The following is a 114,317-nucleotide window of genomic DNA, read 5'->3' as shown; positions in this document are numbered from 1 at the left end:
TCGAGGAAGTCCTCGAGGCCGTACTTGCCCCACTCACGGCCGTTGCCGGACTGCTTGTAGCCGCCGAACGGCGCGGTGCGGTCGTTGGGCACGCCCTGGAGGTTGACGTTGCCGGCGCGGATCTGGCGGGCAACGCGCCTGGCGCTTTCCACCGTGTCGGCCGAGACGTAACCGGCGAGGCCATACGGCGTGTCGTTGGCGATCTTCACCGCGTCGGCCTCGTCCTTGGCGCCGATGATGGTCAGCACCGGTCCGAAGATCTCTTCCCGGGCGATCGTCATGTCAGGGGTGACGTCGGCGAAGATGGTCGGGCGGACATAGAAGCCCCTGTTGACGCCTTCGGGCAGGCCCGGGCCGCCGGCGACGAGCGTTGCGCCCTCGTCGATGCCCTTCTTGATCAGCCCTTGGATCTTGTCCCATTGGCCGCGGTTGACGACCGGGCCAATGGTGGTGCCTTCGGCGCGGGGATCACCGGCCTTGGTTTTGTCCGCGACGGCCTTCGCGATCGCGGCGACTTCCTTCATCTTCGAGGCCGGCACGATCATGCGCGAGGGCGCGTTGCAGGACTGGCCGGAGTTGTTGAACATGTGCATCACGCCGCCGGTCACCGCCTTCGTGAGGTCGGCGCCTTCGAGGATGACGTTCGGCGACTTGCCGCCGAGCTCCTGGCTGACGCGCTTCACGGTCGGCGCCGCGCGTTTCGCCACGTCGATGCCGGCGCGGGTCGAGCCGGTGAAGGAGATCATGTCGATATCGGGGTGCTCGCTCATGGCCGCGCCGACCTCGGGGCCGAGGCCGTTGACGAGGTTGAACACGCCCTTCGGCACGCCGGCCTCATGGAGGATTTCCGCGAAGATCAACGCCGAGGTCGGCGTGAACTCCGACGGCTTCAGGATCATGGTGCAGCCGGCGGCGAGCGCGGGGGCGACCTTGCAGGCGATCTGGTTGAGCGGCCAATTCCAGGGCGTGATCATGCCGACCACACCGATCGGCTCGCGCAGCACCATGGCGGTGCCAACCGGCTCCTCGAAATGATAGTTCTTGAGCACGTCGAGCGTGGTCATGAGATGGCCGAGGCCGGCGCCGGCCTGGAGCTTCTCCGCCATCGGCAGCGGCGCGCCCATCTCATCGGAGACGGCAGCGCCGATCTCCTTGAGCCGGCCCTTGTAGATCTCGATGATCTTGGAGAACAGCGCGACGCGCTCTTCGCGGCTGGTCTGGGAGAACGTCGCAAAGGCGCGCTTGGCAGCGGCCACGGCCTTGTCCACATCGGCCTTGGAGCCCAGCGCAACCTCGTACATCGCCTCTTCCGTCGCCGGATTGACCACGGCGGTGGACTTCTTGACGGCGGGATCGACCCAGGCGCCGTCGATGTAGAATTGCATGCGATTGACCATCGTTAACCTCTTCTTGGGGGCTTGGAGGGGGCGTTTCGGCAGGCATCCTTGCACGAAAGCGCCAGCAATTGAACCCGCCATATGCGGGGCCAGCGTTGCGGCGGACGGAGATTATATGAGCCGGTGGCGCGAGCGAGGCAAGGTCTCAACTGCCGTCGTCCTGGCGAAGGCCAGGACCCATTACCAGTTGGCTTGCTCAGACATCTACCGCCCGTCGCCTACAACACCCGCCGCGGCGTATGGGTCCTGGCCTTCGCCAGGACGACGACGGAGACTTACACCGCCATCTTCCGGTGCAGTACCGGCGCGCCGGTGGTGAGGCTTTCGGCCGCATCGATGATGGCGTTCGCATCCAGGCCGTAGTGCCGATACAGGTCCGCGATCGTGCCGGTTTGGCCGAACTGCTCGACGCCGAGTGCCTCGACGCGGTGGCCACGGACGCTGCCGAGCCAGCCGAGCGCGGAGGGATGGCCGTCGATCACGGTCACGATGCCGCAGTCGCGCGGCAACGGCGCCAGCAGTTTTTCGATGGAGCTGAGATGCTGCACGCCGCGGCGGTCGCGGCGCAATTTCCGTGCGGCGGTCCAGCCTGCGTGGAGGCGGTCGGCCGAGGTGATCGCGAGCAGGCCGACATCGCGGCGGCTCTCGCCGATGAAGCCGGTCGCCTCGATCGCTTCCGGCGCGACCGCACCGGTATAGGCGATCACGACTTCGGCATTCGGCCCCGGCTTGCGCAGCCAATAGGCGCCGTCGGTGATGGCCTGCCTCAGCTCCGGCGTCATGATGCGCTGCGCCTGCTCGATGCTGCGCGTCGAGAGCCGCAAATAGACCGAACCGCCCTCGCCCGGATCGCGCTGCATGTGCTCGAAACCGAAAGCCATGATCACGGCGAGCTCGTCGACGAAGGCCGGCTCGAACGAGGCCAGGCCATCCTGCGCCATGCCGATCAACGGCGTTGCGATCGACTGGTGCGCGCCGCCTTCGGGCGCGAGCGTGATGCCCGATGGCGTCGCCGCCACCATGAAACGCGCATCCTGGTAGCAGGCATAGTTCAGCGCATCGAGCCCGCGCTCGATGAAGGGATCGTAGAGTGTGCCGACCGGCAGCAGCCGCTCGCCATTGATCTGGTGCGACAGGCCGAGCGCCGAGAGCATGATGAACAGGTTCATCTCGGCGATGCCGAGCTCGAGATGCTGCCCCTTGGGGGAAGCATCCCAATTGTAGGTCGAGGGAATTTTCTCGCTGCGGAATAAGTCCGCTTTCTCGGCGCGCGCGAACAGGCCGCGCCGATTGACCCAGGGGCCGAGATTGGTCGAGACGGTGACGTCAGGCGACGTCGTGACGATGCGCCTCGCGAGCTCGCTGTCGCTGCGTGCGATCTCGTTCAGCACGAGACCAAAGCCCTGCTGGGTCGACATCTGCGGCGACGGCTTGAAGGCGAGCTGCTGGGGCACCTCGACGACAGGCGCGCTCAACCGGCGGCCGTCCTGGTTGAACGGCACGCGCGCGAGGAAAGCCTCCAACTCGGCCGCATCCTGCCCCAGGCCCTCGAACTTGTCCCATTCATGCCCGGGACGGATGTTCTGGCTGTCGCGATATTTCTCCATCTGCGTGACCGTCATCAGGCCGGCGTGGTTGTCCTTGTGGCCCTGGAACGGCAGGCCGACGCCTTTGATGGTGTAGGCGATGAAGCAGACCGGGCGATCGTGGTCGATGGACTCGAACGCCTCCAGCATGCTCGCCATGTCGTGGCCGCCGAGGTTCGACATCAGCGCCAGCAACTCGTCGTCGCTGCGCTTGTCGATCAGTTTGGTGATCGGGCCCTGGTCGCCGATCTCGTCGTGCAGATGCTTGCGGAACGCCGCACCGCCCTGAAAGCACAGCGCGGCGTAGAGCGCGTTCGGACAATTGTCGATCCAGCGCTTCAGCGCCTCGCCGCCGGGCTCGGCAAAGGCCTCGCGCATCAGACGCCCGTATTTCACGATCACCACGTCCCAGCCGAAATTGCGGAACATGGTCTCGAACTTCTCCCAGAGCCCTTCGCGCACGACCGCGTCGAGCGACTGGCGGTTATAGTCCACCACCCACCAGGTGTTGCGCAGGCCGTGCTTCCAGCCTTCTGCAAGAGCTTCGAAGATGTTGCCCTCGTCCATCTCGGCGTCGCCGACGAGCGCGATCATCCGTCCCTCGCGGCGATCTTTCATCCAGCCACGCGCCTTGACGTAGTCCTGCACCAGCGAGGCGAACAGCGTCTGCGCGACGCCGAGGCCGACCGAGCCGGTGGAGAAATCGACGTCGTCGACGTCCTTGGTTCGCGAAGGATAGGACTGCGCGCCCTTGAAGCCGCGAAAATTCTCCAGCTTCTCGCGGGTCTGCCGGCCGAACAGATATTGGATGGCATGGAACACTGGGCTCGCATGCGGCTTCACCGCGACGCGATCCTCAGGGCGCAACACGTGGAAGTACAGCGCCGACATGATCGTGGCGAGCGAGGCGGATGAGGCCTGATGGCCGCCGACCTTGAGCCCGTCCGCGTTGGCGCGGATGTGGTTGGCGTGGTGGATGGTCCAGGACGACAGCCACAGCGCCTTGCGGCTAAGAGCGGTCAATGTGTCAAGACGAGCGGAATCAACGGGCATGGCAATGCTCCCGGAAACAGACGCTGCGATGATACGCCTGCGGGCGGCGCCAAACTTCTCAATTTTTCGCGCCATACCTCCAGATATTGGGATATTTTACCAATGTAGCCCGCGAAAGACAGGTTCCATCCCAATGCCCGAGCTCGACGCCATCGACCGCAAGATCCTCGCTTTGCTCCAGACCGACAGCCGCATGACCATGCAGGAACTCGCCGATAAGGTCGGGCTCTCGGTCTCGCCCTGCCATCGCCGCGTCAAGCTCCTGGAGGAGCGCGGCGTCATCTCGCGCTACGTTGCGACCGTCGACCAGAAGGCGCTTGGCCTGCATGTCAGCGTCTTCATCTCGATCAAGCTGGCGCGGCAGAAGGAGGAGGATCTCAACCGCTTCGCACGTGCGATCTCGAAATGGGACGAGGTGCTGGAATGCTATCTGATGACCGGCAACCGCGACTATCTGCTGCGCGTCGTGGCGGCCGACCTCGCCTCCTATGAGACCTTCCTGAAGACCAAGCTGACCCGGCTCGACGGCATCGCCTCGATCGAGTCCAGCTTCGCGCTGAGCCAGGTGAAATATTCAATCGCGCTGCCGGTGTGACGGTTGTCCTCGTCATTGCGAGCGTAGCGAAGCAATCCAGAATGCATCTGCGGAGACAGTCTGGATTGCTTCGTCGCTTTGCTCCTCGCAATGACGATGCATCACCGCCACGGCTGCACGATGATCTTGGTGTGCGCCTCAGGATTGGCGAGATCGGCGAAAGCTCTTGCGACGCCGTCGATACCCACTTCCGCCGTCACCATCGCCGCGGCATCCACCTGCCCTTCCGCGATCAGGCGCAGTGACGCTGCGAATTCGTCTGGCGTGTAGCCGAGCACATACTGGACATTGAGCTCCTTCATGATGCCGAGCATCGGCTCGCTCTTGTCGGTTTCCATGCAGACGCCGACCACGACAATGCGCGCGTCACGCGGCGCGCCTTCGAACACCTGCTGCAACAGGCCGGGCACGCCGACACATTCGAAGATGATCGCAGGCTTCAGCGCCGGCAGCATGGCCTGGAACGGCGGTCGCGCCGCCTTCTCCGCATCCGACATCTGCGCGTGCTCGGCCCATGTCGCATAAGGCTGCGACACCTTGGGGTCGACGACGATATCGGCGCCGAGCCTCGCCGCAAGCGCACGCCGCGCCGGCGAATAGTCGGCGGCGACAATCGGATGCAAGCCTTTGAGCTTCAGCGCTGCGATCACCGCGAGGCCGACCGGGCCGCAGCCGATCACGAGCGGCACCTCGTCACCACGGATATTGGCTTTTGCGACGGCGTGAATCCCGACCGCGAGCGGTTCAGTCAGCGCGGCATGTTCCGGCGCAAGACCGTTGGGCACCTCGAGCAGCAGCGCTTCGCTGAGCAGCATCGCCTCGGCATAGCCGCCGATATTGTCGTTGGAATAGCCGATGCCTTCGATGCCCGCAGGCGTCACCAGCGCCGGCAGCGAGCAGACGCGTGTGCCCGGCTTGAGCTTGCGCGCGGTGCCTGGACCGTAGTCGACGATCTCGCAGCAGAACTCATGACCGAACACGACATCGCGGCTGAGGTCCATCGGCTTACGCCCGGTCTTCCGCGCCATCTCCACCATGCGGTGGGCGTGCTGTCGCGCGTGCAGATCGGAACCGCAAATGCCGCAGGCGAGCGTCTTGACCAGAACCTGGCCGGGACCCGGCGTCGGCTCCGCCATCCGGTCGACGACAATCTCACCGTTCCTGAAAATCGCAGCGCGCATCCGGCTCCTCCCGTGGTGTCGGAGCCGTTCATAGCACGACGCGGGCGTGCGATCTTGCGTCAGGGGTTCGGGGAACGCTCTTCCAGCACCAGGAGCTGGGCGCGGCGCACCCGCTCGCGATGTGCGATGTAGAGGCCGCTCGCGACGATGAAGGCCGCGCCGATGATGGTCCAGAGATCAGGCACCTCACCGAAGATGAAGAAGCCCAAAATGCTGACCCACAGCAGCTGCGTGTAGGAGAACGGCGCCAGCACCGAGGCATCGCCATAGCGATAGGCCAGCACGATGATCCACTGGCCGACGGTCGAGGCAACACCGATCACGATGCCGAGCCCGATCGCGGTCCAGCTCGGCGTGACCCAGACGAACGGCACCATCACGGAAAGGATCGCAACGCCCGTCAGCGCGGAATAGGCCATGGTAGTGAGCACCGCCTCGCGACCGCTCATCATGCGCGTCAGGATCAGCGCGGCAGCCCAGCAGAACGCCGAGATGATCGGGAAGAACGCGGCGGCATGAAACGCGCTGGAGCCCGGGCGCAGGATGATCATCACGCCGGTCAGGCCGATCGCGGTGGCGATCCAGCGGCGCAGGCCGACCTTCTCGCTCAGGAAGATGATCGACAGCGCGGTGACGAACAGCGGCGAGACGAAGCCGGTGGCAGAGGCTTCCGCAATGGGGAGGAACCGCAGACCGGTGATGAAGAACAGCGAGGAGCCAAGCAGCGCGGCGCCGCGCATTAGCTGCAGGCCGATCCGCTCGGTGCGCATCGCATGCAGCGGTGAGCCCGGCAGCATCACCGGCGTGAACATCAGCGCGAAGGTGACGAAGCGGATCCAGGTGATCTCGATCGACGGCAGGCTGGTCGAGAGATATTTCGCGGTCACGTCGGAGGTGCCGAGAAACACCGTCGACAGCAGCACCAGCGCAATGCCCTTGAAGGGATGATCGACGCGCGCGGGCGCAGGGCGAGCCGCCTGCTTCTTCTCCGGCACGGGCATGGGAATACTGTCGAGCCTTGCGGCTGCGGCGGGCGGCGGTGTCACGGCTGGAACCCGGAAATAATGCGAATCGAGAACGCTCGTAAAAAACGACAAATGCGCCGCGTTCACAACTTCCGAAAACAGGATGCCGATATGCGCTGACGTCCGCGCGCGTCAATATTCCATTAATAATGGGCGTTTTTGCACTACAACATGGGCAGGCTGCGCGGCTTCGGCCCGCGCGGAAACGCCGCATCGAGCGCCGCAATCTCCTCTTTCGTCAGCACGAGATCGCCGGCGTCCGCATTTTCGGCGGCATGTTCCGCGGATGAGGCTTTCGGAATCGCGAACACCGTAGTTGCACGGGTGAGGAAGCTCAGCGCGACCTGACGCAGTGTCGCGCGACGCGTCTCCGCGATCTTCACCAGCACGGCGCCGCCCTTGCTGCGCACATCCGGAAAATCATCGTGTCCCAACGGCGAATAGGCGACCACGGCGACACCATGCCGCTCGCACCAGGGAATCACGGCATGCTCGATCGCGCGTTCCTTGAGATGATAGAGCACCTGATTGCATGCGATCCGTCCCTCGCCCGCAGCGTCGAGAATGTCGTCGAGATCGTCGGCATCGAAGTTGGAGACGCCCCAGGACTTGATCTTGCCCGTTTTCACCAGTTCCTCGAACGCAGCGACGGTGTCCTCGAGCGGATAGGAGCCGCGCCAGTGCAACAGATAGCAGTCGAGCCGATCGGTCTTCAGCCGCTTCAGCGAACGCTCACAGGCCGTGATCGTGCCGCGGCGCGAGGCGTTGCTCGGCAGCACTTTTGAAACGAGAAACACCTCATCGCGACGGCCCGCAATCGCGTCCGCAATGACGAGTTCGGCGTCACCGTACATCTCGGCGGTATCGATGTGGGTCATGCCGAGATCGAGCCCGCGCTGAAGCGCGGCAACGGCGCGCTTGCGGTCGCCGTGGTCGAGATACCAGGTGCCCTGCCCGATGACGGAGACGTTGGCGCCGGTCTTGCCGAAAGGGTTTGTGTTCATGTTCTTTTTCGATCTCCGCTCTGTTCTCTCACTCTCCCCGTTCTTACGGGGAGAGGGTTGGGGAGAGGGGCTGCCTCCGCCAATTCGCTAGCAGTTGGACTCGCGGAGACTCCCCCTCACCCGCCGCGCTCCGCGCGCCGGCCTCTCCCCGCAAGCGGGGCGAGGCGAAGAGCCACGCGCTACAGACCGCTGATGTCAGCGACTAGTACGCTCCCGGTCGAGGACTCCGTGATATAGAGACGATCTTTCCTTTCGCCACCGATCGCCACATTCGTGCAATTCGGCCCCGCGCACGACTTGATCCGCGCAATCAATTCGCCGTTGGGTGCGAATACGAAGACGTGACCGAGGGAGGCGTGGCCGACGAACAGGCGACCTTTGGCATCCATGGTCATGCCATCAGGGCCGCTGGTGCCGAACAGCGAGCAGAAGCGGCCGACCTTCGACACGCTGCCATCCTGCATGAACGGCAGCCGCCACACCGCATTGTCGCGCGTCATGGCGACGAACAGGACGGTCTCGGTCGGGCCGAGCACGAGGCCGTTCGGGCTGATGCCGGTGTTGATCAGGCAATCGAGCCGGCCATTCGATGCCAGCCGATAGACCCGACCACTCGGATCGTGCAGGCCGGTCTGGCCCTGATCGGTGAAATAGATGTCACCGTTGGACGCGAGATGCAGATCGTTGCAGCCACGAAACGATTCCGAATTGCGCGCGGTCAGGACCGGCTTGACGCGGCCGGCTTTGGCATCGAGCTCCATGATGCCATGCATGTAATCGGCGATCAGGATGCGGCCGTCGGATGCGACCTTCAGCCCGTTCGGCCAGCCCTCATATTCGGCGACCTGCGACCACTCGCCATCAGGCGCAATACGGAAGATGCGGCCGAAGGGAATATCGACGATGTAGAGATTGCCTTCCTTGTCGAAGGATGGCCCCTCGATGAAGCTATCGGTCGGCACGCCCGGCCGGTTGGCGTCGGCCCAATCCGTCCGCACGCCCTTGCGGCGGAACTTGTCAGGCATGGCGGAGAAGATTCTTGTTTCGATCAGGCGCGGCGGCGTTTCCAGGTACATCATTGTTGTTGTGCGCGTTGAGAGGGAGAGCGCGGCAACATAGGGCACAATGGCCGGTGCGTCGATTGCGGCGGAAGGCATGGCGCCCTGTCCTTGCTGTCATTCCCCGCGAAAGCGGGGAATCCAGTACGCCGCGGCCCCACCGCCTAATCACAGTTGTCTCGGCGTACTGGATCGCCCGGTCAAGCCGGGCGATGACGGCGGAGTATACGGCGACGACTGAAAATGTCGCGCCTACCCCGCCGCGCCCGCGAGCTTGGCCTGCTTCGCCTGCGCTTCCGTCGTCGCGATCAGCCGCTTCAGTTCGGGGATGCAGGAGCCGCAATTGGTGCCGGCCTTGAGCTTGGCACCGATCTCGGCCGCGGTGCGTGCGCCAGCGGCGATGGTGTCGCAGATGGTGCCGCGGCCGACACCGAAGCAGGCGCAGACGACTGGCCCGGTCGAGGCCGTTCCCTCCGTCGACTTGCCTGACAGCAGCATGCGGCGCTGCTCGTCGGTGACGTGATCGGCCGCAAAGGCAGTTCTGATCACCTCCCAATCGCCGGCGTCATGCCCGGGGCCGACAAACAGACAGGCCTCGATGCGATCGCCCGCGAACGAGGCAGCGCGATAGATGCCGCCGCCGAAATCGCGATATTCGGCGATGTCCTCGCCGGCAACGCCGTCGAGCCAAACCGGCCAGCGCGACAGATCCGCGTTGTCGGCGAACAGATAGCCGAAACCGCCGGCAACCGTGACGCGGGTCCACAACAGGTTCGGCGGCAGATCGAGCTGCTGTCGCGACAGCGCAAAACCGCGGAAGACGAATTCGTAAGGCGCGATCGCAGCCGGCGTCGCCTTGGACTCGGGCTGGCCAGAGAACGGATCGGTAAACGACTGCACCAGCGCCCCAACGCGGCCATGTGAGGCGTTCATCGCGCTCCAGTGGATTGGCGCGAACAGCGTGCCGCGCTGCTGGCGCTCGCTGACGACGACTTTCAGGATGCACTGGCCGTAATCGGTGGTGATGCGGGCGTAGCCGTCGTGAGCGACGCCGTATTTGCTGGCGTCATCGGGATGGATCTCGACGAAAGGCTCGGGCAGATGTGCGCCGAGCCGCTGGCTAAGGCCCGTGCGCGTCATGGTGTGCCACTGGTCGCGGATGCGTCCGGTATTGAGCCTGAGGGGGCGCGAGGCGCCGGTCTCGCTGCGCAACGACGGCACTTCCGGCGCGACGAAGCGGCCCTTGCCGTCATTGGTGAAGAAATCGCCTTCCGCAAAGAAGCGCGCGCGGGGTGCCTCGCCTTGGCGCGCCGGCCACTGCACCGGCTTGAGCGCATCGAAGGCTTCGTTCGACAGCGAGGTCAGCGCGCCGATGTCGAAATCACGGCTGCCGTCGTTCTCGAAGGCCGAGAGCGCGGCATGCTCGCGAAAAATCTCGGCGGCCGATTTGTAATTGAAGCTGTCGCCGAAGCCGAGACGCTTTGCGGTCTCGCTCAGGATCCACCAGTCGGGGCGCGCCTCGCCCGGCGCCGGCAGGAACGAGCGCTGGCGCGAGATGCGGCGTTCGGAGTTTGTCACCGTGCCCGACTTCTCGCCCCAGGCGAGCGCCGGCAGCAGCACATGCGGCCCGGCCGCGACCGTGTCGTTGGAGAGCACGTTCTCGGAGACGACGAACAGCTCGAGCTTCTTCACTGCATCGCGAACCATGTCGGCATCTGGCAGCGACACCGCCGGGTTGGTGCCCATCACCCACAGCGCCTTGACCTCGCCGCGGTTGATCGCCGCGAACAATTGCACCGCCTTCAGCCCTTCATGGGTGGCAATGCGCGGCGCCTTCCAGAACCGCCTGACACGATCGATGTCGGGCGGCGTAAAACCCATGTGAGCGGCGAGCATGTTGGCGAGGCCGCCGACCTCGCGGCCGCCCATCGCGTTGGGCTGGCCCGTGAGCGAGAACGGCGAGGCACCAGGCTTGCCGATGCGGCCCGTAGCAAGATGGCAGTTCAGGATCGCGTTGACCTTGTCGGTGCCCTGCGCCGACTGGTTGACCCCTTGCGAATAGAGCGTGACGACCTTCGCGGTCTCGCGAAACATCTTGAAGAAGCTGGCGACGTCCTGCTCGGACAAGCCCGTGGCAAGCGCCGTCGCGGTGACGCTGCCGGCGATGCTCCGCGCACGCGCCAGCGCATCGTCGAATCCGCTCGTGTTCTGCGCGATGTAATCCTGATCGAGCGCGCCGTGGTCGGCGAGATGCACGAACAGGCCGGAGAACAGCGCGGTGTCGGTGCCGGGCTTGAGGCCGAGGAATAGATCGACATCGCTCGCGGTGTCGGTGCGGCGCGGATCGATCACGATCATGCGCGCGCCGCGTTCCCCACGGTTCTTCAGCATACGCTGGAACAGAATGGGGTGGCACCAGGCCGCATTCGAGCCGACGAAGACCAGCAGATCTGCCTGGTCGAGATCCTCGTAGCAGCCGGGCACGGTGTCGGCGCCGAAGGCGCGGCGATGGCCGGCAACCGAGGACGACATGCACAGCCGCGAGTTGGTATCCACGTTCGCCGTGCCGACAAAGCCCTTCATCAGCTTGTTGGCAACGTAATAATCCTCGGTGAGGAGCTGTCCGGAGAGATAGAAGGCGACTGCATCAGCGCCGTCGCGCGCCACGATGTGCTGCAGGCGGTGGGCGACATGGTCGAGCGCATCGCTCCAGGCGACCCGCTCCAGTACGCCCTTGCAGCGGATCATCGGATAGAGCAGACGGCCTTCCAGCCCGACGGTCTCGCCGAGCGCAGAGCCCTTGGAGCACAGCCGGCCGAAATTGGCGGGATGATCGGGATCGCCCGCGATCGCCGCGCCGCCCCTGCCGTCCGGCGTCGCCAGCACGCCGCAGCCGACGCCGCAATAGGGACAGGTCGTCTTGGTGGTGCGGAGATTTGGATCGATCGCCGTCATATCAAGCCGCTTTCGAAGGCAGCGCCAGCGCGCGGCCGAACATCATGTCGGTGCGGATCGCCGCGACCTTGTCGCGATTGCGGATCAGCTCGAGGTACCAGAGCGCATCGACGGTATCGCCGATCAGCACCGCGCCGGTGAGCCGGCCGTCGGCGATGACGAGCTTCTTGTAGGTGCCGCGCCTGCGGTCCGACAGCACGAGGCTCTCGCTGCCCTCCCCGCCCATGAAGTCACCGGCCGAGAACACGCTGACGCCGGAGACCTTGAGGTTGGTCGAGACCACGCTGCCCTGATAGGCGGCGGGCCGGCCGGCGAGATGCCGCGCCAGCACGCGCGCCTGCTCATAGGCCGGCTCGACCAGGCCATAGCAGGTGCCGCGATGCTCGGCGCATTCGCCGAGCGCGAAGATGTCGGGCGAAGCCGTCTGCATCACGTCATTGACGACGACGCCGCGGTTGACCGCGATGCCTGCTTCCTTCGCAAGGGCGACGTTCGGCCTGATGCCGGCGGCGAAAATCACGGCGTCGGCCTCGATGCGGCTGCCGTCGGCAAGCTCGACGGCCTCGACGTGACCATCGCCATGGATGCGGGCGGTGGAGGCGTTGAGCAGGATACGGATGCCCTTGCGCTCGACCAGCATTTTGAGCAGGTCGGCCGCGGGCGCATCGAGCTGGCGCTCCATCAGCCGGTCCATCAGATGCAGCAGCGTCACCGGCGCACCGGCCTTGGCGAGGCCGTAGGCAGCCTCGAGTCCGAGCAGTCCGCCACCGATGACGACGACGCGCTTCTTCGCCGCGGCCAGCGTCAGCAGCAGATCGACGTCGCGCGTGTCGCGGAAGGTGTGCACGCCGGCGAGATCGGCGCCCGGCACGTTGAGCCGCAGCGGCGTCGAGCCGGTGGCGAGCACCAGCTTGGAATATTCCATGCTCTCCTCACCGGCGATCTTGAGCTCGCGGCGGCCGGTGTCGATCTCGGTAACGCGATAGCCGTAGCGCACGGTGACGCCGCGATGGCGCCACCAATCGGCCGGCCGGAGCTCGATCTCGTGCGAGCCGGTCTCGCCGGCCAGCACGGATGAGAGCAGCACGCGGTTGTAAGCGAGCCGCGGCTCTTCGCCGATCACGGCGACCGCGTAGCGGCCGAGCGCGGTCTTGGCGAGCTCGTCGACCAGACGCGCGGCCGCCATACCGTTACCGACGATGACCAGCGGTTCACTCACGAGGCATCTCCTATTCAGCGGCCTGCGGCCGGGCGCCGTAGGCTTCGGACATCATGTAGCCGGACAGCACGCCATAGGCGTCGGTCCAGGCTTTTGCCAGTTCGGGCGTCCATGCTTCGCCAAGACCCTTCTCCAGGGTCCACAGCAGGGTCGCGCCGACCACGGGATAGTGCTCGGCCATCGCACCGTAAGCGACGTGACGCTTGGCGAGTGCGGAGGCCGCGGGAAGAATCTTCTCCAGGTTCGACAGGCCGCCGACGACGGCAGCGAGCATGCCCATCAGCTTCTTGCGCTGCTCGGTCATGTCCTCGGGAAACATCGCGCGCACGGACGGCGCCACCTCGAACAGACGATCGTAGAACAGCACCGCGGCCTGCTCCGACATCGGCGCGACCTTGGCGAAGCTCTGTTGGATGAGAGTGATCTGTTCGGGCGTCATGTGGTTCTCCTGTCTGTTTCAGTTTGCCTTGGTGCGCGCCGTTGCGAACAAGGTTCATGGGTCAAACGTCATCAGAGAGTCTTCTCCCCGCGTACGGGGAGAAGCGAGTTTCATACCAAGTGTCACACTCTTGCTTCGGCGAGGCTTGGTGCGCCTTCGGTCTGCGGGCCGCGACGCAGGTAGAACCACCAGGTCAGGGCGAGACAGGAGCCGTAGAAGGCGAGGTAGATCGCGAGCGCGAGCTGCGGCCCGCCGGTCATGGCGATCGACTTGCCGAAACCGCTCGGGATCAGATAGCCGCCGACGGCGCCGATCGCGCCGATGAAGCCGACCGCCGCGCCGCTCTCGATGCTCGCGGTCTTCAGGGCAGCCGCACGCGCGACATCGCCCTTACCGCGCACCTTGAACAGGTTCTCCTCGCGGAAGATCGAGGGGATCATCCGATAGGTCGAGCCGTTGCCGATGCCGGTCGTGACGAACAGGATCAGGAACATCGACAGGAAGCCGATGAAATCCTTCTGGCCGACGAAATAGAGCACGCCGATCGTCGCCGCCGCCATCGCAATGAAGTTCCACAAGGTGATGATCGAGCCGCCGAGCTTGTCGGCAAGCCAGCCGCCGAGCGGACGCGACAGCGAGCCGACCAGCGGGCCCAAGAAGGCGATCGAGATCGTCACGGTGGGGAACTGCGTCTTGATCAGCAGCGGGAACGCCGCGGAGTAGCCGATGAAGGACCCGAACGTGCCGATATAGAGATACGCCATGATCCAGGTGTGCTTGCGCTTGACGATCGCGAGCTGGTTCTTCACCGAAGACTTGGCCGTGGTGAGGTTGTTCATGAAAAACACCGCACCGAACACGGCGACCGCGATCGGCAGCACCCACATCAGGCCGGCATTCTGGAGGAAGATGCCGTCGACGGGCGTTGCCTGGAACAGGTTGAAGACGGCGAGCGTCATCAGGATCGGGGTCAGGAGCTGCACGCTGGAAACACCGATATTGCCGCCGGCCGCGTTGAGACCGAGCGCCCATCCCTTCATCCGGTCGGGAAAGAAGAAGGAGATGTTGGTCATGCTGGAGGCGAAATTGCCGCCGCCGAGACCCGCGGTCGACGCGATCAGCAGCATCAGCCAGAACGGCGTGTCGGGCTGGCTCACGAAATAGGCAAGCGACAAGGTCGGAATGAACAGGATCGCCGCGCTGAAGATGGTCCAGTTGCGGCCGCCGAAGGTCGTCACTGCAAAGGTATAGGGAAAGCGCATCAGGGCGCCGATCAGGCCCGGCACCGCGACGAGCTGGAACAGCTGGTCCGTGGTGTAGTGGAAGCCGGCCTGCGGCAGCTTCGTGGTGACGATGCTCCAGATCAGCCAGACCGAGAAGCCGATATGTTCGGCTACGATCGACCAGATCAGGTTGCGCCGCGCGATCGTCTTGCCAGTCGCATTCCAGAACGCCTCATCTTCGGGGCGCCAGTCTGAAATCCAGCTGGAGTTCAGAGTCGGATTCTTCGTCATTGAGTATCCCTTCTAAGCTCACCGCTGCGTCGTTGCAGGCTCAGCCTCCGGGCCACGGAGGCACGCTCCGAGGCTTCACCCCGGTGGCGAGTTCACGATGCTGATTGATGATGTTGAGGGACGTCGTCGTTGGCGTCGCGCAAAGACATTTCAATTTCCGTGCCAGTTGCGCGCATGCTGGAAATACAGGGATTTCAGCACGTTATTCGCATTGCCCGAAATTCTTGCAGGGCCTTCTCGCTCGCAAAATTTGCGATTCGCTCAATCCTTGTGCGCCGCACAAGGATTGAGCGAGGTGTCGATTATTTAGGCGCGGACGTTTTGCGCATTAAACTTTCGTTTACGCGGCCTCAACGAAGCGGTGACGCTCGTAGAGGAATTCGAGCACGCGCTGCCGGCACTTCAAGTAAGTGGCGCTGGTCGCAAGCTCGAGCCGCTTGCGCGGGCGCGCCAGCGGCACTTCCAGCACCTCGCCGATGCGCGCGGAGGGCCCGTTGGTCATCATCACGATGCGGTCGGACAAGAGCACGGCCTCGTCGACGTCGTGGGTGATCATCAGAATCGTGTTGCCGAGTTTCTGATGCAGCGCCATCACCGAGTCCTGCAAGTGTGCGCGGGTCAGCGCGTCGAGCGCGCCGAACGGCTCGTCGAGCAGCAGCACCTTCGGCTCCATCGCCAGCGCCCGCGCGATGCCGACGCGCTGCTTCATGCCGCCGGAGATTTCGGAAGGACGCTTGTCCCTGGCGTGGGCCATCTGCACGAGATTGAGATTGTGCATCACCCAGGCGTCGCGTTCGGCGCGGGACTTGGTCCTGGCAAAGACCTTGTCGACGCCGAGCCTGACGTTCTCGTATACGGTCAGCCACGGCAGCAGGCTATGGTTCTGGAACACGACCGCGCGATCGGGTCCCGGTGAGTTGACCTCGCGGTTCTCCAGCAGCACGCCGCCGATGGTGGCATTGGTCAGGCCTGCGATGATGTTGAGCAGGGTCGACTTGCCGCAGCCGGAATGGCCGATGATCGAGACGTATTCGCCTTTCTCGATCGTAAGGTTGATGTCCTTCAGCACCTCCGTGGTGGCGGCGCCGCGGGTGAAGACCTTGTCGATGTGGTCGAGCTTCAGATAGGCGGTCATGTGCCCCTCCTCTTAATTCTGCGCGGTGCCGCGGGTGACGAACTTGCCGAGGCCCGCGATCAGGCGGTCCAGCACGAAGCCGACGATGCCGACATAGAACAGCGCCAGGATGATCTCGCTGATATGCGAGGAGTTCCAGGCGTCCCAGATGAAGAAGCCGATACCGACGCCGCCGATCAGCATTTCGGCGGCAACGATCGCGAGCCACGACAGGCCGATGCCGATGCGCAAGCCCGTGAAGATGTAGGGCGCGGCCGCCGGGATCATGATCTTGGAGAAGAATTCGAGCGGATTGAGCTGCACCACCGCGGCGACGTTGCGATAGTCCTGCGGGATGTTGCGGATGCCGACCGCGGTGTTGATGATGATCGGCCAGATCGAGGTGATGAAGATGACGAAGATCGCCGAGGGCTGGCCGTCGCGAAAGGCTGCGAGCGAGAGCGGCAACCAGGCCAGCGGCGGGATGGTGCGCAGCACCTGGAACAGCGGGTCGAGCCCGCGCATCGCCCAGACCGACTGTCCGACCAGAACGCCGAGCGCGATGCCGGCGACGGCGGACAGCGAATAGCCGAACGCAACGCGCTGGAGACTGGCGGACAGATGCCAGAACAGGCCCTTGTCGATGCCGCCATGATCGAAGAACGGATCGAGGATCAGCTCCTTTGTATCCTTGAACACCTTTGACGGCGGCGGCAGCGCCGAGCCGGCGCGGCGGCAGACCAGCTCCCACACCAGCGTCAGCAGCGCGATCACGACCAGCGGCGGGATCACGCGCACGGCCGTCTCCCGTGCCATGCGTGCGTAAGCTTCGGTGCGCGGGGGACGCTTTGGCATCATCGCGACGACGGGCGCGGCGGTGACCGCAGGCGTCGCGGTTTCAATCTCAATCTTGGCGGCAGACATATTCATTGCAATCTCTCTCCGGCTTCAAAAGACGATGCGGCCGCCCGAAGGCGGCCGCTGGCTCCATCAGACTTCGACACGCTTGATCGCGAGCGACTTCAGATAGGCAGCCGGATTTTCCGGATCGAACACCTTGCCGTCGAAGAAAGTCTCCTTGCCGCGCGAGGTGGAGGCCGGGATCTCGGAGGCCGCGACGCCGAGCGTCTTGGCCGCGTCGCGCCACAGGTCCTCGCGGTTGACCTTGGCGACCAGCGCCTTGGTGTCGAAATTCGCCTCGTATTTGCCCCAGCGGATGTCCTCGGTGAGGAACCAGAGATCGTGGCTCTGGAAGGGGTAAGAGGCGAAGTCGCGCCAGTACTTCATGATGTGTCGGGAATTCTCGACCACCTTGCCGGGGATGCCGTAGTCGAACTTGCCGGCGGTGCGGTCGAGCACGTCCTCGACCGGGCAATTCATCCACTGCCGCTTGCCCATGATGGCGGCGAGCTCGGCCTTGTTCTCGGCCTTGTCCGACCACTGCTGGGCTTCCATCACGGCCATCAGCAGCGCCTTTGCCGCCTTCGGATATTTGTCGACGAAGGCCGCGCGCATGCCGAAGGATTTTTCGGGATGCTTGTTCCAGAGCTCGCCGGTGGTGACAGCGGTATAGCCGATCTTCTGGTGGATGAGCTGCAGGTTCCATGGCTCGCCGACGCAGAAGCAGTCCATGGTGCCGACCTTCATGTTCGCCACCATCTGCGGCGGCGGCACCACGATGGTCTCGATGTCCTTGTCGGGGTCGATGCCGCCGGCGGCGAGCCAGTAGCGGATCCAGAGGTCGTGGGTGCCGCCGGGGAAGGTCATCGCCGCCTTCACGGCCTTGCCGGACGCCTTCTTCTTCTCCAGCGCCGCCTTGAAGGGCGATGCATCGACGCCGAGCTTGAGATCGGCATATTCGTTGGCGACGGAGATGCACTGACTGTCGAGATTGAGCCGAGCCAGGATGTACATCGGCGTCGGCTGGTTGTTCTGCGTCACCTTGCCGGCTGAGATCAGATAGGGCATCGGGGTGAGAATATGCGCGCCGTCGATGCCATTGCCTTCGGAGCCGAGCACGAGGTTGTCGCGCGTCGTGCCCCAAGAGGCCTGCTTCTGTACGTCGGTGTCGGGCATGCCGTATTTGGCGAACAGGCCCTTGTCCTTGGCGACGAAGAGCGGGCCGGCGTCGCTGAGCGCGATGAAGCCGAGCTTGGCGCCCTTGACCTCGGGGCCCGCCTCCTGCGCGAAGGCGCCAGCGGGGAAATTCAGCTTTGCGGCGGCGAGGAGTGCGGCGGTAGAGCCTGCGGCCTTCAACAATTGGCGGCGGCTGAGCCCATTATCCGAGGGCCGGCGGGTGCGCTTCGTCATAGGCAGTGTCGTCCTTTGCGTCGTTGCAGAATTGATTGGCGTCAGTGCACACGAGCAGCCCGTCCGTCCGGTGGCGCCGTCTTTGGCGCGTGCGAACGCACGACGGGGAAGACCCCCGTCTGGTGGCGTCAGCAAATCGGATGAGAAGTCTCGCGGGACGGCTTCAATGGCGTCGGACTGGAACCATTCAAGCTTCATGCCAAGCCCGACGACCCAGAAACAATCGAATAATCAATATGTTATGGAGGTTGCGACAGGCTGCCGCAGGATCGCCCCGCATGTGAAACTTGCGGACTGCTCAATTCTTGTGCGCCGCACAAAGTTTGTGCAACAGCTCAAGCACAAGGCTGGCGGCGCGGTGGGAGAGAATCAGGACACGGCCCATCGCATTGATGTTGCTTTCATTTTCCTCACGCACCCAGACGGCACGCAACTTGCTTATCCCTAAGCGTCAACGAAGACTGCGGCTTGCCGCATTGTTGCAGCCTCTGGCGGCTGCATTCCGGAAGCTCAACTGCTTCGCGGCCCTCTGGGCCGTCGTGACGCGATTCCCAAGGCTTCCAATCTCCATAGCCCTCGTGCGCGGCAGGCCGGCCCGCACGGCCCAAGACGTTCAGCCGCGCTCTCCAAGAGGGTGTGTCGATCTCACTTACGAAGCAAAAGGAACCATTGATGTCGTATCTCGCGCCTTCGGAATTCGTCACCAAGATGGTGGATGCAGGCGAATCCAAGATCTTCATGTCCACCCGGGATACCATCATCCGCGCCTACATGGCCGGCGCGATCCTCACGCTCGCCGCATGGTTCGCCGTCACGATCAACGTGAACACGGGCCAGCCGCTGCTCGGTGCGCTGCTGTTTCCGGTCGGATTCGTCATGCTCTATCTGCTGGGCTTCGATCTCCTGACCGGCGTATTCGTGCTCTCGCCGCTTGCACTGATCGACAAGCGCCCGGGCGTCACTCTTGGCGGTGTGCTCCGCAACTGGGGCCTGGTCTTCGTCGGCAATTTCGCTGGCGCCTTCACCGTGGCCTTCATGATGGCCTTCGTGACAACGTTCGGCTTCACGCAAGCTCCCGACAAGGTCGGTGCCGCCATCGGCATCATCGGCGAAAGCCGGACGCTCGGCTACGCCGCGCATGGTGCGGCCGGCATGGCAACGCTGTTCATGCGCGGCATGCTCTGCAACTGGATGGTCTCGACCGGCGTCGTCGGTGCCATGATCTCGACCTCGGTCCCGGGCAAGGTCATCGCGATGTGGATGCCGATCCTGGTGTTCTTCTACATGGTGTTCGAACATTCCGTCGTGAACATGTTCCTGTTTCCGTCCGGGCTGCTGCTCGGCGCAAAATTCTCGATCCTGGACTATCTGATCTGGAACGAGATCCCGACCGTGCTCGGCAATCTCGTCGGCGGGCTCGCCTTCACCGGCATGACCCTCTATGCCACGCACGTCATGACCCTGCCGAAGCGGCAGGCCGACAAGGCCGTAAAGCCCCGCGTCGCGGCCTGATCAAACACGACTCGACAGGGGGAGCCTCGCCCGCGCAGGGTGAGGCTCCCCTCTCCTGGTGATGACGATGCCCCCCGGTCTCCTGATTTCGGTCGGCCAGCATTCCGACAAGGGTCGCAAGCCCATCAACCAGGATTTTCACGGCGTCCTGATTCCGGAGGAGCCGCTGCTCAGCCTGAAGGGCATTTCCGCCGTCCTCGCCGACGGCATCTCGAGCAGCACGGTGAGCCAGATCGCCAGCGAGTCGGCGGTCAAGAGCTTCCTGATGGACTATTACTGCACGTCGGAATCCTGGACGGTGAAGACCTCCGCCCGCCGCGTGCTGGACGCCACCAATTCCTGGCTGCATGCGCAGACGCGCAAGAGCCAATATGCCTATGACCGCGACAAGGGCTATGTCTGCACGCTGAGCGCCATGGTCATCAAGGCGACCACCGCGCACATCTTCCATGTCGGCGATTGTCGCATCTACCGCGTGGCCGGCAAGGCGCTCGAGCAGCTGACCGACGATCACCGCATCATCGTGTCGTCGGAGCAGACCTATCTCGGCCGCGCGCTCGGCATCAACCCGCAGCTCGAGATCGACTATCAGGCCTTCGAGATCGAAGCGGGCGACATCTTTCTGCTGGCGACCGACGGCGCCTACGAATTCGTCGACGCGCGCTTCGTCACCAGTGCACTGAACGAGTATGCAGCCGAGCTCGACGGGGCGGCCAAGGCCATCGTCGAGGAAGCCTACCGGCGCGGCAGCGACGACAACATCACGGTTCAGATCCTGCGCATTGACGCAGTGCCCCAGCGTGAGCCGTCCGGCATCATCAATCAGACCTCACAACTGCCGCTGCCTCCGCTGCCGGAGCCACGCGCGATCTTCGACGGCTACCGGATCGTCCGCGAGATTCACGGCAGCAGCCGCAGTCATATCTACCTTGCCGTCGACACCGAGACCGAGGAGCCTGTCGCGCTCAAGCTGCCGTCGGTCGACCTGCGCGACAATGCTGCCTATCTCAAACGCTTTCTGATGGAGGAGTGGATCGCGCGCCGGATCGACAGCCCGCACGTGCTGAAGCCGATGTCACAGTCCAGACGGCGCAGCTATCTCTACGTTGCGACCGAATTCGTCGAAGGCCAGACCCTGAAGCAGTGGATGACCGACAATCCGCGCCCCGATCTCGAAACCGTCCGTGGCCTCATCGAGCAGATCGCCGCCGGCCTGCGCGCCTTCCACCGCATGGAGATGCTGCATCAGGACCTCAGGCCGGACAACGTCCTGATCGACAAGACCGGCACCGCGAAGATCATCGACTTTGGGTCAGTCAGGGTCGCCGGCGTCGCGGAAGCCGCGCCGCCGGACGAGGCCGACGAAATCCTGGGCACGGTCCAATATACGGCGCCGGAATATTTTCTTGGGCAGGGCGGCTCGCCGCGCTCCGACATGTTTTCGCTGGCCGTGATCTGCTACCAGATGCTGACCGGAAAGCTTCCCTATGGCACTCAGGTCGCCAAGATCCGGCGCAAGGCGGACGTGCGGAGACTTCAGTATCGCCCAGCCGACGACGATCGCAACGTGCCGGCCTGGGTCGACGGCGCGCTCAGGCGCGCGCTGCATCCCGATCCGTACAAGCGGCACGAGGATCTGTCCGAATTCGTCTTCGAGCTTCGCACGCCCAATCCGGCCTATCTCAACACGCGGATCACGCCCCTGTTGGAGCGCAGCCCGCTGATGTTCTGGAAATTGACCTCGGCGGCGCTCGCCTGCGCGGTCGTCGTGCTGCTGGCACTGCTACACGCGCGTTAGAGCATGATCCGGACCCCGAAGGGCCGCGTTAGCGCAAAGTGTGCAGCGGTTTTCCGAAAAGATCATGCTCAAACAATAACCTAAAGCGCGATGACGATTCATCCTATTCTCATCGCGCTTTTAGGCGTCAGGCCGGCTGGGCCGCCTTCGTCCCCAGCGGCTTCGGCGCCATGCCGCCGCCGGGCTTGAGGTGGAATTCGTAGCTCATCAGGTGCCACTTCCCATTCGCCTTACTGCCGTCGGGCATTGCCGGATCGTTGCGCGGCTCGACCTTGGCGATGAGGTCGTCTTTCACGCCGAACACGACGTCGGTATCCAGATATTTGTCGCCGTCCATGAAAACATGGGTGATCAGCGGCTCATAACCCTTCGCATTGACCAGGAAATGCACATGCGCCGGGCGCATCGGATGACGCTTGGTCTGCGCAATCATCTCGCCGACCGGGCCGTCGGTCGGAATTGGGTAGCTGCACGGCAGGATGGTGCGGAAGAAGAAGCGGCCGTCATCGTCGGTGATGAAGCGCGCCCGCGCCGAGGCGCCGACCTCGTCATAGTTGGCCTTTTGTGAATCGTAGAAGCCGTCATCATCGGCATGCCAGACGTCGACGGGGACGTTCGCGAGCGGCTTGCCCTTCAGATCCGTGACTCGGCTCTGCACGAACATCCGCTCGCCGGTCTGGTTGTTCGGGGAGATATCGGTGCCGTGCGCGGTGACCTTGTGCTCGCCGACATAGAACGGACCGAGCACGGTGGTCTCCGTCGCGCCCTCGCGGTCACGATGGTTGACGGCATCGACCAGCATGGAGACGCCGAGCACGTCGGACAAGAGAATGAACTCCTGGCGGGTGTCGGTGCACTTCTGGCCGGTGCGGGTCAGGAAGTCGATGGCATATTCCCATTCCGCGAAGGTGAGATCGGTCTTGCTCACGTAATCGTGCAGCGACTTCACCAATTCCTGGAGCAGGAATTTCGCACGCGGGTTCGGTGTGCTGTCGAAGCTCCTGACGACGGCTTCGGTGAGTTCGGTCTCGTTGAACTGGGTCATGGTACGTTTTGCCCTGGGTTTTTCTCGTTGGCCCCATGAGAGGCCCCCTTGGGGCTCCCTGGAGGCGTTCCAGGCTGCAGCCTACACCAGCAGGCCTGCTCCCGTTAAGCGCGCCGCCCTTGGAATGAGGCCGGCATTTCGGCTATCAACTGACAGACAAAACTGCCCCGGAGGAACTGATGCTCGCGCCCACCCCTGCCTCGCCCGAATCCGTCGGCATGTCCAAGACTGCACTCGACCGCGTCGATGCGCATGTGAAGAGCCGGTACATCGATGCCGGCCGGTTCCCCGGCGCGCATCTTCTCGTCTTCCGCCGTGGCAAGGTCGCATACAGCTCGGTTCAGGGCCTTGCCGACGTCGAGCGCAAGGTGCCGGTCAAGGATGATACCATCTACCGCATCTATTCCATGACCAAGCCGCTCACCAGCGTCGCCTTCATGATGCTGGTCGAGGCGGGCCTCGTCGCGATCGACGAGCCCGTCGCCAAATACATTCCGGAATGGAAGGATCTCGGCGTCTTCGTCGCCGGCACCTATCCGGCCTTCCTGACCCGGCCGCCGTCCCGGCCGATGCTGATCGTCGACCTCCTGCGTCATACCTCCGGCCTCACCTATGGCTTCCAGCAGCGCTCCAATGTCGATGCCGCCTATCGCGCCGAGAAGATCGGCGAGGTCGAGAAGTCTGGCACGCTCCAGACCATGATCGAGAGCCTGGCAAAGATCCCGCTGGAGTTCTCGCCGGGCGAGGCCTGGAACTACTCGGTCGCGACCGACGTGCTCGGCTATCTCGTTGGCAAGATCTCAGGCATGCCGTTCGAACAGTTTCTGAAGGCACGCATCCTCGATCCGCTCGGCATGAGCGACACCGATTTCCACGTGCCGGCCTCGAAGGCCCATCGTTTCGCCGCCTGCTACTCGGCAGACCCCGGCGGCGGCATGACCTTCCATGCCGGCCAGCGGCGCGAGGGCCTGACGCTTCAGGACGATCCGGCAACCAGCTCGTTCCTGTCGCCGCCGTCCTTCATCTCCGGCGGCGGCGGACTGTGCTCGACGGTCGCCGATTATCTCACCTTCTGCCGCGCGCTGCTCAACGGCGGCGAGCTTGGCGGCGTCAGGCTGATCGGGCCGAAGACGCTGGCGCTGATGACCACCAATCACATCCCGGGTGGACGATTCCTGCCCGAGGTGTCACGCTCGCTGTTCTCGGAAGCCGCCTATAACGGCATCGGCTTCGGTCTCGGTTTCGCCGTGACCATGCGCCCGGCGGAAACGCTGATCGCCGGCAGCCCCGGCGAATATAATTGGGGCGGCGCGGCCACGACCTCGTTCTGGATCGATCCGGCCGAAGAGCTGATCACCATCTTCATGACGCAGATGTTGCCGTCGAGCGCCTACCCGATCCGGCGCGAGCTGCGCAGCATGGTCTACGCCGCGATCACCGAGAGCAATCTGTAACCATTGAATCGATCCCGCGGCCGTCGGCCGCGGGACTTTACTCTCAGAAGCTCATTTGCAGACGCTCATCTGAGCATCTCCGGCACGATCAGCCGCGGCAGGAACAGCGACACGCTCGGCCAAATGATGACTGCCGCCAGTACGAGCAGCATCGGAACCAGCATGATCACCGTATCCTTCAGAGCATAGCGCAGCCGTACACCGGCGATCGAACAGGCGATCATCAGGCATAAGCCATAGGGTGGCGTCACCAGTCCGAAGGCCAGCGATACGATGGAAATGATCGCGAACTGAACCGGATGGAGATCGACGGACTTTGCCAGCGGCTCCAGCACCGTGCCGACGATGATGATGGCCGGGATGGCGTCGAGGAAGCAGCCCACCACCAGAAAGCAGAAGGAGATGAAGAAGCCGGCGGTGACGGCGCCCATGCCCCATGTCGAGACATTGGCCAGCAGCTCCTGCGGAATCCTGTAGTAGGCGAGCAGCCAGCCAAACGCACTTGCGGTGCCGACACAAAACAGCGCCACGCCGGCAAGGCGCCCGGTGTCGAGCAAGGCCTTGTACAATTCGCGTGGACCTGTCTCGCGGTAGAAGAACGCCGAGAGCGCGATAGAATAGAGCACCGCGACGCAGGCGGACTCGGTCGCGGTGAACCACCCGAGCAGAATGCCGCCAACGATGATGAGCGGCGTCATCAGCGCCGGTAACGACTGCCAAATGGCGCATCGCATCTCGACCCAGGTCGCCTTCGGATAGGTCGGGTAGCCGCGGCGCACCGCATAGACGTGTACCGTCGCCATCTGCGCGCCGGCGATCAGCAGGCCCGGCACGATGCCGGCCAGATACATCGCCGCAATCGAGGTCGAGATCAGCCCGCCCCACACGATCATGAGGATCGACGGCGGGATGATGACCGCGAGAACGGCCGACACCGCCGTGATGGCGATCGAAAATGAGAGATCGTAGCCCTCCTTGGTCTGCGCATCGATGAAGATCTTGGACTGGCTCGCCGCATCGGCCGTGGAGGAGCCTGAGATGCCGGCAAAGAACACCGACAGCACGACGTTGATCTGCGCCAGCGATCCCGGCCAGTGCCCGACCATCGAGCGCGACAGCGCCACCAGGCGGTCGGTGATGCCGCCGATGCTCATCAGGTTCGCCGTCAACAGGAAGAACGGCACCGCCAGCAGGATGAATGAATTGTACGCATTGAAGGTCTCCTGCGCGAGCGTCATCAGCGACAGACGCGGCTCGATCAGCAGGATCGGCACGCAGGCAAGGCCGAGCGCGAAAGCGACCGGCACGCGCACGATGAGCAGGCCGATGAAAACCCCGAACAGCACCATCGCGGCCTGTCCGGCAGAGAGCACATTGCCGCTCATCGCCCTGCCCCAACCAGAACGCGCATCTCATCAACGATCTGTTCACCGGCAAAGACGATCCACGTCGCCCCGGTCACAGGCCAGGCAACGTGAATCAGCCAAAGCGGCAGATCGGCCAGCTCCGAAGTTCTGTTCCAGCCAAAGCGGGTGAACTCCATGCCGGCCGATACGAACACCAGCGCCAGTGCTAGTACGCCGAGACGCGCGAGGATCCGCACCGCGGCCTCCGATCGCCGCGACAGATTGGGCCACACGTCGACCTCGAAATGCTGCGCTTCGCGCACACCGACCATGGCGCCGATCATGATCGTCCAGATGAACAGGAACCGCGCCATTTCCTCCGTCCAGATGTAGGAGGGAATGAAGGGCGTGTAGCGCGAGATGATTTGCAGCGTGACCGGAACAATCAGGACGCCGACACAGGCGGCCAGCAACAACTCCAGCAACTTCGCATAGCCCGCGGTGACGCGACGCCACAGCGACCGTGTGGACAAGACCGGCGTTTCAGACATTGGGGCTCCGTGCGGCAGCTCATCCACCTTCCGGGCAAGAAGCGGGGCCTGCCCGGACTATTGTCGGCGGACGCAACGACCTCAGACGACGTTGATCTTCTCGAAAATGCCTTCCGCGCCAATTTCCTTGGCGTAGGTGGCCATCACGGGATCGGCGAGCTTCTTCATGGCGTCCCGCTCCTCGAAGGGAACGCGCTTGAGCTTGCCGGCTTTCTCGAGCGTGTCGAGCTTGACCACCTCTTCGCTCGACTCGAGCTGACGGCCGTAGTCGCCTGCCTCCTTGCCGGCCTTCATGATCGCGTCCTGCAAATCCTTCGGCAAGGTCTTCAGCGTCTTCACCGAGAAGCAGATCGGCCGGATCGACACGGCGTGCTGGGTCAGGTTGAGATGCGGGGCCACTTCGTAGAACTTCATCGCCTCGACGCCGGCCGCCTCGTTTTCGCCGGCCGAAATCACCCCGTTCTGGATCGCGTTGTAGATCTCGTTATAGGCGATCACCGTCGGGCTCATGCCGACTGCCGCGAAGGTCTTCGACCAGATCGGCGCCCCCTGCACGCGAACCTTGAGACCCCTAAGATCCGCGAGATTCCTGAGCGGCTTGTTCGCGAAGATGTTGCGGATGCCTCCGCCGGCATAACCGATCAGAACGACCTCGGCCTTCGCCGCGACCTCGTCGGCGATAGGCGCCAGGATATTGGCCTCGACGACCTTGTTCATGTGCTCGATGCCCTTGAACACGAAGGGCGCATCGATGAACGGGGCCGCCTTGGCGAAGGTCGACATATGGGCCGGCGAGACGATGCCGTAATCGACCGCCTTGCCCTGCGACATGTACTCGAAATACTGCTTCTCGAGGCCGAGCGAGGAGTTCTTGTGCAGCGTGAAATTGACGGGCTTGCCGTAGTACTTCTTCACCAGCTCCTCGAACCGGATCAGCGCGCGGTTGAAGGCATGGTCGTCGTTGAACTGGACCGCGCCGTTCAGCGTGATCGGCGCTTGCGCCCTGAGGATCGACGGCATGCCAATCGTAGCTGCCGCAGTGGTCGCACCGATACCAGCGAGAAATGACCTTCGCTTCATCGTCTCCCCTCCCATTGATGCCCCGCCCCTGTCGCCGGGGCGTGAGCGCAGCCGGTTAACGGCCAGCGTTCAGGGAGCGTATGAAAAACGACGGCGGGACGGAAGTCATTTCGCGCACGCCGGAGGCACTCTTCGTCGCAGAGCGACGCCCCCACGACCTATTGCACTGCAACTCGCACTCTTGCTGGCGTGCGGGGCCGCATGGGCGGCCTCCCGCTCTCGTGGAAACGGCAGACTTGCGGACCTGTGCGCTGCACGCAGAGGCCCGCTCGCCTCCCTCGACAGGCCTAGTGCATGTGACCAATCAGATAGATGCCGCCGCCGATCACAATGATCGCTGGCACGGCCCAGAGAATAAATACGGGGATCACGGGCATCACATTCTTCCTAATTGGATGTGCAGACCTTGACGGTCTTCATGCCGCTCTCAGCCTCGGCGCGCGTCTTGTAGATCGTGCCCGACGGGCTCACGACGGTCATGGACGTGTCTGTCGGCTTCTTGTCGACGATGGTGCACTTCTTGGTCTTGACGTCCTGGACCACGTAGAACTCGTCGGCCGCAAAGGCCGGCAAGGACAATGCAGCAACCATCAGCGCTGCACTCGCTATTCTCAGCGTCATTATCTCCTCCTCCAATTTCCCGAGCTTCCGGGCCCGGTCGATTCAGAAACGGGAAAAAATAGCAATTTGTTCCTACGCGGGAGGAACGGCGCGCATGGTGAGATGTTGTTGCGGCGCATATTCCTGTGAGGAGGATAAGATGAAAAAGCTGTTCCTGCTGTCCGCCGCAGCCGTCCTGATTTCGACCGGCGCGTTCGCGCAGTCCACCGTGGTGACCACCACTGGAACCGGTCATGCGGCGGCAGTTCAGATCGAGCCGGAGTACCGCACCAAGATCAAATCCTACATCACCGAGCACCGCGTTCGTCCGGTGGTGACGAAGGAAAAGATCATCGTCGGTGCGACGGTGCCGACCGACGTCGAGCTTGAGGCCGTTCCGGCGGATTGGGGTCCCTCACTGACGAAGTATCGCTACGTTTATTCCGGCGATCGCGTGATGCTGGTGGATCCGGGCTCACGCGTGGTCGTTCAGGAAATCGATTGATCGCGACGCGACCTCCGGGCGGCTGCTCCCCAACGGCGGCCGCCGACCTGGAGTTGACCGTATGAAATCGCATCGAGAGGCCCGGATCGTCGGGCTCAGTCTGGCAGCTGTCTACGCCACGTGTCTGCTATTGACCGCGATCGCGATGATCTGACCTCGGCCCCGACTGCATCGCAAAATCTTCTCCCGGACTGCTCGCAGATGCGAAAATCGTGGCGCCGGGCAAAGGATATCGACGATGAAGATCACTCATGTGGACCGCAAGGCGCTGGCGCGCTTCGCGGTCAGCTCGTCGGCGTAGCTAAGAATTACGAGAGCTCGGGAGCACCTTTGGAGCCGGGCTTGATGGCCGCTTGCACGGCATGGATGCCCGGCCCGTAAAAGGCGATGAGCGCAAGGGCGCCCAGCAGGCCGAGATTCTTCAGGAAGTTGATGGTCTGCATCACGACCTGCGCCTCGGGCGCGGCCCAGAAATTGTGAAACATCAGCGTGGCGGCGATGGTGAACGGGATCAAGACCGCCGCCGCCGGGCGCGCAAACAGGCCTAGCAGCAGGGCCGTGCCGCCTCCGAGTTCGACTGCAATCGCGCCAGCGGCCAGCACCGCGCCGAATCCCTCGGCGCCGCCGGGAAGCCGGCCCGCGGTCGTGGCAAATGCCATCACCTTTCCGATGCCGCTGTAGAGAAACAGCGGCGCAATCGCGACGCGTGCGAACAGAAGTACCCAGGCGTCGAACGCGCCTGCGGTCGCAGCGGAACGAGTGGATGTCGGCATTTCGGATCTCCTTTGGTGAAGCTGGCCAGTCAAGGAGCGGCCGGTGATTGTCGATCGGCCCGCCTCATCACTCCGCGGGTGCGATATCGGCGCGCGGCAGACGATTTGCTGCGGCAGCACTGAGCGATCCGATCGCCAGCGCACCGACGATGGACGCGCCGCCGATCGCCCAGAACACAGCGTCGGGGCCGCCGGTCGCCTGCTGCAACAGACCGATGACATAGGGGCCGAGGATCGCTCCCACCCGGCCGATGCCCAATTCCATTCCGACGCCGCTGGCGCGGAAACAGGTCTCGTATGACCCGGCGGTGAAATTGTTGAGCACGTGCTGGGCGCCGATGATGCAGAAGCCCGCAACGGCGACGATGGCGAGATTGACGCCATGACCGCTGACGAAGACGAGCGCCAGTACGGCAATTCCGCCGGTCAGCCACCAGGTCGCGAGATAACGTGGCGTCAGCGAGAAATTGCGATCGGCCAGCATTGCGAGCGTGAGGCCGCCGATGAACGACATCGCCTGCATCAAGGCACCGAAGCCGAATGATGCCGCGAAGGTCTCGCCGCGCTTGAGCATGACCGTCGGAATCCACCCGGTGAGACCGAAGATCGCGAACAGGCTGAGAAACGCGGTGATCCAGATGGTCAGCGAAACGCGGCGATAGCGCGCGCTCAGCAATGTCCCAATCGTGCTCTGCGGCCGCGTACCGTCATGCGATGCGAATGACGCATTCTGGTAGACGGCCGCCCGCTCGGGCCGCAGCCGCGCCAGCAGCGCGCGCAACTCCGGGACCCGCGATCGGGTCGCCAGGAATTGCGGACTTTCCGGCAGGATGGCGTGTGCCACGAAAGTCAGCGGGATCGACAGCGCGCCAACGTAGTAGAGGATCTGCCAGCCGTGCTGCGGCGTCAGGAATACGCCGACGAGACCGGCGCAGACGCCGCCGAGCGACCAGCCCAGCGTCACGCCCCACAGCGAAAACGTGTTGCTGACACGCTTGGGCGCGAGCTCGTTGATGAAGGTCGTGCCGAGCGGCAGCAGCACGCCGAGACCGAGCCCGGTGACGAAGCGAAGAGCGCAGTAGCTCCAGAAATCGTTCGCCAGCACGGCGGTCAGCAATGTGAAGACGTTGACGACCCACAATCCTGCGAGCAGCGTGCCACGCCGGCCGAAACGGTCGGCCACGCTGCCGTGACCGATCGCGCCGAACAGAAAGCCGACGAGACCCGAGCTCACCAGAAATCCCGCTTGGCTTGGCTGGAGTCCCCAGGGCTGGACCACGTAATGGATGACATAGGCGGGATTGAAGGTGTCATAGCCGTCGAACAGCGTGATGAGCGTGATCAGGATGCCGAGCAGCTTGTGGAACGGGCCGATCGGAGCGCCGGACAATTCCTCATGCACGTCGATTTCGGACGAGAAGCTCACGGGTTTCCTCCATTGGGATTGCTGACACGTTCTGCTCTGCGGCAGATTGGGTCGTTGCTTTGCCGAGCCCGAACAGGGCACGCGCATTGTCGCGGCCGATCTTGATACGGTCGCCTTCGGAAATCGCCGCGCTGTCGAACCAGTCGGCGGCATGATCGATGTTCTCGAACGGCCAGTCGGCTGAGAAGAGAATGCGGTCGGCACCGATCTCCAGGATTGCGTCGATCAGCGTCTGGGTGCGGAAGTTGCCCGATGTGGTGATGTAGAAATTCTCCCGGAAATAGTCGGCGATCTTGCGCCGCGCGGGATAGGCATTCTGGGTCCGCATCCACTTGTTGTGGTTGTCGACCCGCCACATCGAGTACGGCAGACCTTCCCCCATGTGACCGAGAATGATCTGGAGCCGCGGATGCGCGTCGAACAGTCCGGAGCCCATCAAGCGCAGGGCGTGGACCGCAGTCTCCTGCCCAAACGCCCAGGTCGGTCCCAGCAGCCAGCGATGCCCTTCATAGATCGCCGAGTCTGTCGGCAGCGGATTGCGCGGGTGCAGATAGAAGGGAATGCCGAGGCGTTCGACTTCCGACCAGAACGGCCAGAACTCCTTGCGGTCATAATAGATCGCATGATCGGTGCCGGCGAGCTCGCTGAAGCCGTTGACGAGCGCCCCGCGAAATCCAAGCGTGCCGACGCTGCGATCGAGCTCGCGCGCGGCCGCGTCGGGATCCTGCATCGGCAGTGCTGCAAGGCCCTGGAAGCGGCCCGGCCGCTTCGCGACCTGCTCGGCGAGGAAGTCGTTGGCACGGCGTGACAGCTCCAGCGCACGGCTGCGGTCGGGAATGGCCTGGACGGCCGGCGCGTTCAGCGACAGCAGCATTATCTCGATTCCGTGACCGTCCATCTCCGCGAGCCGGCGGTCGTGGATATCGAGCAGCCGCGCTTCCAGCTCGCGCCAGTCGTCGGCCGGCGCGAAGCCCGCGCTGTCCTGAACAGTCTCCCGAAGCGCGAAGTGCTCCTCGAGCGCGATCTTTCCCTGCATGGCGTCGTCCCTTCAATTCTGGCGTTGACAAAGCAAAGCACCGGGCGCAAATACTTGTCAATGATAAAGTTGTATATGCAAATGATGGATACGCAAATATTGCATGTGCGAAGGTTGACCCTTATTCCGGGCGGAGTTCTCCCGCCAGGATCCAAGTCCATGTATCGATTTTCGAATTCGCTGCCCTATCTGCTCGCCCGGCTCGGCGTTCGCATGGGCGACCTCTTCGCGCGCGTGATCCGTCACGAGAAGTTGACGCTTCCGATGTACCGCGTGCTGGCCGCACTGTCAGAGCAGGGCCATCCGTTGCGCCTTGGAGAGATCGCCGAACTGACGTCGGCCGACGTGTCCACCCTGTCGCGCATCGTCGCGGAGATGAGCCGCACCGGCCTTTTGACACGCGACCGGCCTGAGAACGATCAGCGCAGCCTCCAGGTCGTCCTGACGCCCAAAGGTGCTGAGCTGGCAGGGCGGCTCATGCCGCTCGCCGCCTATTATGAAGAAGTCGCAACCGGCAGCATGTCCGCCAAGGAAGCGGCGGAGCTCAAGCGCGTGCTGGTCGAGCTCTACAAGAATATCGATCGGCTCGAGCAGGAAGTCGAAGCCGGATTGATCAAGGTGCCCCCATCGGCGCGGCCGAAGGACGTTCTTGACGAGCAGCCGGAGGCACGCGGCAAGGCGAGGCCGCCGCGTGCCAGGACATCGAGAAAATAGCAAACCACCGAGGAGAGGACATGCGACAGGATCCCATCATTGTCGGCGGCGGCATCGGCGGACTTGCGGCCGCGATCGCGCTGGCGCGGAAGGGTTTTCACGTCACCGTCCTGGAACGCGCACCGCGCTATCAGGAGATCGGCGCCGGCATCCAGCTTGGTCCCAACGCATTCCACGCCTTCGACCGACTCGCACTCGGTGATGCCGCACGATCGATCGCCGTCTTCATCGACCAGCTGCGGCTGATGGATGCGATCTCGGCGGAAGAGATCACCAGCATCGATCTGACCAGCTATTTCCGGCAACGCTTTGGCAATCCCTATGCCGTGGTCCATCGCGGCGATCTTCACGGCATCTTCGTGCGCGCCTGCGAGGCGCACCCCCACGTCACGCTGCGGTCCGATTGCGATGTCATCGGCTACGAGCAGAACGATGCTTCGGCAACGGCACTGCTCAAGTCTGGTGAGCGTGTCACCGGGTGCCTCGTGGTTGGCGCGGACGGGCTTCGCTCCCGCATTCGCCAGCAGATGGTCGCCGACGGCGCGCCGCGGGTCGCCGGCCACACCACCTATCGTTCAGTGATCCCGACCGAGCAGATGCCGGAGGATCTGCGCTGGAACGCCGCGACATTGTGGGCCGGCGCCAAGTGCCATCTCGTGCACTATCCGCTCTCGGGCTGGAAGGTGTTCAATCTCGCAATTACCTGCCACAACGATCCCGTCGAGGCGTTTGCGGCAAAGCCCGCGACCCACGAGGAGGTGCTCGAAGGTTTTCGGGACGTGCACCCTCGCGCCAAGGCGATCATTCATCATGGAAGGGAGTGGAAGGCGTGGGTGACCTGCGATCGCGATCCGACCGATCGCTGGATCGACCGGCGCGTTGCTCTCCTGGGCGATGCTGCGCATCCGATGCTGCAATATTTCGCGCAAGGGGCCTGCATGGCGCTGGAAGATGCCGTCTGCCTCGCGGACGAACTCGACGAGACGGAAGGCGATGTCGCCCACGCGCTGGACCAATACAGGAACGCCCGGGTGCTGCGCACTGCGCGGGTCCAGCTTCAGGCCCGGGAACTCGGCGATCACGTCTATCATCCGGCCGGAGTCCACGCAATCAGCTCATACGCGAGACAAGCCTGGAGCGCTTCTGCGAGAATCTCGCCTGGCTCTATCAGTCGCCATTCCCGGAACGGGCGCCGGCTTCGTGAAAAGACCCGGGCGGTCCTGAGCCGTTGCAGCTCGCCGATCCCGCTCTAGCCGATCGTCTGCAACGCCGGGAACGTCTCCAGCAGCCAGATGCTCACATTCGAAACCCCGCCGGTGAGGAAGCCGATGCCGGTGATCACCATCAACACGCCCATGGCACGCTCGACATTGACGAGCTGGCCCTTCATCCGCGCGAACAGCGCGGAGAACTGCTCGATCATCAGGGCGGCGATGAGGAAGGGAATGCCGAGGCCCGCGGAATAGACGGCGAGCAGGCCGGCGCCCTTGGTGACTGTCGCTTCCGCCGCGGCGATCGACAGGATGGCGGCGAGGATCGGACCGATGCAGGGCGTCCAGCCGAACGCAAAGGCGAGCCCCATGATGTAGGCGCCCCAGAGCCCGACGGGCTTGGGGATCGGCAGCCGGCCCTCGCGCATCAACAGGCCGATCCGCGTCAGTCCCAGGAAGTGCAGGCCCATGATGATGATGACGATGCCGGCGAGGATCGACAGCTCGGCCGACCAGGCGCGGATCAGGCCGCCGATCAGCGAGGCACTGGCGCCGAGCGCCACGAACACGGTGGAGAAGCCGAGCACGAACAAGAGCGCCGACATCAAGATCGCGCGCTTGGAGGCCGCGGCCGGCTCGTCGCTCTCGACATGCTCGATCGTGGCCCCCGTGAGGTAGATCAGATAGGGCGGAACCAAGGGCAGGACGCAGGGCGAGAGGAAGCTGACGAGGCCGGCAATCAGCGCCGCCGGGATCGAAACATTTTGCATGATGCAATCGGAGCCATCTCAGGCCCGACACGACGCGCGGGGAGCGCGCGGACCGGAGCCGAACCGGCTCTGGTGTAACCGATGGCTCGGAATGCGCAACAGAGGCGCGCGAAACCGGGGCTCCTCCCGATGCCGTCCGTGATCACAGATGCGGCATCGGGACGCGCACAAATCTCCCCAAAAAGCGAGACTCGGCGGCGCGGCTACTTCACCACGCGGAGCAGCGGACGCCGGGGCTGGTCCTGCGTCTGCTTGGAAGGGGACCGCGGTTCGCTCGCAGCGCTCCGCAGCATTTCGTCGCACAATGCCTTGAGATCGGCATCGTCAATTCCTTTGAGCTTCATCCTGACGTCGAGGATGACCATGGACAGCAGCTCGGCCGAGTCGCGGCTGTTGCTCGCATTGAGAACCCTGCGGCACTCTTCGAGCGTTTCCAGGACCGACTGCAACTGTTCGTCTGAATGCGACACAAGCGTTCTTTCCGTTAATTCGGCCTGCGAGAATTGTCTGTGACGACCCCTGCGGCCCCCGTGGAGCACCAAGGATAGCACGACGCCGCTGAGCCTCTGAACATGAATTCAGTGTGTTTCTGCGATGAAACCGCGGTTCCCGCCAAAATCGTGCCACGACGGCGTCGGCAATCATCGGAGTGATTCGGGACAAGACGCTTCGTGCGCTGCGATTGCATCCGGGACCACGGCAACCGCTGTTGCGCAGGAATGTCCACTGCGGACAGCGCCGACAATCCCGCAGCCATCTCGAGGCTTGCAACGGAACTCACGCGATACCCCTCAAACGGGCAACAGGCTGCCCGATCCCAGCCCTGGCAGCACTCAAATACCGCTCGCGCCGCAGTAAGGATGACGTTCAAAACTCATCACCCCCGCAACCCGCCGTGGTTGTAGTTTGCGCCAGATTCTGCCAGTTTAGCAAACCAAAGGGAATTGTATGCACTCCTTGGCGGAAAGGGGCGTTCCGTTGGAAGAACGCCCGAAGATAAATATCAGCGGCCTCTCCGATTGGGACGCGGCCCGCATATTCCTGGAAGTCGTCCGATGTGGAAGTTTCCGCTCGGCGGCCGAACGTCTGTCCCTGTCGATCAACGCCGTCCGTCGCCGGATCGATGATTTCGAGCGTCAGACCGGCACCACCCTGTTCACCCGCGACGTCCACGGCACCCATCTGACCGATGAAGGCGCGATCGTGGTCTCTGCCGTCGAGCGCATGGAGGCGGCGGCCTTCGACGTGATGCGGACCAGCGATTCGACGGTCAACGCCCTGTCCGGCGAAGTCCGCGTCGCCGTCACCGAGGGACTTGGGACGTTCTGGCTTGCCCCGCGGCTGGTCGAATTCCAGCAAGCCTATCCGAAGATCCTGGTCGACCTGCATTGCGCGATGCGCTCGGCCGACGTCTCCCGCCACGAAGCCGACGTCGCTATCCATCTGTCACGTCCCTCGGCGCTCGACGTCAAGCTGGTGCGGCTCGGCCGCATGCATCTGATGTTCTGGGCCTCAGAGAAATACATCGCAAAACACGGCGCGCCGCGCTCGGCAGCGGAATTGATCAAGCATCGCCTGGTGCTGCAATTCGCCGACCAGCTCGCCGCCAAGGAATCTTTCGAGAGCTTCTTCCCGGGCGTTTCGGAACGTGACCTTCTGGTCATGAAAACCAACGTCTCGAGCGCCAACTACTGGGCGGTCGCGAATGGCGCCGGAATCGGCGTATTCCCGAGCTACGCCATTGCGCTTGGCGGGAAGTTGATTCCACTGGAGGTCGAGCTGAACCGACCGCTGGATATCTGGCTGTCCTACCATCCCGGTAGCGGACGGATTCCGCGCGTGCGGCACATGATTGACTGGCTGATCGAGGCTTTCAATCCGGCTCGCTTCCCGTGGTTTAAGGAGGAGTTCGTGCATCCGCATGAATTCAAGGACTCGTATATGGGCGAACCCCTGACCCAGCTCTTCGGGGGATTTTCAACCGAAGAACAACGGTGAGAAGTATGAAAGCAGCGGCGAAGAGAATGAAGCAGCGCAGTGCCGGCAAGCCGGACATTGAGCTTGGCAAGCGGATCCGTTTGCGGCGAGTCGAAATGAAGATCTCGCAGGCCGAGCTGGGCGAGAAGCTGGGCGTCAGCTTCCAGCAGGTGCAGAAATACGAGAAGGGCGTCAATCGCGTCGGCGCGGCCAGGCTTCAGCAGATCGCCTCCGCCCTCGATGTGCCCGTGACCTTCTTCTATGACGGCGACAACAAGGCGCGCGAAGTGGAGAGCCTGCTCTTCCTCGACAGCGCCTTCAGCCTCCGGCTGCTGCGCGCCTACAGCAAGATCAAGGATCAGACGGTGCAGCGTCAGCTCGTCTCGCTGATGGAATCGATCGCAGCGAACGAAAGCTGAGATCGATCGACGGTCCGGCCTTTGCGGCCGACGTTCAATCCGCCGCGTCGCGGGGGCGCGGCCGGATTGGACGAGGCCGGACGAGAAGATATGCCTGCGCCCGCGCGCTTGCGCGCGGTCTTTCTCGGGGCGGTCTAGTCGCCCCTTTTTCTTGGCGATCTGCTGCCATGCGCCGAACTTCGCGCGCGCCATGCAATCGCAGCACAGGCGGATGCAAGCTCGCCTACCCCGGCTCCGGTTGACTGCAGTGGCGCCCGCGCCGCACATTGCCTCGCCAACGATCAGCGAGCGCGCGATGTCCGACATGTCCAGCACGACCGAAACGGCTTACGCCGACGGCAAGATCCTCAAGCACACGACCAGCGGCGTCGGCGTGATCACCTTCAACAATCCCGACAAGCGCAACGCGATGTCGCTGGAGATGTGGGAGGGATTTGGCGAGGCACTGACCAGCCTGCGCGACGACGAGGCGGTGCGGGTCGTAATCCTGCGCGGCGCCGGCGGCAAGGCGTTCGTCTCGGGCGCCGACATCAGCCAGTTCGAGAAGGTCAGGCACAATGCAGCGGCGTCCGAGGAGTACGCCAAGCGCAGCGCCGCCCAGCGCGCGCTGCTCGCCGACTATCCCAAGCCGACCATCGCCTGCATCCAGGGTTTTTGCCTAGGCGGCGGCATGCAGGTCGCGATGCTCGCCGACATCCGCATCGCTTCGCACGACAGCCAGTTCGGCATTCCCGCCGCCAGGCTCGGCATCGCCTATGGCTATGACGGCTTGCGTCACCTGGTGTCGCTGGTCGGCCCGTCCTGGGCGCGCCTGTTGATGTACACGGGCATGCGCATCGATTCCTCTGAGGCGCTGCGCATTGGCCTCGTCGAGCGCGTGATCCCCGACGACCAGCTCTGGGGCGAGACCATGGGAATCGCGCAGACCATTTCCGAAAACGCGCCGCTCGCCATCAAGGCCGCCAAGATCACCATCGCGCAGGTTCTGAAGGACGAGAGCCAGCGCGACATGGACACGATCAAGGCGATCGGCAACGCCTGCATGGACTCCCAGGATTTCCGCGAGGGCCGGCAGGCCTTCATGGAAAAGCGCAGACCCAAGTTCCAAGGGCGGTGAAACTGAACCTTCGTTCAGGAAGATTAAATTTCCCACGCGCACGCACCGCGATAGCAACCAGTTGATCTGTCGAAAGTTCTCTCGCCACCAACGAGGGAGATTGCGATGAAACTCAAATTTGCTGTTCTCGGTCTGGCTGCCTTGGGCGGTGCGGCGCTCGCCTCGGGTCCCGCTCTCGCGGCAATGCCGAACGGCATCCCGCAGGCGGACAAGATTGCAGGCGGTCCCGGCGCCGATGTCGATCAGGTGCGCTGGGTCTGTAACCCCTGGGGCCGCTGCTGGTGGCGTCCGAACTACTACGGCGCCTACGGCTATTATGGCGGCCCGCGACGCTTCTACGGCCCGCGTCCGTGGGGCTGGGGTCACCGCTACCACCACTGGCGCCGCTGGTGAACGACAGGGGGCCTGCGGGCCCCTTTTTCCTTGACTACAGCGCCGCGAGCACCGCCTTCGTGATGTCCGCCGTGCCGTTGTTGCCGCCGAACTCTATCGGCTTGAGGCCGCCGGCGTAGACCTTGTCTACCGCACGCTCGATCGTCTCGCCGGCCTCCGTCGCGCTCTCGACGCCATGCTTGTCGGCGAGCCAGTCCAGCATCAGCGCCGCCGACAGGATCATGCCGGTGGGATTGGCCTTGCCCTGACCCATGATGTCGGGCGCGGTGCCGTGGCACGGCTGAAACACCGCATACTTGTCGCCAATGTCGGCCGACGGCGCCATGCCGAGGCCGCCGATCAGGCTCGCGGTGATGTCGGAGACGATATCGCCGAACATGTTCTCCATCACCATCACGTCGAAATCCCAGGGCCGCTTCACCAGCATCGCCGAGCAGGCATCGACATAGACCCGGTCGGTCTTCACCTCGGGATGCTTTTTGGCGATCTCGTCGAAGATGCCGCGAAAGAAGGCGAAGGCCTTGAACACGTTCGCCTTGTCGACGCAGGTGAGCGCACCGGGCTTGCCGCGCGCCTTGCGCCGCTCGGCAAGGCGAAACGAGAAATCGAACAGGCGCTCGGACGTCTTGCGCGTGATCACCATGGTCTCGCGCGCATCCTCATGGGTGACGACGCCCTTGCCCATCGAGGCGAACAGGCCTTCGGTGGACTCCCTGATCACGACGAGATCGATGCCGCGCCGGTCGGCGCCGACGATCGGGCTCGGCACGCCCGGAATGAGCCGTGCCGGACGCACGCCGGCATAGAGATCGAAGATGAAGCGCAGCTCGATCTGCGGCGAGATCTCGGTGTTGTCGGGGTAGCGTACCGAAGGTAGGCCGCAGGCACCTAACAGGATCGCATCCGCCTCCTCGCACAGCTTGATGGTGGTATCCGGCATCGACTTGCCGGTGGCGAGATAATTGTTGGCACCGGCCGGGGCCTCGGTGAAGCGGAAGCGCAAATCCGATTTCTGTTCGATCTTGCGCAGCACCTCGATCGCCGGCGCCATGACTTCGGGACCGATGCCGTCACCGGCGAGCACGGCAATGTGGAAGGCGTTATTTGCGGACATAAGAGCCTCAAGGAAGGAGTTAGCCAAGTCGTCATTGCGAGCGAAGCGAAGCAATCCAGAATCTTTCCGCTGGGGCAGTCTGGATTGCTTCGTCGCTTCGCTCCTCGCAATGACGGAGGAGAGAGCGTTCGTTACGGCGTCAGCACGGTGCGTCCGACCACCGCGCCCTGCTGCAATTGCAGCAGCGCGTCGTTGGCCCTGGCGAGCGGCACCGTCGTCACCGGGATCGGCGGCACCTTCTTCGCTCGCACCAGATCGAGCAATTCCTGCGTCTCACGCAAATTGCCGACATAGCTGCCCTGGATCGTCACGGCCTTGATCGGAATCAGCGGCAGCGCCCAGGTCGCACCGCCGCCGAACAGGCCGACGATGACGAGCTTGCCGCCCTTGGTCAGGCAGTCGAAACCGAGCTGCGTCGTCGCGGCATTGCCGACGAGGTCGATCACGGCGCGGATCGGCCCGCCCGCCTTCTTCGCGAGTTGCTCCAGCGCATCCGGCGCCTTGGGATCGACCGTCGCGAGCGCACCGGACTTTTCCGCCGCTTCGCGCTTCTTCGCATCGATATCGACCATGATCGCGCCCTTGCCGCCCATCGCTTTCAGCAGCGACAGCGCCATTAGGCCGAGGCCGCCGGCGCCGAACATCACGATCGGCGTGTCGAAATGCTGCTCGACCTTCTTCAGCGCGCTGTAGGTGGTGACGCCCGAGCAGGCATAGGGCGCGGTCGTCGCGGGGTCGAGCCCTCTTAGATTGAGCAGATAGCGCGGATGCGGCACCAGCATGTGGTCGGCATAACCGCCATCGCAATAGACGCCGAGCGAGCGCGGCGTCAGGCACATGTTCTCCTCGCCGCCAAGGCACGTGGCGCATTTGCCGCAGCCGATCCAGGGATAGACCAGGCCGACATCGCCGAGCTTGAGGTCGCCCTGGTCGGTCGGCTTTACGTCGGGCCCGAAGGCGAGGACTTCGCCGACGGTCTCGTGGCCCATGGTCAGCGGCAAATTGATGCCGCGGTCCTTCAGCGACAGCGGCTTGCGGCCGTGACCGAGATCGTAGCCGCCTTCCCAGATGTGGAGGTCGCTGTGACAGACGCCGGCCGCCTTCACCTTGATCAGAACCTGGGTGCCCGAGGGCTGCGGCGTGGCCTCGTCGACCTCCTGCAGCGGCGCCTTGAAATCGGCGACCTTGAAGCTCTTCATCGACGTCCTCCCGGCATGTTCTTGTTGTCGCGCCAGCATGCCACGACCGGCGAGGCGAGACAAACCCCGACCGTCTTAGTTTAGGCCAGCGGATGATGGCAAGCCGCGAACTGGCCGGGCGCGATTTCACGCAACTCCGGTATCTCCGCGCTGCATCGCTGATCGGCCCTCGGACAGCGGGTGCGGAAGCGGCAGCCGGACGGCGGCGCAATCGGCGATGGCGGCTCGCCACTCGCTACACTCTCAACGGGACGCACATCCGGATCAGGCACCGGGATCGCCTGCAACAGCAACCCGGTATAGGGATGCGCCGGCTTTGCGAACAATTGTTCCGACGGCCCGACCTCGCAGAGCCGGCCGAGATACATCACCGCGACGCGGTCGCTGACCGCTTTGACCACCGCGAGATCATGCGCGATGAACAGCAGCGTCAGGCCGAAGCGCGCCTTCATCTCCTCTAGCAGATTGAGAATCTGCGCGCGGATGGAGACGTCGAGCGCCGACACCGGCTCGTCGCAGACGATGAACTCAGGATTGAGCACCAGCGACCGCGCGATGCAGATGCGCTGGCATTGCCCACCGGAGAATTCATGCGGCAGACGACCCGCCACGATATCAGGGTCGAGCCCGACCGCGGAAAGCACCTCGTGAACGCGCCGCTTGCGCTCGGCAGCATCCTTGACGCCGGCGATGATCAGCGGTTCGGCGACGATGTCGCCAATGCGCCGGCGCGGATTGAGCGAGGCGATAGGATCCTGAAAGATCAGCTGCACGCGGCGGCGCATCTTGCGCAGCGCCTCGCCCTCCATCGCCGTCAGATCCTCGCCGTCGAACATCACCCGCCCGGATTTGGCGCGGCGCAACTGCAGGACCGCGCGCCCCAGCGTCGACTTGCCGCAGCCGGATTCACCGACCAGCCCCAGCGTCTCGCCGCGTGCGACCTGAAGGCTGACACCGGAGACGGCATGCACCGTCTTGTTGCCGAGACCATATTCGACGACGAGATTGTCGACGTTCAGCAGCGGCTCGGGGCGCACGGCAAGCTGCATCATGCGCCGATCCCCTCGGCCATCTGGATCGGATGGAAGCAGGCATAGAGATGCCCCGGCACCTCCGCGCTCTTCAGCTCGGGCTTAGCCTCGTGACAGCGCCGCGCGGCATAGCGGCAGCGCGGCGCAAAGGAGCAGCCACGCAGCGGCCGCGTCGGGTCGGGCGGACGGCCGGAGATCGCAGGCAGCGGCGTATGCGGCGCGGTCTCAAGCTTCGGGATCGCCGCCAGCAGCGCCTCGGTGTAGGGCATGTGCATGCGCTTGAACAGCGCCGGCGTCGGCGCGCGCTCGACCACCCTGCCCGCATACATCACGGCCACCTCGTCGGCGCGGCCGGCGACGACGCCGAGATCATGGGTGATGATGATCATCGCCATGTGGCGGCGCCGCTGCTCGCGCGCCAGGAGATCGAGAATCTGCGCCTGGATGGTGACGTCGAGCGCCGTCGTCGGCTCGTCCGCGATCAGCAGTTTCGGCTCGCAGGACAGCGCGATCGCAATCGCGATGCGCTGGCGCATGCCGCCGGAACATTGATGCGGATATTGCGCGAGCCGCTGCTCCGGTGCCGGAATGCTGACGGCCGCCAGCAGCTCGATGCTGCGCTTCCTGGCCGCCGGGGCATCCAGCTCGAGATGTTCCTGGATCGTCTCCATCAACTGGGTGCCGATGGTGAGCACGGGATTGAGCGAGGTCATGGGATCCTGGAACACGACCGCGAGATCGCGCCCGCGCAGGCGCCGCAGCCGTTCCGCATTAAGCCGCACCAGATCCTCGCTGTCGAACATCACCCGGCCCGTCAGCTTCGCCTTCTTCGGCAGGAGCTGAAGCACCGCGCGCGACAGCATGGTCTTGCCACAGCCGGATTCGCCGACGATGCCGAGCGTGCGGCCGGCCGCCAGCGACAGGTCGACGTGATCCACCGCGCGCAAATTGCCGCGCGGTGTCGGCAGCTCGACCGCGACGTCCTCGATGGTCAAGAGCGGCGCGCTCACAATGCCCCCTGACGCGGGTCGGTCAGGGCCCGCAAGGTGTCGCCGACGAGGTTGAAAGCCAGCACGGTCAGGAACAGCGCCGCCGCCGGCAGGAAGGCGAGCCGCGGCGCGACGTCGAGGCTCTCACGCCCCTCGCCGATCATGCTGCCCCAGCTCGCCATCGGCGGCGGCACGCCGAGGCCGAGAAAGGACAGCGCCCCCTCGACCACGATGGTGACGGCGACACCGAGCAGGAAGAAGGCGAGCAGCGGCAGGATCACGTTCGGCAGAAGCTCGCGCAGCAGGATCCGCGCGTGGCTGGCGCCGAGCGCCTCGGCGGCAATCACGAATTCGCGCCGCGACAGCGTCAGCGTCGCCGCACGCGCCACGCGCATGAAGGCGGGAATGCCGAGCACGCCAAGGATCAAGGTCAGGTTGGGGACGGATTGGCCGAGATAGGCGGTCACGGCGAGCGCGAAGATCAGCGGCGGAAAGGCCAGCAGCACGTCCATGCTGCCGACCACCAACGTCTCGAACCGGCCGCGGAAATAGCCGGCGAGCAGGCCGAGTGCGCCGCCGAATACAAGGCTGATCATCGGCGCGATCAGCCCGACCGTCAGCGACACTCGCGCGCCGAAAATCAGGCGGGCGAGCTCGTCGCGGCCGAGCCCGTCGGTGCCGAGCCAGTGCTCTCCAGAGAACGCCGCGCGACGCTCCAGCATGTCCATGTCGGTCGGGTTCTGCAGCGGCAGCACCGGCGCGAGGATCGCGAGCGCGAGAATGATCGCAAGCCAGCCGCTCGCGAGCCAGAACAGCAGGCCGAGCTTGCGCCTGCCGCGAACGGGCGCGGACGCCGCCTCGTCCTGAATCGAGAGCTCAAGCGTGGCCATGGCGGATCCTCGGATCAAGCACGGCGTAGAGCATGTCGACGATGAAGTTGACGAGCACGAAGCCGCAGGCGACCAGCAGCACCACGCCCTGCAGGATGACGAGGTCGCGGGTGTAGATCGCGCCGACCAGCAGCCGTCCGATTCCGGGTAGTGCAAAGATCGATTCCACGATCAGCGTGCCGCCGAGCAGACGGCCGATATTGATCCCGGTCACCGTCACCAGCGTCAGCGACGAGGGCTTGAGCGCATGCACGAACAGGATGCGTGCGGGCTTGAGGCCCTTGGCCTTGGCGAGCGCGATATAATCCTCCTGCAAGGTGGCGATCATGTCGGAGCGCAGCACCCGCATGATGCCCGGCCATTCCGCCAGCGCCAATGTCAGCGCCGGCAGCACGAAGAAGCGCAGATTGGCCAGCGGCGCCTCGGTGAACGGCACATAGCCGGTTGCGGGCAGCCAGTGCAGCTCGACCGCGAACAGATAGATCAGGAGGATCGCGGTCAGGAAGGACGGCATCGACAGCATGGCGAAGGCGCTGCCGGTCATGAAGCGGTCGAAGGCGCCGCCGGCGCGCGCGGCGCAGGCGATCGCAAGCGGCACGCCGATCACGAGCCCGATGAACTCGGCCATCAGCATCAGCTGGAGCGAGACCGGGATGCGCTCGGCCACCGCCTGGAGCACCGTCTGCCCGGTGCGGAAGGAGCGGCCGAGATCGCCCTGCAGGACATGGCCGAGCCAGCTCAGGTAACGCCACCACAGCGGTTGGTCGAGCCCCATGTCACGGCGCAGCGCCGCGACATTCTCCGGCGTTGCCTGGTCGCCGAGGATGACCAAGGCGAGATCGCCCGGCAGCAGCGAGGCAATCAGGAAGGTCAGCAGCGAGACGGCCAGCAGGACCGGCAGAATCGCAAGGAGCCGCCGAACGACGAAGTTCAGCATCGCGCTTTCATTCCAGCCAGGTGTTCGAGACGTCGATCACACCGTTGTAGATTTTCGGAAAGCCCTTCAGCTTGGCGCTCGACAGCGCGTAATAGGTGTTCTGGAAGGTCCAGAACCAGATCGCCTGCTTGTTGATCAGGCGGCTGATCGCGCAATAATCCTCGGTCCGTTGGCCGAGGTCGGCCGTGACGCGGGCATGATCGAGCAGCCGGTCGAGCTCCGGATCAGCGTAGTTGGACAGCGCGAGCGGACTGCCGCTGCGAAAGTTCGCATACATCTGCGGATCGGGATCGGCGAGATCGACGATACGCCACGGCGTCAACTGGAACTGGCGGGTGAAGGCGCGCGACGGGATGGTGGCCTGATCGACCTGCTCGATCTCCATGTTGCCGCCGACGCGCTTCCAGAACTGCTGGAGCACCTGGCCGATCATGCGGCCGCGCGGCGTCGCGGTCACCAGCATCTTGAACTCGACCGGCTTGCCATAATCCTTGATCAGCGCCTTGGCCTTCTCGATGTCGAACGGCAGCGCGCCGTCGTCCTTGCACTATGACCCAGGAACCGTCGCCGTACGGATTGGTCGCGGGGCGGCTCAGGCCGTTGCTGATTGCCTGCGACATTTTTGGACGGTCGATCGCCATCACCAGCGCCTGCCGCACGCGGACGTCGTCGAACGGCGCGACCTTGGTGTTGAAGGCATAGACCTGCGCGCCCGAGCCCTTGTAGGTGTGCACGGTGAGTTTTGAGTCCTTCTGCGCCCTCATGATGTTGTCGGCGTCGTTCTCGTCGTCCCAGATGATGTCGGCCTCGCCCGATTGCAGCGATGCGAAGCGCGACTGTGCGTCGGGCAGCGGCTTTAAGATGATGCGGTCGAGATACGGACGGCCCTTGTCCCAGTAGTCCGGGTTCTTCTCCAGCACCATGCGGTCGCCCGCAGTCCAGGATTTCAGAATGTAGGGGCCGGTGCCCACGGGATTGCGATTATAGTCGTCGCCCTTGGTCTTCCAGGCCGTCGGCGAATGAATGGCGTTGTTGGAGCTCTGGATGGTGATCACCGCCGGCAGGTTCACGGAGGGATCAGTAAGATTGTAGACGATGGTGTATTCGTCGGGCGCCAGCACCTCCTTGACGTTGGTGATGTAGAAGGCGCAGCGGCACTTGTTGGCGGGATCCTTCTGCCGGTCAAAGTTTTCCTTGAACGCCTGCGCGTTGAACGGCGTGCCGTCGTGGAATTTCACGCCCTGACGCAGCTTGAAGGTCCAGCTCTTGTAGTCGTCGGAATGGGTCCAGGACACCGCGAGTTTTGGCGCCGCCTCGCCTTTCTCGTCCAGCGTCGTCAGCGTGTCGAAGATCGCGGCGGCTGCGGTGAAGGTGGAGGTGTCGTAGACGCCGACCTTGAGCGGATCGAAGCCTGCAATCTCCAGCTCCTGACCGACGGTGATGCTGCCGCCCGACTTCTGCGCCTGCGCCGGCGCTGCCAGTGCAAATGCCGCAACAAGGAAAATCGGCACGCACTTGCGTGCCACGGCAGCCGCATTCGTCATGGTTCCTCCCGGGGTCCCTCGTCCGATGTTTCGGATCGTTGAATGACTCGGGGAGCGAGATTGGCGACAAATGTCCGCCACGGCAAGAGGAACGCACGAGGGTTCGAGCGCCGCATACCGCGGCGCGATGCGTTCAGCACGTCGCGGCCGTTTTGCCTGACGGAATTGGCGCTTCGTCCGCGAGACCGATCTCATCGCGTAGCGCATCCGTGTGCTCGCCGAGCACGGCCATCGTCTTGGCCGGCGTGGTGTCGGCGCCCGACATTCGGAACGGCAGATTGAGGACCTGGAATGAACCGCCCCCGTCCCGCACCTCGGACAGCGCCTGCCGGTGCGCGAGCTGCGGATCGGCCAGCGCTTCTGACACGGTGCGATAGGCCGAGGCCGGAACGCCGGCTGCGCCGAGCGCGGCAAGGCATGCATCGGTCGTGAGCTGCCGTGACCAGGCTTCGACCCCGTCCATCATGTCGGCCCAGTTCTCGCGGCGCGCGGCGTAGGTCGAGAAGCGCGGATCGGAGATCCAGGCGAGGCGGCCGATCACCCCCATCAAACCCTGAAACGTCTTCTCGCTCGCGATCGTGATCATGACATAGCCGTTTTCCGTCTCGGTCGGCCCGAACATCGGGCGCGGCGGCGGCTTCACGGCGAATTGCGAGCTCTGCAACTCGGTCAGCGTCAGCGACAGCATCGTTTCCAGCATGGAAACGTCGATGTGCTGGCCGAGACCCGTAACCGTGCGCTGATAGAGCGCCGAAGCGATCGCGCCGAAGCCGTAGGTGCCGGTGACGACGTCGGCATGATAGATGCCGCAATAGTCGGGGCGGTTGCGGCCGGGCTGGTAGGCGAGATGCGCCAAGTCGTAGCCCGAGGCCGCGTGGATCACCGGCGCATAGGCCGGCAGCTCGGCCGAGGGGCCGGTCTGGCCGTAGCCTGAGATCGAGCAGTAGATCAGCTTTTGGTTGACCTGACGCATGCTGTCGTAGTCGAGCCGCAGCCGGTGCATCACCCCCGGGCGGAAGTTCTCGACCAGGACGTCGGCGGTCGCGGCCAGCCGGCGCACCGCCTCCTTGCCGTCCTCGGATTTGAGGTCGAGCACCACGCTTTTCTTGCCGACATTGAGCTGGCCGAACGTGGTGCTGCACCCCTTGCGCAGCGGCGGCCGGGTCCGCATCGTCTCGCCGCCGTCGGTCTCGATCTTGATCACCTCGGCGCCCATGTCGGCGAGCATGCGCGTGCAATGGGGACCGGCAATCGTGGTCGAAAAATCCAGGACCCGCAGGCCGGCGAAGGCCTTTGTCGTCGTCCCCTCATGCTTATCTGCTAGCTGCATGCCTGCTCACGTCCTTGGGTGTCTTAGGAACTTATCGAAGTTCTCTGTTGTTGATGCGGCGACCCTAGAGGGCGGCGGCTGAGTAGGAAAGTGTTTACCGAACCGACGCGCCGCATGGGCGGGCTTGGGAATTCCGGAACAACTGGACCCGTTCTTGCATAGCAGCGAACGGGATCGGCAGAGGGCGGCTGTTCTTGAGGGTCTTGTTCGTCACGACAGAGATGGACGACTTCGTCCGCGTCGGCGGACTTGGAGCCGTTTCTGCTGCTCTCCCCCGCGCCCTTCGCTCCTTTGCCGATATCCGGATCATGCTGCCCGGCTATCGCGACATCATCGAACAACTCACGCACATTCAAATCGTTGGCCGCTGTCCGGCATTCGCGGAGATGCCAGCCTGCTCGCTCGGGCGGGCCGCGACCAAGGACGGCCTGCCGGTCTACGTGCTGTTGTGCTCACAGCTCTATGACCGGCCCGGCAATCCCTATGGCGACGAATCCGGGCGCGACTGGCCGGACAACGACATCCGCTTCGCGCGCCTTGCCTCGGCCGCCGCTGAGCTGGCCATGGGCACGCTGGACAAGAATTGGGCAGCAGACCTGATCCATGCCAATGACTGGCAGGCCTCACTCGTGCCGGCCTATCTCGCCTGGCGCGGCGCCAAGCTGCCGTCGATCCTGACCATCCACAACCTCGCCTATCAGGGCCTCTTTCCGAAGGACTCGCTGCGGCGGATCGGCGCGCCGGAGAGCTCGTTTCATATCGACGGCGTCGAATTCTACGACCAGGTCTCCTTCCTCAAGGCCGGGCTGGTCTATGCCTCGCACCTCACCACGGTCAGCGGCACCTATGCGCGCGAGATCACCACGGCCGAATTCGGCTGCGGTCTCGAAGGCCTGCTTCGCGTCCGCTCCGACGCCGCCGAGCTCACCGGCATCCTCAACGGGATAGACGAGAGCTGGGACCCACGCTCCTGCTCACAGCTCGCCCAGCAATTCGGCGCCGGCGACTGGATCGGCAAGAAAGCGAATGCGGACTACGTGCGCAAGCAGTTCGGGCTTGCGGTCTCACGCGGCCCCATGTTCGGCATCGTCGCCCGCCTCGTGCACCAGAAGGGCATCGACCTCGTGCTGTCGGCCGCCGACGAGATCGTCGATGCCGGTGGCCAGATCGTGATCACCGGTTCCGGCGAACCGGCGCTCGAGCAGGCCGTGATCAACGCGCATCGCCGCCGCCCCGATGCCATCGGGGTCGTGATCGGCTTCAACGACGCCCAGGCGCGCCGCATTTTCGCCGGCAGCGATTTCACCCTGATGCCCTCGCGCTTCGAACCGTGCGGGCTCAGCCAGATGTACGCCCAGCGCTTCGGTTCGCTGCCGATCGGACACCAGACCGGCGGTCTGGCCGAGACCATTACCGACGGCGAGACCGGCTTCCTGTTCGCAAGGCCTTCGCGCGAATCCTTCATCGGCGGCGTCCGCCGCGCGTTCGAGGCGTTCATGGCGCAGGACCAGCTCGATACCATGCGCCGCAGCGCAATGGGACGATCGTTCTCCTGGAGCATCTCGGCCGGCTGCTACAGCGCGCTGTACCGGAAGCTGGCGTCGGTGTGAGATTGGGCCGAGGCGTGGCTGCGCACTCCGTCATTGCGAGCGTAGCGAAGCAATCCAGAGTCTGTCCGCGGCGGTAGTCTGGATTGCTTCGTCGCAAGGGCTCCTCGCAATGACGGAAGTTGTTGGCAGCAGCGGAGGACTTCACCCCTTCCCGCGCACGTCCATCTGCGGCCGCCCGATCCAGGCGCGGTTCAGGCACCGGATCATCCAGTCGGGCTGCGGCTCGCCCCGCAAGCGCGCCTGCGCCTCCTGATAGGGGCCGACATAGCGCAGCCGGTCGGGCAGTTTCGGATAGACGCGCCTGATCCAGGTCAGCGCATTGTCGGCAGCTCTGATGTCGCGCGCGTCAAGCACAAGGCCGAACCCGGCGCGCAGCCGCTCCGGCAGCATGCGCGCCGCGAGCGCGCGGTACCATCGCGGTGGCCGCAACCAGGGACGGGCGCCTCTGAAGATCTGTTCGGCGATCTGGCGCGCCGCCGGGCTGACGGTCAGCGTATCCGACTGCGCCATCGCCGCATTGTAGGCTGCGAAGCCGGACCAGTCCGCCGGCAAATCATCCCCCGTCAGTCCGAACAGGGCGCCGTACAGCCGGGCCTCGCTCCAATAGCGCTCGCGCTCCTCCGCCGAGAGCGGCGGCAGCACCAGATCATGCACCATCAGCGCGGTCTCGACCAGCGTCGCATGGACCCAGCGGAGCGAGGGAATGTCGTTGGCGCAATAGCGCGAGCCGGCCGCGAACGGACCGACGGTCTCGGGCATCTCGCCAATGATCATGCTGTGGCGCCGGTGCAGCTGCCGGGACGACAGCAGCGCCCGGTCCAGCGAGCCGAACACCATGGTAAAGACGATGTCGAAAGTGCGGTGGAAGCGGCCGATCGGGTCGGCAAGCGTGCTCGAATGCTCGGCGATCGCCGCCGCCACCCACGGATGCGCCAGTTGCAGCAACAGCGCACGGCCGGCGCCGAGAAAGATCACGGCCTCCCGGTCGATCCGCCAGGTCAGCGAGGACGGACCGAACACGCCGGCGACCGGTCCCGCCGCGTTCGCACGCAGCGTTTCGAGCGATGCCTCCAGATCTTTCTCACCGACCAATTGCAAGCCTCGCGACGAAGACACGGCGACAATACCCCGGACCGCGCCGCTGCGAAATCGTCATCACGCAAAACAATGACGAACAAGGCCCTCACTCCGCCGCAATCGGCAGCACGTCCATATGCTCGTGCAGCACCACGCCGGCGAGCGGATCGAATTCACCGATCCACGGCTTTCGCGCAAGCACGGATCTCGTGTGGGCATAGCCTGCATCCCAGCGCTGCATGATGCCTGACGGACTGAAATCGATATCCTTGGTGTGGCTCTCGCGGTCCAGCTGCGGGGCGAGCAGGCGCACCACATGCATGCGCGTTGGGCAGCCATGGCTCGTGAGCTCGCGCACCGCCGGATCGCTGCGCTCGCGCTCGGGCAATCGCGCGGCGAGCTGGTTGATGACGTGGCGCAGGCGATGGGCCTGCTGCTGGCGCGCGATCTGGCTGGCGATCCGGCTGGAATATTGCACGTCCTTGTGACGGTTAAGCACCTCCGCCATCGTGGTCGGCTCGGCTCCAACCGGATTCCACAGATGCACCGCGAAGATCAGCGAGTCCTTACGCGGATTGTCGTCGAACACCGCCTCTGTCGGCGTGTTGGACAGGATGCCGCCGTCCCAATAGAGCTCGCCGTCGATGCGCACCGCAGGGAAGGCCGGCGGCAGCGCGCCCGAGGCCATGACGTGCTTCACCGAGAGATCACCGTCGCGGCTGTCGAAATAGCGCATCTGGCTGGTGCGGACATGAGCCGCGCCGACCGTCAAGCGCGGCGAACAGCGGTTGACGAGGCTGAAATCGACGAGTTCGAGCAGCGTCTTCTCCAGCGGCGCAGTCGAATAGAAGCCGGCGTGGTCGGCGCCGAGCGGAAAGGAATCCCCCGCATGCGCCAGCGGATTGGGCCGGAAGAAGCCGGGAATGCCGTTGGTGACCGTCGACCAATAGGTCAGCTTCTCGTTGAAGCCGGGAAACGCGGTGCGCAAATTCCAGATCGGATTCTGCTCCATCCGTTTCCAGAACTCCCTCAGACGCGCGAGTCGCTGCCGAGGCGCGTTGCCCGCAATGAGGCTCGCATTGATGGCGCCGATCGAGGTGCCGATGATCCAGTCAGGCTCGATGCCGGCCTCGTGCAGCGCCTGATACACCCCGGCCTGATAGGACCCGAGTGCGCCGCCGCCCTGAAGCACCAGCACGACCTGGCCCGGCAGGTCCGTACCATTGTTCTGCGCGTTGTCCTGCATGCCGTTCATGTCTCGCTCCTCATGAGCTTGCGCCGATCGAATGTTCGCAGTCCGCCGCAGCTTGTTGCGCCGCCCCATGTCAATGCGCGGTCCAGCCGCCATCGACCGGAAGCGCAATGCCGGTGATGGAAGCGGCCGCTTCCGTCGCCAGGAACACCGTGAGCGCGCCAAGCTCCTCGACCGTGGCGAAACGCTTGTTCGGCTGCTGCACGAGCAGCACGTCACGGATCACCTGATCGCGGGAGACGCCGTGCGCCTTGGCCTGTCCGTCGATCTGCGCCTCGACCAGCGGTGTGTAGACGTAGCCCGGACAGACGGCATTGCAGGTGATGCCCTCCTCCGCGGTCTCGAGCGCCGTCACCTTGGTGAGACCGACGATCCCATGCTTGGCGGCGACATAGGCCGCCTTGAACGGCGAGCCGACCAGACCATGCGCAGAGGCGATGTTGATGATCCGGCCAAAACCGTTCCGGCGCATGGCCGGCAACGCGAGTCGCGTGGTGTGGAAGGCGGACGTCAGATTGATCGCGAGGATCTGGTCCCATTTCTCGACTGGAAACTGGTCGAGCGGCGCGACATGCTGGATGCCGGCGTTGTTGACGAGGATGTCGAGCCGGCCGGATTGGGCGATGGTGGCCGCGATCATCTCGGCGATCGATTTGGGCCTCGTCATGTCTGCGGGCGAGTAGCTCGCCTTGATGCCGAATTCGGCGGCGAGCTGCTCGCGCGTCCGGTCGATCTCGCTCGCGACACCGAGGCCATTGAGCACGATGTCGGCACCCGCGGCAGCCAGCGCCCATGCGATGCCGAGCCCAATGCCGCTGGTCGAGCCCGTGACCAGCGCAACCTTTCCGGCCAGCGCGCGCGCAGGTTGAGACGTCTGTGGCTTCAGCGATATGTTCATGCGAGATCCTCCGTTGGCGATCGCTGGGCTTGGCCCCGGCGCCCGCTTTCGCAGGACCATGAAGCGGCGCCGGCCCGAATGGAAATGCCGCCTGGCTTCCGAAACCATACGCGCCCGCTATTGCGGCCGGGATGTCATTCCCTGCCCCGATCGGCTAGAGTTCTGCTGCCCGATCCTGCTGGGGAGCCGATCCATGGAAATGCATCAGGTCCGCTATTTCCTCGCGGTGGCGCAGCTGTTGAACTTCACGCGTGCCGCCGAGGAGTGCAACGTGACGCAGCCGTCGCTGACGCGCGCGATCAAGCAGCTCGAGGCCGAGCTCGGCGGCGACCTGTTTCGTCGCGAGCGACCGGCTGCGCAGCTGACCGAGCTCGGCCAGCGCATGCATCCGCTCTTGAAGCAGTGCTATGACGCCGCCGTCGGCGCGCGTTCCCTCGCCTCCTCGTTCAAGAGCGGTGAGATCGGCCCGCTCCGCATTGCGCTGACACATTCGATCGATCTGTCGCTGCTCATTCCCCATCTCAACCAGATCAGGCGGCAGTTCAACCGGCTCGAATTCCGCTTCCTGCGCGGGACGAGCCGCGAGGTCGGCGAATTCCTGAAGAAGGGCGAGGCCGAGCTCGGGATTGCCGCCGAGATCGATGAGGCCTGGGAACGGCTCGACGTCTGGCCCCTCTTCACGGAAACTTTTGAGCTCGTCGTCGGCGATGGCCATCGGCTGGCCGGCCGCAGCTCGGTCGAACTGGAGGACTTGCGATCGGAGCAGCTTCTGAGCCGGACGTTCTGCGAGCATTCCGGCCGGATCTCTGCGAGCCTGCGCGAACACGGCATCGACATCGAACATGGCCACGAAGTCTCGAACGAGCGCGATCTGATCGAGCTGGTCGACGCCGACATGGGCATCGCCATGGTGCCGCACACCTCGCCCGTGCCGGAACGGCTGACGCGCGCCGCGGTGACGGGGCTGGACGCCCGCCGTACCGTCAGCCTTTACGGGGTGGCCGGCCGGCAGCGCACGGCAGTGGGCAATGCCGTGATGCGCATGCTGCGCGGCGCGGACTGGCGAGCGCTGGCGGGGTAGTGCGGACGCTCTTTCTTCCCCTCTCCCCTTGCGGGAGAGGGTGGCTCGCCGCGACAGCGGCGGGACGGGTGAGGGGTTGTCTCAGCGCGCTAGTCTCTTGCATCGAGGGCGGAGAGAAACCCTCATCCGGCGCTTCGCGCCACCTTCTCCCACAAGGGGAGAAGGGAATAAAGCGCGTTATGCGAAGCTCAGCTTTCCCCTGCGTGCATCCTCCAGCGCGGCCAAGAGATCATCGATCTCCATGCGCTTGCGGAAATCGGGATCGACGAAGCGGGCCTTCACAATGCCGTCGCGTCCGACCACGAACACGGCCGGGATCGGCAGGACCCAGCCGTCATTGCCGTGGAATTTCGCCATGTCCTGATAGGACAACAGATGCTGGATCTCGGCGCCGAGCCAGATCGCAAGATTGAGCGAGAGCGCGTAGCCGTTGTCGAGATCGGTCAGGATCGGAAACGGCGCACCGGCATCTGACTTCAGCTGCCGCGTATATTCCTGCGTTTCCGGCACGATTGCGACGACCTGGGCCCTTATCGCCTTGATGCGGCCGAGTGCCTGGACCACCGCGCGGACATTGAGCCGGCAATACGGGCACCAATGACCGCGGAAGAACATCACCGCAACCGGGCCGCTCTCCAACAGCGCATTCAGCGCGACGAGACGTCCACTCTCGTCGGGCAGCATGAACGGCGGCATCGCATCGCCCGGACGCGGCGCCGTCTCACCACCCCCGTTTCCATTTAACCGCGCGACCAGGCGATCGACCGCCTCGCCATAGGCGGGGAACACCTTCCGGCTGGCGTCGGCATAGGCGCGGAGCTGGTCGTTCAGCGTACCGTCCATGTCGCGGCAGCGCTGGAAAGCAAGCCTGAGCTGTTCGGCGTCGGCGGGCGAGAGAGACGTCATCTTCTGCTCCGGCGTTCAGGGGACGAATATTAGTTGCGTGGTCGGGCCGCCCGCAAGGGGGCGGCCGTCCTGCGCACGCGATCAGTTCACGTAGAAATTTCCGGTCGGATCCAGCCGCCCCGACGTGGAGTACAGCGTACCCTTGTCCATGAAGAAGACGGTGTTGTCGGGAACCCTCTTCGCGTTCTTCATCATGGCGTCGTGGTTCTTCTCGGCCGGCGCCATGGCCATCGCCGACATCTTGCCGGGCCCGCCATAGACGTAAGCCATGCCGGCCTTGAAGTCCCAGGCGGCCTCCGAGAAGGCCGACGTGGCGATGACGGCGAAGGCCGCGCTAAAGATCAGGGTTTTGGACACTTTCGTCATGAGATGCTCCTCCGGATTGACGTGAACGCCCGCCAATCGGGCGCCCTGCCATCGGACGCCAGATCCCCCGGAGGCGGAAATGCCGATGCCCAATCGGTTCGATAGCCGCGGCGCATCAACATAGCGCCGGGCTATCGCATCGAAAGCGAGCCGGCATTTCAACATCGACGCGGTCTCGACGAAGCTCCTGCCATAGCCGGCGACCACCACGGTTGCGGCCAACACAGGAGAGTTCCCATGTCTAGGCATCACATCGTGTCGCGCGTGGTTTGGACAGGCGTTGCCGTTCTCGGGGCGCTGACATTTGCGACACCGGTTTTCGCCGGCGAATGTCCGGCCGACAAGATCAAGCCGAACGCCCAGCAGATGGTCGATTACAAGCCGGTCGGCGTCACCGATGTCACGCTCGGTGCGATCGACCTCGGCAAGCAGCCGGCGCATATCGAGGGCCGCGAGCTGCGCTTCCGCAAGCTGACGATCGCGCCCGGCGGCATCGTGCCCTGGCACAGTCATGACGACCGCCCTGCTTTGATCTTCGTGCAGCAGGGCGAGATCGTCGAATACGCCTCCAACTGCGCCGATCCGATCGTGCACAAGGCTGGCGACATCCGTCCCGAAGTCTTCGGCACCTCGCACTGGTGGAAGAACCTCGGCAAGGAGACCGTCATTCTCTATGTCGGCGACGTCCGCAAGGACCCGAACGACCACCACATGTAACGAGCGCACGGCCCCGGCGTATCGTTACCCGATGTGGTGCCCGGATCTCGTGCCGGGCGCCACATCCCTCACAGGACAAGCGTGCCATGATCGATCTTTCCACTCCGATCAAACCGGGCGCGGTGCCCATGGATGGGCTTTCCCCAGGTCTCGCGCTGCGTTCGCTCGTGATCGGCCTCACCGCATTCCTGACTGTCGTCGACCTGTTCGCGACGCAGGCGATCCTACCCTCGCTGACGCGCCACTATGGCGTCACGCCGGCGGCGATGGGCTTCGCGGTCAATGCCAGCACCTTCGGCATGGCCGTCGCGAGCCTCGTCGTTGGCTTCTTCAGCCCACATATCAATCGTCGGAACGGCATCTTGCTCAGCCTGGCACTTCTTGCGATTCCGACGAGCCTGCTGGCGTCCGCACCCAATCTTGCCGTCTTTACCGCCTTACGCGTTGCTCAGGGCCTCTGCATGGCATCCGCCTTCGCGTTGACGCTCGCCTATCTCGGCGAGCAATGCAGCGCGATGGACGCCGGCGGCGCGTTTGCCGCCTATATCACCGGAAACGTCGCCAGCAATCTCGTTGGTCGGCTGATCTCAGCGGCCGTCGCCGATGGCCTCGGCCTCGCGTGGAATTTCTACGTTTTCGCTGCCCTCAATCTCGCCGGCGCGGCGCTGGTCTATTTCACCATCAAGCACGTCCAGCCGATGCATGCGATGAGCGCGACGGAATCGCCGCTCGCCGCGATGTTCGCACATTGGCGCGACCCGCGATTGCGCGCCGCCTACGGCATCGGCTTTTGCATCTTGTTCGCCTTCATCGGCACCTTCACGTTCGTCAATTTCATTCTGGTGCGGCCGCCGCTATCGCTCGGCATGATGGGTCTGGGCTTCGTCTATGTCGTCTTCCTGCCCTCGGTGCTCACGACATTGCTAGCGGGCAGAATAGCATCGCGCCTCGGACCACGGCCGACGATCTGGGGCTCGCTCGCCGTCGCCGGGATAGGTTTGCCGTTGATGCTGACGCCGCATCTGAGCGCGGTGCTCGCGGGGATGGTCCTGGTCGGCGTCGGCACGTTCTTCGCGCAAGCGACCGCCACCGGCTTCGTCGGACAGGCGGCCACCGACGGCCGCGGCATCGCCAGCGGCACCTATCTCGCCTGCTATTTCTGCGGCGGGCTCGTCGGCACGGCCGTGCTCGGACGGCTGTTCGACGCCTTCGGCTGGCAGGCCTGCGTGGCCGGCGTGGGTCTGGCCCTCGCGGCCGCAGCTCTGCTCACGATTGACTTGAAGCGCTAGTCGGCGCCTGTTGCGGCGGCTCGTCGTCGGCAATCGCGCGCCAAGCGGCGCCGTCGAGATCGTCGTATTGGCCGCTCCGCAGCGACCAGAGGAAAGCTATGAGACCGGCACCGCCGAGGGCCAGCGCCAGCGGGACCAGAATGACCAGGATCTCCATCACGCGATCTCCCGCGAGGCGCTGCGCGCCCGCAACGAATTGAGCATCACCAGGATCGACGATCCGCTCATCGCAGCCGCGGCGATCAGGGGGGTCACGACACCGCTGATCGCAACCGGCACAGCGAGGACGTTGTAGCCGATCGCAAGCCAGAGGTTCTGCCGCATCAAATGCAGCGCCTTGCGCGCGGAGTCGATGGCGGCGACGACTGGAGCGAGCGGCCGGCCGAGGAAGACGAGATCGGCGGTTGCTTGACTCAGATGCGCGGCGGAGATCGGCGACATCGAGACATGGGCCGCCGCCAGCGACGGCGCATCATTCATGCCGTCGCCGACCATCAGCACTTTTGCGCCACGCTGTTTCAGTTCCCCGATCCGCGCGATCTTGTCGGCCGGGGTGACGCCGGCGCGCCATTCGGGAATGCCGAGCGCGTGCGCCGCCGCCTTCACCGCCGGCTCGCGGTCGCCGGAGAGGATCTCGACGCCGATGTTGCGCGCCTTCAGCGCCGTGATCACGGCTTGCGCGTCGGGGCGCAGGCCCTGGCGGACGGAAAGGATGAACTTTTCGTTGCCCTTGCTGAATGCCACGATCGAGGCTTCGGGATCAAGCGTGGCGCCGCCGACCAGCGTCTCGGCACCGCAGAACGGCGGACGGCCAAGGCGAAGCTCGACGCCGTCGACGGTCGCGCGGACTCCCTGACCGGATTCCTCGACAGCACCGACGATCGGAGACTTCGCACCGGCAGCCTGCGCAACTGCGGCTGCGACCGGATGATGGCTCGACAGCGCGAGGCGGCCGGCGAGCGCGAAGATATCGGCAGGGATGTCGGCGGCATTCATGACTTCGAGATCGGGCAGCGTCAGCGTGCCGGTCTTGTCGAAGATGACATGGTCGGCTTCGGCCAGCCGCTCGATTGCGTCGCCTGAGTTGAGCAGCACGCCGGACTTGAACATCGCGCCCGAGGCCACGGTCTGCACGGTCGGGATCGCGAGCCCGAGCGCGCAGGGGCAGGTGATGATCAGGACGGCGACGCCGGTCACGATCGCATCATGCCAGCTCGCGCCGGCGATGACCCAGCCGAGGATGGTCAGGAGCGCAGTCGCATGCACGACAGGCGCATAGAGCCGCGAGGCACGATCGGCGAGCCGCATGTAGCGCGAGCGCGCCTGGAGCGCGTTGTCGAGCAACCGCGTGATCTCGGCGAGCAGCGTCGCCTCCGACGCCGCCGAGACCCGCACCCGCAGCGTGCCGGAGATGTTCATCGACCCCGCATAGACCGGCGTGCTCTGCTCGGCCGTCACATAGAGCGTCTCACCGGTGATCAGGCTCTGGTCGATCTCGGAACGTCCCTCGATCACGGTGCCGTCGACCGCACAGCGCTCGCCGGGGCGCAGCAGCACGATGTCGCCGGGATGGATCGCCGCCACCGGCACGTGCGAGATTTCATCGGGGCCGACGAACTTGGCCGCCGTCTCCGCCTTCAGCGCCGCGAGATTGCCGGCGACCGCACGCGTCCGCCGCCGCATGTTCTGGTCGAGGAAACGGCCGACCAGGAGGAACGTCAGCAGCATGATCGCGGCGTCGAAATAGGCGTGCTCGGCGTGGTGGATGGTCTCGACCACGGACATGCCGAGCGCGAGGATCACGCCGATCGAGATCGGCACGTCCATGTTGGTGGTCTTCGCTGCAAGCGCCCGCCAGGCCGAACGGAAGAACGGCTGGCCGGCATAGGCCGCCGCCGGCAGCGCGATCAGCGCCGAGAGCCAGTGGAAGAAGTCGCGCTGCTCGGGCAGCATGTCGGAGACGTTGCCCGACCATACCGGGATCGACAGCATCATCACGTTCATGGTGGCGAACGCGGCGACGCCGAGGCAGCGCAGCAGGAAGCGAGATTCGGCGACCTCGGTTGCCTCCGCGCTCTCGGTCTCGAACGGATAGGCCTTGTAGCCGAGCTCTTCGAGCCGATCGATGAATCGGCCAGGATCGAGCGTGCCCGCCTTCCATTCCAGCGCGACGCGGCGGTCAGTGAGGTTCATCCGCGCCAGGGTGACATCAGGGATGGCGGACAGCCCGCGCTCGATCTTGGCCATGCAGCCGGCGCAATGGACGCCTTCGACGGCGAGATCGATGTGCTGGAGGCCCTCGCCCGCGGTCCGGACGTAGTGCGAAAAATCCCGCGTGACCTGCATGACGAAATCCCTTCAGTTCAGGATCACGCGGTTGCGCGACAGGAACACACGTGCCCCCCGCGCCTCGCACTCGATCACCAGATCCCACTGGCCGGGCGCGACGGCGGCGGCATGGCCGCGATAGATGCCGATGCCGGCTTCCGTGAGCTCGACGGCGAGATCGGCGCGCTTGTCGGTCGGCCGCTCCAGGCGGCCGCCGAACCTCAGTCCGGCGATCGGCTGGCCGCTCGCATCGCGTGCTTCGACCTGAAGCACGGCGCCGCCGTCGTTGCGGCGCTCGACATGGGCGTTGACCTTCCATTTGCGCAGCGCCTGGTCCTGCGCCGCCGCGATCTCGCGGTCGTAGGTGAGGCCCGCAGCATAAGGACTGTCGACGTCGGTACCGGGCAGCGTCGCAATCGCGAGCTTCATCATGGTCACGTTGACGCCGATCACGAGACCGAAGAAGGCGACCAACATCAGGAACACCTTGGTTCCGGTCAGCGGCTTGGAAGCCATGGCTGTCTCCTGATCCTTAAGGCGTGACGAAATTGTCGGTGGCGCTCGCGGCGACGCCCAGTCCGATGTCCATGACGTGGAAGCGGACCGGAATCGACTTCTCCGGATTATTTTCGGCCGGTGCGGTGACGAGCAGCCGCAGTTCGCTGGTGGAGTCGCGCGGAATCACGATGATCGGGCGGTCCGGCGTCACCGAATCGACGCCGACGACGTGCATCGTCGGGTTGACTGGCCCCTCCACGTCGATGGCGATGACGCGGTCGTAGCCGCTCTTGTTCAGCAGACGCACCGTGTAGGCATTGCGGATCGAGCCGTCGCTGAGCTTGACCGCGACTGGATTGCGGTCGTGCAGGACGTTGACGTCGAGCAAGCTGCGGGTCGCGAGCGTATAGATCATGATGCCGCCGACCGCCGCGATGATTGCGCTGTAGACGATCGTGCGGGCACGAACGATGCGGTAGATCGGCGCCTTGCCTTCTTGACGGCGCTGGATGTTGATGTCGTTGTCGTAGCCGATCAGCCGCTTCGGCCGACCGATCTTGGTCATCACGTTGTCGCAGGCGTCGATACAGAGTCCGCACTGGATGCATTCGAGCTGCGGCCCGTTGCGGATATCGATTCCGGTCGGGCAGACCGCGACGCATTGATAGCAGTCGACGCAGTCGCCGACCTGCTGGCCGAGGGCGCGCAGCTCCGCGGCCTTCTTCACCGAGGTGCGCTTCTCGCCGCGGTCGTAGCGATAGGTGACGTTGAGCGCCCATTCGTCGGTCAGCGCCGCCTGGATCCGCGGCCACGGGCACATATAGGTGCAGACCTGCTCGCGCATGAAGCCGGCGAGCACATAGGTCGACGCGGTGAGGATGCCGATCCAGACATAGGCGATCATCGGCGCCTGGAAGGTGACGAGCTCTTTGACCAGCGTCGGCGCGTCATTGAAATAGAGCACCCAGGCGCCGCCGGTCCACCAGGCGATCAGCAGCCAGATCGAGTGCTTGAGCACGATCTCGTAGATGCGCTCGAGCTTCAGCGGGTCGGACGATTTGTCCTTCCTCATCCGCTCGCGCCGGTCGCCCTCGACGAGACGCTCGACGGCATAGAACAGGTCGGTCCACACCGTCTGCGGACAGAGGTAGCCGCACCAGATCCGGCCGCCGATGGAGTTCATCAGGAACAGCGCGACCGCGGCGACGATCAACAGGCCGGTGAAGTAGTAGACCTCCTGCGGCCACAGCTCGATGAAGAAGAAGTAGAAGCGGCTGTTGGGGAGATCGATCAGCACCGCCTGGCTGGGCGCGCCGAGGCCGCGGTTCCAGCGCACGAATGGCAGGAGATAATAGACGCCGAGGCAGAACGCCATCAGGCCCCATTTGACCCGGCGGAACGTGCCGGAGACGCTCTGCGGATAGACTTTCTTGCGCGCAGCGTAGAGCGGCGCGTTGTCGTCCGCCGGCTTGAGTTCGTTCGGGTTGACGGTCTTGTTCATCGCGGAATCTTCTCAAGAGGTGCGATCAAACCTAGACCCGGCGCCGGCACGTCCCTTGATCCAACGCAAACGGGGGCGCTTTTCTTCGCCCCCGCCGGAAGTCGTTGGCCGTGGATCGGCTTATTTGCCGCCGCCGAGCGAATGAACGTAGACCGCCATCGCCTTGATGGTGGCGGGATCGAGCCGCCCTTCCCAGGCCGGCATGACGCCGGCGCGGCCCTGGCTGATGGTCTCGATCAGGCTCGCCTCGTCCGAGCCGTAAAGCCAGATCTTGTCGGTCAGGTTCGGCGCGCCCATCTCCTGGTTGCCCTTGCCGCCGTCGCCGTGGCAGGCGACGCAATTCTCCGCGAAGATCTTCTCGCCCTTGGCGGCATCAAAGCCCTTGCGAGTCGAGAGGCCCGACAGCGACCGTACATAGTTGGCGACCGTGACGATCTCGTCGCCCTTCAGCACGCCGTCCTTGCCGAAGGCGAGCATCTGGCCTTCATGCGTCTTGGCATGGCCGGAACGCGCGCCGTACTGGATGGTCTGCATGATCTGGTCGAGCGTGCCGCCCCACAGCCAGTCGTCGTCGTTCAGGTTCGGGAAGCCCTTGGCGCCGGCGCCGCCGGAGCCGTGGCACGGCGCGCAATTGTCGCCGAACACGGTCTTGCCCTTGGCACGGGCGAGCGCGAGCAGCGCGGGGTCCTTCTCGATGTCGGCCAGCGAGGCGGCACCCAGCGCCAACATCTTGTCACCGCGGATCTTCTCGAGATTGGCGAGCTCGACCGCGACGTCGGCGCGCGACGAATAGCCGAACAGGCCCGTGGTGTTGCTGGCGATCAGCGGCCAGGCCGGATAGACGATCCAGTAGCCGATCGCCCAAACGATGGTGAGGTAGAAGGCGATCACCCACCAGCGCGGCAGCGGCGTGTTGAGCTCCTTGATGCCGTCCCATTCGTGTCCCGTCGTGGACTTGCCGGTGACGGTATCGACTTCGCTATGATCGGTCATGGTCTCTCACTCCTCCCGCAACGGCAGGTGCGCTGCTTCGTCGAACGCAGCCTTGTTACGGGGCCAAAATGCGTAGGCGATGATCGCGAGAAAGATCGCGACGAACACCGGCGTCCAGATCGTCGTCACCAGCTCGGACGCGAGATTATGGACTGTCAGGATGGCTTTCATCGTTGATGCCTTCTCAGCGAAGATTGGCTTTCTCGTTGTAGAGCTTGAAGTCGACCAGCGTGCCGAGCATCTGCAAGTAGGCGATCAGCGCGTCCATTTCGGTCGGCGTGCCGGTCTTGCCGTCGAAGTTGCGCACGACGGCCTTGGCGTAGCGCTTGCTGAAGGCATCGCCGCCGGCATTGTCCGGATCGGCCTGGGCCTTCAGGTCGGCGCCGGCGCTCGCGATCTGGTCGTCGGTGTAGGGCACGCCCACGGCCTTCAACGTGCGCATGTGGTCGGCGATCGTGTCCGGATCGACCTCGGTGTGGCTCAGGAACGGATAGCCCGGCATCACCGATTGCGGCACGATGGCGCGCGGGTTGGTCAGATGGGTGACGTGCCAGTCGTCGGAATATTTCGCCCCGACGCGGGCAAGGTCCGGACCGGTGCGCTTCGAGCCCCACTGGAACGGATGGTCGAACATGCTCTCGGCGGCGAGCGAGAAGTGGCCGTAGCGCTCGACCTCGTCACGCAAGGGGCGGATCATCTGCGAATGGCAGAGATAGCAGCCTTCGCGGACGTAGATGTTGCGCCCCGCCAATTCCAGCGGCGTGTAAGGCCTGACGCCGTCGACCGCCTCGATCGTGCTCTTCAGGTAGAACAGCGGGGTGATCTCGACGAGGCCGCCGATCGCAACCACGAGGAGGATGCCGACGACCAGGATGATCGAGTTCTTTTCGAAGACTTGATGGCGTGTCCAGAATGACATTGCTTGAGCTCCTCATTCCGCCGGCTGAAGAGCGACGGGCATCTGGACTTCCTGCTCGCCGACGCGGACGGTCATCCAGAGATTGTAGGCCATGATCAGCGCCCCGATCAGGAACAGGCCGCCGCCGGCGGCGCGGATGATGTAGAAGGGATGCATCGCCTCGACGGTCTCGATGAAGGAATATTCGAGGAAGCCGAGCGAGGTGTAGGCGCGCCACATCAGGCCCTGAAGGATGCCGGACACCCACATCGCCGAGATGTAGAGAACGATGCCGAGGGTGGCGATCCAGAAGTGCCAGTTGACGAGCTTCAGGCTGTAGAGGCCCTTGCGATTCCAGGCCCACGGCACCAGGCAGTAGAGCGCGCCGAAGGAGACGAAGCCGACCCAGCCGAGCGCGCCGGAATGTACGTGGCCGATGGTCCAGTCGGTGTAGTGGCTGAGCGAGTTGACCACCTTAATCGACATCATCGGACCTTCGAAGGTCGACATGCCGTAAAAGGCGACGGAGACCACGAGCATGCGCAGCACGGGATCGGTGCGCAGCTTGTCCCAGGCGCCCGACAGCGTCATCAGGCCGTTGATCATGCCACCCCAGGAGGGCATCCACAGCATGATCGAGAAGGTCATGCCGAGCGCCTGCGTCCAGTCCGGCAGCGCCGTGTAGTGCAGGTGGTGGGGACCTGCCCAGATGTAGAGGAAGATCAGCGCCCAGAAGTGGATGATCGACAGCCGGTAGGAATAGACCGGCCGCTCGGCGCGCTTCGGAATGAAGTAGTACATGATGGCGAGGAAGCCGGCGGTCAGGAAGAAGCCGACCGCGTTATGGCCGTACCACCATTGGAACATGGCGTCCTGAATGCCGCCCCAGGCGACATAGGACTTCGAGCCGAACACCGAGACCGGCAGGGCCGGATTGTTGCCGAGATGCAGCACCGCGATGGTCACGATGAAGGCGAGATAGAACCAGTTCGCGACGAAGATGTGCGGCTCCTTGCGCTTGAAGATGGTGGCGAGGAAGACCAGCAGGTAGGCGACCCAGACGATGGTCAGCCAGAGGTCGGCATACCATTCCGGCTCGGCATATTCCTTCGACTGCGTGACACCGAGCAGATAGCCGGTGCCGGCGATCAGGATGAAGAAGTTGTAGCCGATCACGACGAACCAGGGCGCGAGATCGCCGGCCAGACGCGCGCGGCAGGACTTCTGCACGACGTAGAACGACGTGCCGATCAGCACGTTGCCGCCGAAGGCGAAGATCACCGCGGAGGTGTGCAGCGGCCGCAGACGGCCGAAGCTGGTCCAGGGCAGGTCGAAATTCAGCGCGGGCCAGGCCAGCTGCGAGGCGATGATGAGGCCGACAAGGAAGCCCGCGATGCCCCAGAACATCGCCATGAAGGCGGTGAACTTGATCGGCCCCATGTTGTAGTTGGGCCGGCCATTGATCTCCGCCGGCGGCAGCGTAGCCGGCCGTTCGAAATAGCGGTTCACGATAAAGAACACCGCAGCCAGGCTCGCCGCAGCGCTGAGCGCAGCATGGAAGGCAAAGGGCGCATCGAGCGCCTTGGCCGCAGCGATCACGCAGAGGAAGGCGGCGACTGCAAACACGACAGACAGGCCGCTTTCGCCGATGGTCATGGATTTGGAGATGGAGGGCTGGCTCATGCGGATTCTCTCTCGAAAGAACACGACACCAGAAACCACATTCACCCTCGCGGGGAATTGATTGAAATCAAGATGGCCTTGGAGGTTAGCCGTAGCCGACGAATATTTTCTGGGTTCCTCCGTATTTTTTCGGTGCGGCCAGTTAAAGTGCCCTCTCCCCTTGTGGGAGAGGGCAGCGAGGACAGCGCGGCAAACTCGCTTGGGTGAGGGGTTGGTGCGGCGGGGAACGGCGTCTCTGTGGAGACATACCCCTCATCCGGCGCTTCGCGCCACCTTCTCCCACAAGGGGAGAAGGGGAAAGGCATCGCGTCAGTCCCGCGCCGTCGCCTTGAGCGCCGCGATGACGTCCTCGCGGGCGATGATTCCGGCCAGATTCTGCGCGCCGTCGAGCACGATGATGCTCCTGATGCGGTGCTCGACCATGATCTGGAGCACGCGCGTCAGCCGCGTCTCGGGGCCGACATAGATGAACTCGGGTGTCATGACGTCGCCGATCTTGCGACTCATCAAGTCGGGATAGCGCGGCAGCATCTGGCTCGGCGTGAAGGCGAAGCACTTCAGGATGTCGAACTTGGTGACGATGCCGACCACCTGGCCGTCATCCACGACCGGATACGAGTTGAAGTCGTCGGTCTCGAACATCTCGCTGAGCTCGAGCAAGTCGCGGTCGCGCTGCACCGTTTTGACGTTGCGTGTCATGTAGCGGTCGACGGTTTGTTCGAGAAATCTGTACATGGCGCGTCCTCCTCGATTCGCTACTGGCCGGGCGGCCGGCCCTCAGTGCGACAGCAGCACGCTGCGGGCAGATTGTGTGACCAGATACTGGGTGACGCCGCCCAGGATCAGTTCACGAAATCTCGAATGACCATAGGCGCCCGCAACGATCAGGCCGGCACCAACGTCGCCGGCGACCTTGTCCAATTGCGCGGCAGCGCTTCCGTTCCGCGCCGCCTCCGAGACGCGCGCTGTCGCGGTGACCCCGTGACGGGCGAGCCAGGCGGCCACGTCGCTGACGCCGGCCATCACGACCGAGCGGTTGTCGCCCTGCTCCGGAATTTCGACGATGGTGACGTCCCTCGCCTTGCGCAGCATCGGCAGCGCGTCGACGACTGCCCGCCGCGCCTCCGGCGTGTCCTTCCATGCCACCAGCACGCTGCGCAGATCGAGCCAATTGGCGTTATCGGGAACGACCAGAAGCGGCCTGCCAGCCTGCATCACCAGGTCCTTGGCGCTTGCGAGCGCAAAGGCGTCAGAGAAGGCGGGGCTCTGTCCGCCGCTGATGACGATGTCGGCGCAGCGCGCCTGCTCCAGGACAAAACGCGTCGGAAAATCCATGGCGCTGCGCCACTCTGCGTGTCCGCCGCGATTCCTGGTGGCGGCGCGGAACTGCGCCTCGAGACCGGCGAGCCGCCGCTTGACGGACGCTTCGCCGTCCTCGATCAGCACTTGTGCTTCGGCGCCGTCGGCGAAATAAAGCGGCGGCGCGAACTGAGCCGCGGCAACGCCGACGATGGCCGCTTCGAATCGCTCGGCGAGTTCGCCCGCGACCTGAAGGCGCGCCTCGTTGGACTGATCGAGCGCGAGGCTGACCATCACGGTCGCATATGTCATCGGGATTCTCCGGCAGGCAATGAACTGCCTCGAAATCTAGCCTCGCCGACGCAAGGCAGGATGAGATAGATCAAATCGCCGGCCGTCATGTCGCAGGAATTCCGCCAATGAATTCAATCCGGCTTGCCTCCGAACGAACCTTGAGCGACATTGTCATGAGCGGTAAGCACATCCTGCCGACCGCGCTTTAGCGAGGAGTGAAGTTTGGCGCCGACCCGCGTAACCCATCGGGCAGACGATGGTCGGGGCGAGCATTTCCGGCTCCGCATCGAGGGATTCGGGGTTGGCACCTGGGATCTCGATTTGCGAACTCGGGACCTTGAATGGTCCGAGATGTCCAAGCGGCTGTTTGGCCTCGCGGGGGATGATGCCGTCAGCCACGATCTCTTTCTGTCGCTGCTGGCCCCCAGCGATCGGGACCGCGTCTTGCAGGGAATCGAGCGCAGCTCGGAGAACGGCGCAGGATTCGACGTGTCCTTCAAGGTTGGCGGTCCTTCGGGGAAGGGCCAATGGATCCGGGCCAGGGCCGGCGTGATCCGAGACGATTCGGGCTCGCCACGTCATCTCAGCGGGATATTCCTCGACATCAACGAGGAAAGACATCTGGAAGAGGCCCTGCGCTCTCAGGAGAATCATCTTCGCTCGATTCTCGAAACGGTGCCGGACGCGATGATCGTGATCGATTCGCGCGGCATCATGCAGCTCTTCAGCAGCGCCGCGGAGCGGCTGTTCGGCTACAGCAGGCAGGAAGCCATTGGTCGGAACGTCAGCATTCTGATGCCGGAGCCTGATCAATCGCGTCACGACAGCTATATCGTGCGTTACCTCAAGACCAACGATCCCCACATCATCGGCATCGGCCGCATCGTGACCGGCAAGCGCCGCGACGGCACGACGTTCCCGATGCACCTTTCGGTCGGGCAGACGCAACGGGGCGGCGAGCTCTATTTCACCGGCTTCGTGCGCGATCTCACCGAACATCAGCAGACGCAGGCGCGTCTTCAGCAGCTGCAGTCGGAGCTCGTCCACGTTTCGCGGCTGACCGCGATGGGCGAAATGGCCTCGGCGCTCGCCCACGAGCTCAACCAACCGCTGGCGGCGATCAGCAACTACATGAAGGGATCGCGTCGTCTGCTTGCCGGCAGCGTTGATCCGAATACGACGAAGATCGAAAGCGCGCTGGACCGCGCCTCGGAGCAGGCCTTGCGCGCCGGCCAGATCATCCGCCGCTTGCGCGACTTCGTCTCCCGCGGCGAGTCGGAAAAGCGGATTGAGAGCCTGTCCAAGCTGATCGAGGAGGCCGGCGCGCTCGGGCTCGCCGGCGCGCGCGAGCAGAATGTCCAGCTCCGCTTCAATCTCGATCCGAAGGCGGACCTCGTGTTGGCCGACCGCGTGCAGGTCCAGCAGGTCTTGGTCAACCTGTTCCGCAACGCGCTGGAAGCGATGGCGAAGTCGCCGCAGCGAGAGCTCGTGGTGGCCAACAAGCCCGTTGCCGACGACATGATCGAGGTCGAGGTTTCCGACACCGGCTCCGGCTTCCAGGACGACGTCATTCCAAACCTGTTTCAAACTTTCTTCACCACCAAGGAAACCGGCATGGGCGTAGGGCTGTCGATCAGCCGTTCGATCATCGAGGCTCACGGCGGCCGCATGTGGGCCGAGAGCAACGCATCGGGCGGGGCGACATTCCGCTTCACCTTGCCAGCAGCCGACGAGAACTGATTCATGACCAACAAGGGACATGTCTACGTCATCGACGACGACGCTGCGATGCGGGACTCGCTGAACTTCCTGCTGGATTCTTCCGGCTTCGGCGTCACGCTGTTCGACAATGCGAAAGATTTCATCGACACCCTGCCCGGCCTCGCCTTCGGCTGCGTCGTCTCCGACGTGCGCATGCCGGGCCTTGACGGGATCGAGCTTCTGAAGCGCATGAAGGCGCAGAACAGCCCGTTTCCAATCCTGATCATGACCGGGCATGGCGACGTGCCGCTCGCGGTCGAGGCAATGAAGCTCGGGGCCGTCGACTTCCTGGAGAAACCCTTCGAGGACGATCGTCTCATCACCATGATCGAGACGGCGATCCGCCAGGCCGAACCGGCGGCCAAGAGTGAGGCCATTTCGCAGGACATCGCCGCCCGCGTCGCCTCCTTGAGCCCGAGAGAGCGCCAGGTCATGGAGGGACTGATCGCAGGCCTTTCCAACAAGCTGATCGCCCGCGAATACGACATCAGCCCGCGGACCATCGAGGTGTACCGGGCCAATGTGATGACCAAGATGCAGGCGGGCAGCCTCTCGGAGCTGGTCCGCATGGCGATGCGCGCCGGCATGCTCAACGATTGAGGCAGGTAGCCTTGAGGCAGGTCAAGGCCCTTGGCGAGACCCGTGCTAGTCAAGCAGCATGATCGAGGTCAGCTCACACCATGCGCGGCCGTCGTCTCCCACAAAACCCACCGTCTATGTGGTCGACGACGATGCCGCCGTCCTGGGATCCCTGCGGTTCCTGCTGGAGACCGACGGCTTCGCCGTGCGGACCTTCAGGAGCGGCACGGCCCTGCTCAACGCGAGCGGCGCTCCGGGCGCGGACTGCTACGTGATCGACTACAAGATGCCCGACATCAACGGCATCGAGCTCGCCGGCCGGCTGCGCCAGTCCGACGGCGAGACCCCCGTGATCCTGATCACCGGCTATCCGGACGAGAACATCTCGGCCCGGGCGGCCGCGGCCGGGGTGAAAGACGTGGTCCTGAAGCCGCTTCTCGACGAAAACCTGCTCAAGCGCATCCGCCGCGCCATCCAGGACCACCGCCACGCCTGACCTACGGGATTCTACGTAAGGCAACCCCCTTAAGATATCGCTCGAAATTTTCGAAGCCCCCGATACCGCGTACCAATGCGTCATCACAACGGAGATGGCGCAGATGCTGACCCAGACGATCAACACCAAGGCAATCAATACCCAGATTGGTGGCAAGATTGCTCCTGCCCATCCCGTCACCGACCAGTTCGGCGCGATCACGGGCCATGTCGGCCTCGTCGCCACGGAGTTCTCCTACCGCAAGGACGAGGAGATCTATGGCGAGGACGAGCCGGCCGAATATGTCTATCAGGTCATCACCGGCGCGGTGCGCAGCTACAAGCTTCTCTCCGACGGCCGCCGCCAGATCGGTGCCTTCCATCTTCCCGGCGACGTGTTCGGGCTCGAATCCGGCGCCACTCACCGCCTCGCCGCCGAAGCCATCATCGACACCACCGTGCGCCTCGTGAAGCGCGCCAGCCTCGAGAAGGCCGCCGGCATCGACGTCCAGGTCGCCCGCAAGCTCTGGGCCATGACGGCTTCCGAGCTGCGCCACGCCGAGGACCACATGCTGCTGCTGGGGCGCAAGACCGCGATGGAGCGCGTTGCGACCTTCCTGCTCGAAATGGACCGCCGCCTCGCCGTTGCTGGCATGATGGCGCTGCCGATGTGCCGCCGCGACATCGGCGACTATCTCGGCCTCACGCTCGAGACCGTGTCGCGAGCGCTGTCGCAGCTTCACACCCAGGGCATCCTGGGCTTCTCCGGCGCCCGCCAAATCGTGCTGCGCAACCGCCAGCGCCTGCACAATCTGGACGCCTGATCTCTCTTTCGTCCCCCACCTACTTGGCCGGCTGAATTCGTTCAGCCGGCCATCTCTTTGGTCGCGGTCATACCCGCGCGCCGCGTCTCCGGCATCACGAACAAAATCAGCAGAAGCCCCGTGGCGGCGATGCCGGACAATCCGATGAAGGCGGTGGCGTTGCCGAACTTGTCGCTGACATAGCCGCCAAGCGCGGTGCTCAAGGACGCACCGATGCCGGTCGCCGTGCCGACGATGCCCTGCGCCAGGTTGAAGTGGCCGCTGCCGAATGCGACGTCGGCGACGATCAGCGGAATCATCACCGCGAACACGGCCGCGGTGAGGCCGTCGAACACCTGCACCAGCACGAGCAGATAGGGATCGCGCACGGTTGCGAACAACAGGCCGCGAATCGTCAGCGCGCCGAATCCGATCAGGAGCAGCGGCCGCCGGCCCCAGAGTTGCGCCTTGCGTCCAATGCTCGGCGACAGCAGCGCCACGATCGCTTGCGGAACGACAATGCAAAAGGCGACGAGCACCGTCGCCCACTGGCTTGACCGCGCCGTCACCGCGCTCGCCATCAGCGGCATCATCGCGGCATTCGCGAGCTGCAACAAGAGCACGCTCAGCGCGAACACGATCAGCGGACGCTGCCGGATCAGGTGCCAGACATTGGTGTCGCCGCGATCCGCGGCTTCAGGCGGCATCTCGCCGTGACAGCGTCTAATGTCGACCTCATGCTCGCGGATGCGCGAAAGCGCGATCAGGGTCGGGATCGCGAGCAGGAAGGTGACCAGGAAGACCGAGCGGCTCGACAGCAGGTAACCGGCGGTGCCCATCACCGCCGCCGCAACGCCGTTGCCGAGCGAGGCAAAGCGGGCATTGCGGCCGAGACGCTCGCCGATCGCGATCGGGCCGACGAGGCCGAGGCTGATCGCCGCAATCGCCGGCCCCAGCACGCAACTCGCCATCGCATGCAGGGTGGCGGCGGTCACCACGACGGGGAAGATCGGCATCGCGGCGTAGGCAAGCGCGCAGCAGCCGATGGTGGCAATCGCAAGGGCGGCCACCAGCCGTTCCGATTTGGCCGCATCGATGATCGCGCCGCCCGGCATCTGTCCGATCAGGGCGACGATGCCGCCGATCGACAGCACGAGGCCGATCTCGACCTGGGTCCATTTCTGCGTCGTCAGATAAACCGCGATGAACGGACCGAATCCGGTCTGCACATCGGCGAGGAAGAAGATGAACCAATCGAGCCCGCGCAGGCTCTGGCGTGACGGTGCCGGAAGGCCTGCAGCCGGCGGCGCGGCGACGTTGTTCTGCTCAACGCGGCCGTCGCGATCTGCATGTTTCGGCTTCCTCGACAACAGCACAGGCGGTCAGCCCTCCGGGCACCTCACTGAATCGCTTGCAGCGGTTGAAGGCTGCCGGACGCGCCGAGCACGACGATCGGCGTGTCTTCCTTGTATTCCGGCGCGGCCGCGACCTGCGCCTTGGTCAATTCCAGCGTGATGCTGTCCTTCTTGTTGGCGATCTTGCCGAAGCGCAGCGCGTTCCAGTCCACCACGATCTTGCGGCTGCCGACGCCGAGGAAGCCGCCGAAATCGATCGCCGCCGCGCGCACATGGCCGGTGCGATCGACGATGACGTCGACGATGCGGCCCATGTCTTCACCGGCGGCGCTGCGCACGTCGCGGCCGAGGACGCCATGCGCCTCGCTTGCGCCGATGATGGTCACCGAGGGCGGCGGGGCGGCATCCTTGGGGGTGACCGGAACGGTCGAGGCCGGCGGCTGTGCCGTCGGCGGCGCATTCGCTTCGCTCGCGCCCGCGGGTTGATCTTCCGCGGCGTGCGAGGTCGCCACCGCCAGGCCCGAGACGATGGCTATGCCCAGGATTAGCGCTCCGATCGCACGCATCGCACCCTCCTCACGGCGCGCCGCTAGCGCGCCAGCACGATCGAGACCTGGATCTGGCCGCGCGTGCGCAACACCTCCAGCGCCACGTCGTCGCCGTGGCGGCTGACGCGCAGATCCACGCTGGACCCGCCCAGACGCAGATCGCGCAGGATCACCTCGTTCAGAAACGTCGGCAGATGCGGATTGCGCAGGCGAATCTCACAGCGTGCCACGTCGAACTCGATGCCCAGCGCCGCCTCCAGCAGCGTGAACGGCGTCGCGCTGGCCCAGGCCTGCGGCGCGCAGGCGACCGGATAGAGCGTCGGGCCGCGCCGCTTCTCGCGCCGGAAACCGCAGAACAATTCGGGCAGCCGGCGCAGGTCCATGTAGGTCGCCGCGTCGAACAGTCCCTTGAAGACATGAGCCACTGAATGTTTGAGGCCGTAGCGCGCGAGCCCGAGTGCGATCAGGGCATTGTCGTGCGGCCAGATCGAACCGTCATGATAGGACATCGGGTTGTAGCGCACCTCGCCTTGCGCGACGGTGCGGATGCCCCAGCCCGAGTAGAAGTGCGGCCGCATCAGATCGGCGGCGACGAGACGGGCGCGATCCTCGCGGATCATGCCGCTGAACAGCACCTGCCCGGCATTCGAGGTCCGCACCTTGCAGGGACGCTTCCTGCCGTCGAGGGCGAGCGCATAGGTGCCGAGCTCCTCGCACCAGAACGCCTTCTCGAAGCGCTCGGCCAGCGCCTTGGCTTCGGCCTCGAGCTGGCGCACGCGGTCCGGCTTGCCGAGCCGCAGCGCGCAGCGCGCGGCGAGCTGCTTGGCCGCGTAGACGTAGCCCTGGACCTCGGCGAGCGCGATGTTGCCTTCCGCGAGCTGGCCGTCGGCATGGAAGATCGCGTCGTAGGAATCCTTCCAGCCCTGGTTGGCCAGCCCCTTTTCCGTCGCGCGCTGGTATTCGACGAAGCCGTCCTGATCGGGATCGCCAGGACCGTCGATCCAGGCGAGCCCCGCCTCGATCGCCGGCCACAGCTCGATCAACGTGGCCTCGTCTCCAGTGCGCTCGAAATAGCTTCCGGCGAGCAGGACGAACAGCGCGGTCGAATCGACGCTGCCGTAATATTGGGAGAACGGCACCTCGCCCAGCGCCGCCATCTCGCCGCCGCGCATCTCGTGCAGGATCTTTCCGGGCGCGGCGTCGGCGAGCGGATCGATCGCCTTCGCCTGGAAATGCGCGAGCCGTCTGAGCACGCCCTTGGCGACGCGCGGATCGATCCAGAGCATCTGTAGCGCAGTGATCAGGCCGTCGCGGCCGAACGTCGTCGAGTACCAGGGTATGCCGGCATAGGGATAACGGCCCTGCGGGGTCTCCGTCATCAGCATGTTGAGGTCGGCCATGGCCTGGCACAGCACCTCGTTGAAGATGTTGTTGGAGGTCTCGATGCTGGCGGCGCCCATGGTCGACTGCCGCATCTCGCGGCGGTGCGCCAGGAGGCCCTGGAAGAACCGCGCCGGCTTTTCCGTCACCGGTCGGTTGCAGGAGACGGCGACGAACAGCGATCTGGCCTCGTGCGGGTCGAGCTCGAGCTGCCATGTCGCGGCATTGACCGACAGCCGCGTCGGGCGCGGGTCGAAATGCAGGCCGGTGGTGCGCTCGGCGTCGTCGAGGCCGCGATACCCGAACAGCACGTCGGTCGGGCCGAGCAGCCGGCTCGTGCCCGTCCCGCGGCGCGCGCGCCGCTCGCCGCGGACCTCGAACAGGTCGGCGAAGTCGTTGTCGAACAGCAGCGTCAACTCGAAGCTGGCGCGCGCATCGCCGTGGTTCTGCACGCCGATGCGTTGATAGGCGGCACCGCGCCACAGGAAGATCGTGCGCACGATGTGCAGCAGATCCTTTTGGAACACGAGGCGGCCCTGACGGTATATGTCGGGGTTGGTCAGATCGACTGTCAACGCCGAATTGTCGTCGCGCAGATTCGAGCCGAGCAGCAGCGGCTGGAGATCGTCGAGCACAAGCTCCAGCCGCGCCAGATAGCGCGTGTCGTGGTGAAACAGCCCGTCCGGCCCGCCCGCCGAAGCGCCGATGTCGCCGTGGCTGTCGAGCACGATGAAGGTGTCGTCGTGCTTGAGGGACCGCCGCGGCCGGGCGGCGGGTCCCGTCATCGGAATGTAGAACGTCTGCTCCGCGACGGCTTCCGCCGCCTGCGATATCGAAATGATCTGGGTTACGGTTTCGGCTGCCATGAGCTGCTCCCCTGCGCCTTGATTCGAAACGCAACCAACGAACGCGACTGCTGGATCTACGCGGCGAACTTCGAGAGCCGGCTCATCTCCTGCGTCACCAGCTCACGGTAGGGACCGTGAGCCTGCATCAGCCGGTCGGGCGCGCCGTCCTCGATGATCTTACCGGCCTTGAGCACCACCACGCGATCAAAATTGCGCAGCGTCGCCAGGCGGTGCGCGATCGCAATCACCGTGCGGCCGCGCATCAGCCGCGACAGCGCCTCGCGGATCGCCTCCTCGGATTCGCTGTCAAGCGCTGCGGTCGCCTCGTCGAGCAGCAGGATCGGCGCATCCTTGAGGAAGGCGCGCGCAATCGCGATGCGTTGGCGCTGGCCGCCCGACATCTTCACACCGCGGTCGCCGACCATGGTGTCGAGGCCGTCGGGCAGGCTCTCGACGAAATCGCAGCGCGCCGCGATCGCCGCGCGCAGCACCTCGTCATCGGTCGCGTTCGGGCGACCATAGCGGATATTCTCGCGGATGGAACGATGAAACAAGGAGATATCCTGCGGCACGACCGAGATCGCCTCGCGCAGGCTCAGCTGCGTCACCTTCGAGATGTCCTGTCCGTCGATGGTGATGCTGCCCTCGTCGGTATCGTAGAAGCGCTGGAGCAGCGTGAACAGCGTCGATTTGCCGCCGCCGGACTGGCCGACCAGACCGACGCGCTGGCCGGGCTGCAAGCGCAGGCTGAACCGCTCAAAGATCTTCTCGCCGCCGGGATAGCCGAAGGTGACGTTGTTGTACGCGATCGCAGCGCCGCTCTTGACGAGGGGCTCGGCCTCGGGGTGATCGCGCAGTTCGTGCGGCACCAGCAGCGTGGCGATCGCCTCGGTCAGCCGCGCGACGTGCTGAGTGACGTCGACCAGCGCCACCGCGAGGTCGCGCGTGGCATTGAGAATGGATAGGCCGAGGGTGCAGACCAGCACGACGTCGCCGGTGGTCGCCTCACCCCGCTGCCACAACGTGATCGCCCAGGCCATCAGCGCCACCGTCAGCACGACGGTCACGCCGGCATGCGTGAGCCGCAGCTTCTCCAGATAGCGCAGGCTGCGGCCGCGCGCGGTGAGCTCCCGGTTCACCGTCGCATCGAAGCGCTCATGCTCGTGGCTGATGCCGCAGAAAGCGCGCACCAGCGGCATGTTGCTGATCACGTCGATCATCTCGCCGTCGACCACGGCCGCCTTGTCGGCGAAATCGTCATGCAGCGGCTTGCCGGCGGCGGCCAGGTGGAACATCGCGATCACCATGCCACCGGCGATCACGATCAGGCCGAGCGCCATATAAGGACTCACGGTTCCAATCAGCATGATTGCCGCAACTGTGGCAATACAGGGCGGCAGCACGTTCCAGACGAACATGTTCTCGACCGTAAACACCGCGTTCGAGGTCGCCGTGATGCGGCTCGTCAGCATGCCCGGCATGCGATCGGAGAAGTAGCTCGGCGCGTGACCGGTCAGATGACGAAATATGTCACGGCGTAAATCACCCGTGACCCGGACGAAGGTGAAGCTCGCCGTCCAGCTCGCGATCCGCCACAGGAAGTTGTCGGCGGCGATCAGCGACATGAGTAAAATGAATGCCAGCCATACGCTACCACCATGTGATGGTCCGGCGGACAGACTGTCGACCAGGGATTTGACGCCATACTGCGTGCCCACGGAGCAGGCAACGGCTGCCACGACAGCGGTCAGGATCACCAGATGCGACGCAAGACGACGCCGGAGATAGCGCAGGACAAAGGCAAATGGCCTGCGCGCGTATCCAGAAAGCTGATCCATATGGCTACCGACCCCGTCGTGATGATTTTCGGATGTTGTTTACCGATCGAACTGAACATCGACCGCTTCGCCTCGGTTCCCGGGCGGGGCGATCACGACATGCGGATGCGGACGATCTGAGAAGATGTGATGGCAGCATCGAGACGGCCCCGCACGTGTCGAATATGTAACGTTTGGAGGAAGGAACTTCGCAAGTGCGGGAACGTTCCCTTGTCTGGCATTGCCGGTGCCGTACTGGCGGGGGCTCTTCGATCATGATCGCACAAAGGAGATGGTGAGATGCGCATCGCGCAGGTTGCTCCGTTGACGGAGGCTGTTCCACCCAAGCTGTATGGCGGCACCGAGCGGGTGGTGCATTGGTTGACGGAAGAGCTGGTGGCCCTTGGACACGATGTGACGCTGTTCGCCAGTGGCGACTCGCAAACCTCGGCAAAGTTGGATGCATTATGGCCGCGGGCACTCCGTCTCGACGGTTCCGTGCGCGATCCCAATGCGCTGCACATGGTGCTCCTGGAGCGGGTGCGGCAGAAATGTGACGATGAGGAGTTCGACTTCCTCCACTTCCATCTGGATTATTATCCGTGGTCGCTGTTCCACCGGCAGCCGACGCCGTTCGTGACCACGCTGCACGGCCGGCTGGACCTGCCGGAGCATCAGCCGGTCTTCAACACCTTCACCAAGATGCCCGTCATTTCGATCTCCAATGCGCAGCGGCGACCGGTGCCGCAGGCAAACTGGGTGACGACGATCCACCACGGCCTGCCGGAGAATCTGCTGACGCCGAAGCCGACTCGCCAAGAGTATCTCGCCGTGCTCGGCCGCATCGCGCCGGAGAAAGGCGTCGACCGCGCCATCAAGATCGCGACCCATTGCGGCATCCCGCTAAAGATCGCCGCCAAGGTCGATCGCGCCGACCAGGATTACTATGATGAGCTGATCCGGCCGATGATCGAGAACAATCCTCTGGTGGAGTTCATCGGCGAGATCAGCGATCACGAGAAATCGGACTTCCTGAGCGGCGCGCTCGGCCTCTTGCTGCCGATCGACTGGCCAGAGCCGTTCGGCCTCGTGATGATCGAAGCCATGGCCTGCGGAACGCCGGTCGTCGCCTTCAACCGCGGCTCGGCGCCGGAGATCATCGACGAAGGCCTGACCGGCTTCGTGGTCGAGGACGTCATCAGCGCGGCAGGGGTGATCAAGCGCCTGCCGCAGCTCGACCGCGCCGCGATCCGCAAGCAGTTCGAGACGCGCTTCACGGCGCGGCGCATGGCACTGGACTATCTCGCCGCCTATCGCAGCCTGACCGAGGAACAAGCACCGCGGATCAAGCTGGTGAGCAGCGCGGAGTAGGCCTTCTACGCCGCTGCCAATCGATGTGCCCTCTCCCCTTGTGGGAGAGGGCTGCGAGAACCGGGCCACAAACTCGTTTGGGTGAGGGGTTGCCTCCACATCCAAAGGCTCTTCGCGGAGAGAGACCCCTCATCCGGCGCTTCGCGCCACCTTCTCCCACAAGGGGAGAAGGGAAGAAGTCGTCAACGGCGCCCTACACCACCCCCGCCCGCTTCGGCTCGACGATCTCGAACATGCGCGGAAATTCGTCCATCAGGCCCATCAGCTCGGCGAGCCGCATCGGATTGCCGGAGAGCTTGACCTTGCCGGCGGCGACCGCCTCCGGAAAGCTGGTCTGTTTCGCGATGACTTCGTCGAGCGTCGAGCGCGCCAGCGTGAAGCTGGCATCGGCGCCGTCCGCCTGCGCGCCCTCGGTGTAGGTCAGCGCAGAGTTCTCCAAATTGAGAACGAAGGTCTCGCCGGTGTCGGAAAAACGCCAGTTCAGCACGATGTGCTTGCCTTCCGCTTTCGGGCCGTTGAGGCGAATGCCGAGCACGTCCCAGAGCTGCGAGGTGCACAATGCGGCCAGCGTCTCGCGCGGCATCGGCGGGCGCGCCGACACCTTCGGCATGCCCTGGCGCAATTCCTGGGCGCCGAACAGATAGGCGTTGCGCCAGGTCGCGCTTTCGGCGGCATAACCGAGCTGCTCGAGCGTATCCGCCAGCAACGCGCGCGCCGCCTGATTGTCCGGCTCGGCGAAGACGAGATGGCCGAGCGCCTGCGCGACGAAACGAAACTCGCCCTTGTCGAAATCCGTCCGCGCCCGCGCCAGAATGGCATCCGCGCCACCCATGTACTCGACATACTTCCTGCCTGACTCCACTGGCGGCAGCGGGTCGAGATTGACCGGATTGGCGTCGTACCAGCCGAGATATTTCTGGTAGATCGCCTTCACATTATGCCGGATGTGGCCGTAATAGCCGCGGCCGTGCCAGGCGGCCTCCAGGCTCTTCGGCAGCTGGATCGTCTCGGCGATCTCGGCGGCGGTGAGGCCGTGGTTCATCAGGCGGATGGTCTGGTCGTGCGCGAATTTGTAGAGGTCGCGCTGCTGCCGGATCATGGTGCCGATCCGATCCCTCCCCCACACCGGCCAGTGATGCTGGCCGCACATCGCCTCGGCCTTGCCGTCCCAGAGCAGCAGGGCCTCGCCCAGATATTTCGACCAGGCCAGCGCGTCGCGCACGTCGGCGCCGCGGAACGGCAGCAGATTGTGGAAATTATGGGTGCAGTTCTCGGCGAGATTCAGGAGCTTGTAGCGCGGGACGAAGAAATGCATCTCCGCCGGTGCTTCGCTGTTCGGCGCCATCTGGAATTCGAACTCGACGCCGTCGATGACGCGCCTCTCGCCGGTGGCCATGATCAAATCGGTCGGGCGCAGCAGCGCGACCGAGCCTGCCGCCATCGACTTGCCGAGGCCGCAATCCACCTGCCCGCGCGCGCCCTTGGCGAGGAACGGGCCGAACTGGTACTGCGCCCGGCGCAGCATCGCCGGTCCCGCGATGATGTTCTCGGAGACGGCGTGCTCCATGAACAGGTTCGGCGCGATGATCGGCACGCGGCTAGTCGCCAGCGCATCCTCCTCCAGCACGCCGCGCGCGCCGCCCCAATGATCGGTGTGGGTGTGCGTGAAGATGACGGCCGCGACCGGGCGCTTGCCACGATGCCTGAAGTAAAGATCGAGCGCGGCGCGCGCGCCCTCGATCGAGGTCAGGGTATCCACGACGATGACGCCACTGTCGCCCTCGATCAGCGTCATGTTGGCGATGTCGAGCCCGCGCACCTGATAGACGCCCGGCACGACCTCGAACAGGCCGTGATGCATGTTGAGCCGCGACTGCCGCCACAGGCTCGGATTGACCGTGGGCGGCGCTTCTTGCTCGGCGAGGAAGCCATAGGGCGCAAGGCTCCAGACCGTCCGCCCCTGCGGATGTGTGACCGTCGCGTTCTCGATCGTGCCGAGAAAGCCGCGCGCCGCATCGTCGAAATCCCGCGTGTCGGAGAACGGCAGCGCGTTCAGCATGGCCTCGTGTTGCGCGATGACGGACGGCGTTGCGCTTTTCGGCTCGCTGCTGTGTTCTGTCATATCTGTTCTCGGGCCTGTCGCGGCCATCTAACCGCATCTTGCGGTTGATTGCCATCGGAGGAAGGAGCGAACCGTAGCCCGGATGGAGCGAAGCGCAATCCGGGATTTCGATCCAGACGCGGGAAAGTCCCGGATTACGCTTGCGCTCCATCCGGGCTACGATTTGCCCTCTCCCCAGAACGAGACGAGGTTAAGCCGGCTACATCCCCAATAGCGTCGGCAGCCACAACGACAGGCCGGGCCAATAGGTCACGATCACCAGGAACGTCAGCATGGTCAACAGCCAAGGCCACACCGCGACGGTGAGCTCGGTGATGCCCATCTTGGCGATGCCTGAGGCGACGTAGAGATTGAGGCCGACGGGCGGATGGCACAGCCCGACCTCCATGTTGACCGTCATCAGGATGCCGAAATGGATCGGGTCGATGCCGAGCTTGACCGCGACCGGAAACAGGATCGGCGCCATGATCAGGATGATCGAGGACGGCTCCATCACGTTGCCCGCCAGCAGCAGCAACAGATTGACGACGAGCAGGAAGCCGATCCACCCCAAGCCCTGGTCGATCATCCATTGCGCCAGCGCCTGCGGCACGTTCTCGTAGGTCATCAGGAACGAGAACAGCACGGCGTTGGTGATGATGTAGAGCAGCATCGCCGAAAGGTTCGCCGATGACAGCAGCACCCGCGGCACGTCGCGCAGCTTCAGATCCTTGTAGATGAACACCGCGACGATGAAGGCGTAGACCGCGCTGACGGCCGCAGCTTCGGTCGGCGTGAACAAGCCGCTGTAGATGCCGCCGATCACGATCACGATCAGCAGGATGCCCCAGATCGACTTGCGGAACGCATCCAGACGCTGGAGGAACGTGGCCTTCGGCATCCGCGGATAGTCGTTGCGCCAGGCACGATAGAACGTTGTGGCGCCGAGCAGCGTTGCGAGGACGAATCCCGGCACGATGCCGGCGATGAAGAGCTTGCCGACCGAGCTGTTGGTGGAGACGGCGTAGAGAACCATCGGGATCGACGGCGGAATGAGAATGCCGAGCGAGCCCGATGTCGTGATCACCCCCGCCCCGAACCGCTTCGGAAACCCTTGCGCGACCATCGCAGGCAGGATCACCGAACCGATCGCCACCACGGTCGCCGGCGACGAGCCGGAAATTGCCGCGAACAGCGCGCAAGCGACCACGCCCGACAAAGCGAGACCGCCGTACCAATGGCCGACCAGCGCGGTCGCGAACGTGATCATCCGGCGCGCCACGCCGCCATGGGTCAGGAAGTTGCCGGCAAGGATGAAGAACGGGATCGCCATGATCTCGAAATTCTCGATGCCGGTGAACAGCTTCAGCGCCACCGATTCCGTTCGCACATCGGTCAGCGTGAACATGAAGCTGAGCACGGTGAGACCCAGCGCGATCGAGATCGGCATGCCCGTCAGCATCAACGAGAGCAGAAGTGCGAACACGATGACGACGCGCAGGCCATGCGGCAGCGTGATGACGTGGCCGGCATGCGCAAAGCACAGGGCGACGATCAGGACCGGCAGCAGCATCAGGATCCAGCCGAGCGGGCTGCGCTCGTCCCGGACGACCTGGCTGGGTGTGACCGGGGCCGGATGCACCGGGTCCGCCTCGACGCCCTCGACGCCCGCCATGTCGTGATGCGGCAGCTCGCCGGTGCGGTAGAACGACCACGCGACCTGGAGGAAGCGGAAGCACATCAAGCCGGAGCCGAGCGGGATGGTGAGATACACCACCCACATCGGCGCTTCGAGATCGTTCGACTGCTGGCCGGTCTGCCACATCTGGCTGACGAACGCGGCGCCGAAATAGCTCACGATGGCGGTGAAGAGCGCGCCGCACAACAGCCCGAAGGTGATGACGCGGCGGCGCGATCCGCCCGGAAGGATGTTGACGAGCACGTCGACGCCGACATGGATGCCGGTGCGCACGCCGTAGGCGGCGCCGAACTTCGCCATCCAGATGAACATGTAGATGCAGAGCTCTTGCGCCCAGGACAGGTCGAGCGAGGCAAGCCAGCTGAACGTCGCGCGCGCGGGAACGGCGAGGAAGGCCAGATTGCGGGCTTCCGCCCATCTGGCGATATCGATCGACAGGCCGGCGCCGTAACGATGCAGCACCGCGACGAAGATGAGCGACGTCGCAGCCGCGATCATCGTCGCGATCAGCCATTCCTCGAGATGATCGAGCACCCGGTTCAGCACACGCAGCAACTTGGTCCCCCCAGCATTGGCTCGTCCATTCAAGAGCGAAACGGCCGGGAGTGCGATCACCCCCGACCGTTGTTGTTGTTCTTAGTAGGGCGCGGCCGTCAGTTCATCTTGACGTCGAGTTCCTTGGCGAGGAGATCGAGCACCTCCTGCCCGACCCGTCCCTTCGCCCATTTGTAGGTCGGCTGCATCGCCTCCTGCCACGCCTTGCGATCGGCGTCGGTGAGATAATGCAGATTGGTCTTGCCCGTCTTCTTGATCTCGGCCAGCGCGTCCTCGTTCTCCTGGCGCGCGATCGAGTTGGTGTAGTCGGTCGCCTCCGCCATCGCCTTGTCAAGCTGGGTGCGGACGTCGGGCGGCAGGCCCGACCAGAATTTCGCATTGACGATGACGGCATATTGCAGATGCGCGTGATAGGACACGGTGATGTCCTTCTGCACCTCGTAGAACTTCTGCGTCAGGTAGTTGGACGCCGTGTTCTCGCAGCCGTCGACCACGCCCGTCTGCAGCGCCTGGTAGACTTCGGAGAACGCCATGATCTGCGGGATCGAACCCATGATGCGAAGATATTGGTCGGCGATCTTCGATCCGGAGATGCGGAATTTAAGCCCCTGGAAATCGGTCGGCTTCAGCAAGGGGCGGTTGGCGGAGAGCATGTGGAAGCCGTTGTCCCAATAAGCGAGCCCGGTGATGCCCTTGGCCTCGAGCTTCTGGAACAGCCATTTGCCGACCGTGCCTTTCATCGCGTTGGCGTAGGTCTGTTCATCCCTGAACAGCCAGGGCAGGTCGAGCGCCTCGAATTCCTTGATGCCGAGCGGCGCGAATTTAGCGGTCGACGGCGCGAGCATCTGCACCGAACCGAGCTGAAGTGCCTCGATCTCCTCCTTGTCCTTGTAGAGCGTGGAGTTCGGGTAGACTTCGACCTTAACCTTGCCGTCGGTGTATTTCTCGGCGAGCTCCTTGAACTTCAGCGCGCCCTTGCCCTTCGGGGTGTCGTTGGCGACGACGTGGCTGAACTTGATGACGATGGGATTCTGAGCCTGGGCGACGGCAGGGGCCAAGAGAATAGCCGCGGCGGCGACTGCAAGAAGCAGCTTGCGCATAAAGTAACCTCCCAACAACCTGTCTAAACTGGGTCTTTTTGTTTTTCAGGTCAGTAGTGGCAGCAATCCGCCACCCGAACAACTAGACCTAAGCCCAATTTGCCGCAGCCAAGCTAACTTGACCGCTGCCGGACGCGCAACCCGGCACCCGCTTCAGTCCAAGGAAACGAGCGCTTTTGCCGCATTGCGGCAGTGCCATCAGTTTTTGCGCTGGGCGACTATGAAGAGGCGCCGGAACGGGAACAGCGTCTGCCCCGCCGCATTCTTCGGATAGGCCTTTGCGACCCGCATCCCATAGGCGGCTTCGAACGCAGCCTTCTCATCACCCTGCAAGACATCGAGATAGCGCGTCAACCAGGTCCCCTTGGTCCATTCCTTCACCGGGTTCTCGCCTTCGAGCACTTGCAGATATTCAGTTTCCCAGATGTCGATATTCTGCGAGAGCGGCGCGAGCAGGTCGTGATAGAAGGCCGGCCCTTCGACCGGCGGCGGGGTGACGAGATGCTCAACCTTGGACCGCCAGGGACCGTTCAGCGCGGTCTCGCCGATCAGCACATGCGACGGCGCGGTAAAATTGCGCGGCATCTGCACCGCAAGCATGCCCCCACGCGTCACCTTCTCCATCACCGACGGAAACAGTGCCGCGTGATTGGGCAGCCAGTGCAGTGCGGCATTGGAATAGATCAAGTCATACCGCTTCGCGGGACGCCAATGGCCGAGGTCCTCATGCGACCATTCCACGTCGGGCGCGGCCTTGCGGCCGGCCGCGACCATCTCGGCCGAACCCTCGACGCCGGTCACGGCGGCCTCCGGCCAGCGCTCCCTGATCAGTTTTGTCACATTGCCGGCGCCGGCGCCGAGATCGGCGATCGCGCGTGGGCCGAAATCCGGAATCCGCATCAACAGGTCGACGGCGGGCCGGAGCCGGTGACCGGAGAACTTCAGATATTGCTGCGGATCCCAGACCATCATCTCTGCCTTTTCTTTTTCGTGTTTCCTTCGCCGAAGCTCTTGGTTACCACTGCTCGTCCCGGTCGGGCAATTCGCAAAGCCCGCGGGACGCGGCAGGAAACGAAAGCAACAGCCAAGAACAACAAGAGAGCGTGTGACCATGGACCTCGGGCTCAAATCGAAAACCGCAGTCGTCACGGGCGCAAGCATCGGCATCGGCCGCGCCATCGCCAAGGGCCTTGCTGCCGAAGGCGTGCGCGTCGTTGGCGTCGCGCGGCGGACCGATCTGCTCGCCGAGCTGGTGAAAGAGGTCGGCGGCGGGCTGATAACGCCGTTCGAGCAGGACGTGATGGCGAAGGACGCGGCGGAGAGGATCGCGGCGTTTGCAATCAAGGAGCTTGGCCATGTCGACATCCTCGTCAACAATGCCGGCGGCAGCCGTCCCCTCCCCGTCGATGCACCCGACAGCAAATGGGACGAGGCGATCGCGCTGAATTTCACCAGCTACCGCCGCATCGCGCATGCGCTGCTGCCGCAGATGATCGAACGCAAATGGGGCCGCATCGTCAACATCACCGGAAAGTCCGAGCCGGAAGGCCTCAACGCCGCCTTCGCCGCGAAAGCCGCCGTGCACGCCTGGGCCAAGGGCTTGTCGCGCGAGATCGGCGCGCACGGCATCACCATCAACTGCATCCCGCCCGGCCGCATCATGAGCGAGCAGATCCGCCGCAACTACCCGCCGGATTATCGCGAGCGCTTCGCGGAGGAAGAGATCCCAGTCGGCTATTGGGGGGAGCCGGAGGATCTCGCGGCGCTCGCAGTGTTCCTGGCCTCACCGGTGGCGCGCTACATCACGGGTACGGTGATCCCGGTGGACGGGGGACTAAGGCGGTATCAGTTCTAGGAGGCGGACTCCCGAATCCCAGGGCTATCGCATATGGATTTTAGGAGGACTTTTCGCGGGCTTGCTCCGCCTCTCCCGCTTGCGGGAGAGGCCGACGCGCTCGCAGAGCGCGGCGGGTGAGGGCTCTTGCCGCCCAGGGACAGCTCCGCATTTTTCGACAATCCCGCCGCGGAGATACCCCCCACCCCAGCCCTCCCCCGCAAGCGGGAGAGGGAGCCCAGTGCGGATGCCGCCGCAGCGTGGACACCATATGCGATTCCCCTGGCCCGAATCCGGTCGGCCCGAGAAAGGCACGCCATGTCCGGTTCGCCGCCGGACCTCACGGTTTGACGTAGCTCCAGCCCTGTTCCTGCAGCTCCATGACGCGGACGACACCGGATTTGACGACCGTGGCTTGTGGAATCAGGTTGATGTCCTTGTTCTCCGCCTTGCGCATGTTTTCCTGGGTGTTGCCGCAGGCTTTGAAGGAGATTTCGGGATGGCCCATCGCGAGCACCTCGATGCGCGGCTTTACCGGCGAGGTGTCATCGCGCAGCATGTGAAGGCCGGGACCGAAAGTGACGACCTCGATCGACACTGGTTCACCGAGATCGCGATAGTATTGCGCGACGTTGGTCGCATTGTTGAGTGTGAGGTTCATCATCGCAGGTTCGTTGGAGTTAACCTGCAGGATCAGCCGATGCGGCTTCTTGGCGCTCTCGGCTTTCGTCGCCTCAGCCATCTTCGTGTTGTTCGCAGCTTCCTGCTTGATCGCCGGCTTGCTCACCTGCTTCTGTCGAGCCGGATGCTTCGGGTTGCTCGCTTGGCTCTTCTCACGCGCCTGCGGAATCAACTGATTGTCCTGCTGCGCCTGCGCGCTTTGTCCGATCAGAAGCAGCATCGCCAGTCCGCTGATGACTGCCATCGCCCATTTTGGATTGATCATCTCGTATCTCCCATTTTCCCTGCCCATCACCTTGCTGGTCTGGCGACGGCATGGGGCCATTTGCATGCAGCCGCCATTTTCTTGCGCACATTTTCGAATCCGCTGAGCAGGAATTGTCCGTCTTGCACCGGACCAGCGCGGGTGAAAAGGCGCACAACGATGTGACCGTCGTCGGGTAGCGAGCTTAGCAACTTTACGACGTCGCCCCCGAAAGCGACTCCGGAGCCGAATGAGGGCGACGATGCCGTGAGTTGCATTGGCGTATCCGCATTCAGCCGAAAAGAGATGACGTATTCGTTGGCACTGCGTGACAGCGCCGGTCCGGTGACTACGACTTCCGTGCGGCCTCTGCGGCAGTGGATTGCGAGTTGCATCGCGGCGCCATCAGAGCCGCTAACGGATGAGGTGGTGGCGGTGACGATCGGCAGATAATCCACCGGCGAAGTGGTCTCGCTGACCAGCCAGGCGTCATCTGCCCCCCGCCGACTTGGCGGTGGGATCTTACGTGATAAGTCTTGCAGACATTCCAGCCGGGCTTGCCCCTCCATCGCCGAACAAGCCCGAAGTGTTTCCATGGGATCGCCAGTGTTTTGCGCGTAAGCGATTCCGCAGGCGACATTCAAGGCGACGGCGAGCCGAGGAGCGGCAGTCTTCATGGCCCCGCCTGTACGCTGCGCGCCTTGCGATCCAGCCATTCCTGCGCGGCTTGGAAGCGGGTAAGCCCGGGAACGGATGCCGCGAGATTGATCGACCGCCATTTCGGATCGAAGCCCGGAGCCTGCAGGCGGTCGATTCGCGAGAACAGGTACTCGACAAGGCGTGCCACACGTTGATAGCGATTGGAGCGTGGCGGCCAGTTGAACGCAACGAGCGCCGTCGGCACCGCGATGGTCGAGACCCGCTCGCCTTGCTTGATCAGATTGGGATACTCATTGGGGTCCAAGGTCGCAGGCAGATAATAGTCCTCGAACTTCCTGTCGTAGTGCACCGGGAGGAACTTGAATCCGGCCTCCCAGCGGCCCTTTACGAAGGCGTCGACGGGTTTCGACGTGATGAACACGACGGCCGACATCTCGCCTTTGCGCATCTGTTCTAGGGCGACCTGATGCGGAATGAATGTCTTGTCGACGTCGATGCCGAGACGGCTGAAGATCAGTGGTCCTGAATAGGCAGCTGCGGTGCCCAGGGTATTGAAGTTCACCTTCTTGCCGGCAAGATCCTGCAGGCTCGCGATTTCCGGTCGCACGAAAATGTGCAGCTCGGATGGAAAGAGATTGAGCAGATACGTGATGCGGCTTCGGATCTGCGGTGCCTGAGCCTGATATTCTTCGAGCGCGTCGGAATTGATGATGGCGGTATCGACGCCACGCAAATAGAGCAGCGCATTCAGATTGTCGGTGGCGCCCCGGGTGACGATCGGCAGGAGATGCAGGTCTGCTCCGTCGTCGACGACGCGCGCCATTTCGGCGGCGAGGCGGATCGGCGCGCCCTCGAGCAGGCCGCCGGCGAGCCCGACCGTCCAGGCATTCATCCGGTCCTTTTCATTCTCTTGCGGGAGCGGCCGTCGGACGAGCTGAGCATCGGCCCTGGTATTTCTCGCGGTTTGCGCTTCCAAGCAGGCCGTTTGAAGCATCATCGCAACCGGCACCAACCAGGTGAGCAGGAGCAACGAGAGTGACTTTGGCGCCTTGTTCATGTCGTTCCCTTCTGAATCAGCCACCACAACCTTTCGTCCCGCCGAAATGCAACGAGCCCATTTTCAGCGCTGCAGCGCATCCAGCCGTTCCTTCGCTTCGCGAATACCGCCCCGGTGTGCTTTCGCGTAGAGCTCACGCGCCTTGGCCGCTTCGCCGCGCGTTCCATAGGTACCCCAGGCGGCTAAAATCGCCGGATCATATGTCTCCGCGAGCATGAAACTTGCCTGCGCAATGTCCTTCTCGGCCGCGAGCTCGAGGACGATGCGCGCTGCACCGATATTTCCCTGGTCGAGCAAAGCCCTGGCGCGCGGGATCAATCGGGCCTCCGCCTCGTTTTGGTTTGCGGCTGTCGGCGGCTCCGCTGCGGTCACTTCCGCGTTCTGCGTCGCCGGCAAGATCGGGGCTTCATTTGCTTGCTCCACCGGAAGGCGCGCATCGGTGGGGGCCCATGCCGATGCGCGGTCTCTTTGCTTGGCTTCGGTCGCGCTCCGCTCCTGTTGCAGCGATTGCCGCAGTTCAGCAATCTCTCGGTCTGCGGCCTGTCTCTGCTGCGAGGTCGCATCGTTCGCCTCGCGCAATTGCACGTTTCGGGTTTCGATCTCACGGCGCGTTTCAGCGAGTTCTCTTTCCAGCGTGGCGGCGTGCGCCTGGGCCTCTTCGAGAGCGCGACGTTGTTGTTCGGCATTGGCCATTGCCGCCTTCGCCGCTTTGGCCTCGGCGACAAGGTCGGCGTTCTTCCGCTGCTCATCTTGCAAAGACTGCCGCAGCTCTGCGATCTCCCGCTCCGTCGCCTCCGTTTGTTCCGCGGCCGCAGCTTCCGCCATGAGCGATCCGCGAGGAATTCCGGCAAGTTCGCTCGCGAGTGCGGCGGCGCGTGCCTGCGCCTCGTGGCGTTCTTGCTCCGCGTTCGCCGCTGCTGCCTGCGCCGTGTTCGCCTGCTTCACGAGGAGGCCGCTTCTTTGCCGCTCCTGTTGCAGGGACTGCTGCAGTTCTGCGATCTCTCCCGCCGCCGCCTCTCTCTGCTGGGCGGCCACATCGTCCGCGTTGCGGGATTGTTCCTTACCGGCGTCGATCTCGCGGCGGGCTCCGGCAAGTTCGTTCGCGAGCTCGGCGCTGTGGGCTTGCTCCTGTTGAAGTGATTTTCGCAGCTCCTCACCGGCGAGTTCCGCCGTCTGCGTGCGCTGGACTGCCTCGTCGAGCTCTCTGTTCGCCTCGGCCAGCTCGTTGGCGAGCGCTTCAATGCGCGGAGCCTCTTCGTCCAGCCGCGGCTGGGGTCGCACCACGCTTGCCGGCTCCGCCTGCATCAGGGCTCCGGTCGTTTCGCGCTGAAGGAGAGCTAGCGATCCGGTCGTGATTTCCGGCCGCTGATTGAGGCTGAGGGCGCTCTCGTCGCCGGCGCGCGTCATGTCCGGAAAGGGTTGCGGGTGGAATGGCTCGAACACCCCGAGCAAGGAAGCCCCAACGAGGATGACGGGAACAAAAATTGCCACCGCCACAAGCCAACTGCCCGATCGTTCCTCCTCGGGATCGACATCCTCGATCACGGGACACCAATGGGTCGGCGCAGGATTGATTGGAGAGCCGTCCTGCCAGACCCATTTGCCTGCCTCCGATGACCAATGGCCGACCTCAACAGCCCCGGTCGCATCTTCCACCCAGATGCCTTCTCCGTTCCTCGGTGCAGTCTCAATTGGTCGGCGCATGGATCACGCCTCCCTCGACAGCAACTCCAATGGAGCGAATGGCCCGGCCTGTTCGCATGGTTACAGTCCTCGATCAGAACACGCTTAGATCGAAATAACTGTCTATAATGATTAAATAATTAAATATATTAACTATATAATTTTGACCCTGCGCAAAAGTCAAATTAAATCAACCGGTACGGCATGGCCGGCACCGGAGCATCGGCCGAAGCACGTCTGGTCCATCCCGACGGAACTCCAGTTCGAAGGCCGCGCCGCGGTCTGGCGCGCTGTTCAACATCGCCATCAACAGATGAATGCGCGCTCTGTCTTCCCGTTAGGGAAGAGGTCCCCTCTCCTGGCGCGGTCGTGCGAATTCATAGGCTAACGGCGAAGTAGATGTGCCGCTCGGCCACATCGCAACCGAGATAACAGGCAGGCCCGCACCTCGGGTGATCGCGGCGGCATCGACCGCAGACAAGCGACGATTTGCGATCAGGTTCGGCGCTGACGCTGCCCTGGACTACACGGGCGAGAGGTGGCGCGATGAGCTCAACGAGCTGACGTCGTCCGGATCAGTTGCCGACAGCGAGCATCCGGTCAGTTGGGCGCGTGGCGATGAGATGAGCGGATGCGCTGAACTTGCTCGCGAAGCGGACATCGCGCATTCAAGCGAACCTATGCGGGCCTTGTGACCCCTCGCTGGCAGCATAGCATTTTGCCGGTGTTTTGCCCGACGTGTCAACGTCGCGGCGACGACGGGTGTCATCCCGGGTGCAGTTTGAAAATCCCTTGTCGATCAAGCCCATCTCTACTGTGCATGGGGTTGTTTTCGCACTTTTTGTCTGAGCGCACAGCCGCGGACGGCGCGCATACACTGCATGCGTGCTTGTCTCTGTGGCAGGCCGCCCGGCCGTAGTACATGCCGAAAGCCCCTTTTGGCCACGCCGCCGGAGCAACACGCCAGGCAATGACAATAAGAGAATGACAATCACGTTACCTGCCGCGGCGCGCGAGCCCGATCACACCACGTCCGATGGCGTGCCGGCCGCGCAGCGGCGCTGGGCCATCGCGGCGATCTTCACCGCGCTCGCGATGGCTTCGCTCGACACCGCGATCGCCAACATCGCCCTGCCTGCGATTGCCGCCGACTTGCATGTCACGCCGGAGCAATCGGTCTGGGTCGTCAACGTCTATCAGATCGCGCTGGTGGCGACGCTGTTGCCGCTCGGCGCGCTCGGCGAGATCGTCGGTCACCAGCGCATCTATCTCGGCGGCCTGATCCTGTTCACCGTCGCCTCGCTGTTCTGCGCGGTGGCGTGGTCGCTGGACAGCCTGCTTCTCGCGCGCACGCTGCAGGGCTTGGGGGCCAGCGGCATCATGAGCGTCAACACGGCGCTGGTGCGCTTCGTCTATCCGGGCCGGATGCTGGGCCGCGGCTTCGGCCACAACGCGCTGGTGGTCGCGACCGCCTTCACCTTCGGACCCTCGATCGCCTCCGCCATCCTCGCGCTCGGCCCGTGGCCGTGGCTGTTCGCCGTCAACATCCCGTTCGGCCTGGTCGCGATCGGCATCGGCTTTGCGATGCTGCCGAACACACCGCGCGCCGATCACGGCTTTGACTTTCTCGGCGCCATCCTGGCGTCGGCCTGCCTCGGCCTTTTCATCACCGGCATCGGCAGCGCCGCGCACAATTTGTCGCCGGTGGTCGTGGGCATCGAGCTGGTCTCGGCGCTCGCGCTCGGCTTCATCCTGACGCGCCGCCACGCCGACCATCCCGCACCGATGCTGCCGATCGACCTGTTCAGCCGGCCGATGTTCGCGCTGTCGGCGGCGACGGCGGTCTGCTCCTTTGCCGTGCAGGGCCTCGCCTTCGTCTCGCTGCCGTTCTACTTCGAGGACGTGCTCGGGCGCTCGCAGGTCGAGACCGGCTTCTTCATGACGCCATGGCCGTTGGTGGTCGGCATCATGGCGCCGATCGCCGGACGCCTGTCGGACCGCCACGCGGTCGGCCTGCTCGGCGGCATCGGCCTCGTGCTGCTCGGCCTCGGCATGGCGCTGCTCGCGATGCTGCCGGCCAATCCCGCCATTGCCGACATCATCTGGCGGATGGTGATCTGCGGCATGGGGTTCGGCTTCTTCCAGGCGCCGAACATGAAGGCGGTGATGTCGAGCGCGCCGCCGCATCGCAGCGGCAGCGCCTCCGGCATCGTCGCCACCGCGCGCCTGACCGGCCAGACCACGGGCGCCGCGCTCGCCGCGGCCTGCTTCGCACTCGCGGGCCACGACGGCGCGACATTGGCGCTGGCGCTCGGCGCAGGCTTTGCCGCGCTCGGCAGCGTAATGAGCTTCCTGCGACTGGCAGTGAAGTAACCGCTCAAGCCAGGTGTCAGGCCGCCGTCACGTCGGCAGTCGCCGAAGCGACGGTTTCGTTGTCCAGCGCCGCCAAGCGCTCATCGATGGCAGCGATGACCTTGCGCGAAAACGGTCCGAGATGGGCGTAGGCGGCGATCATCTGCACGGCGATGCGTGCCGATGACGTGTCGCGCTTGGCGCAGTTCATGAAGGTCTGCCACAGCGGCCCGCGCGCCTCGGGAAGGGCGCTGACCACACGATGCACCGTCTCCATCGCGCCGAGCTTGGCGCGGATGTCACCTTCCGCGAGCTCGTGGCGCTGCCGCGAGCGGTCGAGCAGCGTCATCAAGCGGTCGACGCGTCCTGCATAGGCAGCCGGGCTGTAGATGTGCTCAAGCACCCGCTTGTAGTCCATCAGGATGTCGCGCAGCGGGCGCACCGGATCGAAGTTGATCCCGGCCGTGCACTGATCGGCGCCGATGGTCGGCGCCACATCGTGGCCCGCGTGGAGCCGGCCTTCGCGCTCCAGTCGGCGCGTCAGCTGCGTGTTCGGCAAGGCATAGAGCAGGCCGACCATGCTGACGGGGATCGCCGCCTCCTCGATGAACTCGATCATGGACTCCGCCATCGAGACCTTCTCATTGTCGAAGCCGACGATGAAACCCGCGGTAACGAGAATGCCGGCGGCGTAGATCTTGTGAATGCTCTCGGCGATGTTGCGCCGGGTGTTCTGCTTCTTCCGCATCGCGACCAGGGTCGCCGGATCCGGACTTTCGATGCCGACGAAGATGCCGAAGAAATTGGCCGCCCCCATCAGCTCCAAGAGCTCCGGATCGTCGGCGAGGTTGACCGAGGCTTCGGTGGAGAATTCGAACGGATAGCCGTGGGCGCGCTGCCATTCGGCGAGCTGGGGCAGGAACAGCCGCAGCGACTTCTTGTTGCCGATGAAATTGTCGTCGACGAAGTCGAGATGGCCCCGGTAGCCCATTTGGTAGAGCGTATCGAGCTCGCGCAGGATCTGCTCGTTCGTCTTGGTGCGTGGGACGCGTCCATAGAGCTCGATGATGTCACAGAACTCGCAGGTGAACGGACATCCGCGGGAATACTGCACACCGAGATAGAGGTAGTCGTCGAACTTGAGCAGGTCGAAACGGGGCACCGGCGTCTTGGTGACGTCGGCCTGGAATTTCGGCGCGGTGAAGACGCCGGACCGTGCGCCGCTGTCCCAGGCCGTGATGAATTGGTCGATGACGCTCTCGGCCTCGCCGAGCACCCGGAAGTCGGCCCGCTCGTAGATGTGGGGGCTCGAGGTGGGATCGGGCCCGCCGACCACCACCGGCTTGCCCGCCGCGCGGCAGAGCTCGATCAGACGCAGCGTGTCGGCCTGCTGCGGCAGCATTCCGCCGGTGAAGACGACGTCGGCCCAGGCGAGGTCGTCGTCGCCGAGGGGCGCCGTGTTGCAATCGATCAGCCGGACCGTCCAGCTCTCGGGCAGCATCGCGGCAACGGTGATCAGGCCCAGAGGGGCGGCAGGGCGCTTGACGCCCAACACTTTGCAGGATTCGCCAAAGGTCCAGAAGGACTCCGCCGAGAACAGCGGGTAGAGCATCAGCACGTTGCAGGGACTCGGCACGTTCATGGAACTCCTGTTGGCGGCGGCGCAGTGTATCAAAGCGCCTGCGTCTTGCACCCCGGCAAAAGGGACAAACTGTCGCCGCTGTGCAGCGGCGATGCGGCCCGGAACCAGCGTTCACGGCCGGACGTCGCCTCAAGCCGTGGATTGGCGCCCACGGAAGAGGTGCCAACCCGAATCGATTGAGAAGGGATGAGGCAAAACAACGCCCCGGTCCATACTTTCAAGCAGGAGGGCCATGCATCCCGGCCACCCCGCGGACTGTTGATTTGAACGGTTCCAGTTTGCCGGACACATTGCGCCGCTGAGTTCAATCGGTGGATTGGGCCAATCAGGGGACTTGCGATGGCAAACCTAACAATCAACGGAAAAACCTTCACACTCGACGTGGAGCCGGATACGCCGCTGCTCTGGGCGATCCGCGAGAATGCCGGCCTGACCGGCACCAAATATGGTTGCGGCATTGCACAATGCGGCGCCTGCACGATTCACATCGACGGCGTCGCGATGCGCTCCTGCGGCGTTTCGGTCAGCGAGGCCGAGGGCAAGAAGATCACCACGATCGAAGGGCTCGCATCCGGGAATTCGCTGCACAAGGTGCAGGAAGCCTGGATCGCCCAGGACGTGCCGCAATGCGGCTATTGCCAAAGCGGCATGATCATGGCGGTCGCGGCACTCTTGAACGAGAAGCCGAAGCCGACCGACGCCGACATCGACGAGGCCATCACCAATATCTGCCGCTGCGGCACCTTCCAGCAGGTGCGCGAGGCGATCCACACGATCGCAAGCGCGTAAGGAAATCCCACATGAACAAGCATGTTTCGCCGCGGCTCAACCGCCGCGCCTTCGTCATCGGCACGGCCGCGGTCGGTGCCGGTCTCGCAATCGGCTTCGACCTTCCTTTCGGCGGCCCCGCCGTGGTCCGCGCCGCCGACGGCTCGCCCGAGGTCGGCGCCTGGGTCGTGGTCCGGCCCGACGACACCATCGTGATCCGCATCGCCCGCTCCGAGATGGGCCAGGGCTCGCTGACCGGCCTCGCCCAGCTCGTCGCCGAGGAGCTCGAATGCGACTGGACCAAGGTCACGACCGAATATCCAACGCCCGGCCAGAGCGTCGCCCGCAAGCGTGTCTGGGGCGATTTCTCGACCGGCGGCAGCCGCGGCATCCGCTCCTCGCAGGACTATGTCCGCAAGGGCGGCGCCACCGCGCGCGTGATGCTGATCAACGCCGCCGCCGATGCGTGGAAAGTGCCGGCATCCGAATGCACGGCAGCGAACAGCGTCATCACCCATACGCCCTCGGGCAGGACCACGACCTACGGCAAGGTCGCCGAGGCTGCGGCGAAGCTGACGCCGCCGGCGGACGTCAAGCTGAAGGATCCGAAGGACTGGAAGCTGATCGGCAAGGGCGTGAACCGGCTCGACACCGCCGACAAGACCACCGGCGCCATGACCTACGGCATCGACGTCAAGCTGCCGGGCATGCTCAACGCCGCGATCAAGGACTGCCCGGTGTTCGGCGGCAAGCTGAAGAGTTTTGACGAGTCCAAGATCTCCGGCATGAAGGGCGTCAAGAAGGTCGTCAAGGTCGGGGACACCGCGGTCGCCGTCGTTGCCGACACCTGGTGGCACGCCAAGACCGCGCTGGAGGCGCTGCCGATCGTCTGGGATGAGGGCGACAACGCCAAGGTCTCCAGCGAGTCGATTGCGAAATGGCTGACTGAAGGCCTCGACGACGCACAGCCGGCCTATGTCGGCAACAAGAATGGCGACGCGAAGGCCGCGATCGCCAGTGCCGCCAAGAAGATCGAGGCCGTCTACAGCTATCCCTACCAGAACCACGCCACGATGGAGCCGTTGAACGCCACCGCGCTCTACACGGCGGACAAATGTGAGGTCTGGTGCGGCACGCAGAATGGCGAGGCGGCCTTCGCGGCGGTGCTGGAGGCGTCGGGCTTGCCGGCGGAAAAGTGCGACGTGCACAAAGTGATGCTCGGCGGCGGCTTCGGCCGGCGCGGCCAGACCGACTATGTCCGTCAGGCGGTCATGATCGCCAAGCAAATGCCGGGCACACCGATCAAGCTGTTGTGGTCGCGCGAAGAGGACATGGCGCACGGCCGGTATCATCCGATCACCCAGTGCAAGATGACCGGCGCGTTCGACGCCAACAACAATCTGGTCGCGCTGCACTACCGCCTGTCCGGGCAGTCGATCCTGTTCTCGCTGCGCCCCGAAGCGCTGCAGAACGGCATGGATCCGGCCGCATTCCAGGGCGTCGCCCAATCCGGCGAGGCCGCGTTCGGCTATTCAGTGCCGAACCTGTTGATCGAGCATGCGATGCGCAACCCGCACGTTCCGCCCGGCTTCTGGCGCGGCGTTAACGTCAATCACAACGCGATCTACATGGAATGCTTCATGGACGAGCTGGCCCAGGCCGCTGGCCAGGACCCGCTCGAATTCCGCCGCAAGCTGATGGGCAATCACCCCAAGCACCTCGCGGTGCTCAATGCCGTCGCCGAGAAGATCGGCTGGACCACGCCGGCACCGCAGGGCGTCTATCGCGGCATCGCCCAGGTCATGGGTTATGGCAGCTACGTCGCCGGCGCGGCCGAAATCTCGGTGACCGACGGCAGCAAGATCAAGGTGCATCGCATCGTTGCCTCCACCGATCCCGGCTATATCGTCAATCCGGCGCAGGTGGAGCGGCAGATCGCGGGCTCCTTCGTCTATGGCCTCTCCGCGCTGTTCTACGGCGGCTGCACCGTCAAGGATGGCAAGATCGAGCAAACCAACTTCGACACCTACAACTCGATGCGCATCAACGAGATGCCGAAAGTGGAAACGGTGATGGTGCCGAGCGGCGGGTTCTGGGGCGGCGTCGGCGAGCCGACCATCGGCGTCGCGGCGCCCGCGGTGCTCAACGCCTACTTCGCGGCGACGGGCAAGCGCATCCGCTCGGTGCCGCTGCGCGACCAGAACATCACCTTCGCTTAAGAGAGCGCTGCGGCTGCCACAATGGCAGCCGCAGCATTTTTCCGGACAAGACTCATGAACGCGTCGGTGACACGGCGGAATGCCATCCTCGGCATCACCGCCGCGGCCACATCGCTCGCCGCACCTTCGATCCTGCGCGCGCAAGCGGCGGGCCGCATTGTCGTGGTCGGCGGCGGCTTTGGCGGCGCGACTTGCGCCCGCGCACTCAAGCGCGCTGATGCGAAATTGCAGATTACCCTGATCGAGCCGAACAAGACTTTCATCTCCTGCCCCTTCAGCAACGAGGTAATCGCGGGCCTGCGCGATATGGAAGCGCAGCAGTTCGGTTACGATAAGCTCGCCGCCGAGGGCATCAGCGTCGTCGCTCAGGCTGCGACGACCATCGACACGCAAAAGCGCAGCGTGACGGCCGCCGATGGCGAAGCGTTTGGTTATGACCGTCTCGTGCTCTCGCCCGGTATCGACTTCCATGTCGAGGCTCTGCCCGGCTACGACGACGCTGCGTCGGAAAAGATGCCCCACGCCTGGAAAGCTGGTCCGCAGACACTGCTGCTGCGCAGGCAGTTGGAGGCGATGGCGGACGGTGGCACGGTCGCGATTGCGATCCCGGCCAATCCCTCGCGTTGCCCGCCGGCACCTTACGAGCGCGCCAGCCTGATCGCGCATTATCTCAAGACCACGAAGCCACGCTCGAAAATCCTGATCCTCGATGCCAAGGACGCCTTCTCCCAGCAGCGCCTATTCGAGAGAGCTTGGAAAGAGCTCTACGGCGACATGATCGAGCGCGTCGCGCTGTCGCAAGGCGGCCGCGTCACCTCGGTCGATGCGGCGAGCAAGACCATCGTCACCGAGTTCGGCAACTACACGCCTGACGTTGCCAACGTCATTCCGCCGCAGCGCGCCGGGCGCATTGCCGAGATCGCAGGCGCTGCGGATGCCACCGGCTGGTGCCCGATTGATCCTGTCACTTTCGAATCGAAGCTCGTCAAAGACATCCACGTCATCGGCGACGCCTGCCTCGGCGGCGGCATTCCCAAATCGGCTTCCGCTGCAAGCGCGCAAGGCAAGGCTTGCGCCGCCGCGATCATCGCTTTGCTCGCGGGCCGCACGCCGGAAGCGCCGCGGCTGACGGGCGTCTGCTACACCACCGTCGCACCTGGCTACGGCTTTTTGCTTGCCGGCAACTACCAGCCGAAAGGCGACATCTTCGCCGAGGTCGAAGGCGGCGCGACCAGCCCGGTCGATGCCCCGCGCGAGCTGCGCACCCGCGAGGCAGCCGAGGCGGAGCACTGGTTTCAAACCATTACGGCGGATTGTTTTGGCTAATGCAATGGTGAGACGAAGCTGTCACCACCAATCCGGTGCGCTCCCTCCCCCGCCTGCGGGGGAGGGCTGGGGAGAGGGTTTCTACACAATCGAGAACCCCGAAGAGGAAAGAGCCCTCACCCGCGCCTTCGGCGCGACCTCTCCCGCAAGCGGGAGAGGTAAGTGGAGCTCGCGGCTAGATTTCTCGTCACACAACCGATTGATTGTCGCTGCGCTGGTCGCAGCAAATCTTACACTTGCGGGTGGTGCGACTGCCAAAGACCTAGTGCCTTACAAAATCGTCGGCGATGGCATTCCGGCTTCCCTCACGGGCTCGCCGGGCGATGCCGCGCGCGGACGCGCGCTGATGCTAGCACGCACGACGACTTGCATCCTCTGCCATTCCGGTCCCTTCCCGGAAACGCGTTTCCAAGGTGATCTTGCGCCCGATCTCACCGGTGCCGGGAACCGCTGGACGGCGAGCCAGTTACGGCTTCGGCTGGTCGATGCGTCGCGCTTCAACCCGCAGACCATCATGCCGTCCTACTATCGCAAGGATGACCTCGTGCGTGTTGGACGCAGTTTCGCCGGCAAGCCGATATTATCGGCTGCGGAGATCGAGGACATCGTGGCCTTTCTTGCAACGCTTCGGGACTAGGACTGATCATGCCGACCACGCGACGCCAATTCTTGAGCCTTGCCGGCAGCGTGACGGCCGCCGGCGCGATCCCGATCGTGACGCTGCGACCGGTCGAGGCGACACCCGCGATGCTCACCACCGCGATCCGCAATATCGTCGGTGAGGCACAAATTCGCACGGGCAAAGTCAAGCTCGACATCCCGCCGCTGGTCGAGAACGGCAACACGGTGCCGATGACGGTGAGCGTCGCAAGCCCGATGACGGCGGACGATTACGTCAAGAGCATCCACGTCTTCAACGCGAAGAACCCGCAGCCGAACATCGGCAATTTCCATCTCGGCCCTTCGTCCGGCCGGGCCCAGGTCTCGACCCGAATCCGGCTCGCCGACAGCCAGAAGGTGGTGGCGATCGCGCGTCTGTCCGACGACAGCTTCTGGCAGGTCGCCGCCGACGTCGTCGTGACGTTGGCCGCCTGCACCGAGGAGATCAACTGATGGCCGCCCTCATCAACGTTCCCGCAAAGGCCAAACGCGGCGAGATCATCGAGATCCGCACGCTGACCTCGCACATCATGGAGACCGGCTTCCGCCACACCGCGGACGGCAAGCTGGTGCCGCGCGACATCATCACGAGCTTCAGCTGCCGCTACAACGGCGCCGAGATCTTTCGCGCCGATCTCTTTCCCGCGATCGCCGCGAATCCATATTTGTCGTTCTTCATGGTGGCCAAGGAGAGCGGCAAGTTCGAGTTCGAATGGATCGGCGACAACGGCTATTCGTCCACCGCATCAGCATCGATCATCGTCGAATGAAGTCTTGGCGCGCGATAGCGGTGGCGGCGCTGGCCGCGACGGCCCCTGCCCTCCTCGCAGGTGAAATCCCGCCCGAGGCGCGCCGCTCCGGCTATTCCTTCATGGGACCCGACACGCGCGCGATGCAGGATGACGATACGTCCAATCCGGGCATGCTGTTCGTGCTCGACGGTCAGGCACTGTGGGGAAAGAAGACCGGCAGTGCAGAAAAATCCTGCGCAGATTGCCATGGCGATGCACGTAGCAGCATGAAGGGTGTCGCGGCGCGCTATCCGGCTTTCGACAAGGCGCTCGGCCGTCCCGTCACGCTCGACCAGCGCATCAACCTCTGTCGCGGCAATCACCAGCAGGCGACGCCGCTGCCCTATGAGAGCCGCGACCTGCTGGCGTTGTCCGCCTTCGTCGCCCATCAATCGCGCGGCGTTCCGATCACCGCTGGCGATGATCCGCAGGTAAAACCCTTCATCGAACAGGGCCGCGACCTCTTCATGCAGCGCGAGGGCCAGCTCAATCTCGCCTGCGCCAATTGCCATGACGACAATTTCGACAAACGCCTTGCCGGCGCGCCGATCACGCAGGGACAGCCGACCGGCTATCCGCTCTACCGCCTGGAATGGCAGACGCTGGGTTCGCTGGAGCGGCGGTTGCGCAGCTGCATGACCGGGGTGCGCGCTCAGGCTTATGATTACGGTTCGCCCGAGCTTGTCGCGCTCGAGCTTTATCTGATGTCGCGAGGGCGCGGCCTGCCGATCGAGACGCCCGCGGTGCGGCCGTAGGCGATAACGGCCTGGACTTGCCGTCGTCTAAGCCGTCGAAGCCTTCATCGCCTCCAGGACTGCGGCCGAGCTAGCGACCCAGCCGAAGATGCCGCCCTGGGCCTTGATCATCTTCAGGCCCATCTCGTGAAACTCGGGAAAGTAGGATGCGCATCCGTCGGAGATGACGACGCAGCGATAGCCGCGGTCGTTGGCCTCACGCACGGTGGTGTTGACGCAGACTTCCGTGGTGACGCCGCACACGAGCAAGTTTTCGATACCGTATTTTTCCAAGACGTCGCCGAGCTCGGTGGCGTAGAACGCGCCCTTGCCGGGCTTGTCGATCACGATCTCACTGTCGAGCGGATAGAGCTCGGGAATGATGTCGTGGCCGGCCTCGCCGCGGATGAGGATGCGGCCCATCGGGCCAGGATCGCCGATGCGCAACGACGGCGCACCGCGCTCGACTTTCGCCGGCGGCGCGTCGGAGAGGTCAGGCAGATGGCCCTCCCGGGTGTGGATCACCAGCATGCCAGTGTCGCGCGCGGCCTTTAGCACCGCGCCGATCGGCTTCACCGCGCGCCCGAGCTGACTGACGTCGTTGCCCAGCGTCTCGCCGAAGCCGCCGGGCTCGAGAAAATCGCGCTGCATGTCGATGATGAGGAGCGCGGTAGCGGGCCAGTCGAGCCTGATCGGCTCAGGCTCGGCGCTGATGACGCCGCCTGTCGGTTTGGTTGAGTTCAGCATGATGCCAACCTCTGCAAGAACACCCGTTGCTGGAACTTCTGCAAGCGCCGTGCCACCGCTCGGCCCCCTTACCCTCCCGCCCCGTACAGCCGCCGATACTCGTCCTCATACGGCGCATACGACTCCTTCAGCGTCGCCATGTTCAGCAGCATGGTCGCTACCATCGTGCCCGCCTTGTCGAACACACGCGTCTTGGCCCAGGCGCTCTCCGTGCGGCGGCTGCCGGAGAGCGCGACCACCTCCCGCTCGACCTCGTAGTCCTCATCGACGAAGAGCGGCCCCCGCACCAGCCTGATCTCCTGATCGGCGAACAGGCCGACCGCCGGGCCCTTGGCCGGCAGCGGATCGTCCTTGGAGCGGTACTGGAACAGCACGCTCAGCATCTCCATCGGGATAACAGGCTTGCGCCACGGATTGTCGGTGCCGGAATAGTACGGCGAGTTTTCGGTAATCACGGCGAGCTTCTGCCGGAGAGAGAACGGATAGAGGTCGCCCATGATCTGGTCGAACGCCATCCGCACCGTCTGCCGCCTGCTCGTCTGCGCCACCTTTACGTCGCGCAGGATCACGGGATCGGCGAGCGGCTTGAGCTCGCCAAGGCGTGCTTCGAGCGCGGTCGCTGCGTGCGGCTCGCCGACCGAGGCTGTGCCGCGCAGCACCTCGGTGCCATCGCGCTTGACCATCTGGATCTGGCATTGGCGGGTAGCAGGCAGCGGCTTCGACAGGATCGCCTGCACCTCCTCACCCTCATAGCAGACGCTGCGGTAATGCGCGGAGAGGCACCCCGTTTCGAACCAGGCGCGTCCCCACAGCCGTTCCCCGAGCGGCGCGAACTGGCTGAAATGCGTGGGCCCCTCGATGGTGCCGCCCTTGAAGCCGAGCTTCTGTGCGGTTGCGTCGTCATGGATCGAGGCGTGCGCGTCGTAAGTTTGCGCTTGCAGCATCTGGCGCGGCCGGCGCCACGGCCCGATCAGGGCCTCGGCCGTCTCGGTGATCTCGGTGTCGAATGCGTTTGCAGCCATGGTGTTCTCCACAAGCAGCCATGACTAGCAGGAGCGCCACGGATGCGGCCAGCGATATTGACTTCGCCCGTGCATGCTTTTGACTGTCACAATTCGCGTCGCGCCGCCGCAATCCTTCCCGCAGCGCAAACCCCACACCCGAACGAGAGCCGAGGACTTCCGAAATGACGCTGATGCAGGTCGAGCTGGACGATAAATACCGGCTCGAATCGAAGCGGATCTTCCTGTCCGGCACCCAGGCCCTGGTCCGCTTGCCGATGTTGCAGCGCGAACGCGACCGGCTCCAGGGCCTCAACACCGGCGGCTTCATCTCGGGTTATCGCGGTTCCCCACTCGGCATGTACGACCACGCGCTGTGGCGCGCGAAGTCTTTCCTCCAGCAGCATGACATAGCCTTCGTCCCCGGCCTGAACGAGGATCTGGCCGCGACCGCCGTCTGGGGCAGCCAGCAGGTCGGCCTGTTTCCCGGCGCCAAGGTCGATGGCGTGTTCGGCATCTGGTACGGCAAGGGGCCGGGCGTCGATCGCTCGGTCGATGCGCTCAAGCACGCCAACGCAGCGGGCACCTCGCTCAATGGCGGCGTGCTGGCGCTGGCCGGCGACGACCACGGCTGCCAGTCCTCGACGCTGGCGCATCAGAGCGAGCAGGTGTTCGCCGCGGCGCTGATCCCCGTGATCAATCCCGCCACGCTCCAGGATTATCTCGACCTCGGCCTCTACGGCTTTGCGTTGTCGCGCTTCTCCGGCTGCTGGGTCGGCTTCAAGGCGATCAGCGAGACCGTGGAGAGTTCGGCATCGATCTACAGCGATCCCGAACGCATCAAGATCGTGCTCCCCGACGATTTCGAGATGCCGCCCGGCGGCCTCAACATCCGCTGGCCGGATCCACCGCTGGACGCCGAGAAGCGCCTGTTCGGCCCGAAAATGGAAGCGGTGCAGGCTTTCGCCCGCGCCAACCAGCTCGACCGCATCGTGCTCGATTCCAAGCCCGCGCGGCTCGGCATCGTCGCCACCGGCAAGGCCTATCTCGACCTGCGCCAGGCGCTCGCCGACTTGGGGATCACCGACAAGGACGCGCAGGATCTCGGCCTGCGCATCTACAAGGTCGCGATGACCTGGCCGCTGGAGGAAAGCGGCGCCAAGCGTTTCGCCGAGGGCCTTCAGGAGGTCCTCGTGGTCGAGGAGAAGCGCGGCTTCATCGAAGACCAGCTCATGCGCATCCTCTACAACATCGATGCGTCCAGGCGCCCGACCGTCACGGGCAAGCGCGACGAGCGCGGTGCACCGCTGCTGCCGAGCGAGGGCGAGCTGACGCCGACCATCGTCGCCTCTGCGCTGGTGGCGCGCTTACGTAAGCTCGGCCACCACAGCCCGGTGCTGGAGCAGCGCCTGGCGCGGCTCGAGGCGTTCGACAAGCCTGTCACCACCAGCGCGCCAATCAAGCTCGCGCGCACGCCGTTCTTCTGCTCGGGCTGCCCGCACAACTCCTCGACGCGCGTGCCCGAAGGAAGCCGCGCCATGGCCGGCATCGGCTGCCACGGCATGGCCCTGAGCATGCCGACGCGCCGCACCGATCTGATCTCGCATATGGGCGCCGAAGGTGTGAACTGGATCGGGCAATCGCCCTTCACCACCGAGAAGCACATTTTCCAGAACCTCGGCGACGGCACCTATACTCATTCTGGTCTTCTTGCGCTCCGCGCCGCTTCCGCCGCCGGCATCAACATCACCTACAAGATCCTCTACAATGACGCCGTCGCCATGACCGGCGGCCAACCGGCCGAAGGCAGCTTCAACGTCGCGCAAATCGCGCATCAGGTCTGGGCCGAAGGCGTCAAGCGTCTTGCGATCGTCTCGGACGATCCGAGCAAATATCCGCAAGGAAATTACTTCCCGCACGGCGCGACCATCCATCACCGCCGCGAGCTCGACGCCGTGCAGCGCGAGCTGCGCGACATCAAGGGTCTCACGGTCATCATCTACGACCAGACCTGCGCCGCCGAAAAGCGCCGCCGCCGCAAGCGCGGGCTCTATCCCGATCCCGCCAAACGCGCTTTCATCAACGAGCTCGTCTGCGAAGGCTGCGGCGATTGCTCTCAGGCGTCCAACTGCGTCTCGGTGCAGCCGCTGGAGACCGAGTTCGGCCGCAAGCGTCAGATCGACCAGTCGAACTGCAACAAGGACTTTTCCTGCGTCGAAGGCTTTTGCCCGAGTTTTGTCACCGTGCATGGCGGCAGCCTGAAGCGCGTGAAGACGTCAGCGGTCGATTCCGGCCAGCTGTTCGCCGACCTGCCGCTACCGCCGGCGCGCGAGCTGGACGGTCCCTACAACATCCTCGTCACCGGCATCGGTGGCACCGGCGTCATCACCATCGGCGCGCTGCTCGGCATGGCCGCTCATGTCGATGGTCGCGGCTGCTCGGCGCTCGACTTCACCGGCCTGTCGCAGAAAAACGGCGCCGTGATGAGCCATGTCCGCATCGCGCCGAAGCCGGAAGACATCTCCGCCGTCCGCATCACCACCGGCGGCGCCGACGTCATCCTCGGCTGCGACATGATCGTCTCAGCCGGTCCCACTGCGCTGAGCCGCGCCGAGCGCGGCGTGACCAGGGCTTATATCAACGCCGACCTGCAGCCGACCGCGAGCTTCGTGCAAAACCCCGATCTCGATTTCGAGTTGGGCGCGATGCAGACCGTGCTGCGCGACGCGATCGGCGACAAGAACCTCGACATCATCGACGCTACAGGCATTGCCGCCGCGCTGATGGGCGATAGCATCGCGACCAATCCCTTCATGCTCGGCTTCGCCTTCCAGAAGGGCGCGATCCCGCTGTCGCTGGAGGCCCTGCTCCGCGCCATCGAGATCAACGGCGCCGCGATCGAGATGAACAAGCTCGCCTTCACCTGGGGCCGCCTCGCCGCCCACGACATGTCGCGGGTGCGCAGCGTGCTCCAGTTCAAGAACAGAGCGGCCGCGCCGACGAAGTCACTCGACGACGTGATCGCGACCCGCGCCGAGTTCCTGACCGGCTATCAGGACAAGGCCTATGCCGAACGCTACCTCGCAGCTGTCGCCAAGGTGCGCAAGGCGGAGAGCGCGGCCTCGCCGGGCTCCACGGAACTGACAGAGGCCGTCGCAAAGAACCTGTTCAAGCTGATGTCCTACAAGGACGAGTATGAGGTCGCGCGGCTCTACACTGACGGCAGCTTTGCCAAGAAGGTGTCGGAAAAGTTCGACGGCGACTTCACGCTGAAATACCACTTGGCGCCACCGATCTTTGCGAAGCGCGATAACGCGACGGGCCGCCTCCAGAAGCAGGAGTTCGGCGGCTGGATGATCCACGCTTTCCGCGTTCTCGCGAGGCTCAAATTCCTGCGCGGAACCGCGTTCGATCCGTTCGGCCGCACCGAGGAGCGCAAGACAGAGCGCAAGCTGATCGAGAATTATCTCGGCATGATCAATCAGCGGATTGCGAGACTGAAGGCCGAGCAGATCCCGCTGCTGGCACAGCTTGCGCGCGTGCCGGAGACGATCCGCGGCTTCGGTCACGTCAAGGAAGCCAACATCAAGCAGGCGGCGGCCGAGACAGCACGGCTGGAGGCGGAACTGGAGAACAGCCGCTTTGCGGCGGCTGCGGAGTAGCGGCGAGAGGCGCGACGCTCTCTCCACACGTCATTGCGAGGAGCTCGCGACAAAATTGCGTAGCAATTTTGCGCTGATGCGACGAAGCAATCCAGAGTCTTTCCGCAGAGGTAGCCTGGATTGCTTCGCTACGCTCGCAATGACGAGATTGTGGAATGCGCTCGCCACGCACTCGGTGTCATCGCCAGGCTTGACCGGGCGATCCAGTACTCCGAGACAGTTGTGATTAAGCCCATAAGCCGCGGCGTACTGGATGCCCCGCCTTCGCGGAGCATGACTGCGGTGGGGATGGCTAGACCGACGTCGTGGCAACGCTTGATGCGATCGACGCTACACCACCCTCCGCCAGATGCCGCCCCGCGATGTACCCGAACGTCAGCGCTGGCCCCAGCGTGATGCCCGGGCCCGGACAGTTGCCGTTCATGATCGAGGCCATGTCGTTGCCGCAGGCATAGAGGCCGGCGATCGGCGTGCCATCCGCGCGCAGCACGCGCGCCTGCGCATCGACCTTCATTCCGATCGCGGTGCCGAGATCGGCCGGATGGATGCGCATCGCGAGGAATGGCGCGCGGATAATTGGCGCGACGCAAGGATTTGGCTTGTGAGCGGCATCGCCGAGATGACGCTGGTAGATGGTGCTGCCGCGGCCGAATTCGGGATCGCGGCCCTCTTTCGCACCGGCATTGTAGGCCGCGATCGTCGCCGCGAGCGTAGACGGTTTGATGTCGATCTTCGCCGCGAGCTGCGCAACGTCAGGCGCCTCGATCAACTCGCCGCTCGCCACATAGCGCCGATAATTGCGCGTGAACGGCTTGATACGGCCGAGACCGTAGCTCCACAGGAACTCGCGGTCGCAGATGAGGTAAAACGGCCGGTCCGGCTCGCCATTGCCGTCGCGCAGCATGGCGAGCACGAATTCGTGGTAGGACAGCGCCTCGTTGACGAAGCGCCGGCCTGCGGCGTTGACGGCGATCACACCGGGCTTGGCGCGATCGGTCACCGTGTGCGGGAAGACGCCACGGCTGCCGTCGGCACGGCGGAACAACGAGGCCGGCACCCAATAGGCCGGGCTGGTCGCGTCCGTGTTGAGCGCGGCACCGGCAGCAGCCGCAAGCCGAAGCCCGTCGCCTGTCCCTGATGGGTTGGTGGCCGAAACAAAACCGGCAGCGGCCGGGAAGAACCGTTTGCGCAAGCGCGCATCGTGCGAGAGGCCGCCGGTCGCGAGCACCACGCCGCGGCGCGCCGCGATCAGGCGATCGCGGGCGCCGTGTCGGATCACCACACCGGCCACGCGATCGCCTTGCATCGACAAATCCTCGACATCGGCGCTGAAGAGGATTTCGACCCGCCGCGCCAGAAGCGAGGCATACAGCCGCGCGGCGAGCGCATTGCCGAGATGCAACGTGGTGCCGCGCGGCGCGCGCAAGCGCTGCCACGCATACGCTGAAACCAGCCGCGCTGTGCGTAACGTCGATCGCAGTGATTTTCCGACCTGGCGCAGATGCGAAATGTCGAGACCGTTGACCATCATCCCGCCGAACAGCGTGAATTCCGGCAGCGGCGGCCGTAAGCGCGCAAAAGCCTTGCCAAGCCGCGTGCCGTCGAACGCCACCGGCTCCAGCACGCGGCCGCCGGACGTCGCACCCAGCCGCTCCGGATAATAGTCCGGATAGGCTTTCACCGGCCGGAGCCGCAATTCGGTGTTGGCTTCGAGATAGGCGATAGCTTCCGGTCCGCGCGCGAGGAAGGCGGCGCGCAGGCCGGCATTGGCCGGCTCGGGCACCGTGCTCGACAGATACTGCACGGCGTCCGCGACGCTGTCGGACAGCCCCGCCTCCTTCATCTTGGGATTGGCGGGGATCCAGACCATGCCGCCGGACCATGCGGTGGTGCCGCCGACGAAGGCGGTCTTCTCGATCACCAGCACACGCAGCCCTTCGGCGGCCGCAACGGCCGCCGCCGTCATGCCGCCGGCACCGGCGCCGATGACAACGACATCGTAGGTCTCATGTGCCGGCATCATGCGGCAAGGTTCCGGGAGCGAGGCATGACCCCGTCATACCTCGCTCGCCGGCCCGCAGCTAGCGCGCCTTCTTGCGCTCGACCGGGTCGATGTCGATCGCCCGCAGGCGTCCGAGCCGCAATACGTCCATGGCCAGCCGCCGGCCGATGCGGTCGCGGTCGAGCACGCGGATCAGGTCGTCGACGCCGTTGATCTCGACACCGTCGAGCCTGACGACGACATCGCCGGGCAACAGGCCCGCTTTCGCGGCCGGGCCGTCCGGCTCGATCTGCATCAAGAGCGCGCCCATCTTGTTCTCGACACCGGCCAGCACGGCATGCCGCCGCGGGACCGGCGCGGTTTGCCCGGCAACGCCGATATAGGCGCGGCGGACGTAACCGTGGCGGATGATCTCCGACAGCACGAATTGCGCGGTGTTGCTGGCGACCGCAAAGCAGATGCCTTGCGCACCGTTGATGATAGCGGTGTTGATGCCGATCACCTCGGCATTCGAGGACACCAGCGGGCCGCCGGAATTGCCCGGGTTGAGCGCGGCATCGGTCTGGATCACGTCCTCGATGGTGCGCCCGCTGACCGAACGGATCGAGCGGCCGAGCGCCGAGACCACGCCAGCGGTCACGGTCGATTCGAAGCCGAGCGGATTGCCGATCGCGATCACGAGTTGACCGCGCCGCAGGTTCTTGGAATTGCCCAGCGCAGCATAGGGCAAATGGCGCACGCCATTGGCGCGCAGCAGCGCAAGGTCAGTGTCGGGATCGACGCCGAGCACCTGGGCATCGCCGACATGGCCCTCGACGTCGCGCAGCCGGATCTCCTTGGAGGAGCCGACCACATGGCTGTTGGTGAGGACGAGTCCGTCCGGCGAGATCACGATGCCCGAGCCGAGCCCACCGCGCTCGCGGCCGTTCGGCACTTTCGGCCCGGTCTCGACCCGCACGACCGCCGGGCCGACGCGATCGGTCACGTCGATCACGGCATTGGAATAGGCGTCCAGCAAGGCCCGGTCATCGGCCGGGGCAGACGCCGTCGTTCGCGATGACGATGCGTCACCGGCGATATCTGAGGTGAAGTCCAACATGGCAAGAGTCCTTGAGGCTCACACAGATGGTGGCCTGTTCCCTCCAGCGCAAGTGGCCCAGCCGGGGCGCAGGGCTGGGCTGCTAGGGTGCCCGCCTCAGCGAGCCGCCTCTTGCCTTGACCGGATCGAGCAGCGACCAGTCCCCATCCGGGAGCACATGGCCTTTGGGGAATGGCGCGCGCAGCTCGAGCCCGAGCGAGCCCAGCACGCGGTCGTCGCGGTAGTAGCATTGCAGCACGACGCGAACGAGCGTTGCGGCGGCGACGCCGCCAGAGCTGCGGAACTGCTGCGCAACACCATCGCGCGCGGCAGGCTCGAGATCAGCAAGCGGCATCCCCGCGAGCCGCGCCAGATGATCTAGCGCCGCCACCACCAGCTTGGTGTCGCGGCCGAGCGTTGCCAGCATGTCGGCCTGGATGATGTCGTCATCGGCGCCCGGGACGCGGTATTCCTCGCTCGCCGGAATGATCATCGCGGCGATCGTGCGCAAGTCCTTGCGCTGCCGAGGCGTGAGGGTGAGCTGATCAGTCATTGGGGCCTCGCGTCGGAACGTTGCGGCTAAGGTGACGGTGCGCTCCCTCCCCCGCTTGCGGGGGAGGGTTGGGGAGAGGGTGTCTCCGCAAAGAGACGCTTCCAGAGGAAAGAGCCCTCACCCGCCGCGCTCTTCGAGCGCGTCGACCTCTCCCGCACGCGGGATAGGTGGAGCGAGTTCGTGGCGGGTTCGGTGCATCCATCACGCGCCTTAGTCGAACAAATTGGCGAGGCGCTGCTTCATCTGATCGGCGATGTAGAGCGCGAGGGCCTGGATGGTGGACGTCGGGTTCACCCCACCCGAGGTCACGAAGATGCTGCCGTCGACGATGAAGAGGTTCTTCACGTCGTGCGAACGGCCCCATTCGTTGACGACCGAGCGTTCGGGATCAGTGCCCATCCGCGCGGTGCCGAGCAGGTGCCAGCCGCCCCACGGAATCGGCGAATTGATGCAGATGTCGGCCGCCCCCGCCGTTTCGAGAACCTCGCGGCCGCGGGCCAGCGCATGCTCCATCATCTTCCGGCTGTTCTCGCTGATCGTATAGTCGATCTTCGGCGCGGGAATGCCGTGACTGTCCTTCAGCACAGGATCGAGCGTGACGCGATTGTGCTCTTCCGGCAGGTCCTCGCAGATCGCGGAGAAACCCAGCCGATGGCCATTGAGCTTGCGGAAGACACGATGGTGATCGGCGCCCCAGGGCAAAATGCCCTTCTGCTCGCTGACGACGGCCTCGAACACCGGCCCTGCCCCGCGCACGAATTGCACGCCGTAGCCGCGCACGAAGCCGCGCGACAGGTCCGTGTCATACCATTGCTTGCTCCACAGGCACGTCGGCGGCGCGCGGTTGGAATCCGTCGGCTCCTTCACATAGCCGTAGATCTGCGCATAGGGATGGAACATCAGGTTCTTGCCGACGAGGCCGGACGAATTGGCAAGGCCGTTCGGGAAGCGCCCCGAGGCCGAGTTCAGCAGCAGTCGCGGCGTGCCGACGCCGTTGCAGGCGATGATGACGACGTGCGCGGGCTGAAACTGCTCGACGCCGTCCTTGTCGTAATAGACCACACCCGAGGCCATGCCGTTCTCGTCGGTGGTGATCTCACGCACCCGGCAATGGGTGCGCAGCTCGACGCCGGCGCGGATAGCATGCGGCCAATAGGTGATGTCGGTGGAAGACTTTGCGCCTTGCGCGCAGGCCGGCGTGCAATGGCCGAGATTGATGCAGCGCGCGCGGCCCTCGTAATCCATGGTCGCGACCGTCGTGTCGGACGGCCACCAGTGCCAGCCGCGCCTGTTCATGGCCTTGGCGATGATAGCGCCTGACAATCCGAGCGGCTGCTGCGGCATCGGCGGATGCGTCAGCGGCGAAAGCGGATCGCCTGACAGGCCCGACGTGCCCATCATCCGGTCGTTCTCCTCGAAGAACGGAGTCAGCGCGTCGTAGTCGATCGGCCAGTCGTCGGCGACGCCGTCGAGCGTCTTCACCTTGAAATCAGACGGATGCAGCCGCGGCCAGTGCGCGGTGTACATCACCGTCGAGCCGCCCACCGCGTTGTAGTTGACGACCTTGATCGGCGAATGGTCGTCATTGATCGGGTAGTCCTCGGGCCGGCCGCGAACGTTGGGGCTCGACGACCATTCGCCGTAGAACTTGGCCTCCCAGTCGCGGCCTGTGCTGGGATATTCCGCCGGATTCATCCAGCCGCCCTGCTCAAGGCAGAGAATGTGCATCTTGGTCTCGGCCAGCGACCACGCCACCGCCGCGCCCGAAGCGCCAGCGCCGACGATCAGGACGTCCACGGGGTCTTTCATTGCAACCTTATCCTCCCCCTCGCGGCTTCCGGGCGATTCGGCCTCTGCAGTCCGCAAGGCCCGCGAACGATAGGATCAGAGCAATGGCTGAGTAAAGCCGCGAGGCCGGAATGTCGCACTTCGCAGGGCGCAGACCATTGGTATCGCCACATCCGGATGCTAGGAACAGGGCGCACGAGCCATCGATAGCGAGATCGTATGTCCATCCGAAATTTCTTTGCCCCCGCCCGCGCTTTTGCGCTCGTTTCGTTTTTCGCCTTGTCCGGATTTCTGGCCTCGTCGGGGCCGGCCTCCGCGCTGACTGCCGCCGCGACGGTCCGCGACGGCAACTCCATACAGCTCGGCGACGTCACCTACCGGCTCGACGGCGTCGACGCACCCGAGCTGGACCAGGTCTGCATCGACGATCACGCCGATTCCTGGACCTGCGGCATCGAGGCTCGTGACCAACTGGCGAAGCTGATCGGCAAACGGACGGTGCGCTGTGACGACGTCGGACCGGAGAAGAGTTTTGGCAAGCGGCACCGCGCGATCTGCACGGCCGAGGGGGACAAGGCCAGCTTGAACGAGCAGCTGATCAAGCTCGGCTTTGCCCTCGCGCGCGAGCCGATCAAGGCCAACGTCAAGCCGGCGGCCACCGAAGCCAAGACGGCGGCGGTCGGGATCTGGAAGGGCTGCTTTGTTGCACCGCAAGATTTCCGTGGCGGCAAGAAGGACGGCGCGCTCCTCGGCGCCGCGTGCCGCCCAGACCGCGACAAGGAGATCCGCGCCGTGCTGTTCCCGGAGGAGCTGACGATGCCGCCGAGTTGCAGCATCAAGGGCAAGCTCGCGGTGCGCGCACGCGTCACCGGCAATATCGGCATCTATCATTTGCGGGGCTGCCCGAGCTATCCGGCGACCACCAAGCCCGACCGCTGGTTCTGCTCGGAGGATGACGCGCAGGCCGCCGGCTTCCGCAGAGCCTACAACTGCCGTCGGCCGAAGTGAAAAATTCCTTCACACATCCGTGAGTGGTAGTCCGAGACCGTATTGATCCGGAATTGAACTCGATCGGGGGTTGCGCCATTTGTATGGTTACGCAAGCGCCTTGCGCGAGCGTTTCCTTGGCAGCGATCCGATTTCGGTCCGATTGCCTTGCTCGGGCGTTTCCTCCCTAGACTTGGGCCGCTTGTCATCACAAGCGGCTCTTCTTTTTTGGGCGGGGTCCTAACTCCGCATCTGCATGATCTGGTCCATCGGCGGCATGTTGGCATTCAGATGCGCCATGATCCAGACGGTGCCGCCGACCACCAGGAAGACCACCAGCAGCCCGAAGGCGAGCGCCAGCACGTTGTTGGTGTTGTCGGGGCCGGTGGTGATGTGCAGGAAGAACACGAGGTGCACACCCATCTGTGCGATCGCGAGCACGATCAGCGCCACGGGGATGGACGGCTGCCAGACCAGATCGGTGCCGGCGATGAAGAACGACGTCGCCGTGAGCAGCAGAGCCAAGACAAGACCGACAACGTAACCGAGGATGCGGACGCCGACACTGTGTTGCTCTTCCTCGCCGGGCGCGAGGTCGTGTTTGACCAACTCATGCGTCTGATCGCTCATGGCGCACTCCCAAGCAGGTAGACCACGGAAAACACGGCGACCCAGATGATGTCGAGCGCGTGCCAGAACAGCGCAAAGCACATCATCCGCCGCTGGATGTCGGCACGAAAGCCCTTGGCGAACACCTGCGCCATCATGGTGAGCAGCCACAACACGCCGGCCGAGACGTGGAGGCCATGGCATCCGACCAGCGAGAAGAACGCGGTCAGGAACGCGCTACGCGACGGGCCATAGCCACGAGCGACGAGGTCGGCGAATTCGCGGAACTCGATGGTGAGGAATATGAGGCCGAGCACGCAGGTCACGGCCATGCCGAGATAGAACCAGAACCGGTTGCGCACGTCGGCGGCAATGCTGGCCATGCCGCAGGTAAAGCTCGACAGCAACAGGCAGACCGTCTCGATCGCGACGTTCTTCTGGTCGAAGATCTCGGAGCCCTTCGGGCCGCCGGCGGTCTGGCCGGCCAGCACGGCGTAGGCAGCAAAGAAACAGGAGAACATCACGATGTCGGAGAGCAGGAAGATCCAGAAGCCGTAGGCGGTCACGATCCGCTTCGGCGCGGGCCCGGTATGCTCGATGACGACACCGATGTGATGGGGATCGGCATGGGCGTGGCCAGCGGTCGCGGTCATCGACATCAGACGGCCCCCGCCATGCTGACGAGCCTGCGCCGTTCCTCCAGATTGACGCGGTCGATGCGGGCGACCTGATCGGCCGGGATGACGTATTCGTCATGATCGCGCCAGGCGAACAGGACGAAGGTCGCGAAGGCGCCGAGGCCGCCCAAAATCACCATCCACCAGATGTGCCAGATCAGCGCGAAGCCCATGATGGTGGCGAAGAACGCGCAGACGAAGCCGGTCGGCGAATTCCGGGGCATCTCGATGTCCCGATATTCCGGCTCTTCGTGCTCGAGCAGTTGCTGCTTGGCATGGGCCTTCATCTCCCAATAGGCGTCCTCGCCGCGCACATCGGGATTGAACGCGAAGTTGAACACCGGCGGCGGCGACGAGGTCGCCCATTCCAGCGAACGGCCGTCCCAGGGATCGCCGGTGCGGTCGCGCAGGGCCTCCCGGTTGCGGATGCTGACGACGAGTTGCATGATCTGGCAGATCACGCCGATCGTCAGCACCGCCATGCCGACCGCCGCCACCAGCATCCACGGCCGCCAGACCGCGACATCGTAGTGCTGCATGCGGCGCGTCATGCCGAGCATGCCGGCGACATAGAGCGGCATGAAGGTGATGAAGAAGCCGAGGAAGGTAAACCAGAATGCAGCCTTGCCCCAGCGTTCGTCGAGGCGGAAACCGAACGCTTTCGGAAACCAATATTCGAAGCCGGCGAAAGCGCCGAACAGCACGCCGCCGATGATGACGTTGTGGAAGTGCGCCACCAGGAACATGCTGTTGTGAAGCATGAAATCGGCCGGCGGCACCGCGAGTAGGACGCCCGTCAATCCGCCGACGATGAACGTCACCATGAAGCCGACCGCCCACAGCATCGGCGTCGCGAAGCGAATGCGTCCGCCATACATCGTGAACAGCCAATTGTAGATCTTCACCCCCGTCGGCACCGCGATGATCATGCTGGCGATGCCGAAGATGGCGTTGACGTCGGGCCCCGCTCCCATCGTGAAGAAATGATGCAGCCATACCATGAAGGAGATGACGCAGATCGCCATGGTGGCCAGCACCATCGAGCGATAGCCGAACAGTGCCTTGCCGGAGAAGGTCGAGACCACCTCGGAGAAGATGCCGAAGGCCGGCAGCACCAGGATGTAGACCTCGGGATGGCCCCAGGCCCAGATCAAATTCATGAACATCATGACGTTGCCGCCGGCCTCGTTGGTGAAGAAGTGGAAGCCGAGGTAGCGGTCGAGCAGCAGCATCGCCAGCGTGGCGGTGAGGATCGGGAACGCCGCGACGATGAGGAGATTCGAGGCCAGCGTGGTCCAGCAGAACATCGGCATGCGCAGATAGTTCATGCCTTTGGTGCGCAGCTTCAGCACGGTGGTGACAAGATTGATGCCGGCGACCAGGGTGCCGACGCCGGAGATCTGCAGCGACCAGGCGTAGTAATCGACGCCGACGCCGGGCGAGTAGGACAATTCCGAGAGCGGCGGAAAGGCGAGCCAGCCGGTGCGCGCGAATTCCCCGACCACGAGCGAGATATTGACCAGCAGCGCGCCGGTCGCGGTCAGCCAGAAGCCGACGGAATTGAGCGTCGGGAACGCGACATCGCGCACGCCGAGCTGGAGCGGCACGATCAGGTTCATCAGCCCGATCACGAACGGCATCGCCACGAAGAAGATCATGATGGTGCCGTGCGCCGAAAAGATCTGGTTGTAGTGCTCGGGCGGCAGATAGCCTTGCGACTGGTAGGCGACGGCCTGCTGGATTCGCATCATGATGGCATCGCTGCCGCCGCGCAGCAGCATCACCGAGGCCAGCAGCACATACATGACCCCGATGCGCTTGTGGTCGACGCTGGTGATCCATTCGCGCCAGAGATAGGGCAGATGACCCTTGATCACGACCCAGGCCAGCACGCCCAGGATTGCGACCAGCACCACAGCGCCCGCGACAAGCGGAATCGGCTGATCGAACGGAATGGCGGACCAGTCGAGCTTACCGAGCATCGTGGCCTCCACTGTGCGACCGGCCCGCTTCGGATGCGAGCTCCGGTCCAGGACCCGGCGGAATGTGCTGGGTCGCGATCAGGTCGAACAGGCGCGGATCTTCGAGCCGATAGGCCGGCCGCCCCGTCTCGATGCCTTGCTGCATCAGCTTTGTGTAACTGTCCGCATTCAGCACGGCATCCGTCTTCGCCGTGGTCGCCACCCACTCCGGAAAGGCGAGCGGCGAGATCACGTTGACGTCGAACATCATGTCGGGGAAGCCGTCGCCGGAGAAATGCGCCGACAGGC

General features: G+C 64.3%; 102 protein-coding genes and 3 pseudogenes (2 of these 105 only partly in view). 33 read left to right on the top strand and 72 right to left on the bottom strand.

Features of this window, described 5'->3' with window-relative positions:
* Both LRP30_RS11995 and LRP30_RS11990 read right to left on the bottom strand, forming a co-directional pair.
* A protein-coding gene (locus LRP30_RS11995; protein ID WP_249760430.1) for an aldehyde dehydrogenase family protein crosses the window boundary here: on the bottom strand, positions 1 to 1,397 show its 5' portion. 34 nt of this gene lie to the left of the window's left edge; 1,397 of the gene's 1,431 nt are visible here — the first part of the coding sequence; its start codon is at positions 1,395 to 1,397; its stop codon lies off the left edge, out of view.
* Between the two features lie 275 nt (positions 1,398 to 1,672).
* Positions 1,673 to 4,036, bottom strand: coding sequence for a transketolase (locus LRP30_RS11990; protein ID WP_249760429.1), 2,364 nt, complete (start codon positions 4,034 to 4,036; stop codon positions 1,673 to 1,675).
* A gap of 133 nt (positions 4,037 to 4,169) precedes the next feature.
* Between LRP30_RS11990 and LRP30_RS11985 the strand changes: the two genes are divergently transcribed.
* Positions 4,170 to 4,631 (top strand): Lrp/AsnC family transcriptional regulator, encoded by a 462-nt coding sequence (locus LRP30_RS11985; RefSeq protein ID WP_091891703.1) that lies wholly within the window; start codon positions 4,170 to 4,172, stop codon positions 4,629 to 4,631.
* Between the two features lie 101 nt (positions 4,632 to 4,732).
* Here LRP30_RS11985 and LRP30_RS11980 read toward each other — a convergent pair whose 3' ends face one another.
* The 11 genes from LRP30_RS11980 to LRP30_RS11930 form a co-directional block, all read right to left on the bottom strand.
* Complete coding sequence (locus LRP30_RS11980; RefSeq protein ID WP_249760428.1) at positions 4,733 to 5,812, bottom strand: zinc-binding dehydrogenase; 1,080 nt, start codon at positions 5,810 to 5,812, stop codon at positions 4,733 to 4,735.
* Between the two features lie 59 nt (positions 5,813 to 5,871).
* The gene (locus tag LRP30_RS11975) at positions 5,872 to 6,813 is read right to left on the bottom strand and encodes a DMT family transporter (RefSeq protein WP_249761745.1); all 942 of its coding nucleotides are present in this window, start codon (positions 6,811 to 6,813) and stop codon (positions 5,872 to 5,874) included.
* 188 nt (positions 6,814 to 7,001) lie between these two features.
* Positions 7,002 to 7,841, bottom strand: coding sequence for an aldo/keto reductase (locus tag LRP30_RS11970; RefSeq protein ID WP_249760427.1), 840 nt, complete (start codon positions 7,839 to 7,841; stop codon positions 7,002 to 7,004).
* A 179-nt stretch (positions 7,842 to 8,020) separates the two neighbouring features.
* Complete coding sequence (locus LRP30_RS11965) at positions 8,021 to 8,917, bottom strand: SMP-30/gluconolactonase/LRE family protein (protein WP_249761744.1); 897 nt, start codon at positions 8,915 to 8,917, stop codon at positions 8,021 to 8,023.
* A 234-nt stretch (positions 8,918 to 9,151) separates the two neighbouring features.
* Entirely contained in the window at positions 9,152 to 11,854 is a 2,703-nt protein-coding gene (locus LRP30_RS11960) for a nitrate reductase (protein ID WP_249760426.1), read from the bottom strand.
* Between the two features lies 1 nt (position 11,855).
* Positions 11,856 to 13,040, bottom strand: coding sequence for an FAD-dependent oxidoreductase (locus tag LRP30_RS11955; RefSeq protein WP_249761743.1), 1,185 nt, complete (start codon positions 13,038 to 13,040; stop codon positions 11,856 to 11,858).
* A gap of 43 nt (positions 13,041 to 13,083) precedes the next feature.
* A complete protein-coding gene (locus LRP30_RS11950; protein ID WP_249760425.1) occupies positions 13,084 to 13,512 on the bottom strand; it encodes a globin family protein in 429 nt (142 codons plus the stop codon).
* A 122-nt stretch (positions 13,513 to 13,634) separates the two neighbouring features.
* The gene (locus tag LRP30_RS11945; RefSeq protein WP_128935168.1) at positions 13,635 to 15,026 is read right to left on the bottom strand and encodes an MFS transporter; all 1,392 of its coding nucleotides are present in this window, start codon (positions 15,024 to 15,026) and stop codon (positions 13,635 to 13,637) included.
* Positions 15,027 to 15,366: 340 nt separating this feature from the next.
* Positions 15,367 to 16,161, bottom strand: a complete 795-nt coding sequence (locus tag LRP30_RS11940) for an ABC transporter ATP-binding protein (RefSeq protein WP_128935169.1) — start codon at positions 16,159 to 16,161, stop codon at positions 15,367 to 15,369.
* A 12-nt stretch (positions 16,162 to 16,173) separates the two neighbouring features.
* The gene (gene ntrB, locus LRP30_RS11935; RefSeq protein ID WP_128935170.1) at positions 16,174 to 17,070 is read right to left on the bottom strand and encodes a nitrate ABC transporter permease; all 897 of its coding nucleotides are present in this window, start codon (positions 17,068 to 17,070) and stop codon (positions 16,174 to 16,176) included.
* 60 nt (positions 17,071 to 17,130) lie between these two features.
* Entirely contained in the window at positions 17,131 to 18,450 is a 1,320-nt protein-coding gene (locus LRP30_RS11930) for a CmpA/NrtA family ABC transporter substrate-binding protein (RefSeq protein WP_249760424.1), read from the bottom strand.
* Between the two features lie 166 nt (positions 18,451 to 18,616).
* Between LRP30_RS11930 and LRP30_RS11925 the strand changes: the two genes are divergently transcribed.
* The 3 genes from LRP30_RS11925 (at position 18,617) to LRP30_RS11915 (ending at position 21,760) form a co-directional block, all read left to right on the top strand.
* Positions 18,617 to 18,898, top strand: coding sequence for a hypothetical protein (locus LRP30_RS11925; RefSeq protein ID WP_249760423.1), 282 nt, complete (start codon positions 18,617 to 18,619; stop codon positions 18,896 to 18,898).
* 224 nt (positions 18,899 to 19,122) lie between these two features.
* A complete protein-coding gene (locus LRP30_RS11920; protein ID WP_128935173.1) occupies positions 19,123 to 19,962 on the top strand; it encodes a formate/nitrite transporter family protein in 840 nt (279 codons plus the stop codon).
* Positions 19,963 to 20,023: 61 nt separating this feature from the next.
* Positions 20,024 to 21,760, top strand: a complete 1,737-nt coding sequence (locus LRP30_RS11915; protein ID WP_249761742.1) for a bifunctional protein-serine/threonine kinase/phosphatase — start codon at positions 20,024 to 20,026, stop codon at positions 21,758 to 21,760.
* 127 nt (positions 21,761 to 21,887) lie between these two features.
* Here LRP30_RS11915 and LRP30_RS11910 read toward each other — a convergent pair whose 3' ends face one another.
* Positions 21,888 to 22,805, bottom strand: coding sequence for an intradiol ring-cleavage dioxygenase (locus LRP30_RS11910; RefSeq protein ID WP_249760422.1), 918 nt, complete (start codon positions 22,803 to 22,805; stop codon positions 21,888 to 21,890).
* A gap of 179 nt (positions 22,806 to 22,984) precedes the next feature.
* On the opposite strand from LRP30_RS11910, the gene LRP30_RS11905 reads away from it, so the two are divergent.
* Entirely contained in the window at positions 22,985 to 24,259 is a 1,275-nt protein-coding gene (locus LRP30_RS11905; protein WP_249760421.1) for a serine hydrolase domain-containing protein, read from the top strand.
* Between the two features lie 65 nt (positions 24,260 to 24,324).
* Here the strand turns inward: LRP30_RS11905 and LRP30_RS11900 are convergent, their stop codons facing one another.
* The 4 genes from LRP30_RS11900 to LRP30_RS11885 all read right to left on the bottom strand — a co-directional run bounded on the left by LRP30_RS11900 (position 24,325) and on the right by LRP30_RS11885 (position 27,857).
* The gene (locus LRP30_RS11900) at positions 24,325 to 25,644 is read right to left on the bottom strand and encodes a TRAP transporter large permease (RefSeq protein WP_091892777.1); all 1,320 of its coding nucleotides are present in this window, start codon (positions 25,642 to 25,644) and stop codon (positions 24,325 to 24,327) included.
* On the bottom strand, positions 25,641 to 26,156 hold the full coding sequence (locus LRP30_RS11895) for a TRAP transporter small permease (protein WP_249760420.1): 516 nt from the start codon (positions 26,154 to 26,156) through the stop codon (positions 25,641 to 25,643). Before LRP30_RS11895 ends, LRP30_RS11900 begins: the two co-directional genes overlap by 4 nt.
* Before the next feature lie 81 nt (positions 26,157 to 26,237).
* On the bottom strand, positions 26,238 to 27,236 hold the full coding sequence (locus tag LRP30_RS11890; RefSeq protein ID WP_249760419.1) for a TRAP transporter substrate-binding protein: 999 nt from the start codon (positions 27,234 to 27,236) through the stop codon (positions 26,238 to 26,240).
* 387 nt (positions 27,237 to 27,623) lie between these two features.
* Positions 27,624 to 27,857, bottom strand: a complete 234-nt coding sequence (locus tag LRP30_RS11885; protein ID WP_128939655.1) for a hypothetical protein — start codon at positions 27,855 to 27,857, stop codon at positions 27,624 to 27,626.
* Positions 27,858 to 27,996: 139 nt separating this feature from the next.
* Here LRP30_RS11885 and LRP30_RS11880 point away from each other — a divergent pair, with 139 nt between their 5' ends.
* Complete coding sequence (locus tag LRP30_RS11880; RefSeq protein WP_128943969.1) at positions 27,997 to 28,341, top strand: DUF1236 domain-containing protein; 345 nt, start codon at positions 27,997 to 27,999, stop codon at positions 28,339 to 28,341.
* Positions 28,342 to 28,649: 308 nt separating this feature from the next.
* On the opposite strand, the gene LRP30_RS11875 is transcribed toward LRP30_RS11880, so the two are convergent.
* The 3 genes from LRP30_RS11875 to LRP30_RS11865 form a co-directional block, all read right to left on the bottom strand.
* The gene (locus tag LRP30_RS11875; protein ID WP_128943970.1) at positions 28,650 to 29,114 is read right to left on the bottom strand and encodes a DoxX family protein; all 465 of its coding nucleotides are present in this window, start codon (positions 29,112 to 29,114) and stop codon (positions 28,650 to 28,652) included.
* 67 nt (positions 29,115 to 29,181) lie between these two features.
* Positions 29,182 to 30,540, bottom strand: coding sequence for an MFS transporter (locus LRP30_RS11870; protein WP_249760418.1), 1,359 nt, complete (start codon positions 30,538 to 30,540; stop codon positions 29,182 to 29,184).
* A complete protein-coding gene (locus tag LRP30_RS11865) occupies positions 30,509 to 31,576 on the bottom strand; it encodes an amidohydrolase family protein (protein WP_249760417.1) in 1,068 nt (355 codons plus the stop codon). The genes LRP30_RS11870 and LRP30_RS11865 overlap by 32 nt, the downstream gene beginning before the upstream one ends.
* A 159-nt stretch (positions 31,577 to 31,735) precedes the next feature.
* Between LRP30_RS11865 and LRP30_RS11860 the strand changes: the two genes are divergently transcribed.
* Positions 31,736 to 32,290, top strand: a complete 555-nt coding sequence (locus tag LRP30_RS11860; protein WP_164934641.1) for a MarR family transcriptional regulator — start codon at positions 31,736 to 31,738, stop codon at positions 32,288 to 32,290.
* 20 nt (positions 32,291 to 32,310) lie between these two features.
* The gene (locus LRP30_RS11855) at positions 32,311 to 33,543 is read left to right on the top strand and encodes a 3-hydroxybenzoate 6-monooxygenase (RefSeq protein WP_249760416.1); all 1,233 of its coding nucleotides are present in this window, start codon (positions 32,311 to 32,313) and stop codon (positions 33,541 to 33,543) included.
* Here LRP30_RS11855 and LRP30_RS11850 read toward each other — a convergent pair.
* On the bottom strand, positions 33,540 to 34,271 hold the full coding sequence (locus LRP30_RS11850) for a cytochrome c biogenesis protein CcdA (protein WP_249760415.1): 732 nt from the start codon (positions 34,269 to 34,271) through the stop codon (positions 33,540 to 33,542). The two genes, LRP30_RS11855 and LRP30_RS11850, sit on opposite strands and share 4 nt — an antisense overlap.
* Positions 34,272 to 34,474: 203 nt before the next feature.
* On the bottom strand, positions 34,475 to 34,741 hold the full coding sequence (locus LRP30_RS11845; RefSeq protein ID WP_091892755.1) for a hypothetical protein: 267 nt from the start codon (positions 34,739 to 34,741) through the stop codon (positions 34,475 to 34,477).
* A gap of 478 nt (positions 34,742 to 35,219) precedes the next feature.
* On the opposite strand from LRP30_RS11845, the gene LRP30_RS11840 reads away from it, so the two are divergent.
* From LRP30_RS11840 to LRP30_RS11825, 4 genes are all read left to right on the top strand, one after another.
* Positions 35,220 to 36,269, top strand: coding sequence for a LysR family transcriptional regulator (locus LRP30_RS11840; protein WP_091892753.1), 1,050 nt, complete (start codon positions 35,220 to 35,222; stop codon positions 36,267 to 36,269).
* A 26-nt stretch (positions 36,270 to 36,295) separates the two neighbouring features.
* Positions 36,296 to 36,667, top strand: coding sequence for a helix-turn-helix transcriptional regulator (locus LRP30_RS11835; protein WP_020608151.1), 372 nt, complete (start codon positions 36,296 to 36,298; stop codon positions 36,665 to 36,667).
* A 295-nt stretch (positions 36,668 to 36,962) separates the two neighbouring features.
* Positions 36,963 to 37,784 carry an enoyl-CoA hydratase gene (locus tag LRP30_RS11830; RefSeq protein ID WP_249760414.1) on the top strand — a complete coding sequence of 274 codons (822 nt, stop codon included), beginning with the start codon at positions 36,963 to 36,965 and terminating at the stop codon, positions 37,782 to 37,784.
* Between the two features lie 105 nt (positions 37,785 to 37,889).
* Entirely contained in the window at positions 37,890 to 38,177 is a 288-nt protein-coding gene (locus tag LRP30_RS11825; RefSeq protein ID WP_249760413.1) for a hypothetical protein, read from the top strand.
* Between the two features lie 34 nt (positions 38,178 to 38,211).
* On the opposite strand, the gene LRP30_RS11820 is transcribed toward LRP30_RS11825, so the two are convergent.
* The 10 genes and pseudogenes from LRP30_RS11820 to LRP30_RS11780 all read right to left on the bottom strand — a co-directional run bounded on the left by LRP30_RS11820 (position 38,212) and on the right by LRP30_RS11780 (position 47,211).
* Entirely contained in the window at positions 38,212 to 39,291 is a 1,080-nt protein-coding gene (locus LRP30_RS11820; RefSeq protein WP_249760412.1) for an isocitrate/isopropylmalate dehydrogenase family protein, read from the bottom strand.
* A gap of 131 nt (positions 39,292 to 39,422) precedes the next feature.
* Positions 39,423 to 40,490 carry an alcohol dehydrogenase gene (locus tag LRP30_RS11815; protein WP_128935191.1) on the bottom strand — a complete coding sequence of 356 codons (1,068 nt, stop codon included), beginning with the start codon at positions 40,488 to 40,490 and terminating at the stop codon, positions 39,423 to 39,425.
* An 80-nt stretch (positions 40,491 to 40,570) separates the two neighbouring features.
* The gene (locus tag LRP30_RS11810; protein WP_091892747.1) at positions 40,571 to 41,542 is read right to left on the bottom strand and encodes an oligopeptide/dipeptide ABC transporter ATP-binding protein; all 972 of its coding nucleotides are present in this window, start codon (positions 41,540 to 41,542) and stop codon (positions 40,571 to 40,573) included.
* Positions 41,539 to 42,531, bottom strand: coding sequence for an ABC transporter ATP-binding protein (locus LRP30_RS11805; protein WP_249760411.1), 993 nt, complete (start codon positions 42,529 to 42,531; stop codon positions 41,539 to 41,541). The genes LRP30_RS11810 and LRP30_RS11805 overlap by 4 nt, the downstream gene beginning before the upstream one ends.
* Positions 42,528 to 43,400 (bottom strand): ABC transporter permease, encoded by an 873-nt coding sequence (locus tag LRP30_RS11800; protein WP_128935193.1) that lies wholly within the window; start codon positions 43,398 to 43,400, stop codon positions 42,528 to 42,530. The genes LRP30_RS11805 and LRP30_RS11800 overlap by 4 nt, the downstream gene beginning before the upstream one ends.
* The gene (locus tag LRP30_RS11795; RefSeq protein ID WP_128935194.1) at positions 43,387 to 44,337 is read right to left on the bottom strand and encodes an ABC transporter permease; all 951 of its coding nucleotides are present in this window, start codon (positions 44,335 to 44,337) and stop codon (positions 43,387 to 43,389) included. Before LRP30_RS11795 ends, LRP30_RS11800 begins: the two co-directional genes overlap by 14 nt.
* Positions 44,338 to 44,344: 7 nt before the next feature.
* On the bottom strand, positions 44,345 to 44,614 hold the full coding sequence (locus LRP30_RS11790) for a hypothetical protein (RefSeq protein ID WP_249760410.1): 270 nt from the start codon (positions 44,612 to 44,614) through the stop codon (positions 44,345 to 44,347).
* A gap of 39 nt (positions 44,615 to 44,653) precedes the next feature.
* A pseudogene (locus tag LRP30_RS45235) lies at positions 44,654 to 44,833 on the bottom strand (ABC transporter substrate-binding protein); the annotation flags it as partial.
* 118 nt (positions 44,834 to 44,951) lie between these two features.
* Positions 44,952 to 45,881: pseudogene (locus LRP30_RS11785) on the bottom strand (ABC transporter substrate-binding protein); the annotation flags it as partial.
* 133 nt (positions 45,882 to 46,014) lie between these two features.
* Entirely contained in the window at positions 46,015 to 47,211 is a 1,197-nt protein-coding gene (locus LRP30_RS11780; protein WP_249760408.1) for a CaiB/BaiF CoA-transferase family protein, read from the bottom strand.
* A gap of 194 nt (positions 47,212 to 47,405) precedes the next feature.
* On the opposite strand from LRP30_RS11780, the gene glgA reads away from it, so the two are divergent.
* On the top strand, positions 47,406 to 48,821 hold the full coding sequence (gene glgA / locus LRP30_RS11775; protein ID WP_128935197.1) for a glycogen synthase GlgA: 1,416 nt from the start codon (positions 47,406 to 47,408) through the stop codon (positions 48,819 to 48,821).
* Between the two features lie 141 nt (positions 48,822 to 48,962).
* On the opposite strand, the gene LRP30_RS11770 is transcribed toward glgA, so the two are convergent.
* The 3 genes from LRP30_RS11770 to LRP30_RS11760 all read right to left on the bottom strand — a co-directional run bounded on the left by LRP30_RS11770 (position 48,963) and on the right by LRP30_RS11760 (position 52,048).
* On the bottom strand, positions 48,963 to 49,913 hold the full coding sequence (locus LRP30_RS11770; RefSeq protein WP_249760407.1) for an oxygenase MpaB family protein: 951 nt from the start codon (positions 49,911 to 49,913) through the stop codon (positions 48,963 to 48,965).
* A 91-nt stretch (positions 49,914 to 50,004) separates the two neighbouring features.
* Positions 50,005 to 51,153, bottom strand: coding sequence for a patatin-like phospholipase family protein (locus tag LRP30_RS11765; RefSeq protein WP_128935199.1), 1,149 nt, complete (start codon positions 51,151 to 51,153; stop codon positions 50,005 to 50,007).
* A 70-nt stretch (positions 51,154 to 51,223) separates the two neighbouring features.
* Positions 51,224 to 52,048 carry a 3-hydroxybutyrate dehydrogenase gene (locus tag LRP30_RS11760; RefSeq protein ID WP_249760406.1) on the bottom strand — a complete coding sequence of 275 codons (825 nt, stop codon included), beginning with the start codon at positions 52,046 to 52,048 and terminating at the stop codon, positions 51,224 to 51,226.
* Positions 52,049 to 52,241: 193 nt separating this feature from the next.
* On the opposite strand from LRP30_RS11760, the gene LRP30_RS11755 reads away from it, so the two are divergent.
* Positions 52,242 to 53,129 carry a LysR family transcriptional regulator gene (locus LRP30_RS11755; protein ID WP_249760405.1) on the top strand — a complete coding sequence of 296 codons (888 nt, stop codon included), beginning with the start codon at positions 52,242 to 52,244 and terminating at the stop codon, positions 53,127 to 53,129.
* A gap of 177 nt (positions 53,130 to 53,306) precedes the next feature.
* Here the strand turns inward: LRP30_RS11755 and LRP30_RS11750 are convergent, their stop codons facing one another.
* Positions 53,307 to 54,035, bottom strand: a complete 729-nt coding sequence (locus LRP30_RS11750; protein ID WP_249760404.1) for a peroxiredoxin-like family protein — start codon at positions 54,033 to 54,035, stop codon at positions 53,307 to 53,309.
* A gap of 81 nt (positions 54,036 to 54,116) precedes the next feature.
* Positions 54,117 to 54,401 (bottom strand): hypothetical protein, encoded by a 285-nt coding sequence (locus tag LRP30_RS45230; protein ID WP_128943982.1) that lies wholly within the window; start codon positions 54,399 to 54,401, stop codon positions 54,117 to 54,119.
* Between the two features lie 237 nt (positions 54,402 to 54,638).
* Between LRP30_RS45230 and LRP30_RS11740 the strand changes: the two genes are divergently transcribed.
* Both LRP30_RS11740 and LRP30_RS11735 read left to right on the top strand, forming a co-directional pair.
* On the top strand, positions 54,639 to 55,118 hold the full coding sequence (locus tag LRP30_RS11740) for a cupin domain-containing protein (RefSeq protein ID WP_128943983.1): 480 nt from the start codon (positions 54,639 to 54,641) through the stop codon (positions 55,116 to 55,118).
* Between the two features lie 86 nt (positions 55,119 to 55,204).
* Positions 55,205 to 56,407 (top strand): MFS transporter, encoded by a 1,203-nt coding sequence (locus tag LRP30_RS11735; protein ID WP_249760403.1) that lies wholly within the window; start codon positions 55,205 to 55,207, stop codon positions 56,405 to 56,407.
* Here LRP30_RS11735 and ccoS read toward each other — a convergent pair.
* The 10 genes from ccoS to LRP30_RS11685 form a co-directional block, all read right to left on the bottom strand.
* Positions 56,385 to 56,564 (bottom strand): cbb3-type cytochrome oxidase assembly protein CcoS, encoded by a 180-nt coding sequence (ccoS, locus tag LRP30_RS11730; protein ID WP_128944132.1) that lies wholly within the window; start codon positions 56,562 to 56,564, stop codon positions 56,385 to 56,387. The two genes, LRP30_RS11735 and ccoS, sit on opposite strands and share 23 nt — an antisense overlap.
* A complete protein-coding gene (locus tag LRP30_RS11725) occupies positions 56,564 to 58,753 on the bottom strand; it encodes a cation-translocating P-type ATPase (protein ID WP_249760402.1) in 2,190 nt (729 codons plus the stop codon). The genes ccoS and LRP30_RS11725 overlap by 1 nt, the downstream gene beginning before the upstream one ends.
* A 12-nt stretch (positions 58,754 to 58,765) precedes the next feature.
* Positions 58,766 to 59,251, bottom strand: coding sequence for a FixH family protein (locus LRP30_RS11720; RefSeq protein ID WP_249760401.1), 486 nt, complete (start codon positions 59,249 to 59,251; stop codon positions 58,766 to 58,768).
* Between the two features lie 16 nt (positions 59,252 to 59,267).
* Positions 59,268 to 60,734, bottom strand: a complete 1,467-nt coding sequence (ccoG, locus tag LRP30_RS11715) for a cytochrome c oxidase accessory protein CcoG (RefSeq protein WP_249760400.1) — start codon at positions 60,732 to 60,734, stop codon at positions 59,268 to 59,270.
* 120 nt (positions 60,735 to 60,854) lie between these two features.
* Positions 60,855 to 61,727 (bottom strand): cytochrome-c oxidase, cbb3-type subunit III, encoded by an 873-nt coding sequence (gene ccoP / locus LRP30_RS11710; RefSeq protein ID WP_249760399.1) that lies wholly within the window; start codon positions 61,725 to 61,727, stop codon positions 60,855 to 60,857.
* A 6-nt stretch (positions 61,728 to 61,733) separates the two neighbouring features.
* A complete protein-coding gene (locus LRP30_RS11705) occupies positions 61,734 to 61,898 on the bottom strand; it encodes a CcoQ/FixQ family Cbb3-type cytochrome c oxidase assembly chaperone (protein WP_063691463.1) in 165 nt (54 codons plus the stop codon).
* 13 nt (positions 61,899 to 61,911) lie between these two features.
* The gene (gene ccoO, locus LRP30_RS11700; protein ID WP_249760398.1) at positions 61,912 to 62,646 is read right to left on the bottom strand and encodes a cytochrome-c oxidase, cbb3-type subunit II; all 735 of its coding nucleotides are present in this window, start codon (positions 62,644 to 62,646) and stop codon (positions 61,912 to 61,914) included.
* 12 nt (positions 62,647 to 62,658) lie between these two features.
* Positions 62,659 to 64,308 (bottom strand): cytochrome-c oxidase, cbb3-type subunit I, encoded by a 1,650-nt coding sequence (gene ccoN, locus LRP30_RS11695; protein ID WP_249760397.1) that lies wholly within the window; start codon positions 64,306 to 64,308, stop codon positions 62,659 to 62,661.
* A gap of 309 nt (positions 64,309 to 64,617) precedes the next feature.
* A complete protein-coding gene (locus LRP30_RS11690; protein WP_091892710.1) occupies positions 64,618 to 65,043 on the bottom strand; it encodes a CBS domain-containing protein in 426 nt (141 codons plus the stop codon).
* 42 nt (positions 65,044 to 65,085) lie between these two features.
* Positions 65,086 to 65,919: a universal stress protein gene (locus LRP30_RS11685; protein WP_128943990.1), complete on the bottom strand. Its 834-nt coding sequence runs from the start codon at positions 65,917 to 65,919 to the stop codon at positions 65,086 to 65,088.
* Positions 65,920 to 66,123: 204 nt separating this feature from the next.
* Between LRP30_RS11685 and fixL the strand changes: the two genes are divergently transcribed.
* The 4 genes from fixL to LRP30_RS11665 all read left to right on the top strand — a co-directional run bounded on the left by fixL (position 66,124) and on the right by LRP30_RS11665 (position 69,539).
* The gene (gene fixL, locus LRP30_RS11680; RefSeq protein WP_249760396.1) at positions 66,124 to 67,641 is read left to right on the top strand and encodes a sensor protein FixL; all 1,518 of its coding nucleotides are present in this window, start codon (positions 66,124 to 66,126) and stop codon (positions 67,639 to 67,641) included.
* A 3-nt stretch (positions 67,642 to 67,644) separates the two neighbouring features.
* Positions 67,645 to 68,262, top strand: coding sequence for a response regulator FixJ (fixJ, locus tag LRP30_RS11675; RefSeq protein WP_128939628.1), 618 nt, complete (start codon positions 67,645 to 67,647; stop codon positions 68,260 to 68,262).
* Between the two features lie 58 nt (positions 68,263 to 68,320).
* The gene (locus tag LRP30_RS11670; protein ID WP_128935217.1) at positions 68,321 to 68,737 is read left to right on the top strand and encodes a response regulator; all 417 of its coding nucleotides are present in this window, start codon (positions 68,321 to 68,323) and stop codon (positions 68,735 to 68,737) included.
* Between the two features lie 103 nt (positions 68,738 to 68,840).
* Positions 68,841 to 69,539 carry a helix-turn-helix domain-containing protein gene (locus LRP30_RS11665; protein WP_164934639.1) on the top strand — a complete coding sequence of 233 codons (699 nt, stop codon included), beginning with the start codon at positions 68,841 to 68,843 and terminating at the stop codon, positions 69,537 to 69,539.
* Positions 69,540 to 69,580: 41 nt separating this feature from the next.
* Here the strand turns inward: LRP30_RS11665 and LRP30_RS11660 are convergent, their stop codons facing one another.
* Genes LRP30_RS11660 through LRP30_RS11645 form a run of 4 tightly spaced genes read right to left on the bottom strand, consistent with a single transcriptional unit; the run spans position 69,581 to position 75,487 of the window.
* Positions 69,581 to 70,894, bottom strand: a complete 1,314-nt coding sequence (locus LRP30_RS11660; RefSeq protein WP_249760395.1) for an MFS transporter — start codon at positions 70,892 to 70,894, stop codon at positions 69,581 to 69,583.
* 23 nt (positions 70,895 to 70,917) lie between these two features.
* Positions 70,918 to 71,439, bottom strand: coding sequence for a PRC-barrel domain-containing protein (locus tag LRP30_RS11655; protein ID WP_164939904.1), 522 nt, complete (start codon positions 71,437 to 71,439; stop codon positions 70,918 to 70,920).
* A gap of 23 nt (positions 71,440 to 71,462) precedes the next feature.
* Complete coding sequence (locus LRP30_RS11650; protein ID WP_249760394.1) at positions 71,463 to 73,667, bottom strand: amylo-alpha-1,6-glucosidase; 2,205 nt, start codon at positions 73,665 to 73,667, stop codon at positions 71,463 to 71,465.
* Between the two features lie 56 nt (positions 73,668 to 73,723).
* Positions 73,724 to 75,487: an ABC transporter ATP-binding protein gene (locus LRP30_RS11645; protein WP_128935221.1), complete on the bottom strand. Its 1,764-nt coding sequence runs from the start codon at positions 75,485 to 75,487 to the stop codon at positions 73,724 to 73,726.
* Between LRP30_RS11645 and LRP30_RS11640 the strand changes: the two genes are divergently transcribed.
* Positions 75,410 to 75,607, top strand: a complete 198-nt coding sequence (locus LRP30_RS11640) for a hypothetical protein (RefSeq protein ID WP_164934623.1) — start codon at positions 75,410 to 75,412, stop codon at positions 75,605 to 75,607. The two genes, LRP30_RS11645 and LRP30_RS11640, sit on opposite strands and share 78 nt — an antisense overlap.
* Positions 75,608 to 75,766: 159 nt before the next feature.
* Positions 75,767 to 76,837, top strand: coding sequence for a glycosyltransferase family 4 protein (locus tag LRP30_RS11635; protein ID WP_249760393.1), 1,071 nt, complete (start codon positions 75,767 to 75,769; stop codon positions 76,835 to 76,837).
* A 193-nt stretch (positions 76,838 to 77,030) separates the two neighbouring features.
* On the opposite strand, the gene LRP30_RS11630 is transcribed toward LRP30_RS11635, so the two are convergent.
* The 5 genes and pseudogenes from LRP30_RS11630 to LRP30_RS11610 all read right to left on the bottom strand — a co-directional run bounded on the left by LRP30_RS11630 (position 77,031) and on the right by LRP30_RS11610 (position 83,261).
* On the bottom strand, positions 77,031 to 78,959 hold the full coding sequence (locus LRP30_RS11630) for an alkyl sulfatase dimerization domain-containing protein (RefSeq protein WP_249760392.1): 1,929 nt from the start codon (positions 78,957 to 78,959) through the stop codon (positions 77,031 to 77,033).
* Positions 78,960 to 79,158: 199 nt separating this feature from the next.
* Positions 79,159 to 80,439: a TRAP transporter large permease subunit gene (locus tag LRP30_RS45225; protein WP_245471180.1), complete on the bottom strand. Its 1,281-nt coding sequence runs from the start codon at positions 80,437 to 80,439 to the stop codon at positions 79,159 to 79,161.
* Between the two features lie 267 nt (positions 80,440 to 80,706).
* A pseudogene (locus tag LRP30_RS45220) lies at positions 80,707 to 80,937 on the bottom strand (TRAP transporter small permease); the annotation flags it as partial.
* 353 nt (positions 80,938 to 81,290) lie between these two features.
* Positions 81,291 to 82,292 carry a DctP family TRAP transporter solute-binding subunit gene (locus LRP30_RS11615; RefSeq protein WP_249760391.1) on the bottom strand — a complete coding sequence of 334 codons (1,002 nt, stop codon included), beginning with the start codon at positions 82,290 to 82,292 and terminating at the stop codon, positions 81,291 to 81,293.
* 198 nt (positions 82,293 to 82,490) lie between these two features.
* A complete protein-coding gene (locus LRP30_RS11610) occupies positions 82,491 to 83,261 on the bottom strand; it encodes a methyltransferase domain-containing protein (RefSeq protein WP_346016235.1) in 771 nt (256 codons plus the stop codon).
* Positions 83,262 to 83,403: 142 nt separating this feature from the next.
* Here LRP30_RS11610 and LRP30_RS11605 point away from each other — a divergent pair, with 142 nt between their 5' ends.
* Positions 83,404 to 84,147, top strand: a complete 744-nt coding sequence (locus LRP30_RS11605) for an SDR family oxidoreductase (RefSeq protein WP_091892681.1) — start codon at positions 83,404 to 83,406, stop codon at positions 84,145 to 84,147.
* A 319-nt stretch (positions 84,148 to 84,466) separates the two neighbouring features.
* Here the strand turns inward: LRP30_RS11605 and LRP30_RS11600 are convergent, their stop codons facing one another.
* The 4 genes from LRP30_RS11600 to LRP30_RS11585 form a co-directional block, all read right to left on the bottom strand.
* Entirely contained in the window at positions 84,467 to 85,072 is a 606-nt protein-coding gene (locus tag LRP30_RS11600; protein ID WP_249760389.1) for a hypothetical protein, read from the bottom strand.
* Positions 85,073 to 85,098: 26 nt separating this feature from the next.
* Positions 85,099 to 85,728, bottom strand: a complete 630-nt coding sequence (locus LRP30_RS11595; RefSeq protein WP_249760388.1) for a hypothetical protein — start codon at positions 85,726 to 85,728, stop codon at positions 85,099 to 85,101.
* Entirely contained in the window at positions 85,725 to 86,603 is an 879-nt protein-coding gene (locus tag LRP30_RS11590) for a TAXI family TRAP transporter solute-binding subunit (RefSeq protein ID WP_338025574.1), read from the bottom strand. The genes LRP30_RS11595 and LRP30_RS11590 overlap by 4 nt, the downstream gene beginning before the upstream one ends.
* Positions 86,604 to 86,831: 228 nt before the next feature.
* A complete protein-coding gene (locus tag LRP30_RS11585) occupies positions 86,832 to 88,424 on the bottom strand; it encodes a hypothetical protein (RefSeq protein WP_249760387.1) in 1,593 nt (530 codons plus the stop codon).
* Between the two features lie 1,011 nt (positions 88,425 to 89,435).
* Here LRP30_RS11585 and LRP30_RS11575 point away from each other — a divergent pair.
* Entirely contained in the window at positions 89,436 to 90,824 is a 1,389-nt protein-coding gene (locus tag LRP30_RS11575; RefSeq protein WP_249760386.1) for an MFS transporter, read from the top strand.
* A 16-nt stretch (positions 90,825 to 90,840) separates the two neighbouring features.
* Here the strand turns inward: LRP30_RS11575 and LRP30_RS11570 are convergent, their stop codons facing one another.
* Positions 90,841 to 92,445 carry a radical SAM protein gene (locus LRP30_RS11570; protein WP_249760385.1) on the bottom strand — a complete coding sequence of 535 codons (1,605 nt, stop codon included), beginning with the start codon at positions 92,443 to 92,445 and terminating at the stop codon, positions 90,841 to 90,843.
* Positions 92,446 to 92,784: 339 nt separating this feature from the next.
* On the opposite strand from LRP30_RS11570, the gene LRP30_RS11565 reads away from it, so the two are divergent.
* From LRP30_RS11565 to soxA, 7 genes are all read left to right on the top strand, one after another.
* A complete protein-coding gene (locus LRP30_RS11565) occupies positions 92,785 to 93,234 on the top strand; it encodes a (2Fe-2S)-binding protein (RefSeq protein WP_128935233.1) in 450 nt (149 codons plus the stop codon).
* 11 nt (positions 93,235 to 93,245) lie between these two features.
* Positions 93,246 to 95,432, top strand: coding sequence for a molybdopterin cofactor-binding domain-containing protein (locus LRP30_RS11560; protein WP_249760384.1), 2,187 nt, complete (start codon positions 93,246 to 93,248; stop codon positions 95,430 to 95,432).
* Between the two features lie 54 nt (positions 95,433 to 95,486).
* Positions 95,487 to 96,758 (top strand): NAD(P)/FAD-dependent oxidoreductase, encoded by a 1,272-nt coding sequence (locus LRP30_RS11555; protein WP_249760383.1) that lies wholly within the window; start codon positions 95,487 to 95,489, stop codon positions 96,756 to 96,758.
* A 199-nt stretch (positions 96,759 to 96,957) separates the two neighbouring features.
* Complete coding sequence (gene soxX / locus LRP30_RS11550; RefSeq protein WP_249760382.1) at positions 96,958 to 97,395, top strand: sulfur oxidation c-type cytochrome SoxX; 438 nt, start codon at positions 96,958 to 96,960, stop codon at positions 97,393 to 97,395.
* Positions 97,396 to 97,403: 8 nt separating this feature from the next.
* Complete coding sequence (locus tag LRP30_RS11545; protein WP_249760381.1) at positions 97,404 to 97,871, top strand: SoxY-related AACIE arm protein; 468 nt, start codon at positions 97,404 to 97,406, stop codon at positions 97,869 to 97,871.
* A complete protein-coding gene (gene soxZ, locus LRP30_RS11540) occupies positions 97,871 to 98,188 on the top strand; it encodes a thiosulfate oxidation carrier complex protein SoxZ (protein WP_249760380.1) in 318 nt (105 codons plus the stop codon). Before LRP30_RS11545 ends, soxZ begins: the two co-directional genes overlap by 1 nt.
* A complete protein-coding gene (soxA, locus tag LRP30_RS11535) occupies positions 98,185 to 98,964 on the top strand; it encodes a sulfur oxidation c-type cytochrome SoxA (protein WP_249760379.1) in 780 nt (259 codons plus the stop codon). The genes soxZ and soxA overlap by 4 nt, the downstream gene beginning before the upstream one ends.
* A 27-nt stretch (positions 98,965 to 98,991) precedes the next feature.
* On the opposite strand, the gene LRP30_RS11530 is transcribed toward soxA, so the two are convergent.
* Positions 98,992 to 99,690 (bottom strand): isochorismatase family cysteine hydrolase, encoded by a 699-nt coding sequence (locus LRP30_RS11530; protein WP_249760378.1) that lies wholly within the window; start codon positions 99,688 to 99,690, stop codon positions 98,992 to 98,994.
* Positions 99,691 to 99,758: 68 nt separating this feature from the next.
* Positions 99,759 to 100,712, bottom strand: coding sequence for a hypothetical protein (locus tag LRP30_RS11525; RefSeq protein WP_249760377.1), 954 nt, complete (start codon positions 100,710 to 100,712; stop codon positions 99,759 to 99,761).
* Positions 100,713 to 100,876: 164 nt separating this feature from the next.
* Here LRP30_RS11525 and LRP30_RS11520 point away from each other — a divergent pair, with 164 nt between their 5' ends.
* Entirely contained in the window at positions 100,877 to 104,353 is a 3,477-nt protein-coding gene (locus tag LRP30_RS11520) for an indolepyruvate ferredoxin oxidoreductase family protein (protein WP_249760376.1), read from the top strand.
* Between the two features lie 292 nt (positions 104,354 to 104,645).
* Here the strand turns inward: LRP30_RS11520 and LRP30_RS11515 are convergent, their stop codons facing one another.
* From LRP30_RS11515 to LRP30_RS11500, 4 genes are all read right to left on the bottom strand, one after another.
* Positions 104,646 to 106,376 carry an FAD-dependent oxidoreductase gene (locus tag LRP30_RS11515; RefSeq protein WP_249760375.1) on the bottom strand — a complete coding sequence of 577 codons (1,731 nt, stop codon included), beginning with the start codon at positions 106,374 to 106,376 and terminating at the stop codon, positions 104,646 to 104,648.
* A 58-nt stretch (positions 106,377 to 106,434) separates the two neighbouring features.
* Positions 106,435 to 107,454, bottom strand: coding sequence for a trypsin-like peptidase domain-containing protein (locus LRP30_RS11510; RefSeq protein WP_128935245.1), 1,020 nt, complete (start codon positions 107,452 to 107,454; stop codon positions 106,435 to 106,437).
* 82 nt (positions 107,455 to 107,536) lie between these two features.
* Positions 107,537 to 107,986, bottom strand: a complete 450-nt coding sequence (locus LRP30_RS11505) for a hypothetical protein (protein ID WP_128935246.1) — start codon at positions 107,984 to 107,986, stop codon at positions 107,537 to 107,539.
* Positions 107,987 to 108,196: 210 nt separating this feature from the next.
* The gene (locus LRP30_RS11500; RefSeq protein ID WP_249760374.1) at positions 108,197 to 109,795 is read right to left on the bottom strand and encodes a GMC family oxidoreductase; all 1,599 of its coding nucleotides are present in this window, start codon (positions 109,793 to 109,795) and stop codon (positions 108,197 to 108,199) included.
* Positions 109,796 to 109,993: 198 nt separating this feature from the next.
* On the opposite strand from LRP30_RS11500, the gene LRP30_RS11495 reads away from it, so the two are divergent.
* Entirely contained in the window at positions 109,994 to 110,782 is a 789-nt protein-coding gene (locus LRP30_RS11495; RefSeq protein ID WP_249760373.1) for a thermonuclease family protein, read from the top strand.
* Positions 110,783 to 111,001: 219 nt separating this feature from the next.
* Here the strand turns inward: LRP30_RS11495 and cyoD are convergent, their stop codons facing one another.
* The 4 genes in view from cyoD to LRP30_RS11475 are tightly spaced (each overlapping or abutting the next) and all read right to left on the bottom strand, a layout consistent with a single transcriptional unit that may run on beyond the window.
* Positions 111,002 to 111,391, bottom strand: coding sequence for a cytochrome o ubiquinol oxidase subunit IV (cyoD, locus tag LRP30_RS11490; RefSeq protein ID WP_128935249.1), 390 nt, complete (start codon positions 111,389 to 111,391; stop codon positions 111,002 to 111,004).
* Positions 111,388 to 112,029, bottom strand: coding sequence for a cytochrome (ubi)quinol oxidase subunit III (locus tag LRP30_RS11485; protein ID WP_128944015.1), 642 nt, complete (start codon positions 112,027 to 112,029; stop codon positions 111,388 to 111,390). Before LRP30_RS11485 ends, cyoD begins: the two co-directional genes overlap by 4 nt.
* Positions 112,029 to 114,029, bottom strand: a complete 2,001-nt coding sequence (gene cyoB, locus LRP30_RS11480; protein WP_249760372.1) for a cytochrome o ubiquinol oxidase subunit I — start codon at positions 114,027 to 114,029, stop codon at positions 112,029 to 112,031. The genes LRP30_RS11485 and cyoB overlap by 1 nt, the downstream gene beginning before the upstream one ends.
* A protein-coding gene (locus tag LRP30_RS11475) for a cytochrome ubiquinol oxidase subunit II (protein ID WP_249760371.1) crosses the window boundary here: on the bottom strand, positions 114,019 to 114,317 show its 3' end. Its footprint extends 535 nt past the window's final position; the window shows 299 of its 834 coding nt (coding positions 536-834); the start codon falls outside the window, past its right edge — the gene reads right to left on this strand; its stop codon occupies positions 114,019 to 114,021. The genes cyoB and LRP30_RS11475 overlap by 11 nt, the downstream gene beginning before the upstream one ends.

The organism is Bradyrhizobium sp. C-145 (assembly GCF_023375135.1).
GTDB lineage: Bacteria > Pseudomonadota > Alphaproteobacteria > Rhizobiales > Xanthobacteraceae > Bradyrhizobium > Bradyrhizobium zhanjiangense.
The sequence above is the reverse complement of the archived record's forward strand: the minus strand, read 5'-3'. Positions and strand labels throughout refer to the sequence as shown.

Bases quoted from the DNA above. Each gene is read 5' to 3' on its own strand.
- LRP30_RS11515 (WP_249760375.1), bottom strand. From the start codon at position 106,376: ATGATGCCGGCACATGAGACCTACGATGTCGTTGTCATCGGCGCCGGT.
- LRP30_RS11760 (WP_249760406.1), bottom strand. From the start codon at position 52,048: ATGAACATATCGCTGAAGCCACAGACGTCTCAACCTGCGCGCGCGCTG.
- LRP30_RS11915 (WP_249761742.1), top strand. From the start codon at position 20,024: ATGACGATGCCCCCCGGTCTCCTGATTTCGGTCGGCCAGCATTCCGAC.
- LRP30_RS11615 (WP_249760391.1), bottom strand. From the start codon at position 82,292: ATGCGCAAGCTGCTTCTTGCAGTCGCCGCCGCGGCTATTCTCTTGGCC.
- LRP30_RS11570 (WP_249760385.1), bottom strand. From the start codon at position 92,445: ATGAACGTGCCGAGTCCCTGCAACGTGCTGATGCTCTACCCGCTGTTC.
- LRP30_RS11500 (WP_249760374.1), bottom strand. From the start codon at position 109,795: ATGAAAGACCCCGTGGACGTCCTGATCGTCGGCGCTGGCGCTTCGGGC.
- LRP30_RS11850 (WP_249760415.1), bottom strand. From the start codon at position 34,271: ATGCAAAATGTTTCGATCCCGGCGGCGCTGATTGCCGGCCTCGTCAGC.
- LRP30_RS11860 (WP_164934641.1), top strand. From the start codon at position 31,736: ATGTATCGATTTTCGAATTCGCTGCCCTATCTGCTCGCCCGGCTCGGC.
- LRP30_RS11495 (WP_249760373.1), top strand. From the start codon at position 109,994: ATGTCCATCCGAAATTTCTTTGCCCCCGCCCGCGCTTTTGCGCTCGTT.
- LRP30_RS11645 (WP_128935221.1), bottom strand. From the start codon at position 75,487: ATGGATCAGCTTTCTGGATACGCGCGCAGGCCATTTGCCTTTGTCCTG.
- LRP30_RS11820 (WP_249760412.1), bottom strand. From the start codon at position 39,291: ATGTCCGCAAATAACGCCTTCCACATTGCCGTGCTCGCCGGTGACGGC.
- LRP30_RS11885 (WP_128939655.1), bottom strand. From the start codon at position 27,857: ATGACGCTGAGAATAGCGAGTGCAGCGCTGATGGTTGCTGCATTGTCC.
- LRP30_RS11815 (WP_128935191.1), bottom strand. From the start codon at position 40,490: ATGAAGAGCTTCAAGGTCGCCGATTTCAAGGCGCCGCTGCAGGAGGTC.
- LRP30_RS11895 (WP_249760420.1), bottom strand. From the start codon at position 26,156: ATGTCTGAAACGCCGGTCTTGTCCACACGGTCGCTGTGGCGTCGCGTC.
- LRP30_RS11650 (WP_249760394.1), bottom strand. From the start codon at position 73,667: ATGGCAGCCGAAACCGTAACCCAGATCATTTCGATATCGCAGGCGGCG.
- LRP30_RS11640 (WP_164934623.1), top strand. From the start codon at position 75,410: ATGCGACGCAAGACGACGCCGGAGATAGCGCAGGACAAAGGCAAATGG.
- ccoN (WP_249760397.1), bottom strand. From the start codon at position 64,308: ATGAGCCAGCCCTCCATCTCCAAATCCATGACCATCGGCGAAAGCGGC.
- soxA (WP_249760379.1), top strand. From the start codon at position 98,185: ATGAAGTCTTGGCGCGCGATAGCGGTGGCGGCGCTGGCCGCGACGGCC.
- LRP30_RS11605 (WP_091892681.1), top strand. From the start codon at position 83,404: ATGGACCTCGGGCTCAAATCGAAAACCGCAGTCGTCACGGGCGCAAGC.
- ntrB (WP_128935170.1), bottom strand. From the start codon at position 17,070: ATGAATATGTCTGCCGCCAAGATTGAGATTGAAACCGCGACGCCTGCG.
- LRP30_RS11890 (WP_249760419.1), bottom strand. From the start codon at position 27,236: ATGAAGCGAAGGTCATTTCTCGCTGGTATCGGTGCGACCACTGCGGCA.
- LRP30_RS11705 (WP_063691463.1), bottom strand. From the start codon at position 61,898: ATGAAAGCCATCCTGACAGTCCATAATCTCGCGTCCGAGCTGGTGACG.
- LRP30_RS11990 (WP_249760429.1), bottom strand. From the start codon at position 4,036: ATGCCCGTTGATTCCGCTCGTCTTGACACATTGACCGCTCTTAGCCGC.
- LRP30_RS11940 (WP_128935169.1), bottom strand. From the start codon at position 16,161: ATGACCGCCTATCTGAAGCTCGACCACATCGACAAGGTCTTCACCCGC.
- ccoP (WP_249760399.1), bottom strand. From the start codon at position 61,727: ATGACCGATCATAGCGAAGTCGATACCGTCACCGGCAAGTCCACGACG.
- LRP30_RS11980 (WP_249760428.1), bottom strand. From the start codon at position 5,812: ATGCGCGCTGCGATTTTCAGGAACGGTGAGATTGTCGTCGACCGGATG.
- LRP30_RS11810 (WP_091892747.1), bottom strand. From the start codon at position 41,542: ATGATGCAGCTTGCCGTGCGCCCCGAGCCGCTGCTGAACGTCGACAAT.
- LRP30_RS11900 (WP_091892777.1), bottom strand. From the start codon at position 25,644: ATGAGCGGCAATGTGCTCTCTGCCGGACAGGCCGCGATGGTGCTGTTC.
- LRP30_RS11875 (WP_128943970.1), bottom strand. From the start codon at position 29,114: ATGCCGACATCCACTCGTTCCGCTGCGACCGCAGGCGCGTTCGACGCC.
- LRP30_RS11880 (WP_128943969.1), top strand. From the start codon at position 27,997: ATGAAAAAGCTGTTCCTGCTGTCCGCCGCAGCCGTCCTGATTTCGACC.
- LRP30_RS11780 (WP_249760408.1), bottom strand. From the start codon at position 47,211: ATGCAGCTAGCAGATAAGCATGAGGGGACGACGACAAAGGCCTTCGCC.
- LRP30_RS11955 (WP_249761743.1), bottom strand. From the start codon at position 13,040: ATGGCGGCCGCGCGTCTGGTCGACGAGCTCGCCAAGACCGCGCTCGGC.
- LRP30_RS11560 (WP_249760384.1), top strand. From the start codon at position 93,246: ATGAACAAGCATGTTTCGCCGCGGCTCAACCGCCGCGCCTTCGTCATC.
- LRP30_RS11930 (WP_249760424.1), bottom strand. From the start codon at position 18,450: ATGACGAAGCGCACCCGCCGGCCCTCGGATAATGGGCTCAGCCGCCGC.
- LRP30_RS11665 (WP_164934639.1), top strand. From the start codon at position 68,841: ATGCTGACCCAGACGATCAACACCAAGGCAATCAATACCCAGATTGGT.
- LRP30_RS11565 (WP_128935233.1), top strand. From the start codon at position 92,785: ATGGCAAACCTAACAATCAACGGAAAAACCTTCACACTCGACGTGGAG.
- LRP30_RS11790 (WP_249760410.1), bottom strand. From the start codon at position 44,614: ATGTATGCGAACTTTCGCAGCGGCAGTCCGCTCGCGCTGTCCAACTAC.
- LRP30_RS11575 (WP_249760386.1), top strand. From the start codon at position 89,436: ATGACAATCACGTTACCTGCCGCGGCGCGCGAGCCCGATCACACCACG.
- LRP30_RS11920 (WP_128935173.1), top strand. From the start codon at position 19,123: ATGTCGTATCTCGCGCCTTCGGAATTCGTCACCAAGATGGTGGATGCA.
- LRP30_RS11960 (WP_249760426.1), bottom strand. From the start codon at position 11,854: ATGACGGCGATCGATCCAAATCTCCGCACCACCAAGACGACCTGTCCC.
- LRP30_RS11600 (WP_249760389.1), bottom strand. From the start codon at position 85,072: ATGATCAATCCAAAATGGGCGATGGCAGTCATCAGCGGACTGGCGATG.
- LRP30_RS11545 (WP_249760381.1), top strand. From the start codon at position 97,404: ATGCCGACCACGCGACGCCAATTCTTGAGCCTTGCCGGCAGCGTGACG.
- soxZ (WP_249760380.1), top strand. From the start codon at position 97,871: ATGGCCGCCCTCATCAACGTTCCCGCAAAGGCCAAACGCGGCGAGATC.
- LRP30_RS11725 (WP_249760402.1), bottom strand. From the start codon at position 58,753: ATGCAGGTCACGCGGGATTTTTCGCACTACGTCCGGACCGCGGGCGAG.
- LRP30_RS11685 (WP_128943990.1), bottom strand. From the start codon at position 65,919: ATGACATATGCGACCGTGATGGTCAGCCTCGCGCTCGATCAGTCCAAC.
- LRP30_RS11590 (WP_338025574.1), bottom strand. From the start codon at position 86,603: ATGAATGCCTGGACGGTCGGGCTCGCCGGCGGCCTGCTCGAGGGCGCG.
- LRP30_RS11905 (WP_249760421.1), top strand. From the start codon at position 22,985: ATGCTCGCGCCCACCCCTGCCTCGCCCGAATCCGTCGGCATGTCCAAG.
- LRP30_RS11635 (WP_249760393.1), top strand. From the start codon at position 75,767: ATGCGCATCGCGCAGGTTGCTCCGTTGACGGAGGCTGTTCCACCCAAG.
- LRP30_RS11975 (WP_249761745.1), bottom strand. From the start codon at position 6,813: ATGCCCGTGCCGGAGAAGAAGCAGGCGGCTCGCCCTGCGCCCGCGCGC.
- LRP30_RS11750 (WP_249760404.1), bottom strand. From the start codon at position 54,035: ATGACGTCTCTCTCGCCCGCCGACGCCGAACAGCTCAGGCTTGCTTTC.
- LRP30_RS11595 (WP_249760388.1), bottom strand. From the start codon at position 85,728: ATGAAGACTGCCGCTCCTCGGCTCGCCGTCGCCTTGAATGTCGCCTGC.
- LRP30_RS11690 (WP_091892710.1), bottom strand. From the start codon at position 65,043: ATGTACAGATTTCTCGAACAAACCGTCGACCGCTACATGACACGCAAC.
- LRP30_RS45230 (WP_128943982.1), bottom strand. From the start codon at position 54,401: ATGACGAAAGTGTCCAAAACCCTGATCTTTAGCGCGGCCTTCGCCGTC.
- LRP30_RS11855 (WP_249760416.1), top strand. From the start codon at position 32,311: ATGCGACAGGATCCCATCATTGTCGGCGGCGGCATCGGCGGACTTGCG.
- LRP30_RS11735 (WP_249760403.1), top strand. From the start codon at position 55,205: ATGATCGATCTTTCCACTCCGATCAAACCGGGCGCGGTGCCCATGGAT.
- LRP30_RS11555 (WP_249760383.1), top strand. From the start codon at position 95,487: ATGAACGCGTCGGTGACACGGCGGAATGCCATCCTCGGCATCACCGCC.
- LRP30_RS11740 (WP_128943983.1), top strand. From the start codon at position 54,639: ATGTCTAGGCATCACATCGTGTCGCGCGTGGTTTGGACAGGCGTTGCC.
- LRP30_RS11610 (WP_346016235.1), bottom strand. From the start codon at position 83,261: ATGGTCTGGGATCCGCAGCAATATCTGAAGTTCTCCGGTCACCGGCTC.
- LRP30_RS11795 (WP_128935194.1), bottom strand. From the start codon at position 44,337: ATGCTGAACTTCGTCGTTCGGCGGCTCCTTGCGATTCTGCCGGTCCTG.
- LRP30_RS11945 (WP_128935168.1), bottom strand. From the start codon at position 15,026: ATGACGAAGAATCCGACTCTGAACTCCAGCTGGATTTCAGACTGGCGC.
- LRP30_RS11865 (WP_249760417.1), bottom strand. From the start codon at position 31,576: ATGCAGGGAAAGATCGCGCTCGAGGAGCACTTCGCGCTTCGGGAGACT.
- LRP30_RS11720 (WP_249760401.1), bottom strand. From the start codon at position 59,251: ATGGCTTCCAAGCCGCTGACCGGAACCAAGGTGTTCCTGATGTTGGTC.
- LRP30_RS11670 (WP_128935217.1), top strand. From the start codon at position 68,321: ATGATCGAGGTCAGCTCACACCATGCGCGGCCGTCGTCTCCCACAAAA.
- LRP30_RS11970 (WP_249760427.1), bottom strand. From the start codon at position 7,841: ATGAACACAAACCCTTTCGGCAAGACCGGCGCCAACGTCTCCGTCATC.
- LRP30_RS11755 (WP_249760405.1), top strand. From the start codon at position 52,242: ATGGAAATGCATCAGGTCCGCTATTTCCTCGCGGTGGCGCAGCTGTTG.
- LRP30_RS11525 (WP_249760377.1), bottom strand. From the start codon at position 100,712: ATGGCTGCAAACGCATTCGACACCGAGATCACCGAGACGGCCGAGGCC.
- LRP30_RS11520 (WP_249760376.1), top strand. From the start codon at position 100,877: ATGACGCTGATGCAGGTCGAGCTGGACGATAAATACCGGCTCGAATCG.
- LRP30_RS11510 (WP_128935245.1), bottom strand. From the start codon at position 107,454: ATGTTGGACTTCACCTCAGATATCGCCGGTGACGCATCGTCATCGCGA.
- LRP30_RS11655 (WP_164939904.1), bottom strand. From the start codon at position 71,439: ATGCGTGCGATCGGAGCGCTAATCCTGGGCATAGCCATCGTCTCGGGC.
- LRP30_RS11950 (WP_249760425.1), bottom strand. From the start codon at position 13,512: ATGACGCCCGAACAGATCACTCTCATCCAACAGAGCTTCGCCAAGGTC.
- fixJ (WP_128939628.1), top strand. From the start codon at position 67,645: ATGACCAACAAGGGACATGTCTACGTCATCGACGACGACGCTGCGATG.
- cyoB (WP_249760372.1), bottom strand. From the start codon at position 114,029: ATGCTCGGTAAGCTCGACTGGTCCGCCATTCCGTTCGATCAGCCGATT.
- LRP30_RS11985 (WP_091891703.1), top strand. From the start codon at position 4,170: ATGCCCGAGCTCGACGCCATCGACCGCAAGATCCTCGCTTTGCTCCAG.
- LRP30_RS11830 (WP_249760414.1), top strand. From the start codon at position 36,963: ATGTCCGACATGTCCAGCACGACCGAAACGGCTTACGCCGACGGCAAG.
- LRP30_RS11800 (WP_128935193.1), bottom strand. From the start codon at position 43,400: ATGGCCACGCTTGAGCTCTCGATTCAGGACGAGGCGGCGTCCGCGCCC.
- LRP30_RS11485 (WP_128944015.1), bottom strand. From the start codon at position 112,029: ATGTCGATGACCGCGACCGCTGGCCACGCCCATGCCGATCCCCATCAC.
- LRP30_RS11910 (WP_249760422.1), bottom strand. From the start codon at position 22,805: ATGACCCAGTTCAACGAGACCGAACTCACCGAAGCCGTCGTCAGGAGC.
- LRP30_RS11530 (WP_249760378.1), bottom strand. From the start codon at position 99,690: ATGCTGAACTCAACCAAACCGACAGGCGGCGTCATCAGCGCCGAGCCT.
- cyoD (WP_128935249.1), bottom strand. From the start codon at position 111,391: ATGAGCGATCAGACGCATGAGTTGGTCAAACACGACCTCGCGCCCGGC.
- ccoG (WP_249760400.1), bottom strand. From the start codon at position 60,734: ATGAACAAGACCGTCAACCCGAACGAACTCAAGCCGGCGGACGACAAC.
- LRP30_RS11840 (WP_091892753.1), top strand. From the start codon at position 35,220: ATGCACTCCTTGGCGGAAAGGGGCGTTCCGTTGGAAGAACGCCCGAAG.
- LRP30_RS11965 (WP_249761744.1), bottom strand. From the start codon at position 8,917: ATGTACCTGGAAACGCCGCCGCGCCTGATCGAAACAAGAATCTTCTCC.
- ccoO (WP_249760398.1), bottom strand. From the start codon at position 62,646: ATGTCATTCTGGACACGCCATCAAGTCTTCGAAAAGAACTCGATCATC.
- LRP30_RS11765 (WP_128935199.1), bottom strand. From the start codon at position 51,153: ATGAACGGCATGCAGGACAACGCGCAGAACAATGGTACGGACCTGCCG.
- LRP30_RS11825 (WP_249760413.1), top strand. From the start codon at position 37,890: ATGAAACTCAAATTTGCTGTTCTCGGTCTGGCTGCCTTGGGCGGTGCG.
- ccoS (WP_128944132.1), bottom strand. From the start codon at position 56,564: ATGGAGATCCTGGTCATTCTGGTCCCGCTGGCGCTGGCCCTCGGCGGT.
- LRP30_RS11630 (WP_249760392.1), bottom strand. From the start codon at position 78,959: ATGACAGAACACAGCAGCGAGCCGAAAAGCGCAACGCCGTCCGTCATC.
- LRP30_RS11835 (WP_020608151.1), top strand. From the start codon at position 36,296: ATGAAGCAGCGCAGTGCCGGCAAGCCGGACATTGAGCTTGGCAAGCGG.
- LRP30_RS11925 (WP_249760423.1), top strand. From the start codon at position 18,617: ATGGCGTCGGACTGGAACCATTCAAGCTTCATGCCAAGCCCGACGACC.
- LRP30_RS11505 (WP_128935246.1), bottom strand. From the start codon at position 107,986: ATGACTGATCAGCTCACCCTCACGCCTCGGCAGCGCAAGGACTTGCGC.